Source organism: Pseudomonas sp. CROZ-RG-20F-R04-15 (assembly GCF_022662375.1).
Taxonomy (GTDB): domain Bacteria; phylum Pseudomonadota; class Gammaproteobacteria; order Pseudomonadales; family Pseudomonadaceae; genus Aquipseudomonas.
In genome coordinates this window covers 1-115,343 of sequence record NZ_JAKNQL010000015.1, presented here as the reverse complement: position 1 = coordinate 115,343, position 115,343 = coordinate 1, and the positions used below count along the sequence as shown (strand labels likewise).

68 protein-coding genes and 5 tRNA genes (1 of these 73 running past the window's edge) are annotated in these 115,343 nt (G+C 60.6%); 52 read left to right on the top strand and 21 right to left on the bottom strand.

Annotation, left to right across the window (positions count from 1 at the left end; all coding sequences use genetic code 11):
- The 4 genes from L8H52_RS20840 to L8H52_RS20825 form a co-directional block, all read left to right on the top strand.
- Positions 1-8,443, top strand: partial view of a non-ribosomal peptide synthase/polyketide synthase gene (locus tag L8H52_RS20840; RefSeq protein WP_242208535.1) — the 3' portion only. Its footprint begins 3,878 nt before the window's first position; the window shows 8,443 of its 12,321 coding nt (coding positions 3,879-12,321); its start codon lies beyond the left edge, outside the window; its stop codon occupies positions 8,441-8,443.
- Positions 8,443-21,954, top strand: a complete 13,512-nt coding sequence (locus L8H52_RS20835) for a non-ribosomal peptide synthase/polyketide synthase (protein WP_242208534.1) — start codon at positions 8,443-8,445, stop codon at positions 21,952-21,954. Before L8H52_RS20840 ends, L8H52_RS20835 begins: the two co-directional genes overlap by 1 nt.
- Entirely contained in the window at positions 21,951-25,181 is a 3,231-nt protein-coding gene (locus tag L8H52_RS20830) for an amino acid adenylation domain-containing protein (RefSeq protein ID WP_242208533.1), read from the top strand. The genes L8H52_RS20835 and L8H52_RS20830 overlap by 4 nt, the downstream gene beginning before the upstream one ends.
- Before the next feature lie 337 nt (positions 25,182-25,518).
- Positions 25,519-27,999 carry a TonB-dependent siderophore receptor gene (locus L8H52_RS20825; RefSeq protein WP_242208532.1) on the top strand — a complete coding sequence of 827 codons (2,481 nt, stop codon included), beginning with the start codon at positions 25,519-25,521 and terminating at the stop codon, positions 27,997-27,999.
- Positions 28,000-28,180: 181 nt separating this feature from the next.
- Here the strand turns inward: L8H52_RS20825 and L8H52_RS20820 are convergent, their stop codons facing one another.
- From L8H52_RS20820 to pvdM, 5 genes are all read right to left on the bottom strand, one after another.
- The gene (locus L8H52_RS20820; RefSeq protein ID WP_242208531.1) at positions 28,181-32,353 is read right to left on the bottom strand and encodes an amino acid adenylation domain-containing protein; all 4,173 of its coding nucleotides are present in this window, start codon (positions 32,351-32,353) and stop codon (positions 28,181-28,183) included.
- Between the two features lie 126 nt (positions 32,354-32,479).
- Positions 32,480-34,141, bottom strand: a complete 1,662-nt coding sequence (locus L8H52_RS20815; RefSeq protein WP_242208530.1) for a cyclic peptide export ABC transporter — start codon at positions 34,139-34,141, stop codon at positions 32,480-32,482.
- Between the two features lie 162 nt (positions 34,142-34,303).
- The gene (locus L8H52_RS20810) at positions 34,304-35,215 is read right to left on the bottom strand and encodes a formylglycine-generating enzyme family protein (RefSeq protein ID WP_242208529.1); all 912 of its coding nucleotides are present in this window, start codon (positions 35,213-35,215) and stop codon (positions 34,304-34,306) included.
- A 46-nt stretch (positions 35,216-35,261) separates the two neighbouring features.
- Positions 35,262-36,554 (bottom strand): aminotransferase class V-fold PLP-dependent enzyme, encoded by a 1,293-nt coding sequence (locus L8H52_RS20805; protein ID WP_242208528.1) that lies wholly within the window; start codon positions 36,552-36,554, stop codon positions 35,262-35,264.
- Positions 36,551-37,921, bottom strand: a complete 1,371-nt coding sequence (gene pvdM, locus L8H52_RS20800) for a pyoverdine-tailoring dipeptidase-like protein PvdM (protein ID WP_242208527.1) — start codon at positions 37,919-37,921, stop codon at positions 36,551-36,553. Before pvdM ends, L8H52_RS20805 begins: the two co-directional genes overlap by 4 nt.
- Before the next feature lie 186 nt (positions 37,922-38,107).
- Here pvdM and L8H52_RS20795 point away from each other — a divergent pair, with 186 nt between their 5' ends.
- Positions 38,108-39,727 (top strand): PvdJ/PvdD/PvdP-like protein, encoded by a 1,620-nt coding sequence (locus tag L8H52_RS20795; protein WP_242208526.1) that lies wholly within the window; start codon positions 38,108-38,110, stop codon positions 39,725-39,727.
- 116 nt (positions 39,728-39,843) lie between these two features.
- On the opposite strand, the gene L8H52_RS20790 is transcribed toward L8H52_RS20795, so the two are convergent.
- From L8H52_RS20790 to L8H52_RS20780, 3 genes are read right to left on the bottom strand one after another with little or no spacing between them, the layout of a single operon-like run.
- Positions 39,844-41,238 (bottom strand): efflux transporter outer membrane subunit, encoded by a 1,395-nt coding sequence (locus L8H52_RS20790; RefSeq protein ID WP_242208525.1) that lies wholly within the window; start codon positions 41,236-41,238, stop codon positions 39,844-39,846.
- Between the two features lie 7 nt (positions 41,239-41,245).
- Positions 41,246-43,219, bottom strand: coding sequence for a MacB family efflux pump subunit (locus tag L8H52_RS20785; protein ID WP_242208524.1), 1,974 nt, complete (start codon positions 43,217-43,219; stop codon positions 41,246-41,248).
- Positions 43,220-44,392 carry an efflux RND transporter periplasmic adaptor subunit gene (locus L8H52_RS20780; RefSeq protein WP_242208523.1) on the bottom strand — a complete coding sequence of 391 codons (1,173 nt, stop codon included), beginning with the start codon at positions 44,390-44,392 and terminating at the stop codon, positions 43,220-43,222.
- Positions 44,393-44,711: 319 nt separating this feature from the next.
- Between L8H52_RS20780 and L8H52_RS20775 the strand changes: the two genes are divergently transcribed.
- The 19 genes from L8H52_RS20775 (at position 44,712) to L8H52_RS20685 (ending at position 71,679) form a co-directional block, all read left to right on the top strand.
- On the top strand, positions 44,712-45,194 hold the full coding sequence (locus L8H52_RS20775; RefSeq protein WP_016983524.1) for a sigma-70 family RNA polymerase sigma factor: 483 nt from the start codon (positions 44,712-44,714) through the stop codon (positions 45,192-45,194).
- A 132-nt stretch (positions 45,195-45,326) separates the two neighbouring features.
- Positions 45,327-46,661 carry a SidA/IucD/PvdA family monooxygenase gene (locus L8H52_RS20770; protein WP_242208522.1) on the top strand — a complete coding sequence of 445 codons (1,335 nt, stop codon included), beginning with the start codon at positions 45,327-45,329 and terminating at the stop codon, positions 46,659-46,661.
- A gap of 579 nt (positions 46,662-47,240) precedes the next feature.
- The gene (gene mgtA / locus L8H52_RS20765; RefSeq protein WP_242208521.1) at positions 47,241-49,940 is read left to right on the top strand and encodes a magnesium-translocating P-type ATPase; all 2,700 of its coding nucleotides are present in this window, start codon (positions 47,241-47,243) and stop codon (positions 49,938-49,940) included.
- 140 nt (positions 49,941-50,080) lie between these two features.
- On the top strand, positions 50,081-50,797 hold the full coding sequence (locus tag L8H52_RS20760; protein WP_127926554.1) for an MgtC/SapB family protein: 717 nt from the start codon (positions 50,081-50,083) through the stop codon (positions 50,795-50,797).
- 313 nt (positions 50,798-51,110) lie between these two features.
- Complete coding sequence (locus tag L8H52_RS20755; RefSeq protein WP_236431567.1) at positions 51,111-51,644, top strand: fimbrial protein; 534 nt, start codon at positions 51,111-51,113, stop codon at positions 51,642-51,644.
- Positions 51,645-51,758: 114 nt separating this feature from the next.
- Entirely contained in the window at positions 51,759-54,173 is a 2,415-nt protein-coding gene (locus L8H52_RS20750; protein WP_242208520.1) for a fimbria/pilus outer membrane usher protein, read from the top strand.
- A 29-nt stretch (positions 54,174-54,202) separates the two neighbouring features.
- A complete protein-coding gene (locus L8H52_RS20745) occupies positions 54,203-54,937 on the top strand; it encodes a molecular chaperone (RefSeq protein ID WP_242208519.1) in 735 nt (244 codons plus the stop codon).
- Positions 54,934-55,956 (top strand): fimbrial protein, encoded by a 1,023-nt coding sequence (locus tag L8H52_RS20740; protein ID WP_242208518.1) that lies wholly within the window; start codon positions 54,934-54,936, stop codon positions 55,954-55,956. Before L8H52_RS20745 ends, L8H52_RS20740 begins: the two co-directional genes overlap by 4 nt.
- A gap of 115 nt (positions 55,957-56,071) precedes the next feature.
- Positions 56,072-57,259 carry an EAL domain-containing response regulator gene (locus L8H52_RS20735; protein ID WP_242208517.1) on the top strand — a complete coding sequence of 396 codons (1,188 nt, stop codon included), beginning with the start codon at positions 56,072-56,074 and terminating at the stop codon, positions 57,257-57,259.
- A 150-nt stretch (positions 57,260-57,409) separates the two neighbouring features.
- A complete protein-coding gene (locus L8H52_RS20730; protein WP_242208516.1) occupies positions 57,410-58,036 on the top strand; it encodes a response regulator transcription factor in 627 nt (208 codons plus the stop codon).
- Entirely contained in the window at positions 58,037-61,672 is a 3,636-nt protein-coding gene (locus tag L8H52_RS20725; protein ID WP_242208515.1) for a transporter substrate-binding domain-containing protein, read from the top strand.
- A gap of 130 nt (positions 61,673-61,802) precedes the next feature.
- Positions 61,803-62,216 carry a DUF4398 domain-containing protein gene (locus L8H52_RS20720; RefSeq protein WP_242208514.1) on the top strand — a complete coding sequence of 138 codons (414 nt, stop codon included), beginning with the start codon at positions 61,803-61,805 and terminating at the stop codon, positions 62,214-62,216.
- A 10-nt stretch (positions 62,217-62,226) separates the two neighbouring features.
- Complete coding sequence (locus L8H52_RS20715; protein WP_242208513.1) at positions 62,227-63,000, top strand: OmpA family protein; 774 nt, start codon at positions 62,227-62,229, stop codon at positions 62,998-63,000.
- 151 nt (positions 63,001-63,151) lie between these two features.
- A complete protein-coding gene (locus tag L8H52_RS20710; RefSeq protein ID WP_242208512.1) occupies positions 63,152-65,296 on the top strand; it encodes an autotransporter outer membrane beta-barrel domain-containing protein in 2,145 nt (714 codons plus the stop codon).
- A 168-nt stretch (positions 65,297-65,464) separates the two neighbouring features.
- On the top strand, positions 65,465-65,854 hold the full coding sequence (locus L8H52_RS20705) for a hypothetical protein (protein ID WP_242208511.1): 390 nt from the start codon (positions 65,465-65,467) through the stop codon (positions 65,852-65,854).
- Between the two features lie 94 nt (positions 65,855-65,948).
- Complete coding sequence (locus tag L8H52_RS20700) at positions 65,949-67,154, top strand: EAL domain-containing response regulator (protein WP_242208510.1); 1,206 nt, start codon at positions 65,949-65,951, stop codon at positions 67,152-67,154.
- Between the two features lie 90 nt (positions 67,155-67,244).
- Complete coding sequence (locus L8H52_RS20695; protein ID WP_242208509.1) at positions 67,245-67,688, top strand: chemotaxis protein CheY; 444 nt, start codon at positions 67,245-67,247, stop codon at positions 67,686-67,688.
- Between the two features lie 135 nt (positions 67,689-67,823).
- A complete protein-coding gene (locus L8H52_RS20690; RefSeq protein WP_242208508.1) occupies positions 67,824-68,450 on the top strand; it encodes a response regulator transcription factor in 627 nt (208 codons plus the stop codon).
- Positions 68,451-68,460: 10 nt separating this feature from the next.
- On the top strand, positions 68,461-71,679 hold the full coding sequence (locus L8H52_RS20685) for a transporter substrate-binding domain-containing protein (protein WP_242208507.1): 3,219 nt from the start codon (positions 68,461-68,463) through the stop codon (positions 71,677-71,679).
- Between the two features lie 11 nt (positions 71,680-71,690).
- Here the strand turns inward: L8H52_RS20685 and dkgB are convergent, their stop codons facing one another.
- Positions 71,691-72,494 (bottom strand): 2,5-didehydrogluconate reductase DkgB, encoded by an 804-nt coding sequence (dkgB, locus tag L8H52_RS20680; protein WP_242208506.1) that lies wholly within the window; start codon positions 72,492-72,494, stop codon positions 71,691-71,693.
- A 229-nt stretch (positions 72,495-72,723) separates the two neighbouring features.
- A complete protein-coding gene (locus tag L8H52_RS20675) occupies positions 72,724-73,632 on the bottom strand; it encodes a LysR substrate-binding domain-containing protein (RefSeq protein WP_242208505.1) in 909 nt (302 codons plus the stop codon).
- A gap of 105 nt (positions 73,633-73,737) precedes the next feature.
- Between L8H52_RS20675 and L8H52_RS20670 the strand changes: the two genes are divergently transcribed.
- From L8H52_RS20670 to L8H52_RS20655, 4 genes are all read left to right on the top strand, one after another.
- Positions 73,738-74,604, top strand: coding sequence for a pirin family protein (locus L8H52_RS20670; RefSeq protein WP_242208504.1), 867 nt, complete (start codon positions 73,738-73,740; stop codon positions 74,602-74,604).
- A gap of 86 nt (positions 74,605-74,690) precedes the next feature.
- On the top strand, positions 74,691-75,374 hold the full coding sequence (locus L8H52_RS20665) for an isochorismatase family protein (protein WP_242208503.1): 684 nt from the start codon (positions 74,691-74,693) through the stop codon (positions 75,372-75,374).
- A 56-nt stretch (positions 75,375-75,430) separates the two neighbouring features.
- Complete coding sequence (gene ycaC / locus L8H52_RS20660; RefSeq protein WP_127926560.1) at positions 75,431-76,057, top strand: isochorismate family cysteine hydrolase YcaC; 627 nt, start codon at positions 75,431-75,433, stop codon at positions 76,055-76,057.
- Between the two features lie 222 nt (positions 76,058-76,279).
- Positions 76,280-77,722, top strand: coding sequence for a mechanosensitive ion channel family protein (locus L8H52_RS20655; protein ID WP_242208502.1), 1,443 nt, complete (start codon positions 76,280-76,282; stop codon positions 77,720-77,722).
- Positions 77,723-77,726: 4 nt separating this feature from the next.
- Here the strand turns inward: L8H52_RS20655 and L8H52_RS20650 are convergent, their stop codons facing one another.
- Positions 77,727-78,302: a GNAT family protein gene (locus L8H52_RS20650; RefSeq protein WP_242208501.1), complete on the bottom strand. Its 576-nt coding sequence runs from the start codon at positions 78,300-78,302 to the stop codon at positions 77,727-77,729.
- Between the two features lie 129 nt (positions 78,303-78,431).
- Between L8H52_RS20650 and xth the strand changes: the two genes are divergently transcribed.
- A complete protein-coding gene (gene xth / locus L8H52_RS20645) occupies positions 78,432-79,226 on the top strand; it encodes an exodeoxyribonuclease III (protein ID WP_242208500.1) in 795 nt (264 codons plus the stop codon).
- 101 nt (positions 79,227-79,327) lie between these two features.
- On the top strand, positions 79,328-80,161 hold the full coding sequence (locus tag L8H52_RS20640; RefSeq protein ID WP_242208499.1) for an arylamine N-acetyltransferase: 834 nt from the start codon (positions 79,328-79,330) through the stop codon (positions 80,159-80,161).
- Here L8H52_RS20640 and L8H52_RS20635 read toward each other — a convergent pair.
- A complete protein-coding gene (locus tag L8H52_RS20635; RefSeq protein WP_093432035.1) occupies positions 80,158-80,484 on the bottom strand; it encodes a BrnA antitoxin family protein in 327 nt (108 codons plus the stop codon). The two genes, L8H52_RS20640 and L8H52_RS20635, sit on opposite strands and share 4 nt — an antisense overlap.
- 3 nt (positions 80,485-80,487) lie before the next feature.
- A complete protein-coding gene (locus L8H52_RS20630; protein WP_242208550.1) occupies positions 80,488-80,772 on the bottom strand; it encodes a BrnT family toxin in 285 nt (94 codons plus the stop codon).
- A 254-nt stretch (positions 80,773-81,026) separates the two neighbouring features.
- On the opposite strand from L8H52_RS20630, the gene L8H52_RS20625 reads away from it, so the two are divergent.
- Positions 81,027-82,550, top strand: a complete 1,524-nt coding sequence (locus tag L8H52_RS20625; RefSeq protein ID WP_007913403.1) for a nucleobase:cation symporter-2 family protein — start codon at positions 81,027-81,029, stop codon at positions 82,548-82,550.
- 131 nt (positions 82,551-82,681) lie between these two features.
- Here L8H52_RS20625 and L8H52_RS20620 read toward each other — a convergent pair.
- A tRNA-Asn gene (locus L8H52_RS20620) sits at positions 82,682-82,757 on the bottom strand.
- Between the two features lie 219 nt (positions 82,758-82,976).
- On the opposite strand from L8H52_RS20620, the gene L8H52_RS20615 reads away from it, so the two are divergent.
- The gene (locus L8H52_RS20615; RefSeq protein WP_160057133.1) at positions 82,977-83,207 is read left to right on the top strand and encodes a hypothetical protein; all 231 of its coding nucleotides are present in this window, start codon (positions 82,977-82,979) and stop codon (positions 83,205-83,207) included.
- Here L8H52_RS20615 and L8H52_RS20610 read toward each other — a convergent pair.
- Positions 83,204-83,404: a hypothetical protein gene (locus L8H52_RS20610; RefSeq protein WP_053118898.1), complete on the bottom strand. Its 201-nt coding sequence runs from the start codon at positions 83,402-83,404 to the stop codon at positions 83,204-83,206. The two genes, L8H52_RS20615 and L8H52_RS20610, sit on opposite strands and share 4 nt — an antisense overlap.
- A 226-nt stretch (positions 83,405-83,630) precedes the next feature.
- Positions 83,631-84,827 (bottom strand): amino acid aminotransferase, encoded by a 1,197-nt coding sequence (locus L8H52_RS20605; protein WP_242208498.1) that lies wholly within the window; start codon positions 84,825-84,827, stop codon positions 83,631-83,633.
- 337 nt (positions 84,828-85,164) lie between these two features.
- Between L8H52_RS20605 and uvrB the strand changes: the two genes are divergently transcribed.
- Positions 85,165-87,180 carry an excinuclease ABC subunit UvrB gene (gene uvrB, locus L8H52_RS20600; protein WP_008083013.1) on the top strand — a complete coding sequence of 672 codons (2,016 nt, stop codon included), beginning with the start codon at positions 85,165-85,167 and terminating at the stop codon, positions 87,178-87,180.
- Positions 87,181-87,293: 113 nt separating this feature from the next.
- Here uvrB and L8H52_RS20595 read toward each other — a convergent pair whose 3' ends face one another.
- Together L8H52_RS20595 and L8H52_RS20590 are read right to left on the bottom strand one after the other, a co-directional pair.
- Positions 87,294-88,784 (bottom strand): MDR family MFS transporter, encoded by a 1,491-nt coding sequence (locus L8H52_RS20595; protein WP_242208549.1) that lies wholly within the window; start codon positions 88,782-88,784, stop codon positions 87,294-87,296.
- Positions 88,785-88,833: 49 nt separating this feature from the next.
- On the bottom strand, positions 88,834-89,883 hold the full coding sequence (locus L8H52_RS20590; RefSeq protein WP_095111759.1) for an HlyD family secretion protein: 1,050 nt from the start codon (positions 89,881-89,883) through the stop codon (positions 88,834-88,836).
- Between the two features lie 228 nt (positions 89,884-90,111).
- Here L8H52_RS20590 and gltX point away from each other — a divergent pair, with 228 nt between their 5' ends.
- From gltX to L8H52_RS20530, 12 genes are all read left to right on the top strand, one after another.
- Positions 90,112-91,593 carry a glutamate--tRNA ligase gene (gltX, locus tag L8H52_RS20585; protein WP_242208497.1) on the top strand — a complete coding sequence of 494 codons (1,482 nt, stop codon included), beginning with the start codon at positions 90,112-90,114 and terminating at the stop codon, positions 91,591-91,593.
- Positions 91,594-91,794: 201 nt separating this feature from the next.
- Positions 91,795-91,870, top strand: a tRNA-Ala gene (locus L8H52_RS20580).
- Positions 91,871-91,950: 80 nt separating this feature from the next.
- Positions 91,951-92,026 (top strand) — tRNA-Glu (locus L8H52_RS20575).
- Positions 92,027-92,079: 53 nt separating this feature from the next.
- Positions 92,080-92,155: transfer RNA gene (locus tag L8H52_RS20570), tRNA-Ala, on the top strand.
- A gap of 80 nt (positions 92,156-92,235) precedes the next feature.
- A tRNA-Glu gene (locus L8H52_RS20565) sits at positions 92,236-92,311 on the top strand.
- Positions 92,312-92,493: 182 nt separating this feature from the next.
- Positions 92,494-93,033, top strand: a complete 540-nt coding sequence (locus L8H52_RS20560) for a TetR/AcrR family transcriptional regulator (protein ID WP_077571915.1) — start codon at positions 92,494-92,496, stop codon at positions 93,031-93,033.
- A 30-nt stretch (positions 93,034-93,063) separates the two neighbouring features.
- The gene (locus L8H52_RS20555) at positions 93,064-93,897 is read left to right on the top strand and encodes an alpha/beta fold hydrolase (protein WP_242208496.1); all 834 of its coding nucleotides are present in this window, start codon (positions 93,064-93,066) and stop codon (positions 93,895-93,897) included.
- A 46-nt stretch (positions 93,898-93,943) separates the two neighbouring features.
- Positions 93,944-94,393: a thioesterase family protein gene (locus tag L8H52_RS20550; protein ID WP_242208495.1), complete on the top strand. Its 450-nt coding sequence runs from the start codon at positions 93,944-93,946 to the stop codon at positions 94,391-94,393.
- 158 nt (positions 94,394-94,551) lie between these two features.
- Positions 94,552-95,511 carry a tRNA-dihydrouridine synthase gene (locus tag L8H52_RS20545; protein ID WP_095123107.1) on the top strand — a complete coding sequence of 320 codons (960 nt, stop codon included), beginning with the start codon at positions 94,552-94,554 and terminating at the stop codon, positions 95,509-95,511.
- A 120-nt stretch (positions 95,512-95,631) separates the two neighbouring features.
- Positions 95,632-96,078 carry an Hsp20 family protein gene (locus L8H52_RS20540; protein ID WP_122609043.1) on the top strand — a complete coding sequence of 149 codons (447 nt, stop codon included), beginning with the start codon at positions 95,632-95,634 and terminating at the stop codon, positions 96,076-96,078.
- 187 nt (positions 96,079-96,265) lie between these two features.
- On the top strand, positions 96,266-96,961 hold the full coding sequence (locus L8H52_RS20535) for a DUF1266 domain-containing protein (RefSeq protein WP_242208494.1): 696 nt from the start codon (positions 96,266-96,268) through the stop codon (positions 96,959-96,961).
- Positions 96,958-99,666 carry a DUF805 domain-containing protein gene (locus L8H52_RS20530; protein ID WP_242208493.1) on the top strand — a complete coding sequence of 903 codons (2,709 nt, stop codon included), beginning with the start codon at positions 96,958-96,960 and terminating at the stop codon, positions 99,664-99,666. Before L8H52_RS20535 ends, L8H52_RS20530 begins: the two co-directional genes overlap by 4 nt.
- Here L8H52_RS20530 and L8H52_RS20525 read toward each other — a convergent pair.
- The 3 genes from L8H52_RS20525 to L8H52_RS20515 form a co-directional block, all read right to left on the bottom strand.
- Positions 99,663-101,354: a molecular chaperone HscC gene (locus tag L8H52_RS20525; RefSeq protein ID WP_242208492.1), complete on the bottom strand. Its 1,692-nt coding sequence runs from the start codon at positions 101,352-101,354 to the stop codon at positions 99,663-99,665. The genes L8H52_RS20530 and L8H52_RS20525 overlap by 4 nt on opposite strands.
- Before the next feature lie 93 nt (positions 101,355-101,447).
- A complete protein-coding gene (locus L8H52_RS20520; protein ID WP_242208491.1) occupies positions 101,448-104,726 on the bottom strand; it encodes a PAS domain S-box protein in 3,279 nt (1,092 codons plus the stop codon).
- Positions 104,727-104,800: 74 nt separating this feature from the next.
- A complete protein-coding gene (locus tag L8H52_RS20515; RefSeq protein WP_242208490.1) occupies positions 104,801-105,685 on the bottom strand; it encodes a LysR family transcriptional regulator in 885 nt (294 codons plus the stop codon).
- A gap of 140 nt (positions 105,686-105,825) precedes the next feature.
- On the opposite strand from L8H52_RS20515, the gene leuC reads away from it, so the two are divergent.
- The 7 genes from leuC to L8H52_RS20480 all read left to right on the top strand — a co-directional run bounded on the left by leuC (position 105,826) and on the right by L8H52_RS20480 (position 115,260).
- A complete protein-coding gene (gene leuC / locus L8H52_RS20510; RefSeq protein ID WP_242208489.1) occupies positions 105,826-107,244 on the top strand; it encodes a 3-isopropylmalate dehydratase large subunit in 1,419 nt (472 codons plus the stop codon).
- 11 nt (positions 107,245-107,255) lie between these two features.
- Positions 107,256-107,900, top strand: a complete 645-nt coding sequence (gene leuD / locus L8H52_RS20505) for a 3-isopropylmalate dehydratase small subunit (RefSeq protein ID WP_007913445.1) — start codon at positions 107,256-107,258, stop codon at positions 107,898-107,900.
- A 137-nt stretch (positions 107,901-108,037) separates the two neighbouring features.
- Positions 108,038-108,805: a class I SAM-dependent methyltransferase gene (locus L8H52_RS20500; protein ID WP_242208488.1), complete on the top strand. Its 768-nt coding sequence runs from the start codon at positions 108,038-108,040 to the stop codon at positions 108,803-108,805.
- Between the two features lie 54 nt (positions 108,806-108,859).
- Positions 108,860-109,942, top strand: a complete 1,083-nt coding sequence (leuB, locus tag L8H52_RS20495; protein ID WP_242208487.1) for a 3-isopropylmalate dehydrogenase — start codon at positions 108,860-108,862, stop codon at positions 109,940-109,942.
- A gap of 66 nt (positions 109,943-110,008) precedes the next feature.
- A complete protein-coding gene (gene asd / locus L8H52_RS20490) occupies positions 110,009-111,121 on the top strand; it encodes an aspartate-semialdehyde dehydrogenase (RefSeq protein ID WP_007913448.1) in 1,113 nt (370 codons plus the stop codon).
- Positions 111,122-111,365: 244 nt separating this feature from the next.
- Entirely contained in the window at positions 111,366-112,376 is a 1,011-nt protein-coding gene (locus L8H52_RS20485; protein WP_242208486.1) for an aspartate-semialdehyde dehydrogenase, read from the top strand.
- 208 nt (positions 112,377-112,584) lie between these two features.
- Complete coding sequence (locus tag L8H52_RS20480; protein ID WP_242208485.1) at positions 112,585-115,260, top strand: FimV/HubP family polar landmark protein; 2,676 nt, start codon at positions 112,585-112,587, stop codon at positions 115,258-115,260.
- Positions 115,261-115,343 lie beyond the last annotated feature (83 nt).

The following is a 115,343-nucleotide window of genomic DNA, read 5'->3' as shown; positions in this document are numbered from 1 at the left end:
GCCGTGCGAACGTCCAGAGGGCAGCCTGCAAAACCTGCATGGCGAGAAAATCGAATGGCGCCTCGACGCCGAGCGGACCCGTCAGTTGCTGCAACAGGCGCCGGCGGCGTATCGCACGCAAGTCAATGATCTGTTGTTGACCGCATTGGCGCGCACCATCAGTCGCTGGACCCGCCAGCCCGGCACCTTGATCGAGCTAGAAGGGCATGGTCGCGAAGACCTCTTCGATGACATCGACCTGACCCGCACCGTGGGCTGGTTCACCAGTTTGTTCGCGGTCAATCTGACCGCCGCCGACGATCTCGACGGCTCGATCAAGTCGATCAAGGAGCAACTGCGCGGCGTGCCGGACAAAGGTCTGGGCTACGGCGTGCTGCGCTATCTCGGCGCGCCATCGGTGCGCGCCGAACTGGCAGCGTTGGCGCCGCCACGCATTACCTTCAACTACCTCGGCCAGTTCGACCGGCAGTTCGACGACGCGGCGCTGTTCGTGCCGTCCGCTGAAACCAGCGGCGTTGCGCAGGATCCGGCAGCGCCGTTGGCCAACTGGCTGACGCTGGAAGGCCAGGTCTATGGCGGTGAACTGTCGATGAGCTGGGGCTTCAGCCGCGAGATGTTCGACAGGGCGACCGTGCAGTATCTGGTCGATCAATACGCGCTGGAACTGCATGCGCTGATTGAACATTGCTGCACGCTGCAAGCCGCGCAAGCAACGCCATCGGACTTCCCGCTGGCCCGCGTGACCCAGGCACAACTGGATGGGTTGCCGGTGCCGGCAGGTCAACTCGATGATGTGTATCCGCTGTCGCCGATGCAACAGGGCCTGCTGTTCCACACCCTCTACGAACAAGCAGCGGGTGAGTACATCAACCAGTTGCGCGTCGACGTACAAGGTCTCGACCCCGAGCGTTTCCGCGCTGCGTGGCAGGCCACCGTTGATGCGCAGGACATTCTGCGCAGCGGTTTCGTCTGGCAGGGTGAGCTGGCGCAGCCGGTGCAGATCGTCCACAGGCACGTGCAACTGCCGTTCAGCACGCTGGACTGGCGCGACCGCGAGGATCAGCCGGCAGCGCTCGCTGCGCTGGCCGATGCCGAGCGTCAGCAAGGTTTCGATCTGAGCAGTGCACCACTGCTGCGACTGCTGCTGGTGCAGACCGGCGCCGAGCAATGGCACCTGATTTACACCCATCACCACATCCTCATGGACGGTTGGAGCAACTCGCAGTTGCTCGGTGAAGTCTTGCAGCGCTACAGCGGTCGCACGCCGGTAACTGGCGGCGGACGTTATCGCGATTACATCGCCTGGCTGCAACGTCAGGACGGCCAACTGAGTGAAGATTTCTGGAACGGCCAATTGGCTGCCCTGCAAGAGCCGACCCGGCTGGCGCGCGCGGCCACCGCTGGCGAAAAGCAGAGCGGCCATGGCGATCACTACCTGACCCTGGACGTGCAACGCACCCAGGCACTGGAAACCTTTGCCCGCCAGCAAAAAGTCACCGTCAACACTTTGGTGCAAGCGGCGTGGCTGCTGTTGCTGCAACGCTATACCGGTCACGAAGCCGTGGCGTTCGGTGCGACCGTGGCCGGGCGTCCGGCGGATCTGCAGGGCATCGAGCAGCAGGTCGGTCTGTTCATCAACACCTTGCCGGTCATCGGCGCGCCACGTCCGGATCAAACCGTTGGCAGCTGGCTGCAAGCGGTACAGGCGCAAAACCTCAGCCTGCGCGACTTCGAGCACACGCCACTGGCGGACATCCAGCGTTGGGCCGGGCAGGGCGGTGAGGCGCTGTTCGACAACATTCTGGTGTTCGAAAACTACCCGATTGCCCAGGCGCTGAGTCAGGCCGGGCAAGGGCTGACATTCGGCGATGTCGGCAATCTCGAACAAACCCATTACGCGCTGAGCGTGGCGGTCACCCTCGGTCAGCAGTTGGCGTTGCACTACAGCTTTGATCGCGGCCAATTCGCCAGCGATGTCATCGCCGGTATCAGTGCGCACCTGTTGCAACTGCTTGAGCAGTTCGCCCTGTCGGCGGAGCGCAACCTCGGTGAAATCGCCTTGGCAGATGCTCAAGAGCAGGCGCGCCAGCAAGCTGAAAACCACCCGCAGCCGTACCCGGTGGACATCGGCGTACATCAGCGCATTGCCGCGTTGGCTGCGCAAAATCCGCAGCGCACGGCGGTGATCTTCAACGGTGAGCATTTCAGCTACGGCGAGATCGACCAGCGTGCCAATCAACTGGCGCATGCCCTGATCGCCCGTGGCGTCGGCGCGGAAACCCGCGTCGGTGTAGCCCTGCCGCGCAGTGAGTCGGTGATCGTCGCGCTGCTGGCGGTGCTCAAGGCGGGCGGCGCTTATGTGCCGCTGGACACCAGTTATCCGCGCGAACGCCTGGCCTATCTGATCGAAGATTCCGGGCTGGCGCTGCTGATCAGCGACTCGTCGGTGTCGGCGCAATTGCCGGTCGATGAATCGGTGCCGCTGCTGGAACTGGATCGTCTCGATTTGCGCGAGTTGCCGATCAAGGCGCCGCAGGTGCAACTCGATCCGCACAACCTCGCCTACGTGATTTATACCTCTGGTTCCACCGGCAATCCGAAAGGCGTCAGCGTCGCCCACGGCCCGCTGGCCATGCATTGCCAGGCCATTGGTCAGCGCTATGAAATGCGTGACAGCGACTGTGAATTCCACTTCATGTCGTTCGCCTTCGACGGTGCCCACGAACGCTGGCTGACCAGCCTGACCCACGGTGCGTCGCTGCTGATTCGCGACGACACGCTGTGGACGCCCGAGCAGACCTACAACGCGATGATCGAACACGGCGTGACCGTGGTCGCATTTCCGCCGGTTTACCTGCAACAACTGGCCGAACACGCCGAACGCGTTGGCAATCCGCCGAAAGTACGTATCTATTGCTTCGGCGGTGATGCGGTGCCGAACGCCAGTTTCGAGCGGGTCAAACGCGCGCTCGATCCGGACTACATCATCAACGGTTACGGCCCGACCGAAACTGTAGTCACCCCGCTGATCTGGAAGGCCGGTCGCGAAGTGCCGTGTGGCGCCGCGTACGCGCCAATCGGCAGCCGCATCGGTGACCGCAGCGCCTACGTGCTCGACGCCGATCTGAACCTGCTGCCGCAAGGCATGGCCGGCGAGTTGTACTTGGGTGGTACAGGGCTGGCGCGGGGTTATCTGAACCGTCCGGGGCTGACTGCCGAGCGCTTTGTGGCTGATCCGTTCAGCACCAACGGCGGCTTGCTTTATCGCACGGGCGACCTGGTGCGTCAGCGTGTCGATGGCACGTTCGACTATCTGGACCGAATCGACAATCAGGTGAAAATTCGCGGTTTCCGTATCGAGTTGGGCGAAGTCGAAGCGGCCCTGCAAGCCCTCGACGGCGTGCGTGAAGCGGTGGTCGTCGCGCAGGAAGGCAGCGCCGGCAGTGGCAAGCGTCTGGTGGCGTATGTGGTCGGCGATTCCAACCGTGCCGACTTCACCGACGAGCTGCGTGCGCAACTCAAGGCGACGTTGCCGGGGCACATGGTGCCGGCGTATGTCTTGCGTCTGGAGCGCATGCCGCTGACGCCGAACGGCAAACTCGATCGCAAGAACCTGCCGAAGCCGGACGTCAGCCAACTGCAACAGGCTTACCTTGCACCGCAAACGCCGCTGGAACAGCAACTGGCGGCGATCTGGCAAGACTTGCTCAAGCTTGAGCAAGTGGGCATCAGCGACAACTTCTTCGAGCTGGGCGGCGATTCGATCATTTCGATTCAAGTGGTCAGCCGTGCGCGGCAGGCCGGGATTCGCTTCACACCTAAAGATCTGTTCCAGCACCAGACCGTTGCCGCGTTGGCGTTGGTCGCGCAGACCGGCGAAGCGCTGCAATTGATCGATCAGCAACCGGTGACCGGCACGACCGCACTGTTGCCGATTCATCAGGAATTCTTCGCGCAGGCGATTCCCGATCGTCATCACTGGAACCAGTCGGTGATGCTCAAGCCGATGCAGGCGCTGGACGCGGAGTTGCTGGAACAGGCGCTGGATGCTTTGGTACTGCACCACGACAGCTTGCGTCTGGAGTTTGTCGAGCAGGCTGAGGGCTGGGTCGCACAGTACCGCGACGTTGCAACGCAAGCCGGCGAGACCATTCTCTGGCAAGTCGATGTGGCTGATCTCGACGCTTTGCAAGTCCTCGGTGACAAGGCTCAACGCAGCTTGCAATTGAGTGGTGGTTCGCTGATTCGCGCGGTGCTGGCGAACCTGGCTGACGGCACGCAACGTCTGTTGCTGATCGTCCATCACCTGGTGGTTGATGGCGTGTCGTGGCGGATTCTGTTCGAAGACCTGCAGAACGCTTATCGCCAGCTCAGCGCTGGCGCGTCCGTGCAATTGCCGGCGAAAACCAGTGCAGTCAAAGCCTGGGCGGCAGCCTTGCAGGACTACGCGGCAAGCCCTGCGTTGCAGACTGAGTTGAGCTTCTGGCAGCACCAGTTGCGGGGCGCTTCGGCTGCCTTGCCTTACGACCGTCCGCACGGTGGGCAGCAACACGATCAGGCGCTGACGATCCGCCGCAACCTCGACAAAAACCTCACCCGCCAGTTGCTGCAGGATGCGCCGGCCGCCTATCGCACGCAGGTCAACGATCTGCTGCTGACGGCACTGGCGCGAGTGATGGTGCGCTGGACCGGTGACGACCATGCGCTGGTTCTGCTGGAGGGCCACGGTCGCGAAGACCTCTTCGACAACATCGACCTGACCCGTACCGTGGGCTGGTTTACCAGTGTGTTCCCGGCGCGACTGTCGCCGGTGGCTGAGCTGGGCGCTGCGCTGAAACAGGTCAAGGAACAACTGCGGGCGATTCCGCACAAAGGGATCGGATTCGGTACGCTGGCACATCTGGGCGATGCGCAGTCTCGCGAGGCACTGCAAGGCTTGCCGGCGCCGCGCCTGACCTTTAACTATCTAGGCCAGTTCGACGGCAGTTTTGCCGAGGCGGATGAGGCGTTGTTCGCGCCGACCAGCGAATCCGGCGGCGCAGAAGTCAATATGCAAGGCCCGCTGGGCAACCCGTTGGCGCTGAACGGCAAAGTCTTCGGCGGTGAGCTGGATTTGAGCTGGACCTACAGCGGTGCGATGTTCGACGCGGCGACCATCCAGCGTCTGGCTGACGACTATGTGCAGGAGCTGACAGCACTGATCGGCCACTGTTGCGACAGCGGCAACCGTGGCGTGACACCATCGGACTTCCCGCTGGCGCAACTGTCGCAGCCGCAACTGGATGCGCTGGTGCTGGAGCCGCAAGGCATCGATGACATCTACCCGCTGTCGCCGATGCAGCAGGGCATGTTGTTCCACACCCTGCTCGAACATGGCAATGGCGACTACATCAACCAGATGCGTCTGGACGTCGAGGGCGTCGAGCCGCAGCGCTTCCACGCCGCGTGGCAAGCGGTGGTGGATGCCCACGACATTCTGCGTACCGGGTTCTTCTGGCAGGGTGACCTGCCGCAACCGGTGCAAGTGGTGCAACGCCAGGTCGAGGTGCCGTTCAGTGTGCTCGACTGGCACGGCAAAGCTGATCTGGACACGGCGCTGCAAACCCTCGCTGACCAGGAGCGCGCACTGGGCCTGGACCTGACCTGTGCGCCGCTGCTGCGTCTGGTGCTGGTGCGCACGGCGACTGATCGTCATCACCTGATTTACACCAACCATCACATTTTGATGGACGGCTGGAGCAGCGCGCAGTTGCTCGGCGAAGTGCTGCAGCATTATCGCGGCGAAGCGGTGCCGCGTCCGGCGGGTCGCTATCGCGATTACATTGGCTGGCTGCAACGTCAGGATGCGGCGGCTGCCGAGAATTACTGGCTGGCAACGCTGGAACACCTGCACGAGCCGACGCGTCTGGCCAACGCCATCGCACGGCCAGTCGACGGTTGGCCAAGTGTCGGTTATGGCGACCATTACCAAGTGCTGGACGCCGACCTGAGCGTGCGTCTGGGTGAATTCGCCCGGGCCTCGAAAGTCACCGTCAACACCCTGGTGCAGGCTGCGTGGCTGTTGCTGTTGCAGCGTTACACCGGTAAGGACTGCGTGGCATTCGGCGCGACCGTGGCCGGGCGTCCGGCGGATCTGCCGGGGGCCGAAGAGCAGATCGGGCTGTTCATCAACACCTTGCCAGTGGTGGCCGCGCCGCAAGCGCAGCAGCGTCTGGCCAGTTGGCTGCAAGCCGTGCAGGCGCAGAACCTCGCTTCACGCGAGTTCGAACACACGCCGCTGGCGGACATTCAGCGCTGGGCCGGGCAGGGCGGTGACGCGTTGTTCGACAGCCTGATGGTGTTCGAGAACTATCCGATTGGCGAAGCGCTTGAACGGGGCGCGCCGCAGGGGTTGCGTTTCGGCGCGGTGGTCAATCAGGAACAGACCCACTATCCGCTGACGCTGCTGGTGAGCATGGGCGCGCAACTGTCGGTGCATTTCAGCTATCAGCGCGACAGTTTTGCGGCGGCGAGCGTGGCGCAGTTGGGTGAAAGCCTGCAGCGTCTGCTCGGGCAGATGGTCGAAGCGGGTGAAGGCTCGTTGAGCGACTTGAACCTGATCGACAACGTCACGAACGTCGAGGCCGACTTCGTCACCGAGCTGTGCATTCATCAGGGTATTGCCCGTCAAGTGGCGGCGACCCCGGATGCGCTGGCGGTGACCTTCGCCAATACGCAACTGACCTACGCCGAGCTGGATGCGCAGGCCAATCGCCTAGCGCACAAATTGATCGAGCTGGGTGTCGGCCCGGAAGTGCGCGTGGGTGTGGCGATGCCGCGTTCCGAACAGCTGCTGATTGCCTTGCTGGCGGTGCTAAAATCCGGCGGCGCGTATGTGCCGCTGGACCCGGATTATCCGGCGGATCGCGTTGCTTACATGCTCGAAGACAGCCGAGCGCGGGTGTTGCTCACCGAACAAGCGGTCGCTGCGACGCTGAGCGTTCCGGCTGACACGCAAGTGCTGCTGATGGATCAGGTTTCGTTGAGCGGCTATTCCGCCGTCGCACCTGAAACGAAGGTGCAGCCGGACAACCTCGCCTACGTGATCTACACCTCCGGTTCCACCGGCAAGCCGAAAGGCGTGGCGATTGCTCACCGCAATGTCATGGCGCTGATCGACTGGTCGGCCAAGGTTTACAGCCGCGACGATATTCAAGGTGTGCTGGCGTCTACTTCGGTGTGCTTCGACCTGTCGGTGTGGGAGCTGTTTGTCACGCTGGCCAATGGCGGTTCGCTGATCATCGCGCGCAATGCACTGGAACTGTCGACCCTGCCAGCTCGCGATCAGGTTCGCCTGATCAACACCGTGCCATCGGCCATCGCTGCCCTGCAACGCGCCGGGCAGATTCCGCCGAGCGTGCGCATCATCAATCTCGCAGGGGAGCCGCTCAAACAAGGGCTGGTCGACGCGTTGTATCAGCAGTCGACGGTCGAGCACGTCTATGACCTGTACGGTCCGTCGGAAGACACCACCTATTCGACCTGGACCCGTCGCATCGCCGGTGGTCAGCCGCGCATCGGTCGTGCGCTCGAGCACAGCGCCAGCCATTTGCTCGACGCCGATCTGCAAGCGGTGCCGCATGGCGTGTCGGCAGAGCTGTACCTGTCCGGCGCGGGCATCACGCGCGGTTATCTGGGGCGTGCGGCGATGACCGCCGAGCGCTTTGTGCCGAACCCGTTCGTCGGCAATGGCGAGCGCATGTACCGCACCGGCGACCTGATCCGTGAACGCGAAGAGGGCGAGCTGGAGTACATGGGCCGGATCGACCATCAGGTGAAAATTCGTGGATTCCGCATCGAACTGGGGGAGATCGAGGCGCGATTGCTCGCTCAACCGGCGGTCACCGAAGCGGCGGTTCTTGCCGTTGAAAGCGAAACGGGCGCGCAACTGGTGGCCTATGTGGTCGCCCCACAACTGGACATGCATGACGGCGAAGCGCAGCGGCAACTGCGCGACGGACTAAAGACTGGCCTCAAGTCTTCGTTACCTGACTACATGATTCCCGCGCACTTGCTGTTCCTTGAGCAGTTGCCACTGACCCCCAACGGCAAACTCGACCGCAAGGCCTTGCCGGCGGTGGATGCCAGCCAGATGCAGGCCGCGTATGTCGCGCCGCAGAGTGAGCTTGAGCAGCAGGTCGCGGCGATCTGGCAGCAAGTGCTCGAGGTTCAACGCATTGGTCTGAACGATCACTTCTTCGAATTGGGCGGGCACTCGCTGCTGGCGGTCAACGTGGTGTCGCGCATCGCCCTCGAACTGGGCCTGACGCTGACCCCGCAACTGTTATTCCAGCACCCCGTCCTGAGCGACTTTGTCGCTCGACTCGATACAGGAGGCGGGGCAATCAACGAACAGAAACTGAGCAAGCTGGAAGCCCTGCTTGACGATATGGAGGAAGTCTGATGGACAAGAGTGTTGCTTTGAGGGTAGCCAAGCGCTTTATCACTCTGCCGCTGGACAAACGTAAGCTGTACCTGGAAAAGATGCTCGAAGAGGGCGTCTCTCCGGCTAACCTGCCGATCCCGGAAACACGTTCCGGGTTTGCAGCGATTCCTCTGTCGTACGCTCAGGAACGCCAACTGTTCCTCTGGCAAATGGACCCGCACAGCACCGCGTATCACATCCCCAGCGCCTTGCGCCTCAAGGGGCAGTTGGATGTGGCGGCACTGGAGCGCAGCTTCAATGCCGTGGCCGCGCGCCACGAAAGTTTGCGCACCACGTTTGCCGAGCACGGCGAAACCTTCTGCCAGGTGATTCACCCTCAGTTGCCGCTGAGCATCTCCTTGGCACCGTTGCCGGCCGGCCTCGACGCCGCTGGTGAAGAGGCGGCGATCAAGGCGTTCGTCGAAAGCGAAACCGCGCGCCCGTTCAATCTGCAACAGGGCCCGTTGTTGCGCGTGGCATTGCTCAAAGTGGCGGATGACGATCATGTGCTGGTGTTGATCCAGCACCACATCATCGCCGATGGCTGGTCGATCAAAGTACTGGTCAACGAGCTGATCCAGCATTACGCCGCCAACAGCGCCGGGCAGCCGTTGAGCCTGCCGGAACTGGAGGTGCAATACGCCGACTACGCGATCTGGCAGCGCCATTGGCTGGAAGCGGGCGAGCGTGAGCGACAACTGGCTTACTGGATCAAGACACTGGACGGCGAGCAGCCGGTGCTGGAACTGCCGATCGATTTCCCGCGTCCGGCAGTGCAAAGTTTGCGCGGTGCGCGCTTGCAACTGGACCTGCCAGCCGCCCTTGGCGACGCGCTCAAGCAACTGGCCCAGCGCGAAGGCGCGAGCCTGTTCATGGTCTTGCTGGCGTCGTTCCAGGCGTTGCTGCATCGCTACAGCGGCCAGGCGCAGATTCGCGTCGGCGTGCCCACGGCCAACCGTAACCGGGTCGAGACCGAAGGCCTGATCGGCTTCTTCGTCAACACGCAGGTCTTGAATGCCGAAATGAATGGGCAGTTGCCGTTCAACCAATTGCTGGCCCAGGTCAAGCAAGCGGCGATGGCCGCCCAGGCGCATCAGGATCTGCCGTTCGAGCAGTTGATCGAAGCGCTGCAACCGGAACGCAGCCTGAGCCACAGCCCGCTGTTCCAGGTGATGTTCAACCACCAGACCAGCCGTGATCAGGGCCGTGGCGCGGTGCAACTGCCGCAGCTGAGCGTCGAGGATGTGCAGTGGGAAGGGCGCACCGCGCAGTTCGATCTGACCCTCAATACTTACGAATCGAATGACGGTTTCGCCGCCGAGTTGACCTACGCCACCGATCTGTTCAAACCGGAAACGGTCGAGCGTCTGGCGCGTCATTGGCAAAACCTGTTGCAAGGTATTGTGGCCGCACCGACTCAACGGGTTGGTGAACTGCCGCTGCTGGAAAGTGCCGAGCACGGCGTGTTGTTGCAGGACTGGTTGCGCGTGGCGGATCACAGCGCGCAGGCCGAGTGCGTGCAGCAGGACTTTGCCTTGCAGGCGCAACGAAACCCGCAGGCCACGGCGCTGATCATCGGCGACGACGTACTGACGTATGGCGAGCTGGATGCCCGGGCCAATCAACTGGCGCATCATCTGATCGAGGCCGGCGTCGGCCCGGATCAGCTGGTCGGCATCGCGGTCGAGCGCAGCGTCGAAATGATCGTCGGCCTGCTGGCGATCCTCAAGGCGGGCGGCGCTTATGTGCCGCTGGACCCAGCGTATCCAGAAGATCGCCTGGCCTACATGATCGAGGACAGCGGTCTGCAATTGCTGCTGACCCAAACGCATTTGCAAGCGCAGTTGCCGATCCCGGTGGGTGTGCAAACCCTGTTGCTCGATCAGCCCGGTGACTGGCTGGCGGCTTATCCACAGACCGCGCCGAGCGTCGCCGTCAATGGCGAGCACTTGGCGTACACGATCTACACCTCCGGCTCCACCGGCAAACCGAAAGGCGTGATGGTGCGCCACGCGGCGCTAAGCAACTTTGTCGCGAGCATGATCAAACAACCGGGGATTGCCGCTGCGGATCGCATGCTGTCGCTGACAACGTTCTCCTTCGATATTTTTGGCCTGGAAATCTACGGCCCGCTGCTGGCTGGCGCCTGTGTGGTGCTGACCGGCAAGGATGTGCATCAGGATCCGCAAGCGGTGCTCGAACTGATCGAGCGTCATGCCGTCAGCGTGTTGCAAGCCACGCCATCGACCTGGCGCATGCTGCTCGACAACGAGAACGCCACGACTCTTAAAGGCCGCACATTCCTCTGTGGCGGTGAAGCGCTGCCGCAGGAACTGGCCAAGCGCATGCTGGCGCTGACGCCGAGCGTGTGGAACCTCTATGGCCCGACCGAAACCACGATCTGGTCGGCGCAACACGCACTGAGCGCGGACCATAGCCGTCCATTTCTCGGCACGCCGATCGACAACACCGCGCTGTACATCCTCGGCAGCGACCTTGAACTCAATCCGCTCGGCGCACCCGGTGAATTGCTGATCGGTGGTGATGGTCTGGCGCGCGGTTACTTCCAGCGCCCGAGCCTGACCGCTGAACGTTTTGTGCCGGACCCGTTCTCGGCAAACGGTGCGCGTCTATACCGCACCGGCGACCTGACCCGTTATCGCGCTGAAGGCGTGATCGAGTACATCGGGCGCATCGACCATCAAGTTAAAATCCGTGGTTTCCGTATCGAACTCGGTGAGATCGAAGCGCGTCTGCTCGCGCTGGACAGCGTGCGTGAAACCGTCGTCGTCGCTCAGGACGGCCCGACCGGTGCGCAACTGGTCGGCTATGTGGTGCCGTCCGCCAGCGTTACTGATGAAGTCGAACTGCGTGCCGCGCTGAAAGCCAGCCTCAAGGCTGAGCTGCCGGAATACATGGTGCCGGCGCACCTGCTGTTCCTTGCGCAGTTGCCGCTGACCCCCAACGGCAAAGTCGACCGCAAAGCCTTGCCGGCCCCCGACGCCAGCCAGTTGCAATCAACTTACATCGCGCCGCAAACCGCGACTCAACATGCCGTCGCCGAGATCTGGCAAGCGGTGCTCAAGCTTGAGCGAGTCGGCCTCAGTGACAACTTTTTTGAACTCGGCGGCCATTCCTTGCTGGTAACGCAAGTGGTCTCCCGTGTGCGTCAGACGCTGAACGTTCAGGTGCCGCTGCGCACGCTGTTCGAACACAGCACGCTGGAAGATTTTGTGGCCGCGCTGGGTGTCGATCAGGCCACTCAGGAACCGCCGATTGTCGCGTTGCCACGCCTGCAACCGATGGCACTTTCCTATGCGCAGGAACGCCAGTGGTTCCTCTGGCAGCTGGAACCGACCAGCACGGCCTATCACGTCCCGGCTGCGCTGCGTCTGCGCGGTGAGCTGAATCTGCCGGCATTGCAGCAAAGTTTCAATGCGTTGATCGAGCGCCACGAATCCCTGCGTACCTGCTTCGTCGAAGAGCAGGGCACAACCCTGCAAGTGATTCAGACGCAGGGCACGCTGGATCTGCAAGTGCAGGACGTTGCCGGGCTGGACGATGCAGCGCTGCAAGCGCTGGTCGCCGCAGAAACCCTGCACCTGTTCAACCTGCAGCAAGGCCCGTTGTTGCGGGTCAAATTGCTGCGCCTGGCCGCCGATGACCATGCGCTGGTGATTACTTTGCACCACATCGTCTCTGACGGTTGGTCGATGAACATCATGGTCGATGAACTGGTGGCGTTCTATGCCGCCTACAGCGAGGGCCAGACCGCGACATTGCCAACGCTGCCGGTGCAATACGCCGACTACGCCGTGTGGCAGAAACAGTGGATGGACGCCGGTGAGCGCGAGCGTCAGCTGAATTACTGGACCGCGCAACTCGGCGATGGTGATCAACCGTTGCTGGAGCTGCCGACCGACCGTCCGCGCCCGGCCGAGCAAAGCTATCGCGGCGCGCGTCGCGACATCCCGCTGAGCCTCGAACTGACCGCAGCCCTCAAGCACGTCGCGCAGCGTGAAAACGTCACCCTGTTCGCGCTGTTGCTGGCGTCGTTCCAGACCTTGCTGCACCGTTACAGCGGTCAGGCCGACATCCGTGTTGGCGTGCCCGTGGCCAACCGTAATCGGGTCGAGACGGAAGGGCTGATTGGCTTCTTCGTCAACACCCAAGTGCTCAAGGCTGAATTCGACAGTCAGCAGACCTTCCGCAGCCTGTTGCAACAAGTGAAGAACACCGTGCTCGGCGCTCAGGCGCATCAGGATCTGCCGTTCGAGCAACTGGTCGACGCGTTGCAACCGGAGCGCAGCCTCAGCCACAGCCCGCTGTTCCAGGTGATGCACAACCACCAGAGCCAGGCGCGTCAGGCGCAGGGCGCGACACGCTTGCCGCAACTGCAGATCGAAGGTTTGCCTTGGGCGTCCAATACCGCGCAGTTCGATCTGACCCTGAACACCTTTGAATCGACCGACAATGTCTGGGCCGAGCTGACTTACGCCACCGACCTGTTCGACGTCGAGACCATCGAGCGTCTGTCGCAACACTGGACGAATCTGCTGCAAGGCATCGTCGCCGACGGCGCCCAGCGTATCGCTGAACTGCCGCTGCACGATGCCGCCGAACACGCGGCGACCCTGCTGCAATGGAACCCGGCCGTGGCCGATTTCCCGAGCGAGCAGTGCCTGCATCACTTGATCGAAACCCAGGCCGCCCGCGCACCGCAAGCGGTGGCCGTGACGTACGCCGAGCAGTCCTTGAGCTACTTTGAGCTCAACAGCCGCGCCAACCAGTTGGCGCACAAGCTGATTGCCAGCGGCGTCGGCCCGGACGTGCGCGTAGGCCTCGCGGTCGAGCGCAGCCTCGACATGCTGGTCGGTCTGTTGGCGATTCTCAAGGCGGGCGGCGCGTACGTGCCGCTCGACCCCAGCTACCCGGAAGAACGCCTGAGCTACATGATCGGCGACAGCGGCATCGGCCTGCTGTTGACCCAGAGCCATTTGCTCGCACGTCTGCCGGTGCCCGACTCGGTGCGCAGCCTGGTGCTCGATCAGGATCGCGAAGACCTTGAGGGCTACAGCGACAGCAATCCGCACGTGAGCATGAGCGCGGATAACCTCGCGTACGTGATTTACACCTCGGGTTCGACCGGTCAGCCGAAGGGCACCTTGCTCGCTCATCGCAATGTGCTGCGCCTGTTCGAGGCTAGCGCCGCGTGGTTCGATTTCGGCCCGCAGGATGTCTGGAGCCTGTTCCATTCCTACGCGTTCGACTTCTCCGTGTGGGAGATTTTCGGTGCGCTGCTGTACGGCGGCAAACTGGTGGTCGTGCCTTACGAGGTCAGCCGCTCACCGGAAGACTTCTTCGCATTGCTGCGCCGCGAAGGCATCACCGTGCTCAACCAGACGCCGTCGGCGTTCAAGCAATTGATGCAAGTGGCCTGCGCCCCGGAACACGCCGCGCAACAACTGGCGCTGCGCTACGTGGTGTTTGGCGGTGAAGCGCTGGAAGTGAAGAGCCTGCGTCCATGGTTCGAGCGTTTCGGCGATCAGACGCCGCAACTGATCAACATGTACGGCATCACCGAAACCACCGTCCACGTGACGTACCGGCCGTTGTCGATGGCCGATTTGCAGCGTGACGCCAGCAGCCCGATCGGCGAGCCGATTCCGGACCTGTCGTGGTACTTGCTTGACGGCGACCTGAACCCGGTGTCCAAAGGCTGCATCGGTGAGCTGTACGTCGGTCGCGCCGGTCTGGCGCGCGGTTATCTGAACCGTGCCGATCTGACGTCGTTGCGGTTTATTCCCGATCCGTTCGCCGCTGACGGTGGTCGTCTGTATCGCACCGGCGACCTGGCGCGTTATCGCGCTGACGGCGTGATCGAATACATCGGGCGGATCGACCATCAGGTGAAGATTCGCGGTTTCCGCATCGAACTCGGTGAGATCGAAGCGCAACTGCTCGAACAGGCCGCCGTGCGTCAGGCCGTGGTGCTGGCGCAGCCGGGCCTCAGTGGTCAACAACTGGTCGCGTATCTGGTGCCGAGCGATGCTGCGTTACTCGACGCAAGCCCTGCAGAACAGGCGCAGTGGCGCGACAGCGTACGGGCCGAACTCAAGGAAAACCTGCCGGATCACATGATCCCGGCGCACCTGTTGCTGCTCGCGCAACTGCCGCTGACCGCCAACGGCAAGCTCAACCGCAGCGCGTTGCCGTCGCCGGATGCCAGTCAGGCGCAGCAGACCTATCAGGCGCCGCAAAGTGAGCTGGAACAACGCTTGGCGGCGATCTGGCAAGACGTACTGAAGCTGCCGCAAGTGGGCCTCAACGATAACTTCTTCGAACTGGGCGGCGACTCGATCATCTCGATTCAGGTGGTCAGCCGCGCGCGACAGGCCGGCATTCGCTTGAACCCGAAAGACCTGTTCCAGCACCAGACCATTCAACGTCTGGCTCTGGTCGCGCAGTTGGGCGATGACGAAACGAACGTCGACCAACAAGCGGTGACCGGCGCAGCGTTGCTGCTGCCGATCCAGCAGCAGTTCTTCGAAGATGAAATCCCTGAGCGGCATCACTGGAACCAGTCGGTGCTGCTCCAACCGCGCGAGCCGCTGGACGCGGAAAAAGTCGAGCAAGTGTTGCGTGCGCTGGTCGCCCATCACGATGCCTTGCGCCTGAGCTTCACTCAGCACAACGGCGTGTGGCAGGCCGATCACCGTGCGATTGAAGTGCCGTCGCAAAACCTGCTGTGGCAAGAAGACGTTGCCGATGCCGCCGCGCTGGAGGCCTTGGGCAACCGTGCCCAGCGCAGCCTCGATCTGCAGAACGGGCCGTTGTTGCGCGCCGTGTTGGCGAATCTGGCCGACGGTACTCAGCGCTTGCAGTTGGTGATCCATCACCTGGTCGTCGACGGTGTGTCGTGGCGGATTCTGCTGGAAGACCTGCAAAACGCTTATCAGCAATTGCTCGACGGTCAGCCACTGAAGCTGCCGGCGAAAACCAGTGCTTTCAAGGACTGGAGCGAGCACTTGCAGCGCTATGCCAACAGCGCGGCGTTGCAACAGGAACTGGCTTACTGGCAAGCCAGCCTGAGCGATGTCAGCACGGATCTGCCGTGCAAGCGTGTCGACGCCGGTCAGCACAATCGGCTGGCGCACACTGTGCAGAGCCGTCTCGGCAGCGAGCTGACCCGGCAGTTGCTGCAAGAAGCCCCGGCGGCCTATCGAACCCAGGTCAACGACTTGCTGCTGACGGCGTTGGCGCGGGTCATTGGCCGCTGGAGCGGGCAGGTGTCGACGCTGATTCAGCTCGAAGGTCATGGTCGTGAAGAGCTGTTCGACGGCGTCGATCTGACCCGCACCGTCGGTTGGTTCACCAGTCTGTTCCCGGTGCGCCTGACCCCGGCAGCTACGGCCGGCGAGTCGATCAAACAGATCAAGGAACAACTGCGCTCGATCCCCAATAAGGGCATCGGTTTCGGCGCACTGCGTCACCTTGGCGATGCTCAGGCACAACGGAGCCTGCGTGAATTGCCGACCCCGCGCATCACCTTCAACTACCTCGGCCAGTTCGACGGCAGTTTCGGGGGCGATGACGGCGCGCTGTTTGCCCCAGCGCCGGACAACGCCGGTCTCGACCAGAGCCCGGACGCGCCCATGGGCAATTGGCTGACTCTCAATGGTCAGGTATACGGCGGCGAACTGCGCGTAGGCTGGACCTTCAGCAGCGAGCGTTTCGACAGTGCCGTGATCGAAGCACTAGCGGCGGATTACGCCGAGGAGCTGGCCGCGTTGATCGGCCATTGCCTGACCCCGGACGTCGCTGGGCTGACGCCTTCGGACTTCCCGCTGGCCGGCCTGACCCAGGCGCAGCTCGACGGCTTGCCAATCCGCCCGCAGCAGATTGCAGACATTTATCCGTTGTCGCCGATGCAGCAGGGCATGTTGTTCCACACCCTCTACGCGCAACAGTCCGGTGATTACATCAACCAGATGTGTGTGGCCGTCGATGGCTTGCAGGTCGAGCGTTTCCGCGATGCCTGGCAAGCGGCGATGGACAGCCACGAAGTGCTGCGCAGCGGTTTTGTCTGGGAAGGCGATCTGCCCAACGCCCTGCAAGTGGTGCACAAAGGCTTGCAAGTGCCGTTCAGCGTGCTCGACTGGCGTGATCGCGGCGACCTGGCGCCAGCCCTGAAAGCCCTGGAGCTTGCGCAACGCCTGCAAGGTTTTGATTTGCACGCGGCACCGTTGCTGCGTCTGGTCGTGGTGCAGGTGGCGGCTGAGCGCTTCCATCTGATTTACACCTCGCACCACATTCTGATGGACGGCTGGAGCAACTCGCAGTTGCTTGGCGATGTATTGCAGCGCTATCACGGCCACGCGCCGGCGATGGGGGCGGGGCGTTATCGCGATTACATCGAGTGGTTGGCGCAGCAGGATGCGCAGGTCACGGAAAACTTCTGGAAGGGCCAATTGGCCGACTTCGAGACACCGACGTATCTGGCCGATGCCGTGCCGCACCTCGTTGATGCAACCGTCACCGGTCAGGGTGAATACCTGCTGACCCTCGATACTCACGCGACTGCCGAACTCAACAGTTTTGCCCGGGCGCAAAAGGTCACGGTCAACACGCTGGTGCAAGCCGCGTGGCTGTTGCTGTTGCAGCGCTACACCGGGCAGGACACGGTCACGTTCGGCGCCACGGTATCGGGGCGACCGGCGCAGTTGAATGGCGTCGAAGGGCAGATCGGTCTGTTCATCAACACCTTGCCGATCATTGCCAGCCCACGTGCCGAACAGTCGTTGCCGCAATGGCTGCAACAGGTGCAGGCACAGAACCTGTTGCTGCGCGAGAAAGAGCACACACCGCTGTTCGACATCCAGCGTTGGGCGGGGCAGAGCGGTGAGGCGTTGTTCGACAACATTCTGGTGTTCGAGAACTACCCGATTGCCGAAGCCTTGCAGCAAGCCGAATCGGCGGACCTGCGCTTTGGCGAAGTTGACCGGTATGAGCAGACCAACTATCCGCTGACGTTGATGGTCAACCTCGATCAGCAACTGACCGTGCACTTCAGCTATCAGCACACAAGCTTTGCCGCCAGCACCGTGATCAAACTGGCGACACAGTTGCAGCAACTGTTGCGCGGCATGCACGCCAGCGCCAATGCCTGCCTGGGCGAGTGGAACTTGCTGGAGGAAGGCGACGAGCAACGTATTCTGCGTGACTGGAATCCGCAGGCAACAGCTGACCTTGAGCCGATCTGCATCCACCAGGCCATCGAGCGTCAGGTCGCTGCCCAGCCGGACGCGCGCGCCGTGACGTTCGGCCAGCAGTCCTTCAGTTATGGCGATATCGATGCCCGGGCCAATCGCCTGGCGCACCGTTTGATCAGCACGGGCGTCGCCGCCGAAGTGCGCGTCGGTGTGGCCATGCAGCGCTCCGACAATCTGCTGGTGGCATTGCTCGCGGTCCTCAAGGCCGGTGGCACCTACGTGCCGCTGGACCCGGATTACCCGGCGGATCGGGTCGCCTACATGCTTGAAGACAGCCGCGCCCGCGTGCTGCTGACCGAAACCGATGTAGCCGCGACCCTGTCGCTCGCCAGCGACATGCAAGTGTTGCTGCTGGATCAACTGGATCTCTCGGCCTACAGCACGGTCGCGCCTGTCACCGACGTGAGCGTGAACAATCTTGCCTACGTGATTTACACCTCTGGTTCCACCGGCAAGCCCAAAGGCGTATCGATCAGCCATGCCAACATCATGGCGCTCAGCGACTGGTCGAAGCACCTCTACAGCCGCGAGGACATTCAAGGTGTGCTCGCTTCGACGTCGGTGTGTTTCGACCTGTCGGTGTGGGAGCTGTTTGTCACCCTGGCCAATGGCGGTTCGTTGATCATTGCGCGCAACGCGCTGGAGTTGCCGCACTTGCCGGCGCGCGATCAGGTGCGCCTGATCAATACCGTGCCGTCGGCAATCAATGCCTTGCAGGACTCTGGCGATATTCCTGCCAGCGTACGCATCATCAACCTATGCGGCGAAGCGCTGAAACAGAACCTGGTGGACACCCTGTATCAACAGGCGAGCATCGCCGATATCTTCGACTTGTACGGCCCGTCGGAAGATACCGTTTACTCCACCTGGACCCGTCGAGAGGCTGGCGGCACGGCGAACATCGGTCGACCGATGATCCGCACCGCCAGTTATGTGCTGGGCGGCGATCTGCAGCCGGCACCGCAGGGTGTGTCGGCGGAGTTGTACCTGGCCGGTGCCGGTCTCAGCCGTGGCTATCTGGGCCGGGCGGCGATGACCGCAGAGAAATTCGTGCCCAATCCGTTCGCCGGCAATGGCGAGCGTATGTATCGCACCGGCGACCTGACCCGTTATCTGGGCGACGGCACGTTGCAATACGTCGGGCGTATCGATCACCAGGTGAAGGTGCGCGGTTTCCGTATCGAGCTGGGCGAAATCGAAGCGCGTCTGTTGCAGATCGACAACGTCAGCCAGGCACTGGTGGTGGCGCAACCGATCGCCTCCAGCCATCAACTGGTGGCGTATGTGGTGGTCGATGATGCGACCGTGGCCAGCGCCGATGCGGCCGCGCAAGCGCTGAAGACGCGACTCAAGACGCACCTGCCGGACTACATGATCCCGGCGCACGTGCTGTTCCTCGCCAGCCTGCCGCTGACGCCGAACGGCAAGGTCGACCGCAAGGCCTTGCCGAGCGTCGACGCGTTTGTCGCGGCGGGTGACTTCGTTGCCCCGGTCGGTGAACTGGAGCAACAGATCGCAGCCATCTGGCAGAACGTCCTGGAGCTCGATCAGGTCAGCCGCGAGGATCATTTCTTCGAACTGGGCGGGCACTCGCTGCTGGCCACTCAGGCCGTCTCGCGTTTGCGCCATTTGACCGGCGGCACGTTGAGCCTGCGCGACCTGTTCAACTATCCGCGCCTCAAGGATCTGGCCACCTGGATGGCCGAGGAGCAGGCACCGGCCCTCGGCGGGACGGCCAGTCAGGCCGTTCCACTGAAGGCCTGGGGCGTCAAGTCGACGGCACCGCTGTCGTTGGTGCAACGGCGTTTGTGGGTCGCCGAACAATTGTCCGGCGGCAGCTCGGCCTACGGCATGCCGCTGGCCTTGCGCTTGCGCGGTGAGCTGTCGGTCGAGCGCTTCATGAGCAGTTTTGCCGAAGTGGTGCGCCGTCATGAAGTGTTGCGCACCGCGTACTCGCAGGATGACGAAGGTGATCCGATTGCGCTGATTGCCGAGCAGGTCGACGTCGACTTCCCGTTGCTCGATTTGTCCGGTCTGTCGCGCAGTGCCCAGGAAGAACAGGTCGCGCAGGCCGCGCTGGATAACGCGCGAACGCCGATCGATCTGGAGCAGGCGCCATTGTGGCGCGGGCGCATCCTGCATCTGTCACCGACCGAGCATGTGCTGCTGTTCGCCATGCATCACATCATTTCTGACGGTTGGTCGATGGGCGTATTGATCAACGAGCTGGTGCAGCTCTATGAGCTGAGCAAGGCCGGTGCTGCCGCGTCGTTGCCAGCGCTGGAGGTGCAATATTCCGATTTTGCCCTGTGGCAACAGGAACTGGAACGCCAAGGGATTCTCGGCCAGCAGGCGGATTACTGGAGAGAGAGGCTCAGTGGCTACAGCGGGCAGCTCAACCTGCCGATGGACACCCCGCGCGGGCCGGTGGCGTCGTACGACGGTGATGCTGTGCAGTTCCATCTGCCGAAGGATTTGAGTCAGGCCTTGCGCAAGGTTGCCAATGACGCCGGGGTGACGCTGTACAGCACGCTGCTGGCGTCGTTCCAGGTGCTGTTGCATCAATTCAGCGGCGGCGACGACGTGTTGGTCGGCGCCGACGTCGCCGGGCGCGAGCAGGCGCAGCTGGAGCAACTGATCGGCTTCTTCGTCAACGTCTTGCCGTTGCGTTCGCGCTTCTCGGCCGACACGGCGTTCTCGACTTTCCTCGCCGGCACTCAGGACACCTTGCTCGGCGCGCTGGAGCATCAGGACCTGCCGCTGGACATGATCGTCGAATCCTGTGGCGTGCCGCGTCACAAGGGCATGAACCCGTTGGTGCAGGTGTTGTTCGTGATGAACAACCTGCCGGGTCGCACCCAATCCATGGGCGGTTTGAGCGTCGAGCCACTGGCGGCGCTGCAGAGCCATTCTAAATTCGACATGGCATTGTTCGTTGACGAAGAAGAAGGGCAATTGCTGGGTAATTGGCAATTCGCCACAACCTTGTTCGGACACGAGCGCATTCAGTACCTGGTGCAGGCCTGGATAGCCCTGTTGGAACAGATCGTCGCTGATCAGGACATTCAATTGGGAGCTATCAGCATGCCAGTCGACAATTTAGCAGTGGCCGCCAAACCCGCTGCCCCCGGGCCCAAGGCCGACAAACTGGGCAAGTTCCTCAAACGTGGCGCCGCCCCGATGGCCAAGGTTCGCCCGGCGCCGATCCGCGAATCGCTGATCGCTGCGCCGCAGCCGTTCCCGCTGTTGATGGAACCGAACGAGCCGCAGCTGGATTTGATCGAGTGGATCAAGCACAACCGGCCGCTGATCGAAGAAAAACTGGCGACCCACGCCGGCATTCTCTTCCGTGGTTTCGAGCTCGACGGCATTCAGGGTTTTGAAGCGTTCGCCGAAGCGATTCAGCCGGGCCTGTACGGCCAATACGGCGATCTGCCAAAGAAGGAGGGCGGCAAGAACACCTACCGCTCCACGCCGTACCCGGAACGCAAGATGATCCTGTTCCACAACGAGAGCTCGCACCAGGATCGCTGGCCGCGCAAGCAGATGTTCTATTGCGAGCAAGCGGCGCCGGTCGGCGGTGCAACGCCGGTAGTCGACTGCCGCTTGATGTACGAAAAACTGCCGGCGGACCTGCGTGACAAGTTCGAGTCCAAAGGCTTGCTGTATGTGCGCACCTTCACCGACAACCTCGACGTGTCGTGGCAGCACTTCTTCAAGACCGAAGACCGTGCCGAAGTCGAAGCCCGCTGCCGCGCCGGCGGTATCGAGTGGCGCTGGCTCGACAACAACGAACTGCAAACCCGCACACCGGGACCGGCGATCATTCGTCATCCGATCACCGGGGCCAAGTCGTTCTTCAACCAGGTGCAGTTGCACCACATCTACTGGCTGGAGCCGGATGTGCGTGAAGACCTGCTGTCGATGTTCGGCGCCGAGCGCATGCCGCGTCATGTGTATTACGGCGACGGCACACCGATCGAAGACGACGTGATGCAGCGCATTGGCGAACTGTACGAAGAGTGCGCCGTGCGATTCGACTGGCAGAAGGGCGACGCGATCCTGCTCGACAACATGCTGGTGGCGCATGCCCGTGATCCGTTCGAGGGCCCGCGCAAGATTGTCGTCGCGATGGGTGACATGTACGACCACAGCAGCCTGGAGCGCCCGGCCACCAACGCCCGAGCAGCATTGAACACCGAGGAAAGCGGAGCATGAGCGAAGTCATGAAGGACGTGCAGGATCCGGGTTTCGCCCTGACGCCTGAGCAACAGGCGCTGCATGAGCGCCTGTCGAACACCGCCACCTGTAGCGAGGCCATGCGCTGGCTCAGCGTTGTCATTGACGGTGATCTTGATCCGCAACGTTTGCAGGCCGCGTTCGATACCGTGCTCGCACAACAGCCGATGCTGTTGGCGCGGCTGGACAAGGTCAGCGGTTTCCACGGTTTGCGTCAGGCTGCGGCCGACGCCGGACGCTTCCCGCTGACGATCCATGCCGGCGAGCAACGCGCCGGGGACGTTCAGGCGCAAATCAGCGAATCATTGGAACGCGCCTTTGTCGTCGGCGAATCGGCCAGTGTCCAGGCTGTGCTTTATCGACTGGCGTCACAGCAATGGCAACTGGTGCTGGGCATTGCTCGCTACAGTGCCGACGCGCCATCGTTGAACCTTGTGCTGCAACAAGTGCAGCAAGCGTACGCCGGGGCTCAGCCAAGCGAAGACGAAGAGTCGGGGGAATTCGCCCAGTATCTGGAATGGCGCAGTGAAGTGGTGCTCGACGAAGACGCTGCCACCGCGCGTACTTATTGGCAGCAGCACCTGCAAGGTGTACAGGCCGATATCGCCACGCCATGGCTGGCCGCTCGCCGCGCCGGCCTCGAAGCGAGTGCCGCCGATACGTGCGTATCGCTGAATCTGCAGTCGGCGCAGCGTATTGCTCTGCAAGCGCTGGCCGAGCAGCTCGGTCAGCCAGTCGCCACACTGCTGCAAGGCGCGTGGTGGGTGTTGCTGGGGCGTTTGAGCGGGCTCGATCAGGTACTGGTCGGTCTGCGGCATGACAGCCGTGCCGACTATGAGTATTTCGCCAACGCCGTTGGCGTGTTCGAGAAAAGCTTGCCGCTCTCGCTGGAACTGCCTGGCAGCGCGCGCTTCAGTGACTGGCTGGGGCCATTGGCGGCGATTGTTGAAGAACATCGCACCTGGCAGGAGTACTGGACCCCGGAACTGGCGCCCGACGCAGCACGTCCGGCCTACGGTTTCAGCCTTGGCCAGACCGGCGTTGCCGCGAGCAGCGGCGGTCTGCGCTGGAGCGTGGCTGACGCCGTGCAGGTGCAACCGGATGCTTTCGAGTTGTTGTTGCAGGTGCAACTGGACGAAAACCAGTGTCTTGCCGGCGCTGGTCTGCAGTACGCCGCTTCGCGCTATTCGCCAGCGGCAGCCAACGCGGTACTGGAACAGTTTGGCGTGCTGTTGAGCGCGATTGTCGATGCACCCCACACAAGACTGGCGCAACTCAACCTGCTCAGTCGCGCCGCCGAACAGCGCTTGCTGGCAATCAATCCGGCGATACAGGCGCTGGCTGATCAGCGTTATCTGCCCCAGCGCATTGCAGATCTGGCGCTGCGTACGCCGCACGCCATTGCCTTGACCGACGCTGAGCAGTCATTGAGCTACGGTCAGTTGCAGGCCCGCGTCGAAAGCGCCGCTCAGGGTTTGAACCATCAAGGGGTCAGCGCAGGCTCGATCATTGCGCTGGCGTTGCCACGCTCGGCGGATCTGGTGATCGCGATGTTGGCGAGCTGGCGCCTCGGTTGTGCGTATCTGCCGCTGGATGTGCAGTGGCCACAGGCGCGTCAGGCGTTGATGCTGGAACAGGCCGGCGCCGCGCTGTTGTTGACCGATGCGGCGCACCTGACGGCCTGGCAGGATCAGCCGTACCAAGCGCTGACGCTGGCAGAACTCGGCGCGCCGGGCGCGTCGTTGCCGGCGCTCGCGACGCAAGGCACCGACATTGCTTATGTGTTGTTCACTTCCGGTTCTACCGGTGTGCCGAAAGGTGTGGTGATCGAACATCGGCAATTGCTCAACTACGTCGCTCAGGCCAGTCAGGCGCTGGGTCTGGAGCGATGCAAAAACATCGGTTTCAGTTCTACGGTCGCGGCAGATCTGGGCAACACGGCGTTGTTCGGTGCGCTGTTCAATGGGGCAACCCTGCACGTCGCCAGTGATGCGCAAATGCAGGACGGCGCATTATTCGCCGACTACCTGCAGCAGCATCAGGTCGACTGCCTGAAAATCGTCCCGTCGCACCTTGCGGCGCTGCTCGACAATGAGCAGGCAACCTTGCCGCACACGCTGGTGCTGGGCGGCGAACCGATTGCGCCGACGCTGATCGAGCGCATTGCGCGGCTGCGCAGTGATTGTCGGGTGTTCAACCACTATGGCCCGACCGAAACCACGGTGGGCGTGATGATCCATCCACTGACCCTGGACGGCACGGCCAGCGATTGCTCGGCGCTGAGCCAGGTGCTGGGCAACAATCAGGTGTATGTGCTGGACGCTGATTTGCGTCTGGCGCCCGTCGGTGTGCTGGGCGAGTTGTACCTGGGCGGTGCGCAATTGTGCCGTGGTTATCTGAATGCCGAGGCCGATGCGCAGACGTTCATCCAGAGTCCGTTCGATGCGGCGCAGCGTTTGTATCGCAGCGGAGATCTGGCGCGTTACCGCACCGACGGAGCGATCCAGTTGCACGGTCGACGTGATCAGCAGGTCAAGGTGCGCGGGTTCCGTATCGAACTCGCGGAAATCGAAGCCGAGTTGCTGCGCCTGCCGGCGGTTGCCGAAGCGCTGGTGGTGCCTGCGGCGTCGGCCGAGCAAGGTCTGCTGGCGTTTATCGTGCCGCAGCAGGGCGCCACAGCGAGTCTGCTCGACACCGCGCGAGCCGAACTGAGTGCGCGCCTGCCTGCTGTGATGGTGCCGCAGCATCTGCAACTGATCGAGCGTTTGCCACGGCTGGCCAACGGCAAGATCGATCGCAAGGCGCTGCAACAATTGGCAACTACGGCAGCGGATGACGAAGGCGTTGCGCCGCGTGATGCACTGGAGCAATTGCTCGCCGTGCGCATGGCGCAACTGCTGGGGCTTGAACGCTTGAGCGTCGAGCGCGACTTTTTCGCGGCCGGAGGCCATTCGCTGTTGGTGATCAAACTGGTCGCCGGTATTCGCAAGTTGCTGCAATGCGAAATTCATCCGGGACTGGTCTTCGATCATCCGACCGTGGCGTCGTTGGCGCTGGCGTTGCGAGCGGTGGAAAGCAGCCCGGGGCAGTTGGAGAAAATGGCTCAGGTACGCCTGCGTATGGAGGCGATGAGTCCTGAGGAAAAGGCCCGTCTGGCCGAGCAGGCACGACAGTTGCAGGCCGCCAAGGCTGCGCAAACCAGCTGACACAGAAAGAAACAAAAGGCCGTCGCCCAACAGCGTCGGCCTTTTTTTTAACTTTTTGCGTTAATGATAAATAAACTCATTCCGGTTTTTTGGAGGTGCTGCGTCTTAATAAGGTATGTGGGCAAATCCGGTCAGGCAGGGCAGCCAAGGCAGCGGATTGTTCAGTAGAAAAATTTCGCCGTCGTCCAGCAGGATGACCGCGCCCGGGGAGGGGCCGGTCAACCGCGCACTGTCATGTCGCCCACGGGGCCAACGACAGTGGGCGGTTCCCATGTGCTGGCCGTGGCGGGCCCTTTGGCCCAATGGACTTTCACTTCTACCAATAATAGAGAGCACGATGTCAGCAATTCATGAGTTGAAACCTCTGTTCAAGGCACTCGTCATGTCCCGCGGCCTGCGTTCACGTCGCGTGTTGACCGGTCTGGGGCTGGTCTGCGTATTGCCTTTGAGCGCTCAGGTGATGGCTGAAAGCGTCAGCATCAATATCCCGGCGCAATCGTTGCCACAAGCGCTGCAGGCGTTCGGTCAGCAGACCAACCAGCAAGTGATCTACAACGCTGACGACATGGCCGGGCTCAGAAGCCACGCCGTCAGCGGCAAGATGAGCCCGCAGGCGGCCATCGCCGAATTGCTCAAGGGCACCGACGTGCGCTACAGCGTCGAGGGCAACACCCTGATGCTGGTGCGGGGCAGCAACACCCAAGGCCTGGAGCTGGGCGCGACCAACATCAGCGCACATCAGGTCGGCGCAACGACCGAGGGCAGCAACTCCTACACTTCCAACGCGGTGACGATTGGCAAGGGCACCCACACCCTCAAGGAAATCCCCCAATCGGTCACCGTGATGACCCGCAAGCAGATGGACGACCAGGACCTGGTCGACCTCAAGGATGCGCTTAACCAGACCACCGGTGTCGTGGGTCTGCAGGGCGTCGGCAAGGGGTTGATCATCTCCTCGCGCGGTTTCCAGATCGATGACTGGCAGTACGACGGCGTACCTATTCCACGTAACACCTATTCGCTGGGTAACTGGGCCACTCAGGATCTGGTGTTTTTCGATCGCCTGGAAATCCTGCGCGGTGCCTCCGGATTGCTGCAAGGCACTGGCAGCCCGGGTGGCGCCATCAACCTGGTGCGCAAGCGCGGCCAGGCTGCACCAACTGTGTCCGTGACCGCCAAAGCGGGCTCCTGGGACCATTACGGTCTGCAGGTAGACGCGGGCGGCCCGCTGAACCAGGCCGGCACCATCCGCGGTCGTCTGGTGGCCGATCAGGATCAAAGCAACTCGTTCATTGATCACGACTGGAGCCGGACGTTGTCGCTGTACGGCTCGCTGGACTTCGACCTGAGCGAAGACACCACCCTGGGCCTGGCCGTGAGCCGTTCCGACGGTGATTCGCGTCCGATGATTCGTGGCCTGCCACGTTACGCTGACGGCAAGATGCCGGATGTCTCGCGCTCCACCTACACCGGTGCACGCTGGAACAGTTCCGACATCGACGTCACCACGCTTTACGCCGACCTCGAACATCGCTTCAACGAAGACTGGGCACTCAAGGTCGGTGCGGTGCGCATGACCGAGAGCAACAAGGCGAAAAACCAGCGCGTGCAAAGTGCCGGCGACGGTCTGGAAGCGGATGGCAGCGGCGTGCAGTACGCCAACTTCGTGACCGATTTCGACTCGACAAAAGTCGGTATCGACATGAACCTCAATGGCAAATTCGAAGCCTTGTCGATGCAGCAGGAAGTGATGTTGGGCGGTAACTTTTCCCAGCTCGAAACGGACGATCAGCTCGCCCGTACCTTCAGCAACAGTAGCGACACGATTTTCGGCGTCAACAATGACCGTCCCGATATCAACTACGACAGCCTGATCGCTTCGGGTGGTCGCGGCACGCTGAGTAAATACGACGTCCGCCAGAAAGGCCTGTATGGCACCTGGCGCGTCAAGCCGATCGACGATCTGACTTTGGTGCTCGGCTCCCGTGTCAGCTGGTACGACTTCAGCTACAAATCCAAGGCGCAATCCTCGTTCGGCGGCATCACCAGGAACGACCCAAGCACCGCGACCGAAACCGGGGAAGTCACGCCTTACGCCGGTATCGTCTATGACCTGAGCCGCGAGTGGGCGGTTTACGCCAGTTACACCGACGTATTCCAGCCGCAGACCAACCGCGATGCCGGTGGCACCGTGCTCAAACCGGTGGTCGGCAGCAACTACGAAATCGGTCTCAAGGGCGAGCTGATGGACGGCCGGGTCAACACCTCCTTGGCACTCTTCCGCTACGACCAGGAAAACCGTGCGGTCAACGACATTGCCGGTGGCTTCGAGTGCGACGGTTCCTACTGCTCGACGGCCTCGGGCAAAGTGCGCAGCCAGGGTATCGACGCCGAGATCAGCGGCGAAGTGGTGGAAGACCTGCAACTGTTCGCCGGTTACACCTACAACACCACCAAGTACCTCAAAGACCCGATCAACGAAGGTCGCGTGTTCAGCACCTGGACGCCAAAACACATGCTGCGCATGTGGGCCAACTACCAGTTGCCGGGTGAGTGGGATCGTGTCAGCACCGGTCTGGGCTTCACCACTCAGAGCCATACGCTGGGCTATGAAGGGACCTACGATGTCGCGGGTTACACCGTATGGAACGCCCGTGTCGGTTACCGGCTGACACCGGAAGTCGATCTGGCCGTGAACGCCAACAACCTGTTCGACAAGAAGTACATTGCGGCCGGTTACAACCAGCTCGACGGCAACAACAACTTCGGTGATCCACGCAACCTGATGTTCTCCGTGAAGTGGACCCCAAAGTTCTGATGCACTGAAGGGCCTTCACCGAAGCGGCCCACGCTCCTCGAAAGAGGGCGTGGGCCGTTTTTTTTGCATGCCGTCGGCAGCTGAATCGCGGTGGGCGCAGCGCCCACAGGTGATGTGGCAAATCACGCAAACAAAAACGCAGAAGCCAGGGCTTCTGCGTTTTTGTTTGCCCGTATGAAAGTCAGTTGTTCAATGCCGCCTCACACGTCAGGAACACTGCTTCGAAGGACTCGAGCAACGACTCACCGTAAATCATGCTGCGGTGGGGCAGGGTGGAATGCACCGAGCCTTGCAGTCGTCCGCTGACGGTGTGTTCACGCAGCACCTGTTCCGAGTGCAACACCTGCTCCAGGGTCTTGTGCGACAGCGACCACCAGCAACTCGCCTCGACCTTGAGCGTTGGCAGCGTGAAAGCGTCGTAGGATTTCACCAGTCGGTCATGAATCTCGAACGCCTGGGCGTTCATGATTTCCTGTTTGATGGCGTCCAGCGTCGCCACCATTTCCTGTTCGCTGGTGGCGGCCTGTTGGCTGGCCCACTGGTAGAAAGCCTTGAGATCGGTTTGCGGGTTTTCGGCGAGGAAGCGTGCCGCCGGCTCGTGCAGATGCGCGAACATCAGGCTGAACATTTCCACGGCCGTCGCCAGTTCATTTTGTGCGCTGAAGTACTCGGGATTTTCTTCTTCCAGCGGTTTGCGCGGCAGATCGGCCGGCAGCAGGCTGTCCGGCAGTGTGGTATCGACCAGACCGAGAAAGCTCACCTCACGTCCCTGACGCTCCAGTTCGGCGGCGATGTCCATGGCGATGGAGCCGCCGAGCGACCAGCCCATCAAGCGATACGGGCCGTCAGCCTGTTTATCGATAATCTGTCGGGTGTAATCGGCGATCATTTGCGCCCAGGTCTGGGCGTGGGCGTGTTTGTCGGCGAAGCCTGTGTGCATCACGCCGAAAGTGCGCGCGTGTTTGCTCAGGCGTTTGGCCAACGGTTGGTAGCAGAACACGATGCCGCCGCTGGGATGCAGGCAGAACAGCGTCGGGGCGCTGGCGGCCGAGGCCGAGAGCTCCACCACGCATTGGGCTTGCTGCTGGTGTTCCATGGCAATGAATTGCGCCAGGGCTTCGACGGTGGCGTGGGCGAGCATTTGCTGCAAAGCGAGTTTGATCCCCAGGCGTGCATTGAGCGCGGCAATAAACTGGATCGCCAGAATCGAATGCCCGCCCAGTTCGAAGAAATTGTCGTCGAGGCCGACCCGGTCGACGTGCAGGGTTTCCTGCCAGAGCTCGGCCAGCGCGTGCTCCAATGCAGTTTCCGGGGCCTTGAAGCGGGTCTCCGATTGACTGAAGTCAGGCAGCGGCAACGCCTTGCGATCAAGTTTGCCTGTCGGACTGACGGGCATGGCTTCCAGCATCAGCAGATGGCTCGGGACCATGTAGGCGGGCAGAAGGCTTTTCAGTTCAGTCTTGAGCGCTGCGCGCAGTTGATCGTGCTGTTCACTCGACAAATCACTGTCGCTCGGCACGACATAACCGATCAACTGCATCCCGGCCAATCCTTCGCGAGCAAGGACCAGGGCTTCGCGAACGGCCGGAATTTGCAGCAGGCAGGATTCGATTTCACCGAGTTCGATACGGAAGCCGCGAATCTTCACTTGATGATCGAGTCGGCCGACGTATTCGATGACGCCATCGGAGCGATAGCGCGCCAGATCGCCGGTTCGGTACAGACGCCCGCCCTGCGTGCTGAACGGATCAGGCATGAAGCGTTCGGCAGTCAGCTCCGGGCGCTGGAAATAGCCCCGGGCCAATAGATCGCCGGCAATCACCAATTCACCGACGACGCCCACCGGGACCGGTTGGCCACCGCTGTCCAGCAGGTAAATGGCGCGTCCAGCCAAGGGGCGGCCGATCGGCATGGTTTTCGGCAGTGGCGCATGCCCGGTGACGTAGTCCGTGCAATCGAGCACCGTGGCACTGACCGTGGTTTCCGTCGGGCCGTAGGTGTTGAGCAGGCGCACATGGCCAAGTCCCGCTTTGCCCCACGCCGCCACGCCTTCCGGTGGCATGGCTTCGCCGCCCACGATCACTTGGCGCAACGGGCCATAGTCACGGACACCGGCAGCGGCAAAATCTCTCGCCAGCATGTTCCAGTACGTGGTGGTCAGGTCGCTGACCGTGAATTGCTTGTCGAGCAACTGCTGGTACCAGGTTTCGCTGTCCCAGATGTCCGGCCCGCGCAGTACCACCGACGCGCCGCAGATCAGCGCCGGGTAGAGCTGTTCGACAAAGGCATCGAAGTTGAACGTGGCAAATTGCAGCGAACGATCGGCGGGTGTCAGGCCGAGGAATTGCAGGGCGACTTGCGCGTGTCGGGTCAAAGCCGCCTGGGTAATTCCCACACCTTTTGGTCGACCGGTGGAACCTGAGGTGAACATCACATACGCCAGGTTATGGCCATGGGTACGGCAGGTCGGATTGTCGCTGTGCGCGCTGTCGGCGAGGTCGAGTTCGTCGACGCACAGCACGCTGACCGCGTCTACCGAGGGCAGGCGCTGGAGCAAAGAGCGCTGGCTGAGCAGCACGCTCAAGCCGCTGTCTTCGATCATCCAGGTCAGGCGTTCCTGCGGGTATTCGGGATCGAGCGGCACGTACACACCGCCGGCCTTGAGCACCGCGAGCAGGCTGACGATCATCCGCGCCGAGCGCTCGACCGCGATGCCCACCCGCACTTCCGGGCCCACGCCGTAGCCGAGCAGGGTCTGTGCCAGGCCATTGGCTGCGGAGTTGAGTTGGGCATAGCTCATGCGCACGTCATCGCAAATCAGCGCGAGAGCCTGCGGCGTGGCCAGTGCCTGGCGTTCGAAGAGCTGATGCACGCCTGCGCTCGGCAAGGGCGCCACGGCTGGGTTCCATTGTTCGCGTTGCTGGCGGCACTCGGTGTCGCTCAGCAGCGGCAATTCGCTCAGGGCAACCTCGGGATTGGCGGTGATGGCGTGCAACAGGTTCTGCCAATGCCCGGCCAACCGCTCGATGGTGGCGGGGCTGTACAGATCGCGGCTGAATTCGATGTTGGCGTCGATGCGGTTCAGGGAATAACTGACGTCCAGCGACAGGTCGAATTTCGCCTGCCCGCTGCCGGCATCGACAAAGTCCAGGGTCAATTCGCCCAGGTTCAGCGGCACCGCGGCGCCGCCGTCCGTGCGCCAGTTGAACAGCACCTGGAACAACGGATTGATCTGCTGACTGCTTTGCAGTTGCAGGTCGTCGAAGCTCAGTTCCAGCGGATAGTCGGCATGGTCGAGCGCGGCCAGCGATTCGCGGCGCAGACGCAGCAGGAAGTCCTTGCAAGGCAACTGCGGGTCAATCCGCACGCGATAGACCTGAGTACTGACAAAGAACCCGACCAGGTCCTGGATTTCACTGCGGTTGCGTGTGGCGTTGGGCACGCCGACGGTGAAATCGTCCTGGCCACTGTAGCGGCTCAGGAGCAATTGCCAGGCGCCCAGGGCGACCACAAAGGGAGTCAAACCGTGCTGCTGGCAGAAGCGATTGAGTGCTTGCGCCAAGGTGGCGGGCAGGCTGAAGTCGTGTTTGCCGGCCGCATGGCTGTGCTGGTCGTTGCGCGCAAAGTCCACCGGCAGATCCAGCGGCGGCAACGTCTGACCCAGATAGTTCTGCCAGTATTCGGCGCTGGTCTTGCAGGCCGGGCTGTGCAGATAGTCGCCACGTTGCCAGTCGGCATAATCGGCGTACTGGATGGCCGGGCGCGGCAGTGGCGCGCTCATGCCCATTGCCGCTTGCGCGTAGGCGCGGGTCAGGTCCTGCATCAGGATCGCGTTGGACCAGGCGTCCGAGGCGATATGGTGCATGTTGAGCAACAGCAAGTGCTCCGTGTCGGCGACTTGCAGCAGTGTCGCGCGCATCAGTGGTGCTTGCTTCAGGTCGAAGGGCTTGGCGGCCTCTTCGCCAATGCGCTGGGCAATCTGCTGTTCGCGCGTTTCAGCGCTCAGGCCGCGCAGATCATCGAACCCCAGCTGCAGCGTTGCGTGTGCATCGACCACCTGCATGGCGACCCCATCGATCTCGACGATCGCACTGCGCAGGACATCGTGGCGTTCGATGACTTTATTCAGCGCCATTTCCAGATGCCGTGCTTGCAGGGCACCGCTGAGGCGCACGGCGCGTGGCAGGTTATAGGCGGCACTGTCAGGTGTCAGCTGTTGCACGAACCACAGCCGCTGTTGCGCGAAGGAGAGGGGGGCCGGGGCCGGGTGGGGACGGGCAATGATGCCTTGGGATTGCTCGCCGGCATCTGCCATCAGCAGCGCCAGTACCTCATCATCGAGTAAGTCGTTCATCGGGCTCTCGTGGTTGGCAGCACCGTGAGCGCTGACGGCGTTGCCGACAGTCGGGTCCACGGCGATAAACATTCGGATTGAAGGCCGGCAGGACGGGCGTCCGGCCGGCTGCAAAGGTGCAATCGATCAAGCAGTCTCGAGGGGCTTCTTGTGGGTGACCACTCGGCCGCCCTCCATCCTCACCAACTGATCGGCGACGTCGAAGTAGCGGTCGTCGTGGGAGATCACGATGATGGTCTTGCCCATCTGTTTCAGCTCCGGCAGCAGCTCGGTGTAGAAGATGCGCCGGAAGGCCGGGTCCTGATCGGCAGCCCATTCGTCGAACACCAGCACCGGACGTTCTTCCAGCCAGGCGTTGATCAGCGCCAAGCGTTTGCGCTGGCCGGTGGACAGATCGGTGGTACTGAAAACACCGTCGTTAATGCTCACCTTGTGCGCAATCTCCAGGCGTTCCAGATAGCGGCTGGTGTCGGCCGGCACTTGTTTGTCGCCCTGTACCAGTTCATCGAACAGGTAGTAGTCGGCGAAGATCGTGGTGAACAGTTGGCGATAGTCATCGCGCGCCTGGGCATCGACCACCTGGCCATTGAGCAGAACTTCCCCGCGTTGCGGCGCATAGAGGCCCAGCAACAATTTGATCAGGGTGGTTTTACCGCCGCCGTTCTCGCCGACGATAAACACGATGTCACCCTGCGCGATGTCCAGATTGACCGGCCCCAGTTCAAACGCTGCGCTGCCCTGAACTGGCGGGAAGGCGTAGTGCACGTTGTGCATTTGCAACTGTTGCACGGCGGTTTTGCTCGCGGGCGTCGACTCGCGCAGGAGCAAGTGCGGTTCCGGCGAGGAAAACTGTTCGGCCAGGTCGGCGATGCGTTTGAAGGCAATGTTCGCGCGACTGACCACCGGCAGCGTGGTCACCAGATATTCCAGCGGGCCCTTCATGTACAGCAGCACCAGCACGAAGCCGCTGAGCACCGCTTTATCGGTACCGAGCCAGAACGATTGCAGGGCCAGGGCCAGACCGATCACCACGAAAAACAGCATCGAGCCAAAGGTTTTCGCCACCACGAACGTGTTGATCGAACGGATGTGCGTGTTGCAGATGTAATCCGCCGTGCCCTCGATGCGCTGGCTGAACATGCGTTGGCGGCGCGGGCGATGAATACGCAGTTCCTTGGCGCCCGCGGCGATCGCGCTGTAGTGCTTTTGCAGTTCGTCTTCGGCTTCGCGCGCCGCTTCGAAACCTTTGATGCCTTTGGCCCGGGCGATGTATTGCACGACGGTGCCGATCACGATCGCGATCAACAGCAGGGCAAACATCGGCAGGGACAGGTAGGCCAGGTAACCCAGGCAACCGAGGGTGACGGTGAAAGCGATCGCCAGTGGCGCAAAGGAAAACGCGAAATCACTGACAGTGTCGACGTCATGGGTCAGCACCGGAATCAGGCGATGACTGCGAAACCTCTCGATCTGCTCGATGGGCGCCAGCAGGACTTTTTCGCCGAGTGATTTACGCAGGCCGGCGATGATGTGCTGGCCGACGTGGTTGGTGCCGATGTCCGACAGAATCGAAGTCAACAGGGCGAACGCGCAGAGGCCGGCAAACGTCAGGAGTACGGTGGCTGACGGAGCGCCGTTGCCGTTCAGGGCTTTGTTGATGGTCGCGAGCAGGGCAGTGACGCTGACGCCACCGAGCATGCCGAGCAGGATCGACAGCGCCACGACGACCCGGTAAGGCTTGAGCAGGCCGAGGACTTCACTGATGGCTCCGCGCGATTTTGTGGTCATGGAGGTTTCCGCTTCTAGTGCCGCTAACGGCATCGTTTCAAGGATTGGGCTGGTTAAAAGACGAAACCCGTGGGCGGCGATTTAGCCGACCACGGGTTTATCGAGGCTGAAGCGACGAGCGACCGATCGATGCCGCCGTGGCGGCTGCCGTTACCGCTGTCCTTACAGATCGCGCGCGACGCGAAAACCAATCCAGTCGCCGCGGGTGTCGCTGTAGGTGGCGTTGCGGTTGCCCGAGCGCGAGAACACCGGTGCTTCACCCCAGTCATTGCCGCGGATGCGGCGAATCTTGCAGTCACCGGTCAACCAGGCGCTGCCATCACTCGGCGCGCCGACATAGTTTTCGTTGTAGCAGTCGGCGGTCCATTCGTAGATGTTGCCGTGCATGTCGTAGACGCCGAAGGCATTGGCCGGAAACTTGCCCGCCGGAGCGGTGAAGTTGTAGCCGTCGGCGGCGCCATAGGTATTGGCGTGTCTGGCGATGCTGTATTCCTTGCCCTCATCGAAGGGGAACGGGAAAGGCCCGGTGCTACCGGCACGGGCGGCGTATTCACGCAGCGACTCGCTGACCAGTCGATACGATTTGCCAGTTGTCTTTGACAGCCAGGCGACGTAGGCCTCGGCTTCGGCGAAGTCCATGCACACCGCCGGATGTTTGTCGGTGTACTGCTTTTTCGGATCGCTGCCCGCGTAGTCGGGAATACCGGCCTTGCACGCGCGGCCCGGGCGTTTGTCGCCGTCGGGCAGCTGATAGCCGGTGTCGGCGAGGTAGGCGTCCCATTGCCCTTTGAGCACCTGGAAACGACTGATGGCCAGCGGTTTGGCGAAGGTCACCGGGTGCATCGGACCTTCGTCCGGCTCGCGGCCGACTTCGTCATCCGGGGTGCCCATGGTGAAGGTGCCGGTGGGCAGCACGACCATTTCCGGGCAGTCCTTGCAGTCCTTGAAGACTTTGCCCGGTTTGAGCGGTTCGGCCGCTTGCGCCAGCCCTGGCAAGGCACAACCGAGCAATGCAGCCAGACCGAGCGCGGGCAACGCTTTCAAGGAAAAATTACGCAGTTCACTACTGTTCATCATGATTCTCGATAACAGGTTGAAAGGAAACGTGGGAACGGGGCGCCTACAGCTGTTTGGCCAATAGCGCAATCAAGCGATCGATTTGCGCTTCGTCGTTGAGCAGGCCCGGTGCGGTACGAATCACCGGACCCACATCGCGGTTCACGGCGTCGGCAACCACGCGGTTCTGCATCAGGTACGCGGCGACTTTGTCGCTGTCCTGGCCCTTGACTCGAAAGAAGGTAAAACCGGCCGACAGTTGCGGGCTCAGCGGGGTGACGAGTTCGATTTGCGGGTGTTCCAGCAGGCGCTTCTTCAGGTAGCTGTTGAGCGCGTGGATGCGCGCTTCGACCTCGGCCTTGCCCAGTTGCAGGTGCAGCTTGAAGGCTTCGTCCAGCGCCCAGCGATACTCGAAGGAGTGATAGCCACCGGGCGTCATGGTGGTGGAAAACGCTGTGGCCTCGGAGAAGGTCGGGGTGATCGGCGTGACGTATTTGACCTCCTCGAAACGGCTGCAGACGATGCCGGTGCCGCGCGGGCCAAACATCCACTTGTGGGTGCCGGCAATGAAGAAGTCACAGTTCATCTGCGCGAAGCTCAGGTTGTCGACGCCGAAACCGTGCACGCCATCGACCACATAAATGATCCGGTCGGCATCGCTGCGGCCACGGTTGTGCTTGTCGACGATGGCGCCGATGTCACCGATCGGCAGTTTCACGCCGCTGCCCGAATGCACCCAGCACATGCCCAGTACGCGGGTTTCAGGGCGGATGGCAGTGTCGATGGCGGCGAGGATTTCGGCTTTGGTCGCGGTCTGCGGATCCTTGAACAGACGGATCTTGCGCACCTGCGTGCCTTCACGTTCCTTGCGCAAGGCGAGGATGGTGTGGGTGGCATAGTGTTCGTGGGCGGTGGTGAGGATTTCCTGATCGGGGCGCACATGCACACCGCCGTAAATCATCGTCAGACCTTCAGTGGTGCTGCCGGTCAGGGCGATCTGTTTGGCGTTGGCTTGCAGGTATTGGCCCGCCCAGACGCGCACGTTTTCCTCGCGCTGCTCGATCACGCCGAGGTCCCAATCCATGGCCAGGCCGGGATTTTTGTCGAGGGCGGCGCGATGCCGTTCAATCGCTTCGCGCACCGGTTTCGGGTGCGAGGTGATCAGGAAGTTGGAAAAGTGCAGGTAGTCCGGATCCTGCTCGAACAGTTGCTGCAACTGCGTCCACTTGCTGCGCGGCATTGGCGCAGCGGGCGCAGCCGTGGCGGCAGCGCTGGCGATGTTCGGCAGGCTTGCGCCCAGTGGCAGCGCAGCGGCGAGCAGTCCGGCCTGTTTCAGAAAATCACGACGATTACTCATGGCTGCGTCGTTCCCTGCGCGTTGGCCAGCGCCGGTTTCGCGGCTTTTTCGACCTGATCCCAGACGCGCAGGAAGTTGCCGCCCCAGAGTTTGCCGATGTCGGCTTCGGAGTAACCGCGTGACAGCAGTTCAGCGGTGACATTGCGGATCTCGCCGACGTTCTGGAAACCTTTGACGCCGCCGCCCTCATTGAAGTCGGAGCTGATGCCGACATGGTCGATGCCGATCTTGCGCACGGCGTATTCGATGGCGTCGCCGAAATCCTTGAGGCTGGCCTTAGGTTCGTCTTCGAGGATCGCGTAGAGGCGGCTGGCGTACAGGCCGAATTTGGTTTCGGACCAGGCCGCAATGATCGGGTCGCCCGGCATCAGCGCCATCGCCAGGTTCGGCAGGGGCGGCAGGTCGAATTCCTTGCGCAGCTCGTTGAGGCGATCCTGGGTCTTCTGGGTCAGCGGCCGCAGGTACTGCGAGAACGCGACGATTTGCACCACGCCGCCGCTGTTCTTGATCAACTGCATCTCTTTGTCGCTGAGGTTGCGTGGGATGTCGACCATCGCGCGCGGCGCCGAGTGCGAGGCAACCAGCGGCGTTCGGCTCAGCTGTGCGACTTGTTCGAGGGCTTTGGTCGACATCTGTGATACGTCGATGATCACGCCCAGATCGTTGAGGCGCTTGACCGCCTGCTTGCCCAGATCGGAGAGGCCGTCGAGAGCATCCGGTGAGTCATTGAGAAATGGCAGTGGGCGAGACGAATCCGCCCAGTCGTTGTTGCCGATATAGCTGAAGCCGAACATGCGCATGCCGCGCGCCGTCCACAGGTCCAGCAGATTCAGATCATGGCCCAGCGGATAGGCGTTGAGCATGCTGATGAAAATCGCGAACTTGCCTTCGCCGTGCAGGCGGCGCATGTCGTCCGGGGTATAGGCGATCGCGACTTGATTGGGGTAGTCGCGAACCATGCCGGAGATGATCTTGTAGCGGATCTCTTGCTGGTTGCGCGCTTCATCAATGAAGCCAGCAGTCGGTTTGTGGGGGGCATCGGGGCCGTTCCACATTTCCGGCCAGCCGAAAATGGTCAGCGCCGCGCCAGACAAGCGACCGCGATTGGTTTTGGCCAGATCGAACTGGCCGGAGCCATCCTTGTCGGCTTCGTGACCGTCGGTGCCGAAGTTCTGCATCAGGCTGACATGGCTGTCGAAAGAGAGCATGCGTTCGTGCAGTTCATCTGCCTGTTTCACAACCTTGGCGGAATAGCCAAGGTCGTCCTTGAACCAGTGATGCCAAGCGGCAAAGCCTGCACCGGCGCTGATCGCCAGGGCTAAGGGCAGGCCGATGAATAGAGCCTTTTTCGAACGTGGTTTTGTCATTGCCATCTCAGTCGGGTTCGCCATCGAGGTGCAGGCGCAAAGCCTTTGCTATCTGGGAGGAACGAGCGATCGAGCGGGAAATTTAGGACGAGCGCCCCCCCGGCGAAAATGACGGCTTAAATTTGCCCGGGCAGCAAACGTTCTAGCTTGGATAAAGCCTGCTTCATGGCTGACACAGGTAGGGCAATGAAGATTTCTCGACGATGGTTCATGGCGGGCCTGGCGCTGACCGGCGCTGCCGTGCCGGCGGCTTATTTTGGGCATCGTGAATGGACGAAGCCGGATCCGACTATCACTCCGGGTGAAGCGTCTTTCGACGTCGCCGACCTCGCCGGACAACGTTTGGCCAGTGCCTTGCGGGGCGTCTGGGATATTCGCTTCGAAGGCCGTGACGCGGGCCTTGAAGGCCTGCCGGTCAGGGGACTGCAAGTGTTCCTCGACATCGGCCAGAAAGGTCGTGGCGTCTGTGGTTTCCTGGATACGCCGGAGCGTTTGCGTTCCGGCGAAACACCTCGTTACCGAATTCTTGGCGATCTGGCCGGTGCCGATGCGGCGAAACTGAGTTGGCGGCTGGTCGGTGCGCAAGGCCAGATCAGCTATGAGCTGGAAATGATCCTCGATGAGGTCTGGGCCGATTTCGGCAACGCCGGCAAAGGCACCCTCAGCGGTAAAGTCTTGCGCCTGGATCGGCCCTTGGCCTTGCCGATACAGAACAATGGTTTCGTCGCAGTCAAGCGCCTGTTTCCCGAGGCGCGTGAACGTACGCCGTTGAATCCGACGTTGCTGGCCTGGTTGATTTCCCCCGAGCACCGACTGTTCCACCAGTTGTGGCATGCCACGCGGGACAAGTGGCACACCTTGCCGGAAGACAAGCGCGAAGCCCTGCGCGGCATCGGCTGGCAGCCCGGACCGCGGGACAAGGAGCGCGATGCCCGTGGGCCGCGCAAGGATCGTAACGGCTCCGGGGTGGATTTCTTCTTCATGCACCGGCACATGCTCGGCACGGCGCGTTCAATGCAGGACCTGCCATCGTGGCAATACTTTCCGCTGCCACAACCGGAATTGATCCGTGATCGCCCGGGCTTCGCCCGTTACTTCGACAACCATGACGGCACGGCGCTGCCGCCCGCATGGCTGGCTGACGGTGATGACGAGTACAGCAAGTGGGTCAGCGACATCAAGACGGCCGAGACCTACGAAAGCAACTTCCAGGTCTGGGAGTCGCAATACCGTGATCCGGTGTACCTGGCCAGACTCACGCTCGGTCAGTTCGGTTCCGAGGTTGAATTGGGCCTGCACGACTGGCTGCACATGCGCTGGGCGTCCGTGCCGCGCGACCCGTCGAACGGTCAGCCGGTGCCTTTCGCGCGTGATCCTGCCGACTTCGCTGCGCGTTGGTATGGTCCGGAAAATGACTTCCTTGGCGACCCGTTTTCATCCCACGTCAATCCGTCGTTCTGGCATTTTCATGGCTGGATCGACGACCGTATCGAAGACTGGTTTCGCGCGCACGAGCGCTTCCATCCGGGTGAGGTCACTCGCAAGGTGGTCAACGGTGTGCAGTGGTTTGCACCAGGGCGCTGGAACGAAGTCGATGATCCGTGGCTGGGGCCGGTCACGCATGGCTGCAGCACTACGCCGGGGTTGCAGGCGGGCAAGACGGTGGAGATGGACCCGGAAACCATGAAGCTGGCACTGCGCATCACCTTCCTCAATGACGAGAAAAAACTCGCCGGGCTGTTCCGCCGCGTGCCGCAACGGCCGTGGTATGCGCGCAATCTGAAACCTAAAACCAGCCCGGCTTGAGGGCTGGGTCATCGTTCATTCGCGAGCAGGCTCGCTCCCACATTTGATCTCCGATGTTAAGAAGATCTTATGTGGGAGCGAGCTTGCTCGCGAAAGCGGTCTCACATTCGACCCGATTACAACGCCTGCCAGCCGCCACCCAAGGCTTTGTACAAGGCAATACTCGCCTGCATTCGCGACAGCCGCAGTTGCACGTTCTGGTCTTGCGCCGCATACAGCGTGCGCTGGGTTTCCAGCACGGTCAGCAAGTCCTCGGCACCGGCCTGATAACGGCTCTGGGCGATGTTGAAGGCGGTTTGCGCCTGGTTCAGTTCTTCACTCTGCCACTGCCGTTGTTGATCAAGACCGCGGATGCTGTTGAGGGCTTTTTCGACGTCGGCGAAACCGTTGATGATGGCGCCCCGATAGGTTTGCAGAAGCTCTTCCTGACGGGCCGTGGCCTTGTCGCGCTCGGCCCCCAGACGGCCATTGTTGAAGATCGGTGCGATCAGCCCGGCGGTGAGGTTGTAGAACGGACTGCGCAGCAGGTCATCGGCCTGGTTGGCACCGGAGCCAATGCTCGCGCCCAGCGTGATTTTCGGCAGCATCGCCGCCCGTGCCACCGTGACGTTCGCCTGAGCCGCCGCCAATTGCGCCTCGGCACGGGCGATGTCCGGACGCCGGGTCAGCAGTTCGCTGGGCAGGCCGGCGGATATCGGCGGCCATTGCAACTGGTCGAAGGACTCCTGGCTGGCCGGCAGGTCTTGCACCGGTCGGCCAAGCAGTGCCGCCAGGACGATCTGTGCGTCTCGAGCCTGTTGCTGAACGGTCGGCAGTTGGCGTTGCTGCGCGGCCACCAGGCTTTTCTGTTGCGCCAGTTCAAGCGCTGTGGCGGAACCTGCGTTGTAGCGCGTCTGCACCAGTTGCAGGACGTTTTGCGCGTTGGCCAGATTAAGCTCGGCGATGCGGCTCTGTTCCTGCAGCGACAGCACCTGCGTGTAGCTGTTGGCGACGCCGCTGAGCAGGGTCAGCTCGACGGTAGCGCGATCAAACTCGCTGGCCCGCAGGCTGAACCGGGCACTGTCGCGCGATGCGCGCTTGCCGCCCCAAAAGTCGATTTCGTAACTGGCGCTGAGGCCGACGTCGAAATAATCCACTGCCTTGTTGCTGCTGTCGGCATCCAGTTGACGATAGCCATCGCCACGCAACAGCTTTTGCCGATTGGCGTTGCCGGTACCTTGTATTTCCGGCAGCAACGAGCCGCCGGCAATCACGGTGTCGGCACGCGCCTGGCGCACGCGAGCGATGGCTGCGGCCAGATCGTAACTGCCGACCTGGGCCTGCTCGATCAATTGATCGAGTTGCGGGCTGGCGAAGCGCGTCCACCAGCGCAGGGCGTCGCGTTCGGCGCTGGTGTCGTGCGGTGATTGCCAAGCGGCAGGCGGCACAATGCCGCTGTCCGGGCGTTGCGGGGAACTGCCGCAAGCGCTGAGTATCAGGCAGGCGGTCAACAGACTGAGGCGCGGTTTCATAGAGCGATCATTCACTGGTAAGGGCCGTGACCGGGTCGAGCCGGGCAGCTTTGCGGGCCGGCATGAAGCCGAAGACAACACCGGTGACCAGGGCGCAACCAAAAGCGCCGAGGACCGCCATCAACGAGAACGCTACCGCGACTTCACTGAGAATCAGCACGCCGCCAATGATCAGCGCCAGGGCGATGCCGGCGATGCCGCCGACCACCGAGAGCATCACCGCTTCAGTGAGAAACTGGCGCAGGATGTCGCGCTGGCGGGCACCGGTGGCCATGCGGATGCCGATCTCGCGGGTGCGTTCACGGACGGTCATGAGCATGATGTTCATCACGCCGATGCCGCCGACCAGCAGCGAGATCGCCGCAATCGAGCCGAGCATCAGCGACAGGGTGTTTTGTGTGCGCGCTTCGGCCTGGATCATCGCGGCATTGTTGGTCAGTTCGAAATCCTTCTTGCCGTTGTGCAGGTTCAGCATCAATTGTTCGATGGCGTGTTCGGTGTCCTTGACCTTGCGCGCGTCGGCGGCAGCGATGGCCACGTACTCTGGATTACGCGTGCCAAACAACCTCACGCTGGCGGCGGAGTAGGGCACGGCGATGCGGTTGTCACTGTCGGAATCGCCGGAGCTGGCACCTTTTTCCGCCAGTACCCCGACCACCTGAAACGGCACGTTCTCGATCAGAATGTACTGGCCGATCGGGTTGGCAACGTCTTTGAGGAGTTTGCTCCGCACCTTGTGGCCGATCACCGCAACGGCTGCCGCGTTCTGTTCGTCGGCCTCTGTGAAGTAACTGCCCTGAACCACCGGCCAGTTGAAGATTGCCGGGAAGTTGGTGTCATTGCCGCCAACGTAACTGAGGTGATCGGCATTGCCGAAGCGCACACCGGCCTCGGCGCCGTTGACCGGCATGATCCGCTGTACTTGTGGCAGGCTCGCCAGGGCATGCACATCGTCGAGGGTGATGATGCCCGGTGGCGTTCGCGGGTTGGGCGCCGAGCCGCTGAGATAAATGATGTTCGAGCCGAACGCGCCCATTTGTGCCATGACCTGGCGCTTGCTGCCTTCACCGACGGCGAGCATCACCACCACCGAGGCTACGCCGATGATGATGCCGAGCAGGGTCAGCGCGGTGCGGAAGCGGTTGATCCACATCACCCGCCACGCAGCGTGCAGGGCGTCCACCAGTTCGCCTTTCCAGGCCCCGGTGGCTTCGGCGCCTTCGCTCAAGCGCTTGCGCAGATCCACCGCTTGCAGGGCACCGGGATTGGCACTGTGCTGGGCGTCGGGGTTGTCTCTGGCGCTATCGCTGATGATCAGGCCATCGCTGATTTCGATAATGCGCTTGGCGCGCGCCGCCACTTCGCGGTCGTGGGTGATGAGAATGACCACATGGCCCTGGCTCGCCAGTTCATCGAGCAGCGCCATGACTTCCTTGCCGCTGTGGCTGTCGAGGGCGCCGGTCGGTTCGTCGGCCAGAATGATGTGGCCGCCATTCATCAGTGCGCGGGCAATCGACACGCGTTGTTGCTGGCCGCCGGAAAGCTGATGCGGGCGGTTGCCGGTGCGCGAGGCCAGGCCGAGACGGTCGAGCAGGGCGGCGGCGCGGGCATGCCGTTCGGCGGCGGGGGTGCCGGCGTAGATGGCCGGCATCTCGACGTTCTCCTGGGCCGAGCCGGACGGAATCAGGTGATAGCCCTGAAACACGAAACCGAAGGCTTCGCGGCGCAGCCAGGCCAGTTCATCGCTGTCGAGGCCGGCGACGTTTTCCCCGGCGAAGCGGTATTCGCCGGATGTCGGCCGGTCGAGGCAGCCGAGAATGTTCATCAGCGTCGATTTGCCGGAACCGGACGCGCCGACAATCGCCACGAACTCGCCGGCGTGAATCGACAGGTCGATGCCGCGCAACACGTGAACTTCGGGAGCGTCACCGCCGCCGTAGGATTTGCGGATGTCCTGCAGGTCGATCAGAGGCGTTTGCATTCAACCTCCGCTGCCGTCGGCCGGGCCGATCAGCAAGTGATCGCCTTCGTTCAAGCCCTCGATGATCTGCACTTTGAGACGGTCGCTGATGCCGGTGCGTACTTCGCGGGACTGAATCTCGCCATTGGCGGCGATGACCTGCGCGGTCTGCCGATTGGCCGCCGCGCTGCCTTGCAGGGCGGCGACCGGTGCGGTGAGAACGTTTTTCGCCTGGTCGGCGACGAAGAACACTTGCGTGGTCATCTCTGCCATCAAGGCGTTGTCGGCGTTATCGACGTCCAGCAGCACGGTGTACAGCACCACGCGCGCGCTGCCGCTTTTACTCGAACTGGCCGGGCTGCCACCGCCCTGGCTGGTCTGGTCCAGCGGTTTGGGTGGCACCGGCAGGATTTGCCGAACGGTGCTGCTCCAGCGCCGATTGCCACCGCTGAGTGTGGTGAAGTAAGCAGTCATGCCCGGTTTTACATGGCCGATATCGGCCTCGGAGACCTCGGCCCAGACCGTCATCGGCGACAGTTTGGCGATGCGCAGAATCAGTGGCGTCTGCTGCTGGGCATTGAGTGTCTGGCCTTCGCGGGCATCGAGTGCGACCACGGTGCCTTCCATCGGCGCATAAATGCGCGTGTAACCCAGTTCGGCCTGATCACTGCGCAGACTGGCCTCGGCCTGACGGATCTGGGCGCGGAACATGTCGATACGTGCCTGGGTGGCCTTGAGCTCGGCGCGGGCGGTCTGCACGTCTTCTTCACGGGTGGCGCCGCCGGCCGCGAGGTTCTGCTGGCGCTGGTACTTCTGCCGCGCCAGTTCGTGCTGCGCCTGTTGCTCTTGCAGCTGCGCCTTGAGGTTTTCGATGGAGAACTGGCTGGCGTCGAGCTTGGCCTTTTGCGTGGACGGATCGATTTCGACGAGCAATTGGCCTTGCTTGACCACGTCGCCGACTTCCACATGGATTTTGCGGATTTGCCCGGAGGCCTGGGCGCCGACGTCCACATAGCGCCGTGGCTGCAATGTGCCAAGGGCAGTGACGCTGCTTTCAATGTCGCCGCGACTGACTTGCACGGTGGCGAACTTGTCCCGGCTGGGCGGCAATATCTGCCAGGCGGCTACGGCGACAACGGGAATCAGACAAAGGGCTACGAGCAGGGCGCGTCGGGCGGGGCGGGGACGTTTCATGCAGGGTTCCGGCCAGTGAAAATCGACCCGTCATCCAGCCGGCACCGCACGCGGGCCACGACCGAACGCTGGCGCAGGAGGCGACAGATACGGGGAACTGTCCTTTAAACGAGAGACGCGGCAGGTAATTTAAGCGCTGAAAAACCCGGTAACAGGTATAGATGCCCACAATTTGTCGGGCAAATTGAAACAGCACTTTAAATCTATATGAGAATTACTATAAATTACGCATCTGAAATTGCCACCATCGTGCCATTGTCGTTTTGACCCTGGCGGATCTGGCTCAAGGATCGAAACCGCACCGTTGCGGTCGGGAGTCATGTTGGAAAACTACTATCGCGAGCTGGTGTGTTTCCTTAACGCCAGACTGGGCAACCGTCAGGTGGCCGAAGATGTGGTGCATGACGCTTATGTGCGGGTGCTGGAGCGTTCCAGCGATACGCCGATCGAACAACCGCGGGCCTTCCTTTATCGCACAGCCTTGAACCTGGTCATCGATGATCATCGGCGCAACGCCTTGCGTCAGGCCGAGCCGCTTGACGTGCTGGACAGCGAAGAGCGCTATTTCACCCCGTCGCCCCATGGCACCCTTGATCACGGTCAACGTCTGGCAATGCTTCAGCGCGCACTGGCAGAATTGTCACCGCTGTGTCGCGAAAGTTTTCTGCTGCGCAAGATTGAAGGCCTGTCCCATAACGAAATCGCTGAAAGCCTCGGGATTTCCAAAGCGCTGGTGGAAAAACACATCGTCAATGCCATGAAGCATTGCCGGTTACGCATCAAACAATGGGACGCCCATTGATCCTTCCTCAGTAAATTTTTTTTCACCGTCCTCGTTCCTACTCAACAGACGATCTGCTGTCCTGCTTCGGGCCGGTCAGGTCACCCAGGCTTTATCCCCACGGTTGAGGGGTTCATCCAGAGGACACTGGAAATGACACAGGCAATTGCATCGCCCATCGTTCACGACCTGATCGGCGTCGGTTTCGGCCCTTCGAACCTGGCGCTGGCCATCGCTCTGCAAGAGCGCGGCCCGACTCAGGGCGAGCTGGATGTGCTGTTCCTCGACAAACAGGCCAACTACAGCTGGCACGGCAACACCCTGTCGACGCAAAGCGAGTTGCAGATTTCCTTCCTCAAGGATCTGGTGACCCTGCGCAATCCGACCAGCCCGTATTCCTTCGTCAATTACCTGAAGTACCACGGCCGTCTGGTCGACTTCATCAACCTCGGCACTTTTTATCCATGCCGCATGGAGTACAACGACTACCTGCGCTGGGTCGCCGGGCAGTTCACCGAACAAAGCCGTTACGGCGAAGAAGTGCTGACCATCGAACCGGTGCTGCACAACCATCAGGTTGAAGCGCTGCGCGTGATTTCCCGTGGCAGCGACGGTCTGCAACATGTGCGGACCACCCGTTCGGTGGTGGTCAGCGCCGGTGGCACGCCGCGTATTCCCGAGGCGTTCAAAGCGCTGAAGGGCGACACTCGCGTGTTCCACCACTCGCAGTATTTGTCGCAAATGGCCAAGCAGCCGTGCGTGAACAATCAGCCGATGAGCATCGCGATCATCGGTGGCGGACAGAGTGCGGCGGAAGCCTTTATCGACCTGAATGATTCGTTCCCGTCGGTACAGGTCGACATGATCCTGCGCGGCTCGGCCCTGAAACCTGCGGACGACAGCCCGTTCGTCAACGAAGTGTTCTCGCCGGAATTCACCGACCTGGTGTTCCAGCAAAACAGCGCCGAGCGTGAGCGTCTGGTCAACGAGTACCACAACACCAACTACTCGGTGGTCGACATCGACCTGATCGAGCGCATCTACGGCATCTTCTATCGCCAGAAGGTGTCCGGGATTGCCCGTCACGCGTTCCGTACGCTGACCACTGTCGAGAGCGCTACTGCCACCGACAACGGTATCGAACTGGCCGTGCGCAACAGCGCCACTGACGAAGTCACTGTGCGCAATTACGACGCGGTTGTTCTGGCCACCGGCTACGAGCGGCAGATGCACCGCAAACTGCTGGCGCCGCTGGAAGAATACCTCGGCGATTTCGAAGTTGATCGCAACTACAAACTGATTACCGACGAACGCTGCAAAGCCGGCATTTACATGCAGGGCTTCTGCCAGGCCAGCCATGGTCTGAGCGACACGTTGCTGTCGGTGTTGCCGATTCGTGCGGACGAGATTGCCGGTTCGCTGTATGAGCATGGCAAGCATCGCGGACATCGGTCGATGGCGGATCTGCTGTTGGCGACTGCCAGCTGAATCCACTTTGCCTGAACCAGATCGTTCCCACGCTCTGCGTGGGAATGCCTCAACGGACGCTCCGCGTTCGGCTTCTGGAAGGGACGCGGAGCGTCCCAGGCTGCATTCCCACGCAGAGCGTGGGAACGATCATCCTGAACCCTTCCTGAACATCCCCCACATTCCCCGACACACTTCCCTTTGCAGGTTTACTCTCCAATCATCGGGGCGTAAGCTTCGCGCGTTTTCATCAATAGCGGAGACCCACAGTGGGTACTTGTTCGAGTGACAGTTGTCGGCCGGTCTCGGTAACCGGCAGATTCTCGGCAAGATAACGCGCAGCCTTTCTCTGCCGTTGTCTCGCCGTAAAAGCGAGCAGCGGCATCCCGTGCATGCCCCGTCCTGGGTCATGTCTGGACGTTCCTTCTCATCGACGCTGAACAGAGCGTGATTGCGACTTTATTGTCGTCATCGCAGCCCTATCGACACGCCTGTCTTTTCTGACTGGCGCGCCAAGCCTTGCCGTGCCGGTTGTTCCGGCGGACGAGGCGCGGCCGTACCTGCTTGACGGTTTCCCGGCTGACCATAGGGGCAACAGCCATGAAACTTACGCTCAAGGAATTTTTCGCAGGTTTTCTGCGGACCCGCCACATCGCCCGGCACTTCCGTCGTCTGGCGCTGCTGGAATCGATCAACGACACCACGGTCAGCCGTGAAGTCCCACCCACTCTGGCCAACACCCTGGTCGATGCCGCGCATTGCGACACCGCTGGTTTACTGTCGTCACTCGGCACGCATTCCGATGGCCTGACCGATTTCGAAGTCGATGCGCTGCGTGCGCAATACGGTCTCAACGAAGTCGAGCACGAACAGCCGCTGCCATGGTGGACTCACCTGTGGCACTGCTACAAAAACCCGTTCAACCTGCTGCTGACCCTGTTGGCGGTGATCTCGTGGCTGACCGAAGACCTCAAGGCCGCCGTGGTGATTTTCTCCATGGTGGTGCTGTCGACGCTGCTGCGCTTCTGGCAGGAAAGCAAATCCAATCAGGCCGCCGACGCACTCAAAGCCATGGTCAGCAACACCGCCACGGTAATGCGCCGTGACGCGCCGCGCAGCGAATTACCGATCAAACAATTGGTGCCGGGCGATCTGATCGTGCTCTCGGCCGGTGACATGATTCCGGCCGATTGCCGGGTGCTCAGCGCCAAGGACCTGTTCGTCAGTCAGGCAGCGATGACTGGCGAATCGATGCCGGTGGAAAAATTCCCGCGTCAGGCCGATCGCGACACGCGCAATCCGCTGGAACTGGACAACATTCTGTTCATGGGCACCAACGTGGTGTCGGGTACGGCGGTGGCTGTGATTCTCACCACCGGCAATAGCACCTATTTCGGTGCGTTGGCGCAACGGGTTGGCGCAACCGATCGCGCAGTCACTTCGTTCCAGCAAGGTGTCAACAAGGTCAGCTGGCTGTTGATCCGTTTCATGTTCGTGATGGCGCCGCTGGTGCTGTTCATCAACGGCTTCACCAAGGGCGACTGGACTGAAGCACTGCTGTTTGCGCTGTCGATTGCCGTGGGCCTGACCCCGGAAATGCTGCCGATGATCGTCACCTCGACGCTGGCCAAAGGTGCGGTGTTTCTGTCGCGTAAAAAAGTCATCGTCAAACGCCTTGATGCGATCCAGAACTTTGGCGCCATGGACGTACTGTGCACCGACAAGACCGGCACGCTGACTCAGGACAAGATCTTCCTCGCGCGCAATGTCGATGTCTGGGGCGAAGACTCCGATGACGTGCTGGAAATGGCTTACCTCAACAGCTACTACCAGACCGGCCTGAAAAACCTGCTCGACGTCGCGGTGCTGGAGCACGTGGAAGTCCACCGCGAACTGAAAGTCGGCACGGCATTTCGCAAGGTCGATGAGATCCCGTTCGACTTCAATCGTCGGCGTATGTCGGTGGTGGTCGAAGGGCGTGGCCAGCCACATCAACTGATCTGCAAAGGTGCGGTGGAAGAAGTCCTGGCGGTGTGCAGCCGCGTGCGTCACGGCGAGGTCGATGAAGCCTTGAGCGATGAATTGCTGACCCGGATTCGTCAGGTCACCGCAGCATTCAACGCTGAAGGCTTGCGCGTAGTGGCGGTGGCCGCACGCTCGATGCCAGAAGGTCGCGAAGTTTATAGCCTGGCCGATGAGCAGGAACTGACGCTGATCGGTTACGTGGCGTTTCTCGATCCACCGAAGGAAAGCACCGCGCCCGCGCTGAAGGCATTGGCCGAGCATGGCGTGGCCGTGAAAGTGCTGACTGGCGACAACGAGCTGGTGACCGCGAAGATCTGCCGCGAAGTCGGCCTCGCGCAACAAGGCCTGCTGCTGGGCAATGACGTCGAGCGCATGAGCGATGCCGAACTGGCGGTGGCCGTTGAGAAGACCAATGTCTTTGCCAAACTGACGCCGTCGCACAAGGAGCGCATCGTGCGCATCCTCAAGGGCAACGGCCATGTGGTCGGCTTCATGGGCGACGGCATCAACGATGCCCCCGCGCTGCGTACGGCTGACATCGGTATTTCCGTGGACAGCGCGGTGGACATCGCCAAGGAAGCGGCGGACATCATCCTCCTCGAAAAGAGCCTGATGGTGCTGGAGGAGGGCGTGCTCGAAGGGCGTCGCACCTTCGCCAACATGCTCAAGTACATCAAGATGACTGCCAGTTCCAACTTCGGCAACGTCTTCTCGGTGCTGGTCGCCAGTGCGTTCATTCCGTTCCTGCCAATGCTGCCGATGCACCTGCTGGTGCAGAACCTGCTCTACGACATTTCGCAGATCGCCATTCCGTTCGATAACGTCGATGAGGAAATGCTGAAAAAACCACAACGCTGGCAGCCGGGCGACGTCGGGCGCTTCATGCTGTTCTTCGGCCCGATCAGTTCGATCTTTGACATCACCACGTTCGCCTTGATGTGGTACGTATTCGATGCCAACACCCCGGATCACCAGACCCTGTTCCAGTCCGGCTGGTTCGTGGTCGGGTTGCTGACCCAGACGCTGATCGTGCACATGATCCGTACGCCGAAGATTCCGTTCCTGCAAAGCCGCGCCGCCATGCCGCTGCTGGTCATGACCGGAATCATCATGGCGGTCGGCATCTTCCTGCCGATGGGGCCGCTGGCGCACTACTTCAAACTGCAGGCGTTGCCGTCGCTGTATTTCGTGTTCCTGCCAGTGATTCTGCTGGCGTACATGACGCTGACCCAGGCGGTGAAAGGTTTCTACATCCGCCGGTTCGGCTGGCAATAACCGCAGAACAACGCTGTTCCAATGTGGGAGCGAGCCTGCTCGCGAAGGCGTCGTGTCAGTGCCATGCATGTTGGCTGACACACCGCCTTCGCGAGCAGGCTCGCTCCCACAAGGGACTTTGTGTTTTCAAGGATTTCATCATGCAAGCCATCAACAACCTCAACCTCGATTCACTGCTCGACACCCTGGTCAGCCTCAGTGCCGCGTTCATTCTCGGTGGTCTGATCGGCTTCGAGCGCCAGTACCGGCAACGCACCGCCGGCTTGCGCACCAACGTACTGGTCGCCGTCGGCGCGGCGATTTTTGTCGACATGGCCAACCGTCTCGCGGGCGCCGAAGGTGCGGTGCGCGTGGTCGCTTACGTGGTCTCCGGCATCGGCTTTCTCGGCGCCGGGGTGATCATGCGCGAAGAGGGCAACGTGCGCGGTCTCAATACCGCCGCAACCTTGTGGACGTCTGCTGCGGTTGGCGCCTGTGCCGGTGCCGACCTGCTCGCAGAAGCCGTGCTCGGCACACTGTTCATCCTCGCCGCCAATACCTTGCTGCGGCCGATCGTCAACAACATCAACCGCCAGCCACTGGACGTGGTCTCGGCGGAAGTCACCAACATCGTCTACGTCATCGCCCGACGTTCGCAGCAAACCGCCGTGTTCGCCTTGCTCGAAGCCGAGCTTGAGCGCAGCAACTACCCGGCCAGTGATGTTGATGTGCATGCGTTTGGCGCCGATGAAATCGAGATTGAAGCGACACTGGCGACAACGTCGGTCGATGGCGATGAACTCGACGCACTGGTGGCGCGAATTGCCACGTCGGCGCTGGTGGTGCAGGCGTTCTGGAGTCCGAGTACCACGGAATGATATTTCTCGGTTGCTGAGAATTGTCCTACAAGACGGCAAGAAAGAACTTACATTTTCACGTTTGGGTCTCGATCACTATTTGTTCCGGAGCAGAGATGCCCGGCGTTCTGATGACTTGTTACGGATTTACGGCTGTGCAACGGATACCTGGAAAGTCCGGCAAGGAAAGGCCGGATATATGGGGGGGACCATCGGTTGCAAAGTTCGTGAGGACGTTTGTTCGCAACTGCGAATAAACCTGATGCCGCTGATGAGTGATTGGGAAAGCCAGGCCGCTGGGCCGAATAAATAACTATCCCAAGAGATGTGAATAATGAAAAAGTTCGTCGCTGTTACCGCCGCTACCGTTGTCATGGGTCTCGCTTCTTTCGCCAACGCTGCAACGCCGGCCTCCGGCAACCCTGGCACCGTGCGTTTCATTGGTGAAATCGTATCCGGCGCCTGCGGTATCGACGCCAGCTCTCTGGACCAGACCGTTTCCCTGGGTCAGGTGCCATCGAATCAATTCACCGCCATCGGCAGCCGTTCGACCCCGGTCAAGTTCGACATCATCCTGACCGACTGCGACACCACCACCCAGAAGAACGCGCGCTTCACCTTCAGCGGTGTGCAGGATCCAGCGGTTCCAGGCCTGTTCGCCACCACCGGTCTGGCGCAGAACGTCGGCATCCGTCTGCAGGCCAGCGCTGGCGAAATGCTCGACAACGGCACCGAGCAGGTCGCTCCGGTTGTGCTGCAGAACGGCAACAACACCGTGACCTTCGCTGCCATGTACGAAGCCACCGCTGCGACCGTCACCACCGGTGAAGCAGACAGCGTTGCCAACTTCACCGTGGCCTACAACTGATACCGCGGTATCGCACGTTGTAAGAAAAAGGGGTGAAAACCCCTTTTTTCTTTTCCGTCAAAGTTCTGATAAAGGCTATTTACCGTGTACGGCCGAAAACTTTTCGTGTCTTGCGTGTTGATCTCCTGTGCGCGTTATTCAAACGCCGTGGAGTTCAATTCGGAGTTCCTGAATATCGATAAGAGCGACGATATCAGTCTCGGACAGTTTGCCCATGCCCAATACACCGTGCCTGGCCGTTACTTGCTGGACATTACCGTTAACCAGCGTTACTTCGGCTCGCGCTCGATCGAGTTCAAGGCCGGTGACAAACCGGATGAAAGTTACGCCTGTCTGCCCGCAGACCTGGTGGCGACTTTTGGTCTCAAGCCTGCTTTGCTGGAAAACCTGCCGCGTCTGGCTGACGGTCAATGCGTGGATCTGCGCGGCATTGAAAATGCTTCGATCAAGTACATGAAAAATCTGGGACGGCTGTCGATCAGCCTGCCGCAAGCCACCTTCGAATACGACGACCCCAACTACATTCCGCCTGCCGCCTGGAGCGACGGGCTCAACGGCGCACTGCTCGATTACCGAGTGATCGCCAATAGCCACGAAACCAATACGCCGTCCGGCGATTCGCGTTCATTACAGAGCTACGGCACGGCCGGGATCAATCTCGATGCCTGGCGCATTCGCGCCGATTATCAGGCGCGCCAGGAATCCGGTAGCCAGAGCCATGATCCCCACGGCGAAGCGTTCCAGTTGAACCGTTTGTATGCCTATCGGGCGTTGCCATCGATTCGTTCGAAGCTGTCGGTGGGCGAGGATTATCTGAACTCCGACGTGTTCGACACCTTCGCTTTGCGCGGTGCGACCCTGAGCAGCGATGACCGCATGTTGCCGCCGAACCTGCGCGGGTATGCGCCGTTGATCAGTGGCGTGGCACGCACCAACGCGACCGTCACCGTGTCCCAACAGGGCCGCGTGTTGTACTCGACCACGGTAACGCCGGGCGCATTCAGCATTCAGGATCTCAACAGCAGCGTGCAAGGCACCCTGGACGTGACCGTGCGCGAAGAGGACGGCACCGAGCAGACGTTCACCGTGGCCACCGCCGCCGTGCCGTTCCTGTCCCGGGAAGGTGAGTTGCGCTACAAGGTGTCCGCCGGTCAGCCGCGCCTGACTGGCAACGGCGGCACTGAGCCCGAATTCGTGGCGACGGAGGCGGCCTACGGTCTGGCGAAAGACTGGACGGTGTACGGCGGCCTGCTCGGCGCTGCGGGTTACCAGTCCAACGCGATCGGTATCGGTAAGGATCTCGGCGTCTTCGGCGCGGTGTCGGGGGACGTCACCACCTCCCGGGCCAAACTGCGCTGGAGCGGTGAAACCGTGGTCGGCAACTCTTACCGGATCAACTATTCGAAACGTTTTGATGCCATCGGCACCGATCTGCGCTTTTTGGGCTATCGCTTTTCCGACAAGACCTTCACCAACTTTTCGCAGTTTGTCGGCGATGCCGATTCCTATGCGCTGAACTCGGGCAAACAGCGTTATTCGGTGACCGTGGCCAAGCATTTTTCCTGGTTGTCGACGAGCTTCTCGTACGACCACTCGACCTATTGGGATGCGCCCGCCGCCGATCGTTTCGGGTTGACCGTGGCGCGCAGTTTTTCCCTCGGCAACGTCAAGAACATCAACCTCAACGTCTCGGCCTACCAGACCCGGAACAGTCGGCAGAACGACTCGCAGATCTATCTCGGCGTGACAGTGCCACTGGGCGGCAACTCGATGCTGTCGAGCAACCTGCAACGTTCGGGGTCCGGCAATTCCTCAGCCAGTGTCGGTTACAGCCATGACGACGGCGAAGGCGTGAATTATCAGGTGTATGGCGGCGTCGGCGACAACCGCTACGTCAACGCCTATGTCGGCAAACGTGCGTCGAGTTACCGCGCCAATGCCTCGGCCTCCACCGATGGCAGCACCTACCGCTCGCTGACCGGCGAACTCGACAGCTCGCTGGTCGCCACCCGTTACGGCGTCTCGGCGCATGGCAACGGCACCAACGGCGATACCCGCTTGCTGGTGTCCACCGACGGCGTGCCGGACGTGGCCTTCACCGGCCAGACCCGCACCAACCGCGACGGCTATGCGGTGATGGATGGCTTGCCGTCGTTTCAGGCTTACGAGGCGCGGGTCAATGTCGAGAAGCTGCCGCTCAACACCGAAGTCTCCAACCCGATCCAGCGTCTGGCGCTGACCGAGGGCGCTATCGGCTACGTGAATTTTTCCACCGGTCAGGGCCATAACGCGTTTGTCGTGTTGACGCGCACCGACGGTAAACCGGTGCCTTTCGGCGCATCGGTGCAAGACAAGAACACCAACAAGGAAGTGGGCATCGTCGGCGAGGCGGGCGTCACTTATCTGTTGGGCATCAAGGCAGGGGCTGAGCTGGTAGCGCGTTGGGATGACGCCGGCCAATGCAGTCTGGCCAAACTCCCTGAGGAAGACGTGGTGACCAATGTCGCCAAGCCTGCTCAGTGTCTGTAACCGCGTCTTCCAATCAATCCGGAGTCAGCATGTCTCGTTTTACTGTGTTAACCGCTCATCGTCTGTGGCTGGCCGTCGGCCTTTGTCTGCCGCTGCTGGCCAGCGCCGCCGTGGTGCCTGATCGCACGCGTCTGGTGTTCGAAGAAAGTGCGCCGTCGGTCAGTGTCACGGTCAGCAACAAGAACCCGCAATTACCGTTCATTGTGCAGTCGTGGATCGAGAACGAGAGCGGTCAGAAAGTCACGTCGCCGTTCATGGTCTTGCCTCCGCTGCAGCGTATCGAACCAAACGAAAGCAGCGTGTTGCGTATCGTCAAACTGCCTGAACTGGCGCTGCCTGCGGATCGCGAGTCGGTGTTCTATCTGAACATTCGCGAGATTCCACCGAAGAGCCAGGCGGTCAACTCGATGCAGATTGCCTTGCAGTCGAAGATCAAGTTGTTCTACCGCCCGGCGGCGGTGAAACGCGAACGCGGCGAAGACCTCGCGCTGGGCCTGAATCTGAAAATCGATCCGGCGGCAAAGCAGCTGATTGTCGATAACCCGACGCCGTTTCACATCACTGTGGTCGGCCTGCTGGCCGGTCCGGAAAAAACCAGAATGCCGATCGATACGGTGATGATCGCGCCACGCGGCAACGCGCGGTTTGCCCTCAGCAACACTTCGTTCAACACCTTGCGGGTGTCGAACATGAATGACTTCGGTGGCCAGTCCGACACGCTGTTCAGCTGCGTGGCGAACGTCTGCAAGGGTGTGAAACCGTGAGGCTGCGCACGGCGCTGACCCGGCTGACGGTGGCGGCGCTGCTGATGATGGTTTCCCAATTCGCTTCGGCGATGGTCTGTAAAGCGCTGGACGGGAGCAGCAGTCTGAGCGAATACATCGGCCCGGTGTCGGTGCCGGACACGGTACCGGACGGCACGATCATCTGGCGCTCGAAAACTCACGTGGTGCCGGCCGATTGCTGGAAAGTCTTCGATATCCACTTTAGAGAGGACGATCCGATCTATTTCTACGGCAACCCGGCCGGTCTCAACGCCACGCCGTGGGGAATCGAATTCGGCCTGGTCTATCGCGGCGTGACGGCCTGGGACGGTGACTGGAGTTCCAACCCGACCCAAGGCGTGAACAGCGGCTTCATTTCCCGTGGTTGCCCGGACGCAACCAGCGCCGCCGACATGCTTGCCTGCTCGCGGGTGACGCCAAGCATTGCCTTTCAGGTGGTGATCCGCAAGCGTGGGTTGTTGCCATTGCAACGCCCCTCGCAAGACACCTATGACGTCTTTCAGTTCGACGGCCTCTATGGCTTGAATGGCGGGCCGAATAACCCGTTCGGCAACTTTCGCTTTCAACTGTCGGGGCTGCAGAACATTGTCGGCACGGCGTGCACGGTCGATGTCACGGTGACACCGGAGCCGGGCATCGTCGATTTTGGCGTGATTCAGAAAACCACCACCGGGTTCTCGCCGCCCAATCCGATCCGGCCTTTCAGCCTTGCGCTGGAAAAGAAGTGCAGCAGTGCGATCAACATCGGTGCGACGTTTGTCACCGCCAACCAGCAGGGGCTTTACAACATTCTGCCGACGGCGGGCAGCCAGTTCGGCATTCAGGTGCGTGATGCCCACAACAATCTGGTGCAGGTCAACGAGCCGTTCCCTTTGGCGAACTTTCCGGCAGACGTCAGCCATATCGATGTGCCATTCAGTGCGTCGGTGGTGTCGCTGGGCGATCCCGAGGTCGGACCGTTCGAAGCGATCATGGTGGTACAGATCGTTTACTACTGATGACGCAGCAGCCTCTGGGAAATTTCCTACATGGGCGCAGGATAAGTCCTGCGTTCAACCCTGCTGGCGCAGGCCACTATCCCGTCTCCCGGGTCAATTGAGTGATTAAAGGAAGATGACCTCTCCACGTATTCTGGTGCTGGAAAATCATGAGTTTGCCCGCAACGTGCTGGTCAGGATGTTGCAACAGTTGAGCGTGCGTGACGTGCTGATAGCGCCGGATGCCGAGCAGGCCATGGTGCAGATGCACCTGCAGGGCGGGGTCGATATCGTCATCTGTGATCTCACTGACCGGGGCCTCGATTGCCTGGAGTTCCTGCGGGTGGCCAGCCACAGCGGCATGGTCCGTGCCGTGTTGCTGTGCAGCGAACTCCCGCCGGAACTGGCGCGCACCTTGGGGCAAATGGCCTCGCTGGCCGGTCTGCAATTGCTCGGGGTGCTCAGCCGACCGGTACAACTGCGTGCGTTGAACCGCTTGTTGTATCGCTATAAACACGGGCGAATCCCGCCGGTGCTGGCGCCACTGAGCAAAGAGTTGCCCCACGAAGATGAAGTGCGCCGCGGGCTGGCGCTGGGTGAGTTTCGGGCGTGGTTCCAGCCGCAGTTTCAATTGCACAGCGGTGCGGTGATCGGCGTGGAAGCGCTGGTGCGTTGGCAGCATCCCGCGCGCGGGACGCTGCTGCCTTGCGACTTTCTCTCCGCCGTGCTGGCGTATGACTTGACCGACCAGATGTTCAAACAGTTGCTCGAACAGGGTCTGAACCTGCTGGGCATTTTGCGTCATCGCGGCGTGGCCTTGCAGTTGGCGTTCAACCTGCATGCCTCGCAACTGACCCACAGCGCACTGGTGGAACACATCAAGCGGGCGCTGGAGCGGCACGGGTTCAACGGATCGGTGCTGATGCTCGAGCTGGCGGAAAACGGTTTGCTCGATTGTCCGCCCGGCACTCAGGAGAACCTGCTGCGTTTGCGCCTGCTTGGCTGCGGATTGGCGGTCGACGACTTCGGTGTGGGGTTTTCCTCGTTGAAGCTGATGTGCCAGTTGCCGTTCACCCAGATAAAACTCGATGGGCGCTTTGTTCAGCACCTCGATCGTCAACGCAACCGGGCGATGGTTGCCAGCACGCGAGTACTGGCCCGCTCGTTGGGAATGGAGCTGGTGATCGAAGGCATCAGCAGTCCGAAGGTGCTTGAGCATTTGCGTGAACTGGAATGCGAAAGAGGGCAGGGCTATTACCTGGCTCGGCCCATGAACGGCCACGACCTGCTGCAATGGCTGGAAAAGCCTGAGGGCGAGCGCTGATCGTTGCGTGACGTTGTGCGGAATTTTTCAAGAATTTTCCTACACTCCGATGGTGCTCGTGTATGTTCGGCACGTGGATCATCTGGACTGCTGTCCCATTGTTGTTTGTGGCGTTGCCAAGTAGTTGATCAACGTCTTACAGGGGTTTTTATGCTTAAAGCGATCATCGTGGACGATCACCCGTTCATTCGCTCTGCGGTCAAGATGCTGTTGAAACAGGAACATTTCGAAGTCGTCGCCGAGGCGGACAATGGTGCCGATGCTGTGCAACAGGCCCGCGAGCACGCCCCTGACCTGATCATTCTGGACATCGCCATGCCCAAGCTCGACGGCCTGGAGGTGATCTCGCGTATCCGCGCGCTGAACCTGTCCTGCAAGATCCTCGTGTTGACGTCGCAGTCGGCGCAGTTCTATTCCATGCGCTGCATGAAGGCAGGCGCGGCCGGATACATTTCGAAAACCAACGACCTCGACGAGTTGATCAAAGCCATCAAGGTGGTGATGGACGGCTACACCTTCTTCCCCAATCTGGCCAGCAGCTCGGTGCGCCGCAGTGACGCCGAGGCTACCGACCTGGAACTGATCCAGAGCCTGTCTGATCGTGAGTTGACCATCCTGCAGCAACTGGCCAAGGGTTTGAGCAACAAGGAAATCGGCGAAGCCATGCTGTTGAGCAACAAAACCGTCAGCACCTACAAGACGCGGCTGATCGAAAAACTCAACGTCAAGTCGGTGGTGTACCTCGCTGATTTTGCCAAGCGCAACAACCTGCTCTAGATGATTATTTTCGTCAGGAATGGCCTTGCCGGCCTGCTGCTGTTCGGCTCGATGGCGTTGTCGCCGCTTATGGCGGCGGCACCACCCGACACCTTGCAGTTGCTCGGTCGCTCGGACGTCAGCGAATACGCGGTGTCGCTGGATGAACCGGACTGGAGCTGGTTGCGCCGCAAGGGGCGCCTGTTGCTCGGTGACAGCAGCCCCGATTATTCGCCGTTCGCGATTACCGGCAACGGAAATGACTACGAAGGCCTGACGGCCGATTACGCCCAGTTGATCGAGCAATTGCTGCACGTCAACATCGAGGTGCGGCGCTACGCTTCGCGCGGGGATTTACTCGCTGCGCTGAAGAATGGCGAGATCGACATGATCGGCACCGCCAACGGCTTTGAAGCCGCCGATCCCGAACTGGCAATCTCGGCGCCATACGCCGACGATAATCCCACGTTGGTGACGCGCGTTGAGGAGAGCTACAACCTGCCGCAAGACCTGGCGGGCAAACGGGTGGCGATGCTCTACCATTACCTGCCGCCGGACACGGTCAAGGCGTTCTACCCCGACGCGAAGGTGCAGTTGTATCCCTCGACGCTAACGGCCATCGGTGCCGTGGCGTTCGGTCAGGCTGACGTCTATCTGGGGGACTTGCTCAGCTCCAATTACCTGATCAAGAAGAACTACCTCAACAACGTCCAGCTCAGCGATTTTTCGCGCATGGAAACCCAGCCCTTCAGTTTTGCCGTGACACGGGAGAACGAGCGTTTGTTGCGCATCGTGGATGCGGCGCTGGAGGTCATTCCCGCTGAAGAACGCATGAGCATCCGCCGCCGCTGGAGTGTCGGTGGCGTGGCCATTCCCGGGCAGCACCGGCTGCACTTCAGCGTCAAGGAACAGCGCTGGCTGGATCACCACCCGCGCATCAAAGTCGCGATCAACGAAAATTTTCTGCCATTGACCTTTGTCGATGAAGCCGGAAAGTTTCGCGGCATCAGTGCTGATGTGCTGGCCAAGATCAGCCTGCGTACGGGACTGCAATTCGATATACAGCGTGTTGAGTCGGTGGGCGATCTGATCAGTGAGGTGACCAGCGGCAAGGCCGACATGCTGGCGGCGTTCACGCCGAGCACCGAGCGCGAAGGTGAATTGCGCTTTACCCGGCCGTACCTGATCAACCCGTTCGTGCTGGTCACTCGCCGTGGCGGCGAACCGATGACGCTGGATCAGATGGCGGGCAAGCGCCTGGCGCTGATCAACGGCAACGTTGTGCGCGAATACCTCATCGAGCAATTCCCCAAGGTGCAACTGGTGCCGGCAGGCAACGCCGCCGAGGCCATGGAGATGGTCGCGCTGGGCAAGGCCGACGGCGCGATCAATTCGCTGGTCAGCGCGCGCTATTTGATCTCGCGCCAGTACCGCGACACATTGCAGGTCACCAGCACGGTCGGCACCCAGCCTGCACGCATCGCACTGGCCACCAATCGCGGTGCGCTGGAGTTGTACTCGATCCTCGACAAGGCACTGTTGAGCATCAGTCCGGAAGAAATGGACGAGTTGACCAACCGCTGGCGCAGCGAAGTGGTGGTGGACGACAGCTACTGGCTGCGCAATCGCGCGATGATCATTCAGGGCTTCGTGATCGCCGGCGTGTTGCTGCTGGTGGCGCTGGGCTGGATTGCCTATCTGCGTCTGCTGATGCGCAAGCGCCGGCAAGCGGAAATCGCGCTGAACGATCAGATGGAGTTCATGCGTGTGCTGATCGACGGTACGCCGCATCCGATCTACGTGCGCGATCGCGAAGGCCGTCTGGTGATCTGCAACAGCGGTTACCTGCAAGTGTTTGGCACCGAACGCGAAGCGGTGATCGGCCAGCGGGTCACGGACGGCGTGCTCAGCGACCGACAGCAGGCGCAGACCTTCCACGATGATTATCTGCAAGTGATGGCTGACGGCTTGCCGAGCATCCAGGACCGCAGCCTTAATCTGGCGGACGGTCGCGCGCTGACGATTTACCACTGGATGCTGCCGTATCGCGACAGCGACGGTACAGTCGCCGGCATGATCGCTGGCTGGATCGATGTCAGCGAGCGCCAGCATCTGTTGCAGGAACTGCAAATCGCCAAAGACGTCGCCGATGACGCCAACCGGGCCAAAACCACTTTTCTGGCGTCCATGAGCCACGAAATCCGCACGCCGATGAACGCAATCATCGGCATGCTCGAACTGGCCCTGAAAAAAGCCGATCAAGGCGTGCTTGATCGCTTCGCCGTCGAGGTGGCCTCGGGCGCAGCGCGGGGCCTGCTGGATCTGATCGGTGACATTCTCGACATTGCGCGCATCGAGTCCGGCCGCTTGTCGCTGGCCCCGGAGCGCGCCAACCTGCGCGAACTGGTGGAATCGGTTGCGCGTATTTTTGAAGGTCTGGCGCGGCAGAAACAGCTGCGCCTGCAACTGGATCTGGATGCCCTGTGCAATGTCGATGTGTTGATCGATCCGCTGCGCTTCAAGCAGGTGCTGTCGAACCTGTTGAGCAACGCGATCAAATTCACGGACAGCGGACAAGTGAACTTGAGCGTGCAGGTCGAGGCCGGGAGCGATGAGCGACTGAGCCTGTGCCTGCGGGTCAAGGACAGTGGACGTGGCATCTCGGCGGCGGATCAGGCGCAATTGTTCAGTCCGTTCGCCCAGGCCGGCAATCATGGGCAGTCGGCCCGCAGCGGTTCCGGGCTGGGCCTGATGATCAGCCGCACGCTGTGCGAAATGATGGGCGGCAGCCTCACGTTGAGCAGTGAATTGGGGCAGGGCACGCAGATCGAGGTGCTGTTGAACCTGCCGACGCTTGATCCTTTGAGCGTCGCGCCGGAGCAGCACAGCGAGGCGCTGCCGAGCCAGCACAGCCTGAATATTCTGGTCATCGACGATTACCCGGCCAACCGTCTGTTGTTGTCGCAACAACTGAGTTATCTGGGGCATCGGGTGACGGATGCCGAGGACGGTGCCCACGGCTTGCGCGCCTGGCGCAACCAGAGCTTCGACGTGGTCATAACCGACTGCAACATGCCGATCATGAATGGCTACGAGTTCGCGCGGGCGATCCGTGATGAAGAGGCTGCGCGAGGTTTGCCGCGCAGCCTGGTGCTGGGATTCACCGCCAATGCACTGGCCGAAGAAAAGGATCGTTGTGCCGAGGCCGGCATGGACGATTGCCTGTTCAAACCGATCAGCCTGAAAGATCTGAATCTGCGCCTGGCCAGCGTGGTGCCACGGCCGCGTTCGTCAACCGAAGAGCAGGACGACGTTGCTGCTTGCGGCGACATCGATCTGGGCAGTCTTGAACAATTGACACGCGGCGACCGTGCCTCGATCAACAGTCTGTTGGGCGATCTGGCCACCAGCAATGCGCAGGACATGGCCCAACTGATGCGCCTGTTTACCCAGCACGACATGCCCGGGCTCGCCAATCTGGCCCATCGGGTCAAGGGCGGCGCGCGCATTATCAAGGCACAAACCCTGATCCAGGCCTGTGAAGCACTGGAGGTCGCCAGCGAAGGGCTCGACACGCAGGTGCTGACCGCAGCGGTGGATGCCTTGCAGCAATCAATGGAGCGTTTGGCGGAGCAACTGGACGAGCGCCTGGCGTAACAAACTATTTCCCGTTTCCCTGTGTTTCTTGCGAATTTTCCTACATTCGTCACTGCCCCTCTGTCGCTAACGTGCGGTGGTCTCGGCGTACCGCCGAGCTCACTTCACTGGTTAACATTTGGAGCTGTTGATGACCCTTCCACGTATGTCTTCCCGTGCACGACTGGCCGTCTGTGGACTGGCCGTCGCTGCAGCGTTGAGTGCCTGCGCCAGCGCGCCGGTTCCGGAGCAGCAGATCAGCTTGTCCAAGGACGCGGTCAACCGTGCGGTCGCGGCCGAAGCGACCCAGTACGCACCGCTGGAAATGAAGGCAGCGCAAGACAAGATGTTCCAGATGGAACGCGCCCTCGGCGAGAAAAACTACCCGCAAGCCAAGTTGCTGGCCGAGCAGATCGAAGCCGATGCCAACCTCGCCGAACGTAAATCGCGCGCGGTGAAATGGCAGAAGCAATTGACCGACGCGCGCACCGGCATTCAGGTGCTCAAGCAGGAAATGCTGCAAGACCCGGTCACCGGTTTCAACCCGCCCGCCAGCGCTCAATAAGGACCTGTCCATGCCGAATTTCAAACTGTTGCCCGCCGCTTCGCTGATCGCTGTGCTGCTTGCCGGTTGCGCCACTCCGCCGGAAAACCCGCAACTGCTGCAAGCCCGCGAGCAGTTCAGCGCGCTGCAAAGCAAGCCTGAGTCCAACACCCTCGCGGCCATTGAAACCAAATCTGCCTTCACGGCGCTGAACGCGGCCGATCAGGCCTCGCAAAAGGATCGCAAGGCCCCGCAGATCGACCAACTGGCGTATCTGGCCAGCCAGAAAATCGCCTTGGCCGAGCAAACCATTGCCGGTCGTCAGGCGGAAGCCGGGCTGAAAAAAATCGATGCCGAGCGCACGCAGGTGCAACTTGATGTGCGCACCCAGCAGTTGAAAGCGCTGCAAGCGATGAAGGCAAAACAGACCGATCGTGGTCAGGTCGTGACCTTCGGTGACGTGTTGTTCGACACGGGCAAGGCTGACCTGAAATACGGCAGCCAGCGGCAGTTTCAACAGTTGGCCGACTTCCTCAACAACAACCTGGAGCGCAAGGTGCGGGTTGAGGGGTTCACCGATGATGTCGGCAGCGAAGGGACCAACCAGCGACTGTCCGAGCGTCGTGCCGCCTCGGTGGCTCGGGCGCTGACGAAGCTGGGTGTCGATCCCCAGCGCATCTTTACCCAGGGTTACGGCGAGGAGTATGCGGTTGCCGATAACGGTAATGCGGCCGGCCGGCAGCAGAACCGCCGGGTTGAAGTGATTGTGTCGAACGGCGCCGCAGCCGTGGACGCGCGTAACTGATTCCCAAGGTGCCAGCCGCTCACCCGCAATGGCTGAGCGGCTATTCAAGTGTGACGAGAGCAGGAAATTTCCTACAAACAAAGGGAAATTTCCTGCTCTTTTTTTCTCCCCCGATCTCTAAATTCGCTACCTCATCACTGAGGTACGAAGCATGAAGACTGTCCCGGCAAAAAACTGTCCTGCACTGACCCTGTCACCCCTCGCTCTGGCCGTCGTCATGTTGATGCCGGTGCACGCGCAAGCCTTTACTGCAACCGTCAACAATGGCGCTGTGGTCGATGGCGAAACCGTGATCGGTGGCCAGCAAAGCGTTGGCAATAACGGCACCGCCAACAACACCTTGATTGAGTTGACGGGCACCCAGGCGGTGTTCCGCGATGGCGTGTCGAATGACGCGACGGTACTCGGTAGTCAACTGGTGCAGAGCGGCGTTTCCAACCGCACGGTGGTGGGCGCCACGGGGTCGCAGTTGGTCTCGACCTCCGGCATTGCCAACGACACCGTGCTCAATGGCGGATCGCAAACCGTCCAGACCTCCAACAGTGTTGCCAATCGTACGGTGATCAATCAGGGCGGGATCCAGACTGTTCAGCTAACCGCAACGGCGGTGGATACCCAGGTCAACGAGGGTGGGGTGCAGATTCTCACGGATCTGGGCAGATCCCAGGGCAGTCGGATTCTCAGTGGCGGTGAGCAGCGTTTGACCACCACCACGTTCGGCGGCGCGATCGCCACCGATACGCTCATCGACGGTGGTGTGCAAAACGTCTATGGCCGCGGCACGGCCAACAACAGTACGGTTAGCAATGGCGGGCAGGTCAATCTGTATGCCGACGCTCAGGCCAACGGGTTGGTTGCCCAAACGGGCGGTACCGTCAACATTATGGAAAACGCGGTGAAGACCGTTGACTCACTGACCCTCAACGGTGGTCGCCTGGCCTTTGTGCCGAGCAGCGATGGCACTTTCAAGACGTTCACCGTCAATGCCTTGTCCGGCAGCGGCAGCATTCTGATGAACAGCGACATCGCCAATCAGCAGAATGATTTGCTGGTGGTGCAAGGCGTAGGCCAGGCCAGCGGCGATCACACGCTGATCGTCGGCGATTCAGGGCATGAGCCGACGTCAGCGGACGGCCGCTTGCTGTTGGTCGACACCAACGGTGGCAATGCGAAATTCGCTCTCTACGGCGGGCACGTTGATGCCGGTGCATTCCGTTACACCTTGCAGCAGCAGGGCGATGACTGGGTCCTGGCCAGCGCGGGTAACGTTCCGGTGGATCCCGTAACGCCAGTCGATCCGGTGACGCCGGTTGATCCCGTCACTCCCGTCAATCCAGTGGACCCGGTCGCGCCACCACGGCCAGTCGACCCGGGACCTGAGCATTTGTCCAAGGGCGCCAACGCGGCCATCGCTGCACACACCGCCGGCGCCAGTTTGTGGGGCGCGCAGATGAACGCACTGGTCAAGCGTCTCGGCGAGTTGCGCATGGGCGAGGATGACGGTGGTATCTGGACCCGCGCCATCGGCAAGCGTTTCGACATCAGCGAGCACTCCAGTCGCGCCTATACCCAGGACGTCACGGGTGTGGAAATCGGTGCCGACAAGGCCTTCGCGGTTGACAGCGGCAAGGTCTACGCCGGTGCCATGGTGGGCACCGCGCGCTCGGATCTGGATTTCGGTGAAGGTGCCTCGGGCGAAATCGACAGCCGCATGTTCGGTGTTTACGCGACGTATCTGAACGACAACGGTGTGTACGTCGACAGCGTTTTGAAGTTCAGCCGTTTCGATAACGACATCAAGACGCCGGACAATCTTGGCCGCGCGGTAAAAGGTTCCTACAGCACCAACGGCGTCGGCGCGGACGTCGAAGTCGGCAAGCGTATCAATCTCAAGGATGGCTGGTTTGTCGAGCCGCAACTGGAGATCACCGCCACGCGCACTCAGGGTGCCAGTTACACCGCCAGCAACGGCTTGCGCGTCAAGTCCGATGATCTCGACTCGCTGCAAAGCCGTGTCGGTTCACTGTTCGGCCGCAGCCTCGAACTCAGCAACGGCATGAAGGCCCAGCCGTACGTCAAAGCGTCGTACATCACTGAGCATGCCGGCAGCAGCAAAGTCAGCGTCAATGGCAACAAGTTCGATGCCGAGCTTGCGGGCAATCGTGTCGAACTTGGCTTCGGCGGTGTGTTGCAGGTGAGTGAAAAAAGCAAAATCTCGCTGGATGCCGAGTACGCCAAAGGCGAGGGTATCGAGCAACCGTTCGGGGTCAGTCTGGGTTATCGCTACCTCTGGTAAATCGAGATCAGCCACGTCAGCTTGTTCCGACGTGGCTGATGTCTGGAAAGTGCCTCAGAGCATTCCGGGTGTCTTTTCAGAATCGTCCTACAGGTTTTGCTGGCTCTTTTGCCTAGTGTGGCGCCTATCCCACCACGAGCGGTGACGTTTTCTCTCACTGTTGAAACCATGTCCTACAAATGCTGGCGAATTCTGATTGTTGACGAGCAGCCCGCGCTGCAAAACCGAATCGGCAAAACCTTCAAGGAACTGGGCTGCCGAAGACTGACGCAGGTCCACTCGTTTCGTGAACTGCTGGGTGTGACCCACTATTCCTGCGAGCCCTTCGAGCGGTTTGATCTGATGATCATCAATGCTGAACTGATCGTCGCTGCCGGCGTGGACCCCGTTCGGTTTTTTCAGACCAGCACCCAGATTCGCCACGCTGTGATTCACGACGCTCGCCGTGGGCAGCCGCAGGCCGAGACGATCTACGCCAACCATCGACGTCAATTGATGCTGATCCGTCAAGCCGATCGGGACACGCTAGGCCCTTTGCTGGAGCACTTCGATGTTTAGCAGTACGCCCACCCGGGTCGCCACGCTGGCTGACGATTGCAACAGGCGATCGGCGCCAGCTCGATCTTTCCATTCCTTGCCCGAGCCATTGCCCATGCCCGAACTGCCTTTACGTGTGTTAGTGCTGGAAGACCATGCTTTTCAACGTTCAGTCGCGGTCAACATGCTCCGTAGCCTTGGCTGCCGCGAAGTCTTCGAAGCCAGTGACGGTGCGCAGGCGCTGGAGTTGCTGGCACGTGTCGGCACGGTCGATATTGCCTTGTGCGATTTGCAGATGGAGGGCATGGACGGCCTGGAGTTTCTGCAGCGGGTTGGTGCATCAGGGCAAGTCAAATCCGTGATCATCAGCAGCTCGCTGTCGGCGGACCTGCGTCGAGCGGTGCATCAGATGGTGGCGTTGCTCGGCCTGGAACTGTTGGGCGATGTCGGCAAGCCTTTGCACGTGCAGGTGCTGGCGAATCTGCTGCGCAAATCGATCGACAGGCCGGCCCTGACGCAACCTGCAGACACCGTGACGCTGGCCAGCGACAAGGCGGTTCGGCAGGCACTGGCACAGCAGCAGTTGCATGCCTGGTATCAACCCAAGTTCAACCTGTCTACCGGCGAAGTCTGTGGAGTGGAAGTGCTCTGCCGCTGGCTCCATCCGACGCAGGGTGTCATCCCGCCTGCGTTGTTCATGCCGGTGCTGGAACGTTGCGGGTTGCTCGACGAGTTGCTGTTTACCCAGATCGATCAGGCCCTGACGGTGCAACGCAGTGCGCGTGCTCAGGGCTTTGCATTGAATGTCGCGTTCAATCTGCAAGCGGTTCAGTTGGCCAATGCGCAGCTGACCGCGACGTTGAAAACGCTGCTGGCCCAACACGGCGCCTGCGGTGCGAACCTGACCTTCGAATTGACCGAAAGTGGCCTGCTCGAAGCGCCGGCCACCAGTCTGGAGAGCCTGGTACGGCTGCGGATGATGGGTTGTCAGTTGTCGATCGATGATTTCGGCGCGGGTTTTTCGTCTTTGCAGCGCCTGTGTCAGTTGCCATTCAACGAGATCAAGCTCGACGCTGAATTCGTGCGCAACCTTGAACACGAACCGCGTTGCCGGGCAGCGATCAGCAGCACCCTGGCGTTAGGCGAAACCCTCGGCATGACGGTGGTGATCGAAGGCATCGAAACCGATGCACAACGCTGCGAGCTGTTGGCGCTCGGATGCACGCAAGGGCAGGGCTACTGGTACGCACAACCGATGTCCGGTCCCGACCTGTTGCACTGGTTGCAACGACGCAGTGCTCGGCAAACCACCGATGAATAACCTCTTTTTTTCGGAACATTCCTACAGAACTCTACAGGTGGCTTGCGTAGTCTTGCCGCACCCAGAAACCCTGACACCGGGAGATCGATCATGATCAATAAAGCCCTGCGCATTCTGATCGCAGACCCTCAGCATTTTCACCGGATGAAAATCGAGCGACTGTTCAACGGTCTCAATTATTACCGCATTGCTCCGGTGCAGAACCTCACCGAGCTGCTGACCCTGGTGGATTACGGTTGCGAGCCCTTCGATGTGGTGGTCATCAACGCCGAACTGGCGGCAGGCTCGCTGGATCTGCTGGGTTTTTTCCTCGATAACCCGCAGGTTCGTCAGGCGTTGATCTACAACGAGCAAACGGCGCCGTTGCAACTGTCTTGCGGCTTCGCTCAGGAAAATGTCCAGATCAGCCATTTGTCACTGCCATCAAAACAGTCTATCGACCAGTTGATGGCGCTGGTCGATGCACCCGCACGGGCACAGACGCTACCAGCCCACAGGGTAAATCCGTTGGTGCAAAGCGCTGCGCATGCATAGAAATTCATTTCCTGCAACTGTCAGACCTGACAGGTGATTTGCTCTGCGTTACGTGTAACAGTCCCTGCGCAGCCACTGAGTCCGGATAAGCCGCAATCGGTGGCCTGTTCGTCAGACTTTGCACTGGGAGTGGCCATGAAGTCAGCGCTGATCGTCGACGATCATCCGGTGGTGCGCGCCGCCATTCGAATCGTGCTGCAAGCCACAGGCTTCAAACTGATCTACGAAGCCTCCCAAGGTAACGAGGTGCTGTCGCTTATTCGGGAACACAAACCTGAACTGGTGATACTCGATCTGAATTTGCCAGGACTCGGAGGGCTGGATGTTCTGGATCGGATCAAGGCGAATGAGCTTCATAGTCGAGTGCTGGTTTTCAGTACACACGAACCCATGTTCTATCAGGAGCGTTGTGTGCGTGCCGGGGCCATGGCTTACGTGACCAAAACCAATCAACTGGAACAGTTGCGCAATGCCATTCGGGCGGTAATGTCAGGGCATAGCTATTTTGCCGCGCTCCCGGACTATGTCAGCACGCTGAATGCCGTGCAGGTCACGGAAAAACAGATGATCGATCAGCTCTCCGATCGTGAGTTGAACATTTTCGTGCAACTGGCGCAGGGCAAGTCCAACAAGGCGATTGCCGAGGACATGCACCTGAGCCACAAGACCGTGAGTACCTACAAGACCCGTCTGATGAAAAAACTGGGAGTGATTTCGGCGGTGCTCTTGCGCGAATTCGCCAAGCGCAATCATGTGATCTGAGCGATCGCACATGAAGCCAGGATGCTGGATTGTCTGGTGGTGGTTGAGCCTGATGGCCACCTGTTGGGCGAGTGAAGCGCCGCAAGTATTGCAGGTGCTGACCCGCACCGGACTGGGAAGTATCCAGCTACGTCTGGACGAACAGGATCGGCAATGGCTGCGTTTGCACCCGGTGTTGCGCATGGGCATTTCCGGACCGGATTACCCGCCATTCGAAATCACCCGCAATCAGCATGAGCTCGAAGGACTGACTGCCGATTACGCCGATCTGCTGGCGCAATTGCTCGGCGTGCGCATCGAAGTCCAGCGTTTTGCCAATCGCGATGCGGTGATGGCGGCGCTCAAGCGCGGCGATCTCGATGTGTTGGGGACTTCCAACAGTTTTGAGACCGCCGACCCGGACATCATTCTGTCCCGTGCTTACGCCGAAGATCAGCCGATGCTGGTGACCCGGCTCGAAGAACAATTGCCGAGCGATCTGGCCGGCAAGCGCCTGGCCATGGTCGAGGACTACTTGCCGCTGGCGAGCGTGCAAGCGTTTTATCCTCGGGCAAATGTGCAGCGTTATCCTTCGGCAATGGATGCGCTCGGTGCTGTGGCTTTCGGCGCGGATGACGTTTATCTGGGCGACTTCATCAGCGCCAACTACCTGATCAACACCAATTACCGTAATGACCTGCAATTGGCCGGGCCGTCAGGGCTGGATGCCAATCCGTTCGGTTTTGCCCTGTTGCGCAGCGAGGTGCGCCTCAAACGTATCGTCGACAACGCGTTGACGGCGATTCCCATGGAGCGTCGCCAACGCATTGAACAGCGCTGGAGTGTGGGCCTTGCCGAGATGGCTGAACAATCGCGGGTTCAACTCAGTGGCAGTGAGCAGGAGTGGCTGGAGCAGCACCCGGTGGTGCGTGTCGGCGCCATTGAAGATTTCGCGCCACTGACTTTTTTCGACGCCGACGGTCGCTTCAGCGGACTGTCGGCGCAACTGCTGAGTTTGATCAGCCAGCGCAGCGGGCTGAAGTTCGACATCGTGCGCGGCGCCTCGCTGGATCGCCAGATCGAACAGCTCAAGGCCGGTGAACTGGATATATTGCCGGTGGTGACGCCGAGCAGCGAGCGCGAAACCGAACTGCAATTTACTCGCGCTTATCTGAACAATCCGTTTGTGCTGGTCAGTGCGAGCACCGAGCAGGGCTCGCTCAAACTCGATGACCTGGCAGGTAAGCGACTGGCGATTTATCGCGGCCATCCATTACGCGGTTATTTATTGGGACGTGTGCCGGGCATTCGTCTGGTCGATGCCAAAAGCCCCGCTGAAGGCATGGCGATGATTGCCAAGGGGCAAGTCGACGCCACGGTGAGTTCGTTGCTCGTGGCGCGCTTTCTGATCGCCCGTCACTACCGCGAACGTCTGCGCATCACCGGCACGGTCGGCGATCAACCGGCACGCATTGCGCTGGCGACCGCACCGCAAATGCCCGCACTGCATTCGATCCTGAACAAGGCACTCCTGAGTATCGCCCCGCAACAGATGGACGAACTGGTTGAACGCTGGAGCCACGATGTGGTGGTCGATGACAGTTACTGGTTAAAACATCGTCAGGAAATCCTGCTTGGCTTTGCCGGTGCAGCGGTCTTGTTGGCGCTGGCGCTGGCCTGGATCGTTTTTCAGCGTCAGCAGATTCGCCGGCGCCAGCAGTGGTTGCAGCAACTGCAGGAAGCCAAGGACGCAGCAGATGATGCCAATCGGGCGAAAACCACGTTTCTGGCGACCATGAGCCATGAAATCCGCACACCGATGAATGCCTTGATCGGCATGCTCGAACTGGCCCTGAAGCGCGCAGAAGAGGGCGTGACCGATCGTTTGGCCATTCAGGTAGCGTCCAATGCCGGGCAACAATTGCTGGCGCTGATCGGCGATATTCTCGACATTGCACGGATCGAGACCGGGCATTTGTCCCTCGCGCCCGAACGCGCCAACCTGCGCGAACTGGTGGCGTCAGTGTGTCGGGTGTTTGAAGGGCTGGCGCGGCAGAAACGCTTGTTGTGGCACATCGAACTGGATACCCGCAGCAACGTTGATGTGCTGATTGATCCGACGCGGTTCAAACAAGTGCTGTCGAATCTGCTGAGCAATGCAATCAAGTTCACTGAAGAGGGCGAAGTCAGTCTGCGGCTGGTGGTGAGTGCAACGGTGACAGACACACTGGCCGTGAAAGTGCGGATCGAGGACAGCGGCGTCGGGATCAGCCACGACGATCGGCGGCGCTTGTTCAGCCCGTTCGTGCAGGCCGGCAATCACTCGGCGTCGGCACGCAGCGGTTCCGGGCTGGGCCTGGTGATCAGTCGCAGCCTCTGCGAAATGATGGGCGGCACGCTGCGGCTCGACAGTGCGCCGGGCGAGGGAACGCAAGTCGAAGTCAGTCTCGAACTGCCGCTGTTGGCCGCACTCGCTCAGGCCCCGGCAATCCCGCGCGCTGCGGCTGCCGATGCGTGTTCACTGAGCGTGCTGGTGGTGGACGATCATCCGGTGAACCGTCTGTTGCTGTGCTGGCAGTTGAGTGAGCTGGGCCATCGGACGGTCGACACCGAGAACGGTGATGAAGGCCTGGAGCGCTGGCGCACGCAAGCGTTCGATGTGGTGATCACCGATTGCAACATGCCGAGGCGCAACGGTTATCAACTGGCGCTGGCGATTCGTGAGGAAGAAGCGACTGCCGGGCGCAAGCCGTGCCTGATCTTTGGCTTTACCGCCAATGCGCAGGCCGAGGAAAGGACGCGCTGCCTGAATGCCGGTATGGACGAGTGTCTGTTCAAACCGATCCGCTTGCACGATCTGGCGCAGGCGTTGACGGCGGCCAGTCATTGCGACATCGCGGCGGCTTCCAGCGCGGTGCCAGCATTGGCGGAAATCGATCTGAGTACCCTGGAGCAAATGGCCGGGGATGATCGTGGCTTGATCGAGCATTTGCGCAAGGAGGTGTTGAACAGTTTGCACCTCGATCTGCAACGTCTGGATGTTCTGCTGCATGAGCAGGATCGCGCAGGGCTGCGCGAACTGGCTCATCACATCAAGGGCGGGGCGCAGATGGTCGGGGCCGCGCGAGTGGTGGCTGCGTGTGTCGAGCTTGAGCAGGCGTGCCGCGAATCGCACGCGGCGCCATTGGCCATGGCGAGCGATACGTTGCGTGAGGCCATGGCCGGCCTCGCGCAACGCCTGCAAAACTGACGGGCGTCAGGTCAGTCCCAGTCTGGTGCGATGCCTTTCGGGCTGGTTAGGCGATGGCCACGATCCAGCGTGGCAATCAGCGCCATGTCGGCATCGCTCAAGGTCAGCGCCGTGGCGGCAAGGTTGCTTTGCAGGTTGGCGCGTTTGGTCGACGACGGGATCACCGCGTAGCCCGACTGCATCGCCCAGGCGAGGGTGACTTGCGCCGGGGTGGCTTGCAGGTGTTCGGCGATCTGCTGGATCAGCGGGTCTTTCAGCACTTCACCGTAGGCGAGGGTCATGTACGAAGTGATGTGGATGCCTTGGCTACGGGCGAACTCGTCCACCTTGCGGTTCTGCAGGTACGGATGCAGTTCGATCTGGTTGGTCGCGATGTTTTCTGCACCGACCGCCGCTATTGCCTGCTTCATCAAGTCGAGGGTGAAGTTGGACACACCGATCTGCCGGGTCAGGCCCAGACGCTTGGCTTCGAGCAGGGCGCCCATGAATTCTTCCACGGGCACCTGGTTTTCCGGCGACGGCCAATGAATCAGCGTCAGGTCAAGGTAGTCGGTCTGCAGTTTTTGCAGGCTTTCCTTGAGGCTGTCGATCAAGCGATCTTTGGCGAAGTTGGCGACCCAGATCTTGCTGGTAATGAACAGCTCTTCGCGCGAGATGCCACTGGCGGCGATGGCCTGGCCGACGTCGGCTTCGTTTTCGTAGATTTGCGCGGTGTCGATGACCCGGTAGCCGAGATCGAGGGCGGTACTTACCGAATCAATGACCACCTGGCCTTGCAGACGAAACGTACCAAGACCGAAAGCGGGAACAGACATGAAAGGCTCCAGGGGTTGCAGTGGGAATGGCCAGGAGTATCCGCGTCTGCATCGTTGAGAAAAACCGCTGGTGGGGCAAAGCACTGTTGACCGGAAATCATGAATCAAAAGGGGAATTTGTGTTGTCCGGGCTGGCCTCTTCGCGAGCAGGCTCGCTCCCACAGGGGATTTGTGAACGCCGCAGATCTCCTGTGGGAGCGAGCCTGCTCGCGAAGGGCGCCCCACCGATTCAAGCAATATCGCTATGCGCAAACTCTTCGCCGAGAAAATCGATCAAGGTACGCACCGACGGCAGCAACCCGCGCCGCGACGGAAAGATCGCATGCACCACCCCGCACTTCGGTGCCCAGCCGGGAATCAACTCGACCACGCGTCCGGCGGCAATGTCCTCACGCACCACCACACTCGGCAAGTGCGCCACGCCGACCCCGGCAATCACTGCCTGACGCAAGGCGATCAGATCATCGGTGACCAGGCGTGGCGTATGGCGAATCAGCGCCGTGTTGTCATTCGGCCCCAGCAACTCCCACTGATATTCACGCTGCGCCGCGCCCCAGTGCAGGCTCGGCAGTCCGTTGAGGTCCGCAGGCGAGGGCGGTGACGACAGGCGTTCGACAAACTGCGGGCTGCCGACCACCGATTGCGTGCTGTTGCCCAACACCTTCATGACCATGTCGGTGTTCTCCAGTGGCGGAAAACGCACCCGCAGCGCAATGTCGAATCCTTCGTGAATCAGGTCGACCCGGCGGTTGGTGCTCTCGATGAACAACTCCACCAGCGGGTACTTGAGCATGTAGCGCGTGAGCATCGGCCCGACCCACGAATTGAGCAGCGCCGTCGGGCAACTCAGGCGCACCAGGCCTTGCGGTTCGGAGCGGTTGCGCTCGATCAGTTCGGCGGCGCTTTCGGCTTCGATGCGCATGGCCAGGCAGCGCTGGTAATAGGCCTGGCCGATTTCAGTCAATGAACAATGACGGCTGGTGCGGTGCAGCAGACGTACGCCGAGACGCTCCTCAAGCTCGGCAATGCGCCGGCTGAGTTTTGATTTGGGCATGTCCAGCGCCCGCCCGGCGGCGGCAAATCCGTGGTGCTCGACCACTTGAGTGAAGTAGTAGAGGGTATTGAGGTCTTCCACCATCGTTCTCCAGATAGAACGCTAAGGCTGATTTTTGCAGTCTAGTGCATTGATGGTCATGGATTTAAGCTTAATCCATCGCGTCACTCACCCAAATTGGAGACAACCATGAAAAACATCATCGGTATCTACACCAGCCCGCGCGGCCATTGGGTCGGCGATGGTTTCCCGGTTCGCACGCTGTTTTCCTACGACAACCTGGGCAAACACATCAGCCCGTTCCTGCTGCTTGATCACGCCGGCCCGGCCGATTTCACCCCGACGACTGAACGGCGTGGCGTTGGTCAGCATCCGCACCGTGGTTTCGAAACCGTGACTATCGTTTATGAAGGCGAAGTGCAGCACCGCGACTCGACCGGCAGCGGCGGCATCATCGGCCCTGGCGATGTGCAATGGATGACGGCGGCGTCGGGGATCCTCCACGAGGAATTCCACTCGGAAAACTTCGCCAAAACCGGCGGCAAACTGGAAATGGTGCAGCTGTGGGTCAACCTGCCGGCCAAGGACAAAATGGCCGCGCCGGGCTACCAGACCATTCTTGACAGCGACATCCCGAGCATCGCGCTCAAGGACAACGCGGGCAGCCTGCGCCTGATCGCCGGTGAGTTCGATGGCCACACCGGCCCATCGCGCACCTTCACGCCGATCGACTTGTGGGATCTGCGCCTCAACGCCGGCAAGTTGCTGACGCTGGATCTGCACGAAGGCCGCAATACCGCGCTGGTGGTGCTGAAAGGCTCGGTGCAGGTCAACGGTGTGGAATCGGTGCGCGAAGGGCAGTTGGCGCTGTTCGAACGTGACGGCCATCAGATGACGCTCGAAGCCAGCCAGGACGCGGTGGTGTTGCTGCTCAGCGGCGAGCCGATCGACGAACCGATCGTCGGCCACGGCCCGTTCGTGATGAACACCGAGCAGGAAATCCACCAGGCGTTCGCCGACTTCCAGTCCGGCCGCTTCGGCCAGATGCACGCTTAACGCACCACCACTCCGCTCTACACAGGACGCGTAGGCCGGTTCGCAGGCCAAGGATGGCTGTTGCCTATAGAAAAGAGGAAACGCCCATGAACACTGTCAATGCAGCGAACTTCGACGGCCAGAAACCGACCATCGATGCCAGCGACGCGGCCATGTTGTTGATCGACCATCAGAGCGGTCTGTTACAGATCGTCAAGGACATGGACGTGCCGCAACTGCGCGCGAACGCCATCGCACTGGCCAAGGCTGCGACCCTGTTGAAGATGCCGGTGATCACCACCGCCTCCGTGCCGCAAGGGCCGAACGGGCCGTTGATTCCGGAAATCCACGAAGCCGCACCGCATGCGCAATACGTGGCGCGCAAAGGCGAGATCAATGCCTGGGACAACCCGCAGTTTCACGCCGCAGTGAAAGCCACCGGCAAGAAAACCCTGGTGATCGCCGGCACCCTGACCAGCGTGTGCCTGGCGTTCCCGTCGATCGCCGCCGTGCACGAAGGCTACAAGGTGTTCGCCGTGGTCGACGCGTCCGGCAATCACTCCAAACTTGCCACTGATCTGACAGTTGCCCGTTTGGCCCAGGCCGGGGTGGTGCCGATCGACATCATGGCTACGCTTTCCGAGCTGCAAGGCTCGTGGAACCGTCCCGATGCCGAGCAGTGGGCGGCCGTCTACGCCCAAGCCATGCCCCATTATCAATTGCTGATCGAGAGTTACCTCAAGGCTCAGCAAGTCGCGAACGAACACGAAGTGCTGGATTCCCAGCGCTGATCGAGTCACCTGAGGCCGACCCCCGTCGGCCTCTACCACCCGCGAGGATTACTGCTATGACCACTCAATACAAACGTCTGGACAAGAACAACGCTGCGGTACTGCTGGTCGACCATCAGGCCGGACTGCTGTCGCTGGTGCGTGACATTGAACCGGACAAATTCAAGAACAACGTGCTGGCGCTGGCCGATCTGGCCAAGTACTTCAAACTGCCAACGATCCTCACCACCAGTTTCGAAACCGGCCCCAACGGCCCGCTGGTGCCAGAGCTGAAAGCGCTGTTCCCGGAAGCGCCGTACATCGCCCGTCCTGGCCAGATCAACGCCTGGGACAACGAGGATTTCGTCAAAGCGATCAAGGCGACCGGCAAGAAGCAACTGATCATTGCCGGTGTGGTGACCGAAGTCTGCGTGGCGTTCCCGGCGTTGTCGGCGCTGGAAGAAGGCTTCGACGTCTTTGTGGTGACTGACGCGTCCGGTACGTTCAACGAACTGACCCGCGAATCGGCGTGGAACCGCATGTCCAGCGCCGGTGCGCAATTGATGACCTGGTTCGGTCTGGCCTGCGAGCTGCATCGCGACTGGCGCAACGACATCGAAGGGCTGGGCACGCTGTTCTCCAACCACATCCCGGATTACCGCAACCTGATGACCAGCTACAGCACCCTGACCAACGGTAAATAATCCTCGACACACCACGAAACCCCTGTGGGAGCGAGCCTGCTCGCGAAGGCGTCAGGTCAGTCGATGCACCTTTGACTGATCCACCGCATTCGCGAGCAGGCTCGCTCCCACATTTGGTTTTGCGGTGTTTTTGCGCGGGCGTTCATGCTCTGAAATCAATTGCTCCTACACTTGCTCAATCTGTGCGATCTTCTCGCGATTGGCCCCCGTCGGAGTTGTTTGATGCTGTCTCTGCTCACCGAACATCCGTTGTTCTGCGCGTTGATCCTGATCCTCCTCGATCTGGGCCTGTGGCGCCTGATCTCCTCCCATGGCAGCGAGTGGAAACTGCTGGTGCGGGTGCTGATTTTCACGTTGTTCAGCGTGCTGCTGTTCAACGAAGGCCTCAACCCGATGGAGCCGGCGCCGTGGGTCGACAACGTGCCGCTGCACCTGGCGGCGACCGGGTTGCAGATCGGCTGGTGGCTGTTCGGCGCGCGCACCCTGACGGTGTTGATCGGCGCAGTGATGATGCAACGGGTCGGCCACACCGGGCGGCTGTTGCAGGATCTGCTCGGTGCGGTAATTTTCCTCATCGCGATCATTGCCGCGCTGGCCTACGTGCTGGATCTGCCGGTCAAAGGCGTGCTGGCCACCTCTGGCGCATTGGCGATCATCGTCGGTCTGGCCTTGCAGAGCACCCTCAGCGACGTGTTCTCCGGCATCGTCCTCAACACCACCAAGCCTTATCAACTGGATGACTGGATTTCCATCGACGGCACCGAAGGCCGGGTCACCGACATCGACTGGCGCGCCACGCGCCTGCAAACCAGTCAGGGCAGCATGGCGGTGATCCCTAACTCGCTGGCGGCCAAGGCCAAGATCATCAACTTCAGTCGGCCGAGCAATATGTTCGGCGTCTCGGTCAGTGTGCAGGTCAGTCCGCATGCGCGACCCAGTTCGGTAATCGATGCGCTGGAGCGGGCAATGCAGGGCTGCCGGCAACTGCTCGACACGCCAGCGCCGAGCGTGGCACTGAAAAGCTCCGGCAGCAGTGGCGCGGAGTACGAGATCAGCGGTTTCGTTGCCTCGATGGGCGAGAAGCGCGTGGTGCGCAATCAACTGTTTGATCTGGCGTATCGGCACTTGCAGGCGTCCGGAGTAAGTTTGCTATCGAGCAATGAAACCGGTGCGCCGGCCAATCTTTCGCGGCCACGGGCATTGCTCGACAGCTCGCCGATTTTCTCGACGTTGCGCCAGGAAGAGAAGGAAACCTTCAGCCAGAACATGACCCTGCAAAGTTTCCGTGCCGGCGAGACAATTCTTGAGGCGGGGGAGGTCAGCGATCACTTGTTCATTATCGAGTCGGGGGTGGTCACGGTGACCTTGACCCGCCATGGCTCGCCGTTCGAGTCCGGGCGCATGGGCCCCGGCGAAGTCATCGGCGAGGCCGGCATACTTTCCGATTCTTCTGTGCCGGCCAAGTTTGCCGCGAAAACCTTTTGCGCTCTGTACCGCATCGAGAAGACTTACCTGAAGCCTTGCTTGGACGCTCGCCACGATATCAGCGATGCCATGAAAACCTTGCTCGATTACCGTCTGCACAAGGCGCAATCGCTGACCGAGGAAGCGCCGGTGGTGGTGGCGAAAAAAGGCTTTCTGCAGTGGCTGCGCAATCGCGCCTGAAGGGTCAGGCGCCGAGTTTCTGCTCCAGTTGCAAACGCACCTGCGGCCACTCGTCGTCGATGATGCTGAAGCGCACCGAGTTGCGCTTGCGTCCATCCGGCATGATCCGCTCATGCCGGACGATGCCTTCCTGTTGCGCGCCAAGGCGCAGGATGGCGTTGCGTGACTTCTCGTTGTTCTCGTCGGTGGTGAACTGCACGCGCACGCAATCGAGAACTTCGAAGGCGTGACGCAGCATCAGGTACTTGGCTTCGGTGTTGACGAAAGATTTTTGCCAGCTCGCCGCGATCCAGCTGCTGCCGATTTCCAGCTTGCGATTGAGCGGGTCGATCTTCCAGAAGCGCGTGGAGCCGATGACTTCGCCGGTCTCCTTGAGAACGATGACGAACGGCATCACCGTGCCGGCATCCCGCCCATCGAGTGCCTTTTTCAGATAACTGTCGACAGTGCTGACCGAAGGCACCACGGTGACGGTGAGGTTCCACAATTCGCCGTCAGCGGCCGCGTGGAGCAGGGCAGCGGCATCGGAATACTCAAGCGGGCGCAGAAGAATGCGCTGACCTTGCAGCGTGGTTTTCATGGAAGTCAGGTCTCGGCAGAGCGGGCGAATGGCGAGCGCCTATTACGCCGCAGCGGGCTGATCCGATGCAACCGCCACGATGTTCACGAGGTCAGAATTTTCACAGCACACGGACAGGAGCCTGCGCCGATGAAAAACCTGCGAATCGCCACCTACAACGTCAACGGTTTACGCGCGCGTCTGCCAAATCTGCTGGATTGGCTCAAGCGCGAACAACCGGATATCGCCTGCCTGCAAGAACTCAAGTCTGTCGACACGGCATTCCCTGCGGCAGAACTGGAAGCCGCCGGTTATGGCGCGATCTGGCAAGGCCAGGCCTCGTGGAACGGCGTGGCGATTCTCGCCCGTGACGCGCAACCGCTGGAGAGTCGACGCGGTCTGCCGGGCGATCCGGATGACAAGCACAGTCGTTATCTGGAAGCGGCGGTACATGGCGTGTTGGTCGGTTGCCTGTACCTGCCCAACGGCAATCCGCAGCCGGGACCCAAATTCGATTACAAACTGGCCTGGTTCGAACGGCTGATCAGCTACGCCAAAGACCTGCAGAGCAGCGATCACCCGGTGGTGCTGGCCGGTGATTACAACGTCGTGCCCACTGACATGGACATCTACAACACCCGCTCCTGGCTCAAGGATGCGTTGCTGCAACCGCAGAGCCGCGAGTGTTATCAGCGCCTGCTCGATCAGGGCTGGACCGATTCGCTGCGCCATCTGTATCCCGAGGATCGTCTCTATACGTTTTGGGATTATTTCCGCCAACACTGGCAAACCAACTCCGGACTGCGCATCGATCATCTGCTGCTCAACCCTGCGCTGAGTCCGTATCTGTATGAGGCCGGGGTCGACGCCTGGGTGCGCAACGAGCCGCATGCCAGCGACCATGCGCCGACGTGGATTCGTATCGGCTCACGCAAGAAACGCTAGCGGGCGATTGGCGAAATCAATTGTCGAAAACACCGCCCGATCCCGTATACATGGCGACCATCAACGCAGTGACCTGCGGCCCCATGCATAAGGACCGAGCAATGAGCGAGCCACGCCTGACGAATCTGAAGCTGTACCTGCAACGCTTGGGATTTGATGCCCCGCCGGCACCCACGCTGGACACCTTGCGCGTATTGCAACTGCGCCACACCGGTGTTTTTCCTTTCGAGAATCTGGCGACGATCACCGGGGCTCCGGTGTTGATCGATCTGCCGTCCATCGAGGAAAAAGTCCTGCTCGGTGGGCACGGTGGTTACTGCTATGAGCTCAACAACCTGTTTTTTGCCTTGTTGCTGGAATTGGGTTTCGACGCTCGCGCCATCAGCGGGCGGGTGGTGATGAATCAGCCCGAAGGCAGCTGGACAGCGCGCACGCACCGTTTGAGTCTGGTGACCATCGACGACGTGCGTTACATCAGCGATGTCGGCTTCGGTGGCATGGTCCCGACCGCGCCGCTGCTGCTCGACACCGAGACCGAGCAAGCGACCCCTCACGAACCTTATCGCATTGAAACGCAGGCCGACGGCTACATGCTGCGTGCCCACGTGGCGGGTGAATGGCGGCCGATGTACCTGTTCGACCTGCAGCGCCAGGAAGACATCGATTACACCATTGGCAACTGGTATGTCTCGACGCATCCAGAGTCACCGTTCACTCAGCGTTTGATGGTCGCGCGCACGGGTAATGGCTGGCGCAAGACGCTGAACAACGGCAGTTTCGCTGTTCATCGCATGGGCGCCAGCAGCGAGCGGCGCGAAGTGACACAGGTCGATGAGCTGATTGAATTGCTGGCGCGCGAGTTTGCTCTGCACCTGCCGGATCTGCCCCACATACGGCAGGCTTTGGCGCGGATGATCGTACCGGCTTCCGTTTAGGGCTTGGCGTCTGGCTCGAGCACTCGGCGGATTTCCCCGACCGCTGCCGACAGTTTTTTCTCGAGACTCTTGAGGTCTGCGGCGGTGATGCCTTTCTTGAATTGCCCGCTCGATTCGGCTTGTTCCGGTTTGGCAACGGCATCGAGCAGGGCATGACGCAGGGTGTTATTGATCACCGTCTGATAACCGAATCCTTCGTTTTCCGCGACCGTTCGCGCCGCTTCGATGACGGCGTCATCCAGCATGATGGTGATGCGGGTTTTGCCCTTGTTTGACGCCAATGCACCGCGTTTGCCCTGAGAGAAGTCATATTCGTCTTGCATCGATCAAGCCTCCAGAAAATAAGTGCTACGTTCGCTGGGTGTGGCGACACGTGCAGAAATGATTCGAACGACATTCGCATCCCGGTAACTGTAAGCAACGACCAACAAGCGCCCTTTGCCGTTGAGGCCAATAGTGATCCAGCGCTGTTCGTCATGGTCGTTGTCCTCGATTGTCAGTGCTCGTTCGTCGTGAAAGACCGGTTCGGTTTCCGCGAGGCTGACGCCCTTGTGCTTGAGTTTGTTGGCTGCGTTCTTGCTTTTGTCGTACTGAATTTCAATTGACTTAATTATGCATACTTTATATGTATAAAAAAGAGCGCGACCGCACCGTCGGTCGCCGTGAACACTTCAGCGTAGTGGCGGCAGGCGAGGGCACTGGAGAGGAAGTGTTGCCGGATTTGTGGGGGATGGGAGCAGCGGGCTAGAAGCTTGGGTGGCTACCTATCCATTATGTGACTGATAAGTTGTATACAACTCTATGGACATTTGTCACGAGTATTGAATACAGTGTGCGCATAACAAAAACCAGGGAACCCCCCACCATGAAAACGCCCCATGTTTCACACCAACGGCCCGAGGACGAAAATCTCGGGGTCGGCGCGAATATGGCTTACGGCCTGCAACATGTTCTGACCATGTACGGCGGTATCGTTGCGGTGCCACTGATCATTGGCCAGGCGGCCGGCCTGTCGCCGGCGGACATTGGTTTGCTGATTGCTGCTTCATTGTTTGCGGGGGGGCTGGCGACACTGCTGCAAACCCTGGGTCTGCCGTTTTTTGGCTGTCAGTTGCCGCTGGTACAGGGCGTGTCGTTCTCCGGCGTGGCGACCATGGTCGCGATCGTCAGCAGTGGCGGGGAGGGCGGCTTCCAGTCGGTGCTGGGCGCAGTGATTGCGGCGTCCTTGATAGGCTTGTTGATCACACCAGTGTTCTCGCGCATCACCAAGTTCTTCCCGCCGCTGGTCACCGGCATCGTGATCACCACCATCGGCCTGACGCTGATGCCGGTGGCCGCGCGCTGGGCGATGGGTGGCAACAGCCACGCGCCGGACTTCGGCAGCATGCAGAACATCGGTCTGGCGGCAGTCACACTGGTGCTGGTGTTGTTGCTGAGCAAGGTCGGCAGCTCGACCATCTCACGCCTGTCGATCCTGTTGGCCATGGTGATCGGCACGGTGCTGGCGGTGTTCCTCGGCATGGCGGACTTCTCCAGCGTCACCACCGGACCGATGTTCGGTTTCCCGACGCCGTTTCATTTCGGCATGCCAACCTTCCACTTCGCCGCGATCCTGTCGATGTGCATCGTGGTCATGGTGACGCTGGTGGAAACTTCGGCAGACATTCTGGCAGTCGGTGAAATCATCGGCACCAAGGTCGATTCCAAACGTCTCGGCAATGGCCTGCGGGCGGACATGCTGTCGAGCATGTTTGCGCCGATCTTCGGTTCGTTCACCCAGAGCGCGTTCGCCCAGAACGTCGGGCTGGTGGCCGTCACCGGGATCAAGAGCCGTTACGTGGTCGCTACGGGCGGTATCTTCCTGGTCATCCTCGGCCTGCTGCCATTCATGGGCCGGGTCATTGCGGCAGTGCCGACTTCGGTGCTCGGTGGTGCCGGTATCGTGCTGTTCGGCACCGTGGCAGCGAGCGGCATCCGTACGCTGTCCAAGGTTGATTACCGCAACAACGTCAACCTGATCATCGTCGCCACCTCGATCGGTTTCGGCATGATCCCGATTGCTGCGCCGAACTTCTACGATCACTTCCCAAGCTGGTTCGCGACCATTTTCCACTCGGGCATCAGCTCATCGGCGATCATGGCGATTCTGCTCAACCTGGCGTTCAACCACTTCACCGCCGGTAACTCGGATCAGCAATCGGTGTTTGCCGCAGCCGAGGAGCGGACCCTGCGTTATCGCGATCTGGCGGCGCTGCGTGAAGGCGATTACTTCAGCGACGGCAAGTTGCACGACTGCGATGGCAAGGAAGTGCCGGTGATCGAGCCGGATGATCACGATCATGGTCATGGCGCGCCGAAGGTGCAGGTGAAAAGCAGCGAGCATGTCTGACCGCTGTAACTGAATGAAAAAGGGCCGATCTGTTTTATACAGATCGGCCCTTTTTCATTTGCCGCTTAAAAGATCTTTTCGAGCGCCCACAAAAAAGCCCCTGAATCTTTCGATTCAGGGGCTTTGCTATTTGGCTCCACAACCTGGACTCGAACCAGGGACCCAATGATTAACAGTCATTTGCTCTACCAACTGAGCTATTGCGGAATTTGTGCGTATGTTACTGATTTAAAAAGACTAGTCAAGCACTCGTTGTGAAATTAAGTGATTGATCAGGACGACGGGCGGTTTGTCAGTGATTGGCGGTTACCAGAACCGTAGCAGAGGTCTACCATAGCCGCCCGGAAGTGGTCACACGCGCTGCCGGCCATTCGCCGAAAAGGTACGTGCCATGAAGCATTCAATCCGCAACAACGAGGTGTTCGCATGAGCATCGCGCAAATCAGCCTGCCCAAAGGCGTCGGTCCACACGCCGAAAAACTCTTCGACGCAATCACTCAGGCTGGCACCGCTGAAGAATTGAACCGCGCCGGCGGCAAGGCCGAAGGTTTTGTCCTCGGTCTGGAAAGCACCAAAGCGATCAAAAGCCAGATCGCCGAATCGCTTTACGTCGCTTATGACGATGCCGCCACTCAGCGTGCGAGCGAACTGGCTTAACTGCCGAAGGTAATGGTACCCAGCATCAGTTTGGCGTAAGCCGCTGTGGCTGCCAGTTGCACCAGCCACAGCACCAGGCCGCCGAGAAACACCCCGGCAGCCACTTGCAGCACCAGGCTTTTTTCGCGTTTGGCCGAGGCGCGGGGGATGAAATCATCCAGATCGTCACGGTCGGCGCGCAGGTTGTCGTTTTTCATATGGGTTCTCTCAAAAATCTCGGATGTACGCATAACCTGTGGGAGCGAGCCTGCTCGCGAATGCGGTTTGTCTGCCAACAATGATGGCGACTGACCCACTGCATTCGCGAGCAGGCTCGCTCCCACTCTTCAGATTTGTGTGCAGTTTAGAGGGAATGTGGCATTCCTTCGGACAAATAAAAAACGGGAAGCCCCAAGGCTTCCCGTTTTTCATCACGCGCTGAAATCAGATGACCTGAACAATCGCATCCGTTACAGCCTTGATGTTGCTCTGGTTCAGCGCAGCCACGCAGATCCGGCCGGTGTCCAGTGCGTAAATGCCGAACTCGTTACGCAGGCGATGCACTTGCTCAGTGGTCAGGCCGGAGTAGGAGAACATGCCGCGCTGACGACCAACGAAGCTGAAGTCGCGACCCGGGGCTTTTTCGGCCAGCAGATCGACCATCTGCGTACGCATGCCGCGAATGCGCAAACGCATTTCAGCCAGCTCGGCTTCCCACTGCGCGCGCAGTTCCGGGCTGTTCAACACGGCAGCCACGATACTCGCACCGTGAGTCGGCGGGTTAGAGTAGTTGGTGCGGATCACACGCTTGACCTGCGACAGCACGCGCGCGCTTTCTTCTTTCGATTCGCTGATGATCGACAGGGCGCCAACGCGCTCGCCGTACAGCGAAAACGACTTGGAGAACGAGCTCGAAACGAAGAAGGTCAGGCCGGATTCAGCGAACAGGCGCACAGCTGCGGCGTCTTCGTCGATACCGTCGCCGAAGCCTTGGTAGGCCATGTCGAGGAACGGCACGTGCCCTTTGGCGCGGACCACTTCCAGCACGTTGTTCCAGTCCGCCGGGGTCAGGTCGACGCCGGTCGGGTTGTGGCAGCACGCGTGGAGGATAACGATCGAGCCATTCGGCAGGGCGTTGAGGTCTTCGAGCATGCCGGCACGGTTAACGTCGTGGGTGGCTGCGTCGTAGTAGCGGTAGTTCTGCACTGGGAAACCAGCGGTTTCGAACAGCGCGCGGTGGTTTTCCCAGCTCGGGTCGCTGATCGCTACAACAGCGTTCGGCAGCAGTTGCTTGAGGAAGTCGGCACCGATCTTCAGTGCGCCGGTCCCGCCGACGGCCTGAGTGGTGATGACGCGACCGGCGCTGATCAGCGGCGAGTCGTTGCCAAACAGCAGCTTTTGCACGGCCTGGTCGTAGGCCGCGATGCCATCGATCGGCAAGTAACCGCGCGAAGCGTGTTGAGCAGCGCGAATGGTTTCGGCTTCGATCACGGCGCGCAGAAGTGGAATTCGCCCCTCTTCGTTGCAGTACACGCCAACGCCCAGGTTGACCTTGGTGGTCCGGGTATCGGCGTTGAATGCTTCGTTGAGGCCCAGGATTGGATCGCGGGGTGCCATTTCGACAGCGGAGAACAGGCTCATTATTGCGGCGGCTCTGAATGGAGAATGGAGGGACGTGTCGCGCTCCAGCCGGATGCACTAGAGCGGTGCACAAACGGGGAGCTAGTATAGAGGCCATTACTGAACAATGGCGACAGGCGATTCGGCTTTTAGGCCAAGTTTTTCCGATTATTTCTTGACCGTTAGTCGACTGCGCGTGTCAGAGTCTTTACCGGATGTAGGACGTTTGCCTTGAAAGGTGAGGCAATCGCCACCACATTGAGCACAATCCAGCTTTTTTCTTGCGCGACACCGGTCGTTTGCGGTCGTCCCCGTGGTGCTCCGCTTTACTCGGAATGCCGCGATTCCAGAGGTGTTTATGTCCGAATTCCAGCTCGTCACCCGCTTCGAGCCCGCCGGCGATCAGCCGGAGGCCATTCGCCAACTGGTGGAGGGCATCGAAGCCGGCCTGGCGCACCAGACGTTGCTCGGTGTGACCGGCTCGGGCAAGACCTTCAGCATCGCCAATGTCATCTCGCAGATTCAGCGCCCGACGCTGGTGCTGGCACCGAACAAAACCCTGGCTGCGCAGTTGTACGGCGAGTTCAAGGCGTTTTTCCCGAACAACGCCGTCGAATATTTCGTTTCCTACTACGACTACTACCAGCCCGAAGCCTATGTGCCGTCGTCCGACACCTTTATCGAGAAGGATGCGTCGATCAACGACCACATCGAGCAGATGCGCCTGTCCGCGACCAAAGCGTTGCTGGAGCGCAAGGACGCGATCATCGTCACCACGGTGTCGTGTATCTATGGTCTCGGTAGCCCGGAAACCTATTTGAAGATGGTGCTGCACGTCGATCGCGGCGACAAACTTGATCAGCGTGCGTTGCTGCGGCGTCTGGCCGACCTGCAATACACCCGCAACGACATGGATTTTGCCCGCGCGACCTTCCGTGTGCGTGGCGATGTGATCGACATTTATCCGGCGGAATCCGATCTGGAAGCGATTCGCATCGAGCTGTTCGATGACGAGGTCGAAAGCATTTCTGCGTTCGACCCGCTGACCGGTGAAGTCATCCGCAAGATGCCGCGCTTCACCTTTTACCCGAAGAGCCACTATGTGACGCCACGGGAAACCCTGCTCGACGCCATTGAACACATCAAGGTCGAACTGCAGGAACGCCTCGAATACCTGCGCAGCAATAACAAACTGGTGGAAGCCCAGCGGCTGGAACAGCGCACCCGTTTCGACCTGGAAATGATCCTCGAACTGGGTTACTGCAACGGCATCGAAAACTACTCGCGCTACCTGTCCGGGCGTCCGGCCGGTGCCGCGCCGCCAACCCTTTACGATTACCTGCCGGCGGATGCGTTGCTGGTGATCGACGAATCCCACGTCAGCGTGCCGCAGGTCGGCGCGATGTATAAAGGCGACCGTTCGCGTAAGGAAACCCTCGTCGAATACGGCTTCCGTTTGCCCTCGGCGCTGGACAACCGGCCGATGCGGTTTGACGAGTGGGAAGGGGTCAGCCCGCAGACCATTTTTGTCTCGGCGACACCCGGTAACTACGAAGCCGAACATGCTGGGCGCGTGGTCGAGCAACTGGTGCGCCCGACCGGGCTGGTCGATCCGCAGATTGAAGTACGCCCGGCGCTGACCCAGGTCGACGATCTGCTGTCGGAAATTTCCAAGCGCGTGGCGATCGAAGAGCGCGTGCTGGTCACTACGCTGACCAAACGCATGGCCGAAGACCTCACCGATTACCTCGCCGATCACGGTGTGCGCGTACGTTATCTGCACTCGGACATCGACACGGTTGAACGGGTCGAGATCATTCGCGATCTGCGCCTTGGCACTTTCGATGTGCTGGTCGGCATCAACTTGCTGCGTGAAGGCCTGGACATGCCGGAAGTGTCGCTGGTGGCGATCCTCGATGCGGACAAGGAAGGTTTCCTGCGTTCCGAGCGTTCATTGATCCAGACCATTGGCCGCGCGGCGCGGAACCTCAATGGCCGGGCGATTCTGTATGCCGATCGCATGACCGGTTCGATGGAGCGGGCGATTGGCGAAACCGAGCGTCGTCGCGACAAACAGATCGCCTTCAACCTCGAAAACGGTATTACCCCGAAGGGCGTGTTCAAGGATGTCGCCGACATCATGGAAGGCGCCACCGTGCCGGGCTCGCGCAGCAAGAAGCGCAAAGGCATGGCCAAGGCTGCCGAAGAGAACGCCAAGTACGAAGCCGAACTGCGCTCGCCGAGCGAAATCACCAAACGCATCCGTGCGCTGGAAGAGAAGATGTATCAGCTGGCGCGGGATCTGGAGTTTGAAGCGGCGGCGCAGATGCGCGATGAAATTGCCAAACTGCGCGAGCGGCTTTTGGCCGTTTGATCTTCATCGCCTGAGCGGGCCTCTTCGCGAGCAGGCTCGCTCCCACGGGGATTTGTGCACGACACAGATCCAAAGTGGGAGCGAGCTTGCTCGCGAATGGCGGCGACTCGGTCTTAATGAGACTCCCCAGCCTTCAATCCTTGTGGCAATTTCTTGGTCAACAAGACGGCGAGCATGCTGATCCCCAGCGCAATCCCGACAAAGTGAAACGCATCGTTGTAAGCCATGATCGCTGCCTGCTGATGGACGATCTCACTCAACTTACCCAACGCCGCCGTATCACTGCCAAACCGATCGGTCATCGACGCCAGTCGCTCGGCCACCTGCGGGTTGGTCGGCACCACCGCCTCACGCAGATAATCGAAGTACGTCTTGGTGCGCGCGTCCAGTAGCGTCGCGAGCAGGGCAATACCAATCGCGCCTCCCAGATTTCGCAGGATATTGAACAGACTCGACGCCGACCCCGCGTCCTGCGGCAGGATGTACGCCGTGGCGATCAGCGAAATGGTTACCATGATCAGCGGCTGCCCTAACGCTCGGATAATCTGAATCTGATTGAACTGCGGCCCGGCGAAATCCGGGTTGAGCACCCCCGACGAAAAACTCGCCAGACCAAACAATCCGAACCCCAGCGTGCACAACCATTTCGGTGAAATGATCTTCATCAGCTTCGGCACCAGTGGAATCAGAAACAGCTGCGGCACGCCCATCCACATGATCACTTCGCCGATCTGCAGGGCGTTGTAGTTCTGGATCTGCGCCAGATACAACGGCAACAAATAAATCGAGCCGTACAACCCGACCCCCATCCCCAGGCTGGAAATACTCGATAAACCGAAGTTGCGATTACGCAGAATGCCCAGGTTGATCAGTGGATTGGGTTTGGAAATCTGCACGATCACAAAGGTGATCAGGCTCACCAGCGCAATGCTGCCCAGCGTCACGATCAGGCTCGATTCGAGCCAGTCCTTGCGATGGCCTTCTTCAAGAAACACCTGCAAGCAACCGAGGCCAATCCCTAGCGTGAGGATGCCGGTGTAGTCGGTGCTTTTCAGCAATTCCCAGTGCGCTTCTTTCTTCTCCAGTCCGTACATCAACCCGGCGATCATGATCAGGCCCGGCGGAATGTTGATATAGAAGATGTATTCCCAGCCCCAGTTTTCCGTGAGCCAGCCGCCCAGCGTCGGGCCGATGGACGGCGCGAAGGTGGCGGTCATGGCGAACATCGCCATGCCTTTGGCGCGGTGGTGTTCGGGGAGTTTGATCAGGGTCAGGGTGAACGCCAGCGGGATCAGCGCGCCGCCGGTAAAACCTTGCATGGCGCGAAAGACAATCATGCTTTCCAGGCTCCAGGCCATCGAGCACAGCAGCGAGGAAACCAGAAACCCCAGCGACACCCACACCGCCAGTCGCCGCGCCGAGAGCAACTGCACCAGCCACGCGGTCAGCGGGATCATGATGATCTCCGCGACCAGATACGAAGTGGAAATCCACGAGCCTTCTTCCAGCGTCGCCGACAACGCGCCCTGGATGTCTTTGAGCGATGAGTTGGTGATCTGGATGTCGAGCACGGCCATAAAGGCGCCGAGCATCACGCTCATCACTGCAATCCAATCGCGCCGGGTCGGTTCGCCGACCGGGCGGATCAGCGCATCACCGGCCATTGTCCGGGGCGTCTTTGATGTTCACGGTGGCGGTCACCGACATGCCCGGACGGATCTTGCCGTGCAGCGGGTTATCGGCCTTGAAGGTCAGTTTTACCGGAATCCGCTGCACGACCTTGGTGAAGTTGCCGGTGGCGTTGTCCGGCGGCAGCAGACTGAATTGCGCGCCGGAGGCGGCGAACAGGCTGTCGACCCGCGCTTCGATCGGCGTGTCGCCATACGCATCAAAGGTCAGCTCGGCTTTTTGCCCGGGCTGCATGTGGCCGATCTGGGTTTCCTTGAAGTTGGCCTGTACCCAGATGTCTTCGTCCGGGACGATCGACAGCAGATAGGCGCCGGCCTGCACCACTTGACCGTTACGGGCGGCGCGCTGTCCGACCAGACCACTGATTGGCGCGTGGATTTCGCTGCGGGTCAGGTTGAGTTCGGCTTGCGCCAGATCGGCGCGAGCGTTGGCGATCTGTGCGTCGAGGCGTTTGATTTCCGCGTTCAGGGCGTTGACCTGTTGGCGCTGGCCTTGCGCATCAGCCTGCGCCTTGGCCACTTGCGAGCGGGCGATATGCGCGTCAGCGGAGAGGGTGGTCACGCGTTCTTCGGAAACATAACCGGGCTTGCGCAGGGTTTCCGCTCGCGACAAATCCATCTGCGAACGGCCCAGCGTTGCTTGTGTGGTCGCCACTTGCGCATCGCTGGCGGCGATCAGGCTCGATTGCTGGGTGAGTTTGCTCTGCGCTTGCAGGCGTTCAGCTTCGCGAGTGGCGAGAGCGGCGTTGGCGCGATCAATGGCCAGGCGGAAATCATTCGGCTCGAGGCGCACCAGCAGTTGGCCTTTTTCCACGTGCTGATTGTCCTGCACCAGCACTTCATCGATGCGCGCGCTCAATTGGCTCGACACACGGGTGATTTCGCCCTGGACATAGGCGTTGTCGGTGCTTTCATAAAAGCGTCCCTTGAAAAACCAATGGGCGAAAAAGCCCCCGGCAATCAGCAGGACGAGCAGCAGGAAAATCAACAGGCGACGCTTGAGTTGGGCAGGCATGGGCAAACTGTAGTCGAGGAATTGTAAGGAAAGTTATCAGCAGGCGAATCTGGCATACAGCCGATAAACGGTAAATGCCATCCGTTGATATTTGCCCATTCACCACGGCTTACGGGCGTTACAGACGCAAACTTGGCTTAAATGCCCTGCCCGCTGGAGCGGGGCGGGTGTCGCCTGTTACCATTCGCCGCTTGATTGTTTTGCTTTTCATTCTTTTCGAGACATGCCATGACCACCGTCCGCACTCGCATCGCGCCATCGCCTACCGGGGATCCCCACGTAGGTACCGCTTACATCGCATTGTTCAACTACTGCTTTGCCAAGCAGCATGGCGGTGAGTTCATCCTGCGGATCGAAGACACCGACCAGTTGCGTTCGACCCGCGAGTCCGAACAGCAGATCTTCGACGCCCTGCGCTGGTTGGGTATCGACTGGAGCGAAGGCCCGGACGTTGGCGGCCCGCACGGTCCATACCGTCAGAGCGAGCGTGGCGATATCTATCAGAAGTACTGCCAGCAACTGGTCGACATGGGCCATGCGTTCCCATGCTTCTGCACCGCTGAAGAACTCGATCAGATGCGCGCCGAGCAAATGGCTCGCGGCGAAACCCCACGCTATGACGGCCGCGCGCTGCTGCTGTCGAAAGAAGAAGTCGCGTCCCGCCTGGCGGCTGGCGAACCCCACGTGATCCGCATGAAAGTGCCGAGCGAAGGCGTTTGCGTCGTCCCGGACATGCTGCGTGGCGATGTCGAGATCCCGTGGGATCGCATGGACATGCAAGTGCTGATGAAGACCGACGGCCTGCCGACGTACTTCCTCGCCAACGTCGTCGACGATCACCTGATGGGCATCACTCACGTGCTGCGCGGCGAAGAGTGGCTGCCATCGGCGCCGAAACTGATTCTGCTGTACGAATACTTCGGCTGGGAACAACCAGAGCTGTGCTACATGCCGCTGCTGCGTAACCCGGACAAGAGCAAGCTGTCCAAGCGCAAGAACCCGACCTCGGTAACGTTCTACGAGCGCATGGGCTTCATGCCGGAAGCGATGCTCAACTACCTCGGTCGCATGGGCTGGTCGATGCCGGACGAGCGCGAAAAGTTCTCGCTGCAGGAAATGGTCGACAACTTCGATCTCAAGCGTGTGTCCCTTGGCGGGCCGATCTTCGACATCGAGAAGCTGTCGTGGCTCAACGGCCAGTGGCTGCGTGATCTGCCGGTGGAAGAGTTCGCCAGCCGTTTGCAGACCTGGGCGTTGAACCCGGAATACATGATGAAGATCGCGCCGTTGGTGCAGGGCCGCGTTGAAACCTTCAGCCAGGTTGCACCGCTGGGCGGGTTCTTCTTCGCCGGTGGCGTTAACCCGGATGCCAAGCTGTTCGAATCGAAGAAGCTCTCGGGTGATCAGGTTCGTCAGTTGATGCAGTTGATCCTGTGGAAGCTGGAAAGCCTGCGTCAGTGGGAGAAGGACAACATCACCGCGACGATTCAGGCAGTGGTCGAATCGCTGGAGTTGAAACTGCGCGATGCGATGCCGCTGATGTTTGCCGCGATCACCGGGCAGGCGAGTTCGGTGTCGGTGCTTGATGCAATGGAAATCATTGGCCCGGATCTGACCCGTTTCCGTCTGCGTCAGGCGATTGACCTGCTGGGCGGCGTGTCGAAGAAAGAAAACAAAGAGTGGGAAAAGCTGCTGGGCGCTATCGCTTAAGCATTTTTGTTCTCTGTGGGAGCTGCCGAAGGCTGCGATCTTTTGATCGTGCCTTCGGCGCTTCTCCCGAATTTACGGGGGGAGGGCGGTAAGTGATTGTTATGCCGACGAAAAACTTTGAAAAATTTCAAAAATAAGTTTGACAGACTTTCGATACGCCCTTAAGATTCGCCCCGTCCTCAGCGATGACATCAACGATGAGGGGCTATAGCTCAGCTGGGAGAGCGCCTGCATGGCATGCAGGAGGTCAACGGTTCGATCCCGTTTAGCTCCACCAATTTTACACTTCGAGGTCTGGCCACACCGGCCTTGAAGCGATCAACGCTCAGCGTTGATCAGTTGTATAGAAGGGTTTGCGTCCCCTTCGTCTAGTGGCCTAGGACACCGCCCTTTCACGGCGGTAACAGGGGTTCGAGTCCCCTAGGGGACGCCAGTTTTACAGAAGCGATGTTGCAAGATGTCGCTCCGCCGCGAGGCGAAAAATCCGGGGCTTTAGCTCAGCTGGGAGAGCGCCTGCATGGCATGCAGGAGGTCAGCGGTTCGATCCCGCTAAGCTCCACCAATTTTACACGTTCAAGGTCTGGCCACACCGGCCTTGAATCGATCAGATCTCAGCACTGATCAGTTGTATAGAAGGTTTGTGTCCCCTTCGTCTAGTGGCCTAGGACACCGCCCTTTCACGGCGGTAACAGGGGTTCGAGTCCCCTAGGGGACGCCACGATTACCCGCTCTGCGGGATTTTATAAGGGTCATTCAATTATTGAATGGCCCTTTTGTTTGTCTGGCGTTTGGCCAACTCTCCTTTTTCCTTACACTGTGCTTCAGACCAGCGGTCATATTCTTGACTTGCGGAATATTATTATGCGAATAATATTCTAGTCGTAATATTCGGAGGCAACGATGAACGATAAAAAAGCTCAAACCCGCGAACGCATCCTCAAGGCTGCCAGCGCCGCACTGATTCAGCGTGGCCCGGCGGATCCTAGCGTGGGCGAAGTGATGGGCGCAGCCGGCCTGACCGTCGGTGGCTTCTATGCGCACTTCGAAAGCAAGGACGCGATGATGCTCGAAGCGTTCAAGCAATTGCTCGGTCGCCGCCGCGACCTGATTGCCGACATGGATACCGAACTGACCGGCGAAGAGCGTCGTGCCCTGGTCGCTGCGTTCTACCTGTCGCGCAAACATCGTGATTCCAGTGACGCGGCGTGTCCGATTCCAGCGTCGATCGGCGAATTGGGCCGTTTGCCGGAATCGTTCCGCATCGCGCTCAACGAACACCTGGAATTGATGATTGCGCAGTTGGCGTCCAGCCCTGAGGACACCGACAAAGCCTTGGCTGATGTGGCCTTGATGGTGGGTGGTCTGGCCCTCGCAAGAGCGCTCGGCCCGGGAGATTTATCCGATCGATTGCTGCGCGCTGCCAAGTCGGCGGTGCGTTGACCTGAAGGCAACACGCCTGAGGAGAGAGCGATGAACACGTTGAAGTGGGTTCGTGGCGTTAATGGCACCTTGGGCTGGATTGCACCGCAACGGGTGGCGAGCAAAATGCGTCTGGCGTTCATGACGCCACGGTCGCTGCCACTGCGCGATTGGGAGCTGCCATTGCTGGCCAGTTCCGAACGAATCACTTTACGTTTCGGCCTCTCGGCGCTGCGCTGGGGTCAAGGCCCGACAGTGCTGCTGATGCACGGTTGGGAAGGGCGGCCCACTCAGTTCGCCGCACTGATTACCGCACTGGTCGACGCCGGTTATACCGTTGTCGCGCTCGATGGCCCGGCCCATGGGCGTTCGCCGGGGCGTGAAGCCAACGTGGTGTTGTTCGCCCGGGCGATGCTTGAAGCGGCTGCGGAGTTGCCACCGCTGCAAGCGGTGATCGGTCATTCCATGGGTGGCGCCAGCGCCATGCTTGCCGTGCAATTGGGTTTACGCACCGAAACTCTCGTCAGCATTGCCGCACCTGCACGCATTCTTGGCGTACTGCGTGGGTTCGCGCGCTACGTCGGCATGCCTCCCAAAGCGCGTTCCGCGTTCATCCGCCAAGTCGAACAAGACGTTGGTATGCGCGCCGCCACGCTCGACGTTGCCCACTATCAACTGGATATGCCCGGCCTGATCGTGCATGCCGAAGACGACAATTTCGTCTCGGTCAAAGAATCGCAACTGATCCATGAATCGTGGTTCGACAGTCGCCTGCTGCGCCTTGAAGGCGGCGGTCATCAGCGCGTGCTCGCTGACCCGCGTGTGGTTGATGGCGTGTTATCACTGCTGGCCGGCCGCAGTCTTCAGGCGCGCCAATCGGCCTGAGCTCCGTTACACTGCCCCGGTTGAATCATTGACCGGGAGTTGGGGCATGGGCTGGGATCGGGCAACGCCGTTTACCATTGATCTGCAAGTAGGCGCCGAGGACATCGACGGGCTGGGCCACGCGAACAACGCGGTCTACGTGACCTGGCTCGAGCGTTGTGCCTGGCGCCATTCGCAGCGTCTGGGCCTGGATCTGGTCGAATATCGGCGCCTGGATCGGGCGATGGCCGTGGTTCGTCACGAGATCGATTATCTGGCCGCCGCCTATGAGGGCGACGAGCTGCAATTGGCGACCTGGATCGTCGATTGGGATCAGCGCCTGAAAATGACCCGGCATTTCCAGCTCAAGCGCCCGAGTGACAACACCACGCTGTTGCGCGCGCAAACAACTTTCGTCTGTATCGAGCTGTCCACGGGCAAGCCCAAGCGCATGCCGGCCGAGTTTATCGAGGGCTACGGCCCGGCGATCCAGCTTCCCGAGTCGGCAAATATCTAAACTGTAGGAGTGAGCCTGCTCGCGAATGCAGTCTGTCAGTTGATATATGCATAACTGACCCACCGCTTTCGCGAGCAGGCTCGCTCCCACAAGGTTTCTGCGATTTCTTGCGATATCCAGTAAACTGCCGCACGTTTTTCTTCAAGTAGTGTTTTCCCATGCAAATTGCTCTGGCGCCCATGGAGGGGTTGGTCGACGACATCCTCCGCGACGTGCTGACCCGCGTTGGCGGCATCGACTGGTGCGTGACCGAATTCATTCGGGTCAACGACCAGTTGCTCACACCGGCCTATTTCCACAAGTTCGGCCCTGAGCTGCTCAACGGCGCGCGCACCGCGTCCGGTGTGCCATTGCGCGTGCAATTGCTCGGTTCCGACCCGGTGTGCCTGGCGGAAAACGCTGCGTTGGCCTGCGAACTCGGCTCCGAAGTCATCGACCTCAACTTCGGCTGCCCGGCCAAGACCGTGAACAAATCCCGTGGCGGCGCCGTGCTGCTGAAAGAACCTGAACTGCTCAATCAGATCGTCGAGCACGTGCGCCGCGCCGTGCCTGCGCATATTCCTGTGACCGCGAAAATGCGTCTGGGCTTCGACAGCCCCGACGGTTCGCTGGTTTGCGCGACGGCATTGGCCGAAGGTGGTGCCGAGCACATCGTGGTCCACGCCCGAACCAAAATGGACGGCTACAAACCGCCGGCCCATTGGGAGTGGATTCCGCGCGTGCAGGACGTGGTCAAAGTCCCGGTGTTCGCCAATGGCGATATCTGGAGCGTCGAAGACTGGCGCCGCTGCCGCGAAATCAGCGGCGTCGAAGACATCATGCTCGGTCGAGGTCTGGTGTCGCGCCCGGATCTGGCCAAACAGATTGCTGCCGCCCGCGCCGGTGAAGAAGTGGTCGAAATGAGCTGGGCCGAGCTGATGCCGCTGATCCAGGACTTCTGGCTGCAGGCCAAAGCGCAGATGACCGCACGCCAGTCGCCGGGCCGTTTGAAGCAATGGCTGGCCATGCTGACGCGTAATTATCCCGAGGCTGCCGAGCTGTTTACCGTCCTGCGCCGTGAAACCGAGCCGGATCACGTCTCGCGTTTGCTTGGTCTGCCGGTTGCCGAAGCGGCCTGAAAAAATCTGCAAATAATCTCTTGAAATCAAATCAGCGGTCCCTATCTAAGGGTTACGCGATGCCGAATTCGGGTCGCGGAGTCAAAAAACCTTGCTGATTGTTTTCAGGAGATTTGAACCATGAGTACTGCATTTTCCCTCGCGCCACTGTTCCGTTCCTCGGTGGGTTTCGACCGTTTCAACGACCTGTTCGAAACCGCCCTGCGCAATGAGCCAGGCAGCACCTATCCACCTTACAACGTGGAAAAACACGGTGATGACCAATACCGAATCGTCGTAGCTGCAGCCGGTTTCCAGGAAGAAGACCTGGAACTGCAAGTCGAGAAAGGTGTGCTGACCATCAGTGGCGGCAAGCGTGATGCCAACGAAGGCGTGACCTTCCTGCATCAGGGCATTGCCCAGCGTGCTTTCAAGCTGTCCTTCCGTCTGGCTGATCACATCGAGATCAAGGCGGCGGATCTGAAAAACGGTCTGCTGAGCATCGACCTGTTGCGCGTGATCCCGGAAGAGGCGAAAGCCAAACGCATCCCGATCAATGGGACGCAGAAGCCGGCGTTGCAGCACTGAGTCATGTGCCGCAACACAATCGTCTGAACAGACGATGAGCCGCTGAATGAAGGCCCCGATACGTCGGGGCCTTTTTTGTGCGCGCAAGAAAACCGTTGTTCGACTTTGCCGCTGGCGGCGGTTTCTCTACAATCCGCCGCAGTTTTGCCGACCTCATTCCTCAACGGTCGGCCTGGAGCCTTTTTTCATGGACGAGATTCAACAGCGCTGGCTGTGCGCCCTGTCTGCACCCATGGCGGCGATCAATATCGGTGCCAGCTACGACGACCCCGCGTTCTGCGACGATCGCTACATCGACCTGAAAGACAGCTGGGGTATCGATGACCGTGGGCAATTATTCGACATGCTCGAACGGATGACCGACGACGGCCATGCCAAACACCTCAGCGCGGCCTATCTGACGTGGCAGCGTTGTCTGCCGAGTGAATGGCAGGCCTTGCTGGACGATCTCTCTCCCCGTGAACGCATCCTGCACGAGTTTGCCAGTCGCACTTTTGGCAGTTGTGGGCCGGGCGGGATATTGTCCTGGGACTATGGGCGCATGGGTTTTCTCTTGCGCTGTGCGGTGCGCAATCAGTGGGTCGACCTGGACGAAAGCAACTGGCTGCACAGCCGTTTGGCCCTCAGAGCGCAATTTCACTACGGTAGCTGGATGGCTTACTTCGATGGTTTTGTCGTGGGCCGGACGTTTTGGTCCTGCCTGAGTGCCAGCGACAATGAACTGGCGCGCGAACTGGATCGACAAGGCGCCAACGCCCTTAACGTGCGGATTGCCCGTGGGCTTGCCGAGAACATTCCTCAGTTCCTTGCTGATTTGCCGTGGCATATGGAAATCGATTTGCCGCCACGTCCGGCATCGCTCAAGGAGTTCGACTGGTCATGAGTTGCTGGATCCGCTTGGGCATCGAGCCTACTAACGACGAAAACCTGATTCGCAATGCCTACCGCGCACGTTTGCCAGCGCATCACCCGGAGACCGATCCACAGGGGTTTCAGGCGTTGCGCATGGCCTACGAAAACGCCCTGCGACTGGCGCGTGAAGATGAGGAAGAGGAGCCCGAGCACGAGTACGAGTACGAGTCCCAAGCCTCAGAACAGACTGTCGTTGAGGTCCCTCCCGTGTTCGGGGATTTTTGCGAGTTGCTGGATGATCCCGCGCGCCGGTTCAATTTCGCCGCGTGGCAGGCCTTTATTCGAGGGCTGGATGAGCTGTCGCTGGACGTGCTCGATGAACTCAGCTGGCCGCTGTACCACCGGCTGGCCGACGCCGGTCCGTTGTCGTACCGCTGCGCGAATCTTTTGGCCAAGCGTATGGCCTGGGATCAACAGTTGCTGGATCTGGGCTTCGACGACGCGCATCAGGTGGGCTTCTTTCTCCAGCGAATCGAAACGCCGGACCCGTTCGATACGGATCTGATGTGCACATGGTCAGAGGCCGCCCAGACTGAATCGCTGTGGTACGCCCGCAGCCTTGATTTCATCTTCACCCAGCGCCCACTGCACGAGTTCGCCGACTTCGCCAGTCAGCACACCTGCCTGCCGTTGCCGGAGGATGCCGTGTTCCTCAAGCGTCTGCTGGTGCAGTTCACTCAGGCAGGTATCGGCGGGCCGACGTTTTTGCAGTGCTGTATCGAACAGCAGCTTGCTGCACCGGATGATGTCGACTGGCTTTACCTGTTGGCGTGCCAGAACAGTCTGCTAGGGCGGGACGATCAGGCATTGCCGTGCTGGATCAGGCTGTGGAACGACCATCGCCATCCGATGGCTGAAAGTCGTTTGCTGGAGCTGTGCGCCAAGCGTCAGCCGACTTTTCTGCCGCTGCTGATTCAGGCATTCGATCGCCTGCAGGGTATTTCTGCCTGGCCAGAGGATCTTGCCGATGACGGCCAAGTGTATGGCTGTCCGTCACAACATCCCGAGACGCTGAACCGCTGGCTGGGTGTCGGGCGGTTAAAGCTTGAGAGCCTTGCGCAAAGCTTTGTCGATTGGCGCATGAGCGGTGATGAACTGCCATTGCTCGCGCAACTGCTGGGCGAGAATGCCGACAGCCGATTGCTGCATCTGTACCGCCACGCCTGGGCGCTGCATCGCGGTGATTCGGCGTTGTTGCAGCAGATTGTGGATGCACCGCTGCCCATTGATGCCCTCGAAAGCCTGGTGATGAGCGGGTTCAAATATCAGGCTGCGCAACACTTGCGCTGGCTCAGCGAGGCACCGATAGCGTTGGCCATGAGTGCTTTCTGCGATGCGCATCCAAGTCCCCAGCCATTGCCGCAGGTGCTGACAAAAGGTGAGCCGCACAAGGTCTGTCGTTTGTGGTTGCGGCGCTTGCGGCCCTACAGCGACACGGCGTTGGAACGAATCGCCGAAGCGTTCAAGCTGGCTGCCGTCAAAGACGACTGTGACTTGTCCGAACTCGATTTGATTCTGCAGTTGAGCCGGCGCAGGATTCAGTTGCCGCCGGTCGGGCTGGGTGAGGCCACCTGGGAGTGGCACGCGCAGACCTTGTTCTTGCTGGCATTGCTGGAACAACCCGAACGCTGGCTGCAAATGATGGATGCGCAGTGCGTGGAGCGGCTGCCTTTCAATCCGGCCCATCCGTTGAGTCGCCTGCAACCTTTGTTGCGGCGCTTGCTGCGTGAGCAAGGCAGTTGCGCCGGATTGCTCGGATGGTTGCAAGGCAATGACCCGGTGCACGGTTTGTTGGTGCAGCAATTGTTCAGCGTACAGCAGGCACTCGACAGTGCCCGGTTGCCGGCCAATAGCCTGCTTTACACCTGCCTCGAAAGTGATCGTGCTGCCTGCGGCGACGATTTGCTGGGTTTGATGATGTTCTGGGGCGTGCTCTATCACGACCCGAGTCTGAGTGCCGAGCAGCATCGTGCATTGTTGCAATCGATCGCGGCGATCAGTTGTGAGGACGATTGGTTCGAAGGCTTTCGCGACGGCTTGATCAAGGGCGAACCGGTTTGGCCGCCGCGCAAAGTGCTGACCGATTTTGGCGTCGACAAACTGCTGGCGTATGAAGCGCTGGATGCGCTCAAGGGCTTGATTCGCTATGGCGCTGCCGGGGTGCCGAAAACGCGCGTCCTGCGCCAACTGCAACAGGGCAAGGACGATGTGCAAAACAGCGTCGGTCTGCGCCTGGCCCTGTGCGCGTTATTGTCCTGGTCGGAACGATTACTGCTGGCGAAAAGTGATGTCGAGCCGGTGCCGGCGAGAGCGATCTGGCGCCTGGGATCTCGGTTGGGGCGCAAGGCTTTTATCGCTCAGGTCTTGGCCTGCGTGGTGATTGCGCCGGTGGCAGGGCTGATCAGTGGCACTACGGGCGCTGGCATTCTTATCCTGATACTCGGAGTTCTGCTGGTATTTGGCGCGATTTTGCGTCGCTTGCACGATATGGGCCGGGGCATCCCGACATTGTTGATCTTCATGGCGCTGACTCCGATGTTGCCATTCCTGCCATTGGTGCTGTTCGGCTTTCCCGGTGACAAGCTGCCCAACCGCTATGGTGTGCCGCAGGACAGCGGTGATAGCGAGATGCTGTCCGGCGGCCTGCAGGCTGCTTTGCGGCGGCTCAACGGCTAGAGGCGCAGTTGATCCAGCGCCTTGTTCAGCTCTGTGCGATGGCTGGCGATCTCCGCTGATTGCTGGCCACCGAGCACCGTGGTGAAACTGTGCAGCCACTCGGCAATGTGCTCGCGTTGCGCGCCGAGGCTTTGCATCCATGCCCGCTCCAGACGGGCCAGCAATGTGCGGTTGGGCAGTGCATCGCGTGGATGGACTTTCAGCGTCGACAGCCGGTTATGGCTGTCGCGGCGTGCTTGCTCGTCCAGACCGGTGGGGCTGCGGTCGATGCTGTGACTGTGACGCTCGCCGGTTTCGAGCAGAGTGACGTCGACTTCGAGCAAACCGTTGATGTCATAGCTGAAGCGCACGTCCAGTTCCTGGATGTGTTGAGTAGGCGTCAACGTGACTTCGAAAGCATCAATCAGAATGTTGTCGCACACCCACGGCCGTTCACCCTGATAGACGGCGATGCGCAGCAGCGATTGCTTAGGCTGGGTGGTGTAATAGCGCTCCACCCTTGACGTCGGAATGATGGTGTTACGTTCGATGATGGGCGAGAAGGCACCTTTGATGTCTTCTCCACGCATGGTCGAAATCCCCAGCGTATACGGGCAGACATCCGTCAGGATCAACTCTTCAACCGCCCCGTCACGCGCCTTGCACGCCGCTTGCGTCGCCGCCCCCAGCGCAACAATGGTGTCCGGATCAAGATGCCGGTAAGGCAGGCGCCCGAACAACGTCGCGACCATCTGCTGCACCGCCGGCATGCGCGTGGCGCCGCCGACCAGCACCAGGCTGTCGAGGTCGCGGGGCTTGAGTCGGGCATCGCGCAGCGCTTGTTCGATCGGTGCACGCAAACGCGCCAGTAGCGGCTCCCAGATTTTTACCGCAGCCGCTTCATCCAGTGACCATTCGAAGGTCTTGTCGGCGTGGCGCCAACTCAGTTGTTGAGCGCCTTCGCCGAGTTTGCATTTGAGTTGTTCCAGCGCATCGCCGAGGCTGGCCATGCTTTGTGCATCGACCATTGCCGGGGTGATTTGCCAGTGTTTCAGGCAGGCCTGTAACAGTGCGGCGGTGAAATCTTCGCCGCCGAGAAAGTTGTCGCCGGTGGAGGCGTGCACTTCAATCAGCGGCAAAGCATATTCCAGCACCGTGACGTCGAAAGTGCCGCCGCCCAGGTCGAAGATCAGCGTGCGTTCAAATTTCTGTTCATGCAGCCCGTAAGCCATGGCGGCGGCTGTGGGTTCGTTGATCAGACGCGTCACCGAGAGCCCGGCCAGTTCGGCGGCAAACAGTGTGCGTTTGCGTTGTTCGTCGCTGAAATACGCCGGCACGGAAATCACCGCTTCCGACACGGTGTGGCCGAGAAAGGCTTCGGCGTCCTGTTTGAGTGAGCCGAGCACCAGCGCTGACAACTCTTCCGGACTGAAGTGACGTGCACCGAGCTGGACTTGTTTATCGCTGCCCATGAAACGCTTGAACGCTGCAGCGCTGCGATCCGGGTGCGTGGTCAGGCGGGCGCGGGCGGCTTTGCCGACCAGAATCGTGTCGTCTTCATCGAGGCTGACCACCGAGGGTGTCAGCACATCGCCCAGAGCGTTGGGAATCAGGCGGGCCTGACCGTCCTGCCAGGCGGCGATCAGGCTGTTGGTGGTGCCAAGGTCGATGCCCAGCAAGGCCGGGCGGGGGAGGGTTGCATCCTGCATGACAGATCTCGAAACGGCGCAAAAACGCGACCCTACAGGTTGCCGCAAACCGTGGCAATTGCGCGTCTGTTGCAAGCTGCGCAGTGGCGGACGTCAGGGCAGCAGCAGTTTCAGCGTCTCCAGCGCCACCGGTCGACTGTGCAGGTAGCCCTGATACAAGTGGCAGCCCAGACCTTGCAGGAACGCCAGTTGTTCGGGGGTTTCCACGCCCTCGGCAATCACTTCCAGCTCCAGGCTGCGCGCCATGGCAACAATCGCGCGAATGATCTCGGCATCGTTCGGATCGGTCGTTGCATCGCGGATAAACGACTGATCGATTTTCAGCGTGTCTACCGGCAGACGCTTGAGGTAAGTCAGCGACGAATAGCCAGTGCCGAAGTCATCCATCGCAAAGCTTACGCCGAGCTTTTTCAGGCGACGCATTTTGCTGATGGTGTCTTCCAGATTCTGGATGACGATGCCTTCGGTGATTTCCAGTTTCAGCAGCGAGCAAGGCAGGCCGTGGCTGGTCATGCTGTGCTCGATGCGCTCGACGAAGTCGTTCTGGCGGAACTGTCGCGGGCTGATGTTCACGCACAGGCTGAAATTCAGCGGGTCGACCAGTTTCAGTGCGATCAGTTGTTTGAACGCATTGCAGGCCTCATCAAGGATCCACGTGCCGACCTCGAGAATCAGCCCGCTGTCTTCCAGCACCTTGATGAACTCGGTGGGCGACTGCGCACCCAGCTCCGGGTGATTCCAGCGCACCAGCGCTTCGGCGCCGATGATGCGGTTGTCGCGGGCGTCGACCTGCGGCTGAAAGTGCACGTTGAATTCACCGCGCGACAACGCCAGGCGCAAGTCGGTTTCCATGCGCAGCCGTTCGCTGGCGGCCTTCTGCATGGTGTTGTGGTACATCTGCGTGGTGTTGCGCCCGGAATCCTTGGCCCGGTACAGCGCGATGTCGGCGCGTTTGAGCAGGTCGGTCGGCGTCGAGCCGTGATCGGGGATCAGTGCCACGCCAATGCTTGGCGTGACTTGCAGGCGCTGGCCGTCGAGGAACATCGGCTCCGAGAGCAATTCGCGCAGGGTGTCGGCCAGATTGCGCACTTGTGCGCTGACTTCGTTGCGCGAACCTTCGAGACCGCTGAGCAGCACGACAAACTCATCGCCACCGAGGCGCGCGACCGTGTCTTCCATGCGTACGCTGGCTTCGAGCCGCGCGGTGATGATCTTCAGCACGGTGTCGCCGACCGGGTGACCGAGGGAATCGTTGATGTGCTTGAAGTGATCGAGATCGAGAAACAGCAAGGCGCCGCGCAGGTTGTGGCGCTTGAGCAGGGCGATCTGCTGGCTCAGGCGATCCATCAGCAAGGCGCGGTTGGGCAGGTTGGTCAGCGGGTCGTGATAGGCCAGATGACGAATCTGCGCTTCGGCGTTTTTCAGCAGGCTGACGTCTCGGGCGGTCAGCAACAGGCACGCGGTTTCATTAAGGGTGATCGGCTCGACCGAAACCTCCACCGTCAGCAACTCGCCGCGCTTGTTGCGGCCGAGCATTTCCTGATGGTGCACGCGGCCCTTGATCTGCAATTCGGCGAGTAAGGCCGAGCGCTGTTTTTCCTCAGCCCAAATCCCGACCTGATAAACCGTTTTGCCCACCACTTCTTCAGCGCGATAACCGGTGAGCCGGCAGAAGCCGTCGTTGACCTCCAGATAACGCCCGGTATCGCGCTCAGTGATGGTGATGGCGTCGGGGCTGGAGTGAAACGCTTTGGCGAATTTCTCTTCGCTGGCTTTCAGCGCCGCTTCCGAGCGCTGCTGCTGGGTGATATCGCGCAGGGTGGTGACGATACACGGTTGATCGCCGACGCTGATCTGCCGGCTGGAAATTACACAGGTCAGCGATTGGCCATCCTTGTGCTGCACGATAATCGCAACATTGCTCAAACCCTGTTCGCGGATCACCCGTTCAATGCGTTGCAGGCTTTTTGCCGAGGCGTCCCACAGGCCGATTTCTTCAGCGGTGTGGCCGATCACATCGGCGGCGCTCCAGCCGAAGGTCTGGGTGAAGCTGGAGTTGATCTCGATGAACTCGCCGGTATCCTGACGAGTCACGCAGATCGGGTCGGGGCTGACCTGGAACAGCGTGGCGAATTTTTCTTCCGAGGCCACCAGCCGCTGTTCGCGCTCGACCTGATCGGTGATGTCGAGCAGCGTGCCGGCCATGCGCAGCGGGGCGCCATTATCGTCGCGATAGAGGCGCGCACGGCTTTCCAGATAGCGCGAGCTGCCGTCCGGCAGTTGCACGCGATAGGTCAGTTGATAATTGCCCGCCGGGCCTTCGCGCAGACTGCGGTAGGCGTCGCGCATGCTGTCGCGCTCTTCGCCGGGTACGCCTTCGAAAAACTCTTCGAACGATTCATGGAACGGTTTCGGCTCCAGCCCGTGCAATTGCGCGGCGCGGGCCGAGCCGTAGAGCATGCCGCTGGGAATGTGCCAGTCCCAGGTGCCGAGTTGTGCCGAGTCCAGCGCCAGATCGAGGCGTTCCTGGCTGTCCTTCAAGGCGTGCTCGGCAGCCTTGCGTTCGGTGGTGTCGAGGAAGGTGCTGAGCAGATAGGGCTGGCCTTCGAGTTCGACTTTCTGCGCACTGAGAATGCCGTCGTGGATCTGCCCGTTGCTGGCGCGAAACTGCACTTCCATGCTGATCAATTCGCCTTTGGCCTTGGTTTTCTTGACCAGTTCGGCGCGCTGCTCGGGGTGTACCCACAAGCCCAGTTCCAGGGTGGTGCGGCCAATGGCGCTCTGCACCGGCCAGCCGAACAGGCTTTCGAAGTACTGATTGGCCTCGCTGATCAGGCCGTCTTCTTGGCGGGTCAGCAGGACCATGTTCGGGCACAGGTGAAAAAGTGTCGCGAAACGTTTCTCCGAGCTGCTCAGCGCCTGTTCGCGTTGGCGCTGGTGGGTGATTTCACGAATCACCCCGATCATTCGGGGCCGGCCGTTTTTATCCGGCAACAGGCTGCCGCTGATCTCCAGCCAGTGCAGGCTGCCGTCCGGCCAGCGGATGCGGTGGTGCATCGCTTGTTCCAGCGGTGCGCCGGCAATCACCGCGTGGAAGGCGCGAACAGTCTTCGCCCGGTCCTCCGGCGGCAGTAAATCGAGGTATTCCAGATCTTCGGGCAGCGGTTGCCGAGGATCGAAGCCGAACAATGCCTGCGTACCACGCGACCAACTGATCTGCCCGCGCTCGATGTCCCAATACCAGGCGCCGAGCCGTGCGCCGTTGAGCGCCGCCAGCAATTGCGGCGCGCTCTCCCAGCTTTGCTCGGAATGACGCGGGTCAATCGCCTGAATACGCGGCATCGGCGGAATTCGGTCAACAGATTTCGGCATTGTGGACAGGCCTTGAGCTGATGGTGTCATTAGGCACAGGGGCGGCGGCTCTATAGGAGTAGCACAAGTTGGCCTCAAGTCCCTGGCAGATCGAGTTGTGCGTCCAGCAATGCCATAAAGGCTCTCGCCGCATTCGATAGCGTCCGTTCGGTGTGCAGGATATAGCCTAGCTGGCGAGTGAGCTGTATGCCCGGCAAAGCGATGCTCGCCACCTGATCATCGAGCATGGTGCGCGGCAAAACGCTCCAGGCCAGGCCAATCGAGACCATCATCTTGATGGTTTCCAGGTAGTTGGTGCTCATGGCGATGTTCGGCGTCAGACCCTGCGCCTCGAACAAGCGTTGGACAATATGGTGAGTAAAGGTGTTGCCGCCGGGGAAAACCGCCGGATGACCGGCAATGTCCGCCAGACTGACGGCGCCGTTATTGATCAGCGAATGCTCCGGGGCAACCACGAAATCCAGCGGGTCGTCCCAGACGGGCGTGGCTTTGACCAGTGCGTGCGGCTCCGGCGCCAGGGTGATGACCGCCAGTTCGGCGCGGCCATGGAGAATTTCCTCGTAGGCCACTTCCGAATCGAGGAACTGAATATCCAGCGCCACCTGTGGGTAGCGGCGGGTGAATTCCCTTAATAGCGGCGGCAAGCGGTGCAAACCGATGTGATGACTGGTGGCCAGGGTCAGGCGCCCGCTGACTTCACCGGTCAGGTTGGTCAGCGCGCGGCGGGTGTCATCCAGTACGTTGAGAATCTGATAAGCCCGTGGCAGCAGGGCGCGGCCAGCCTCGGTCAGGCCGACTTCACGGCCCAGTCGATCAAACAGACGCACCTTCAATTGCTGCTCCAGGCCAGCAATGCGTTTGCTGATCGCCGGCTGCGTCAGGTGCAAGCGTTCGCCGGCGCCGGAGAAGCTGCCGGTCTCGGCAATCGCGATAAAAGCGTTGAGGTTGGCCAGATCCATGTTCGTATTCCAGTTGGTTATCCAAAGCATAAAAAATATGAATTTGAGTTATTTAATCTAACCCCATAGGATCGGCCTCACAAGCCAAAGGGTTATTGATAAGCCCAGGGCATAGAAACAAGCTGATGAGGAACCGTCTGATGGCCGGCAAAACGCTCTACGACAAGCTCTGGGATTCGCATTTGGTCAAGCAGCGCGACGATGGCTCGGCGCTGATCTATATCGATCGTCACATCATCCACGAAGTGACTTCGCCGCAAGCCTTTGAAGGCCTGCGTCTGGCCGGGCGCAAGCCTTGGCGGATCGATGCCAACATCGCGACCCCGGACCACAACGTACCAACGACGCCAGAGCGCAAGGGCGGCATCGCAGCCATTGCCGATCAGGTCTCGCGTTTGCAGGTTCAGACCCTCGACGACAACTGCGACGAATACGGCATCGTCGAATTCAAGATGAACGACGTCCGCCAAGGCATCGTCCACGTCATCAGCCCGGAGCAGGGCGCGACCTTGCCGGGCATGACCGTGGTTTGCGGCGACTCGCACACCTCGACCCACGGCGCGTTCGGCGCTCTGGCTCACGGTATCGGCACTTCCGAGGTCGAGCACGTGCTCGCCACGCAGTGCCTGGTCGCCAAGAAAATGAAAAACATGCTGGTGCGCGTTGAAGGGCAATTGCCGTTCGGCGTGACCGCCAAGGACATCGTCCTTGCGGTAATCGGCAAGATCGGCACCGCCGGCGGTAACGGCCACGCCATCGAATTCGCTGGCAGCGCGATCCGCGACTTGTCCGTCGAAGGCCGCATGACCATCTGCAACATGTCTATTGAAGCCGGCGCCCGCGTTGGTTTGGTAGCGGCGGATCAGAAGACTGTCGACTACGTGAAGGGCCGTCCATTCGCTCCGAAAGGCGCGGAATGGGACATGGCCGTCGAAGCCTGGAAAGATCTGGTCTCCGATGACGACGCCAAGTTCGACACCGTGGTTGAACTCGACGCTGCGCAGATCAAACCGCAAGTCAGCTGGGGCACTTCGCCGGAAATGGTTTTGGCCGTTGATCAGAACGTGCCGGACCCGGCGAAAGAAATGGATCTGGTCAAACGCGACTCGATCGTCCGCGCCTTGAAATACATGGGTTTGACCGCCAATCAGGCGATCACCGACATTCAGCTCGATCGCGTATTCATCGGTTCCTGCACCAACTCGCGGATCGAAGACTTGCGCGCTGCGGCGGTGATCGCCAAGGGCCGCAAAGTCGCTTCGACCATCAAGCAAGCGATCGTGGTGCCGGGCTCGGGTCTGGTCAAGGCGCAAGCCGAAGCTGAAGGTCTGGACAAGATTTTCCTCGAAGCCGGTTTCGAATGGCGTGAGCCGGGTTGCTCGATGTGTCTGGCGATGAACCCGGACCGTTTGGAGTCCGGCGAACATTGCGCCTCGACTTCCAACCGTAACTTCGAAGGCCGTCAGGGCGCCGGTGGCCGTACCCACCTCGTCAGCCCGGCCATGGCTGCTGCGGCAGCGGTGAACGGTCGTTTCATCGACGTTCGTGAATTGATCTGAAGGAGCGCAGCATGAAAGCTTTTACCCAGCACACTGGTCTTGTCGCGCCTCTGGATCGTGCCAACGTCGACACCGACCAAATCATTCCGAAACAGTTTTTGAAGTCGATCAAGCGCACCGGTTTCGGTCCGAATCTGTTCGACGAGTGGCGTTACCTCGATGTCGGTCAGCCGTATCAGGACAACTCCAAGCGCCCACTGAACAAGGACTTCGTGCTCAACGCCGAGCGTTATCAAGGCGCCAGCGTCTTGCTCGCTCGCGAGAACTTCGGTTGTGGCTCCAGCCGTGAACACGCGCCATGGGCCCTGGAAGAATATGGTTTCCGCAGCATCATCGCGCCGAGCTACGCCGACATCTTCTTTAACAACAGCTTCAAGAACGGCTTGCTGCCGATCATCTTGAGCGACGCCGAAGTCGATGAATTGTTTAAGCAAGTTGAGGCGGAGCCGGGCTATCAATTGCAGGTCGATCTGCAAGCGCAGACCGTGACCCGCCCGGATGGCAAGGTGTACAGCTTTGAGATCGATGCGTTCCGCAAGCATTGCCTGTTGAACGGTCTGGACGATATCGGTTTGACCTTGCAGGACGGTGATGCGATTGCGACGTTTGAGGCCAAGCATCGTGTGAGCCAGCCGTGGTTGTTCCGCGACGCGTGATTGATTTGAGATTGATGTAGTCAGGGTCGGCCCCTTCGCGAGCAGGCTCGCTCCCACCTTGGAATGCATTTCAAATGTGGGAGCGAGCCTGCTCGCGAAGGCGGCAGCCCAAACAACACAAATATCAGGATGTGACCATGACCAGTACCGCCCAACACACCCAGGTCGTACAAAAGCAATTCGGTGAACAGGCCGCCGCCTACCTGAGCAGCGCCGTTCACGCTCAAGGCACCGAATTCGCCCTGCTACAAGCTGAGCTGGCCGGGCAGGGCGCGGCGCGGGTGCTGGATCTGGGTTGTGGCGCCGGTCACGTCAGTTTCCACGTCGCACCGCTGGTCAAGGAAGTGGTCGCCTACGACTTGTCGCAGCAGATGCTCGACGTGGTCGCCGCCGCTGCCGTTGATCGCGGTTTCACCAACATTGCCACGGTCAACGGCGCCGCCGAGCGTCTGCCGTTTGCCGATGGCGAGTTCGACTTCGTGTTCAGCCGTTATTCGGCGCATCACTGGAGCGATCTCGGTGTGGCTCTGCGCGAAGTGCGTCGGGTGCTGAAGCCCGGCGGTGTGGCGGCGTTCGTTGACGTGTTGTCACCGGGCAGTCCGTTGTTCGACACTTACCTGCAAAGCGTCGAAGTGCTGCGCGACACCAGCCATGTGCGCGATTATTCAGGCGCCGAATGGTTGCGTCAGGTCAGCGAAGCCGGTTTGCATGTGCGCAGTACCACCCGTCAGCGCCTGCGTCTGGAGTACACCAGCTGGGTTGAGCGCATGCGCACACCGGAAGTGATGCGCGCCGCGATCCGCCAGTTGCAGCAGTCGATGGGCCACGAAGTGCGCGAATATTTTGAGATTGATGCCGACGGCTCGTTCAGTACAGATGTGATTGTATTGATGGCTGAGCGATAAGAATTTTTCCGGGCGCGCCTCAGATGGCGCACCGACTGAAGACACGAGGAAAGCATGAGCAAGCAGATTCTGATTCTCCCAGGTGACGGTATTGGTCCGGAAATCATGGCCGAAGCGGTCAAGGTGCTGGAGCTGGCCAACGACAAGTACAGCCTGGGCTTCGAGCTGAGCCATGACGTGATCGGTGGCGCCGCCATCGACAAGCACGGCGTGCCGCTGGCCGACGAAACCCTCGAGCGTGCCCGTGCTGCTGACGCGGTATTGTTGGGCGCTGTCGGTGGCCCGAAATGGGACACCATCGAGCGTGACATCCGCCCTGAGCGCGGTCTGCTGAAAATCCGTGCGCAACTGGGCCTGTTCGGCAACCTGCGTCCGGCGATTCTGTACCCGCAACTGGCCGATGCTTCGAGCCTGAAGCCGGAAATCGTTGCCGGTCTGGACATCCTCATCGTCCGCGAACTGACTGGCGGCATCTACTTCGGCGCGCCACGCGGCACTCGTACTCTGGAAAACGGTGAGCGTCAGTCCTACGACACGCTGCCGTACAGTGAGAGCGAAATCCGCCGCATCGCCCGTGTCGGTTTCGATATGGCCATGGTTCGTGGCAAGAAGCTCTGCTCGGTGGACAAGGCCAACGTGCTGGCGTCCAGCCAACTGTGGCGTGAAGTGGTCGAGCAAGTGGCCAAGGATTACCCGCAAGTCGAACTGAGCCACATGTACGTCGACAACGCCGCCATGCAACTGGTGCGCGCGCCGAAGCAGTTCGACGTGATCGTCACCGACAATATGTTCGGCGACATTCTGTCCGACGAAGCGTCGATGCTCACCGGTTCCATCGGCATGCTGCCGTCGGCCTCGCTGGATTCCAACAACAAGGGCATGTACGAGCCTTGCCATGGTTCCGCTCCGGATATCGCAGGCAAAGGCATTGCCAACCCGTTGGCGACCATTCTGTCGGTGTCGATGATGCTGCGTTACAGCTTCAATCTGCATGACGCGGCCGATGCCATCGAGAAAGCCGTGAGCGTGGTGCTGGATCAAGGCTTGCGCACCGGTGACATCTATTCGGCTGGTTGCAGCAAAGTCGGTACGCAGGAAATGGGCGACGCAGTAGTCGCCGCGCTGCGGAATCTGTAATCTCTCGGGCCCGCTGCGAAATTCAATACAAAGCAGCGGCCCACTTTTCAAGAAGGTGTAGTTGCGATGAAACGTGTAGGTCTGATCGGTTGGCGCGGGATGGTCGGTTCCGTGCTCATGCAGCGGATGCTGGAAGAGCAGGATTTCGATCTAATCGAGCCGGTGTTTTTCACCACGTCCAACGTCGGTGGCCAAGGCCCGTCCGTGGGCAAGGACATTGCTCCGCTCAAGGATGCTTACAGCATTGACGAGCTGAAGACCCTCGACGTGATTCTGACCTGCCAGGGCGGCGACTATACCAGCGAAGTGTTCCCGAAGCTGCGCGAAGCCGGCTGGCAGGGTTACTGGATCGACGCGGCCTCGAGCCTGCGCATGAACGATGACGCGGTCATCATTCTCGATCCGGTCAACCGCAAGGTCATTGACCAGCAACTCGACGCGGGCACCAAGAACTACATCGGCGGCAACTGCACCGTCAGCCTGATGCTGATGGGTCTGGGCGGTCTGTTCGAAGCCGGTCTGGTCGAGTGGATGAGCGCCATGACCTATCAGGCGGCCTCCGGTGCCGGCGCGCAGAACATGCGTGAACTGATCAAGCAAATGGGCGCGACCCACGCCGCTGTCGCCGATCAACTGGCCGATCCGGCCAGCGCGATCCTCGACATCGACCGTCGCGTAGCGGATGCCATGCGCAGCGAAGCGTACCCGACCGAAAACTTCGGCGTACCGCTGGCCGGCAGCCTGATCCCGTGGATCGACAAGGAACTGCCGAACGGCCAGAGCCGCGAAGAGTGGAAAGCCCAGGCCGAGACCAACAAGATCCTCGGTCGCTTCAAGAGCCCGATCCCGGTCGACGGCATCTGCGTGCGCATCGGCGCCATGCGTTGCCACAGCCAGGCGCTGACCATCAAGCTGAACAAAGACGTACCGATCGCCGATATCGAAGGGCTGATCAGCCAGCACAACCCTTGGGTCAAGCTGGTACCGAACCAGCGCGAAATCAGCATGCAGGAGCTGAGCCCGACCAAGGTCACCGGCACCCTGAATGTTCCGGTCGGTCGTCTGCGCAAGCTGAACATGGGTTCGCAGTTCGTCGGTGCTTTCACCGTCGGCGACCAACTGCTGTGGGGCGCGGCCGAGCCGCTGCGTCGCATGCTGCGGATTTTGCTTGAGCGTTGATCGTTTGCAGCAATGAAAGAGCCCGTGCCTTGTGAGAGGTGCGGGTTTTTTTATGCCGATCGTTCCCACGCTCTGCGTGGGAATGCATCCCGGGACGCTCCGCGTCCCTTTACAAGCCGAACGCAGAGCGTCCGATGCGGCATTCCCACGCAGAGCGTGGGAACGATCCGGGTGGGCAGAAATTGCCTGTGCGCCAGTCACCCGGTAAAGTGCCGCTCCCCCCGTTTCGCCAGAGGCTCGCACCATGACCCAGACCCTAGATATTGCCGTGATCGGCGCCACCGGTACTGTCGGCGAAACCCTCGTACAGATTCTCGAAGAACGCGACTTACCGGTCGGTAATCTGCACCTGCTGGCGAGCAGCGAATCCGCCGGCAGCTCGGTGCTGTTCCGCAACAAGAACGTGCGCGTACGCGAAGTCGACGAGTTCGATTTCAGCAAGGTCAAACTGGTGTTTTTCGCCGCTGGCCCGGCTATCACCCTGAGCTACGCCGCCCGCGCACATGCCGCCGGTTGTTCGCTGATCGACCTGTCCGGCGCGCTGCCGGCCGATCAGGCGCCGCAAGTGGTGCCGGAAGCCAACGCCGAAGTACTCGCCGGTTTGAAAGCGCCGTTCCAGGTCAGCAGCCCGAGTCCGTCGGCCACCACCCTCGCCGTGGTATTGACGCCGTTGCTTGATCTGATCGACCTGCAATACGTCAATGTCAGCGCCAGTCTGGCGATGTCCGCCCAAGGTCGCGAAGCGGTGACTGAGCTGGCGCGTCAAACTGCCGAGCTGCTGAACATGCGTCCACTGGAACCAACGTTTTTTGATCGGCAAGTAGCCTTTAACCTGCTGGCCCAGGTCGGCACGCCTGACGCGCAGGGCCATACGCTGCTGGAAAAGCGCCTGGTGCGCGAGCTGCGTCAGGTGCTGGCACTGCCTTTATTAAAGATTTCCGCAACTTGCGTTCAAGCCCCGGTGTTTTTTGGCGATAGCTTTAGCGTGACCTTGCAGTCAACGCAGGCTGTCGACCTGGAAAAGGTCAACGCGGCACTCGAAGCAGCGCCGGGCATTGAGCTGGTCGAGGCCGGTGATTACCCGACTGCAGTCGGTGACGCGGTAGGGCAGGATGTTGTCTATGTCGGTCGCGTGCGCAACGGTGTCGACGACCCGGCGGAACTAAATCTGTGGCTGACGTCAGATAACGTACGCAAAGGCGCGGCCCTTAACGCTGTGCAGGTGGCTGAATTGTTGATAAAAGACCTGCTGTAAAAGATACTTGGCAACAATTTGTCGACTGATTCTAGGTGAGCGCTATGCTTGCCCAGATTGCTTGATAACGTGTCACCCTCCGGGACTTTCCGGGGCATCAAAGAAATGATCGCGCGCGACATCTGTCGTCGTCGCGCGCAATGCCTTACGGCAGCGGTATTCAACATCTTCTCGCTGGCCGAGGAACGTTCAAACAAAGGATGAGGCTATGGTTCAAGTTCGCAAACTGGTGTTAGCAATAGCGGCCGCCTCGGCGCTGTCCTCCGGTATGGCGCATGCCCTCGGGCTCGGGGAGCTGACCCTGAAGTCGACCCTGAACCAGCCGCTGGTGGCCGAGATCGAGCTGCTCGACGTCAAGGATCTCACCGCCGCCGAAGTGGTGCCGAGCCTGGCTTCACCTGAAGACTTCGCCAAGGCCGGCGTTGATCGCCAGGCCTTCCTCAATGACCTGACTTTCACTCCGGTGCTCAACGCCAGCGGCAAAAGCGTGCTGCGCGTGACCTCGAGCAAGCCGCTGTCGGAACCGATGGTGAAATTCCTCGTGCAGGTGATGTGGCCGAACGGTCGTCTGCTGCGCGATTACAGCGTGCTGCTGGACCCATCGAAGTTCTCGCCAGAGACCGCTGACGCCGCCGCGCAACCAACGCCGTCGCAGACCATCACCGCGCCGACCACGGGCGCCACGCACCCGACGCAATACACCACCACGCCGCGCGATACCCTGTGGGAAATCGCCGCGAAGGCGCGCAACGGTGGTTCGGTGCAGCAGACCATGCTGGCCATTCAAGCGTTGAACCCGGATGCGTTCATCGGTGGCAACATCAACCGCCTGAAAACCGGTCAGGTGTTGCGTCTGCCGGACGCAGTGCAAAGCACCGCGTTGCCACAGTCCAAGGCGATTGCCGAAGTCGCGGCGCAGAACGAGGCCTGGCGTCAGGGGCGTCGTTATGTGGCCAAACCGGGCACCGGCCAGCAGCAGCTCGATGCGACCAGTCGTGGTCGCGGCAACGCCGGTGCAGGGCAAAATGCGCAAGACAATCTGAGCCTGGTCTCCGCCGAAAGCGCCAAGGCGCGCGGCAAAGGCCCGGCGGGTGATGCGAAGGCCTTGAGCAACAAGCTCGCGGTCACCCAGGAAAGCCTCGACACGACCCGTCGTGACAACGAGGAACTGAAAAGCCGCGTGTCCGATCTGCAAAGCCAGATGGACAAGCTGCAAAAGCTGATCGAATTGAAGAACAACCAGCTGGCGAAGCTGCAGGCTGAAGGGGCGGGCGCTGCGCCAGCTGCCAATCCTGCTGCTCCTGCGGTTCCGGCAATCACTGCTGAACTGGCTGCCACGCCGCCGGCGACCCCGGCAGAAGCGGCACCGACGCCAGAGTCGGCGATTGCACCTCCGGCTGAAACACCGGTTGAACCTGTTGTAGCGCCGAAACCGCCTGTCGATGAAGAGAAAACCTTCAACGATCTGCTGACCAACCCGATTCTGCTGGGTCTGATCGGTGGTGGCGCAGTCGTTCTGCTGCTCCTGCTGTTGCTGCTGGCGCGTCGTCGCAAAGCTCAGCAGGAAGCCGAGAAGCATCTGCGCATGGCCCGTGCCCTGTCTGAGGAGCAAGAGTTCTCCGCTGAGCAGGATCTGCCGGAAAGCAGTTTCGAAGGTCTGGAAACGCCGGCCGCTAGCGTCAAACTCAACACCCCGGCACCGGCACCGGCACCGGCACCGGCACCTGCTCCGGCGCCAGTGGTGGCTCCGGTAGTTGCTCCGATCGTGATGGCTGAACCGATTGCTGCGCCGCTGGTGGCGCCGGCCGCCGAGCGTTCGGATGACGTACTCGACAAGGCGCAGTCGCACATCAACGCCGGTCGTTTGAATCAGGCTGCCGCGTTGCTGGAGGAGGGCGTCAGCCTGGAGCCGCAGCGCAGCGATCTGCGTCTGAAACTGATGGAAGTCTACGGTCAGCAGGGCGACCGCGATGCGTTCGTCGGCCAGGAACGTCAGTTGGTGGCCAATGGCGACAACTTCGCCAAGGTCGAAGAGCTGAAGAGCCGCTTCCCGGCCATGGCCGTCGTGGCTGCCGCTGGTCTGGCCGCAGCCGCCGTGGCTGCTGAGCTGGACGCGCAATACGTCAAGGATCTGCTGCTGGATGAGCCTGAAGCGCCTGCGCCAGCTGCTGTTGAAGATGATCTGGACAGTGCGTTTGACCTGAGCCTGGACGATCTCGACAACATCACGCCGGTTGAGCCTGCGCCTGTGGTTGAGCCCGAAGCGCCGGTCGAGCTGGACGAGTTCCCGTCCGACGACGACCTGAGCTTCGAATCGGTGCTGCAACAGCAGACCGACATCAAAGAGAATCTGGACGATCTGTCGGACTTCGATCTCGATCTGGACCTCGGTGCCGAGCCGGCGCCAGCGGTTGATCTGGCGGACGATGACTTCCTCCTCGATCTGGACGAAGGCGTGAAGGATCTGGCGCCGGTCGAGCCGACGGTCGAGCCGCCGGTCGTGGCTGATGTGCCACAGGATGATCTGGAGCTGCCGGCCGATTTCGATCTGTCGCTGGCCGACGAAATGGACAGTAATCCGGCGGCGGAACCTGATGCGTTCGCTGCCGAGCTGGACGACGTCAACGCCGAGCTGGATCGTCTGTCGCAAAGCATTGCCGAGCCGACCTTCACCGAAGCCGATGCGGCAATCGGCGGTGATCTGGGCGAAGACGATTTCGACTTCCTCGCTGGCACCGATGAAGCGGCGACCAAACTCGATCTGGCTCAGGCCTATATCGACATGGGCGACAGCGACGGTGCGCGCGACATCCTCAACGAAGTGTTGACCGAGGGTGACGAGAAGCAGCGGGGCGAGGCCAAGGACATGCTGTCGAGCCTGTAGTAATTCCAGCAGTAAACGAAAACGGCAGCCCGGTGAGGCTGCCGTTTTTGTTTGTTCCGGATTCATTGGTGCCTGATCCACCG

Excerpts from the sequence above, each read along its gene's own strand:
- L8H52_RS20705 (WP_242208511.1), top strand. The coding sequence starts at position 65,465 with ATGTCCTACAAATGCTGGCGAATTCTGATTGTTGACGAGCAGCCCGCG.
- L8H52_RS20675 (WP_242208505.1), bottom strand. The coding sequence starts at position 73,632 with ATGGTGGAAGACCTCAATACCCTCTACTACTTCACTCAAGTGGTCGAG.
- uvrB (WP_008083013.1), top strand. The coding sequence starts at position 85,165 with ATGTCCGAATTCCAGCTCGTCACCCGCTTCGAGCCCGCCGGCGATCAG.
- leuD (WP_007913445.1), top strand. The coding sequence starts at position 107,256 with ATGAAAGCTTTTACCCAGCACACTGGTCTTGTCGCGCCTCTGGATCGT.
- L8H52_RS20770 (WP_242208522.1), top strand. The coding sequence starts at position 45,327 with ATGACACAGGCAATTGCATCGCCCATCGTTCACGACCTGATCGGCGTC.
- L8H52_RS20545 (WP_095123107.1), top strand. The coding sequence starts at position 94,552 with ATGCAAATTGCTCTGGCGCCCATGGAGGGGTTGGTCGACGACATCCTC.
- L8H52_RS20500 (WP_242208488.1), top strand. The coding sequence starts at position 108,038 with ATGACCAGTACCGCCCAACACACCCAGGTCGTACAAAAGCAATTCGGT.
- L8H52_RS20535 (WP_242208494.1), top strand. The coding sequence starts at position 96,266 with ATGGACGAGATTCAACAGCGCTGGCTGTGCGCCCTGTCTGCACCCATG.
- L8H52_RS20685 (WP_242208507.1), top strand. The coding sequence starts at position 68,461 with ATGAAGCCAGGATGCTGGATTGTCTGGTGGTGGTTGAGCCTGATGGCC.
- leuB (WP_242208487.1), top strand. The coding sequence starts at position 108,860 with ATGAGCAAGCAGATTCTGATTCTCCCAGGTGACGGTATTGGTCCGGAA.
- gltX (WP_242208497.1), top strand. The coding sequence starts at position 90,112 with ATGACCACCGTCCGCACTCGCATCGCGCCATCGCCTACCGGGGATCCC.
- L8H52_RS20710 (WP_242208512.1), top strand. The coding sequence starts at position 63,152 with ATGAAGACTGTCCCGGCAAAAAACTGTCCTGCACTGACCCTGTCACCC.
- L8H52_RS20830 (WP_242208533.1), top strand. The coding sequence starts at position 21,951 with ATGAGCGAAGTCATGAAGGACGTGCAGGATCCGGGTTTCGCCCTGACG.
- mgtA (WP_242208521.1), top strand. The coding sequence starts at position 47,241 with ATGAAACTTACGCTCAAGGAATTTTTCGCAGGTTTTCTGCGGACCCGC.
- L8H52_RS20815 (WP_242208530.1), bottom strand. The coding sequence starts at position 34,141 with ATGACCACAAAATCGCGCGGAGCCATCAGTGAAGTCCTCGGCCTGCTC.
- L8H52_RS20550 (WP_242208495.1), top strand. The coding sequence starts at position 93,944 with ATGGGCTGGGATCGGGCAACGCCGTTTACCATTGATCTGCAAGTAGGC.
- L8H52_RS20715 (WP_242208513.1), top strand. The coding sequence starts at position 62,227 with ATGCCGAATTTCAAACTGTTGCCCGCCGCTTCGCTGATCGCTGTGCTG.
- L8H52_RS20610 (WP_053118898.1), bottom strand. The coding sequence starts at position 83,404 with ATGAAAAACGACAACCTGCGCGCCGACCGTGACGATCTGGATGATTTC.
- L8H52_RS20480 (WP_242208485.1), top strand. The coding sequence starts at position 112,585 with ATGGTTCAAGTTCGCAAACTGGTGTTAGCAATAGCGGCCGCCTCGGCG.
- L8H52_RS20670 (WP_242208504.1), top strand. The coding sequence starts at position 73,738 with ATGAAAAACATCATCGGTATCTACACCAGCCCGCGCGGCCATTGGGTC.
- L8H52_RS20640 (WP_242208499.1), top strand. The coding sequence starts at position 79,328 with ATGAGCGAGCCACGCCTGACGAATCTGAAGCTGTACCTGCAACGCTTG.
- L8H52_RS20555 (WP_242208496.1), top strand. The coding sequence starts at position 93,064 with ATGAACACGTTGAAGTGGGTTCGTGGCGTTAATGGCACCTTGGGCTGG.
- L8H52_RS20720 (WP_242208514.1), top strand. The coding sequence starts at position 61,803 with ATGACCCTTCCACGTATGTCTTCCCGTGCACGACTGGCCGTCTGTGGA.
- L8H52_RS20635 (WP_093432035.1), bottom strand. The coding sequence starts at position 80,484 with ATGCAAGACGAATATGACTTCTCTCAGGGCAAACGCGGTGCATTGGCG.
- L8H52_RS20810 (WP_242208529.1), bottom strand. The coding sequence starts at position 35,215 with ATGAACAGTAGTGAACTGCGTAATTTTTCCTTGAAAGCGTTGCCCGCG.
- L8H52_RS20615 (WP_160057133.1), top strand. The coding sequence starts at position 82,977 with ATGAGCATCGCGCAAATCAGCCTGCCCAAAGGCGTCGGTCCACACGCC.
- L8H52_RS20760 (WP_127926554.1), top strand. The coding sequence starts at position 50,081 with ATGCAAGCCATCAACAACCTCAACCTCGATTCACTGCTCGACACCCTG.
- L8H52_RS20605 (WP_242208498.1), bottom strand. The coding sequence starts at position 84,827 with ATGAGCCTGTTCTCCGCTGTCGAAATGGCACCCCGCGATCCAATCCTG.
- L8H52_RS20745 (WP_242208519.1), top strand. The coding sequence starts at position 54,203 with ATGTCTCGTTTTACTGTGTTAACCGCTCATCGTCTGTGGCTGGCCGTC.
- xth (WP_242208500.1), top strand. The coding sequence starts at position 78,432 with ATGAAAAACCTGCGAATCGCCACCTACAACGTCAACGGTTTACGCGCG.
- L8H52_RS20730 (WP_242208516.1), top strand. The coding sequence starts at position 57,410 with ATGCTTAAAGCGATCATCGTGGACGATCACCCGTTCATTCGCTCTGCG.
- L8H52_RS20655 (WP_242208502.1), top strand. The coding sequence starts at position 76,280 with ATGCTGTCTCTGCTCACCGAACATCCGTTGTTCTGCGCGTTGATCCTG.
- L8H52_RS20700 (WP_242208510.1), top strand. The coding sequence starts at position 65,949 with ATGCCCGAACTGCCTTTACGTGTGTTAGTGCTGGAAGACCATGCTTTT.
- L8H52_RS20650 (WP_242208501.1), bottom strand. The coding sequence starts at position 78,302 with ATGAAAACCACGCTGCAAGGTCAGCGCATTCTTCTGCGCCCGCTTGAG.
- L8H52_RS20515 (WP_242208490.1), bottom strand. The coding sequence starts at position 105,685 with ATGGATCTGGCCAACCTCAACGCTTTTATCGCGATTGCCGAGACCGGC.
- L8H52_RS20755 (WP_236431567.1), top strand. The coding sequence starts at position 51,111 with ATGAAAAAGTTCGTCGCTGTTACCGCCGCTACCGTTGTCATGGGTCTC.
- L8H52_RS20805 (WP_242208528.1), bottom strand. The coding sequence starts at position 36,554 with ATGAGTAATCGTCGTGATTTTCTGAAACAGGCCGGACTGCTCGCCGCT.
- L8H52_RS20735 (WP_242208517.1), top strand. The coding sequence starts at position 56,072 with ATGACCTCTCCACGTATTCTGGTGCTGGAAAATCATGAGTTTGCCCGC.
- L8H52_RS20775 (WP_016983524.1), top strand. The coding sequence starts at position 44,712 with ATGTTGGAAAACTACTATCGCGAGCTGGTGTGTTTCCTTAACGCCAGA.
- L8H52_RS20520 (WP_242208491.1), bottom strand. The coding sequence starts at position 104,726 with ATGCCGAAATCTGTTGACCGAATTCCGCCGATGCCGCGTATTCAGGCG.
- L8H52_RS20690 (WP_242208508.1), top strand. The coding sequence starts at position 67,824 with ATGAAGTCAGCGCTGATCGTCGACGATCATCCGGTGGTGCGCGCCGCC.
- leuC (WP_242208489.1), top strand. The coding sequence starts at position 105,826 with ATGGCCGGCAAAACGCTCTACGACAAGCTCTGGGATTCGCATTTGGTC.
- L8H52_RS20525 (WP_242208492.1), bottom strand. The coding sequence starts at position 101,354 with ATGCAGGATGCAACCCTCCCCCGCCCGGCCTTGCTGGGCATCGACCTT.
- L8H52_RS20590 (WP_095111759.1), bottom strand. The coding sequence starts at position 89,883 with ATGCCTGCCCAACTCAAGCGTCGCCTGTTGATTTTCCTGCTGCTCGTC.
- L8H52_RS20785 (WP_242208524.1), bottom strand. The coding sequence starts at position 43,219 with ATGCAAACGCCTCTGATCGACCTGCAGGACATCCGCAAATCCTACGGC.
- L8H52_RS20485 (WP_242208486.1), top strand. The coding sequence starts at position 111,366 with ATGACCCAGACCCTAGATATTGCCGTGATCGGCGCCACCGGTACTGTC.
- L8H52_RS20780 (WP_242208523.1), bottom strand. The coding sequence starts at position 44,392 with ATGAAACGTCCCCGCCCCGCCCGACGCGCCCTGCTCGTAGCCCTTTGT.
- L8H52_RS20560 (WP_077571915.1), top strand. The coding sequence starts at position 92,494 with ATGAACGATAAAAAAGCTCAAACCCGCGAACGCATCCTCAAGGCTGCC.
- L8H52_RS20665 (WP_242208503.1), top strand. The coding sequence starts at position 74,691 with ATGAACACTGTCAATGCAGCGAACTTCGACGGCCAGAAACCGACCATC.
- L8H52_RS20695 (WP_242208509.1), top strand. The coding sequence starts at position 67,245 with ATGATCAATAAAGCCCTGCGCATTCTGATCGCAGACCCTCAGCATTTT.
- ycaC (WP_127926560.1), top strand. The coding sequence starts at position 75,431 with ATGACCACTCAATACAAACGTCTGGACAAGAACAACGCTGCGGTACTG.
- pvdM (WP_242208527.1), bottom strand. The coding sequence starts at position 37,921 with ATGACAAAACCACGTTCGAAAAAGGCTCTATTCATCGGCCTGCCCTTA.
- dkgB (WP_242208506.1), bottom strand. The coding sequence starts at position 72,494 with ATGTCTGTTCCCGCTTTCGGTCTTGGTACGTTTCGTCTGCAAGGCCAG.
- L8H52_RS20725 (WP_242208515.1), top strand. The coding sequence starts at position 58,037 with ATGATTATTTTCGTCAGGAATGGCCTTGCCGGCCTGCTGCTGTTCGGC.
- L8H52_RS20625 (WP_007913403.1), top strand. The coding sequence starts at position 81,027 with ATGAAAACGCCCCATGTTTCACACCAACGGCCCGAGGACGAAAATCTC.
- L8H52_RS20795 (WP_242208526.1), top strand. The coding sequence starts at position 38,108 with ATGAAGATTTCTCGACGATGGTTCATGGCGGGCCTGGCGCTGACCGGC.
- L8H52_RS20820 (WP_242208531.1), bottom strand. The coding sequence starts at position 32,353 with ATGAACGACTTACTCGATGATGAGGTACTGGCGCTGCTGATGGCAGAT.
- L8H52_RS20530 (WP_242208493.1), top strand. The coding sequence starts at position 96,958 with ATGAGTTGCTGGATCCGCTTGGGCATCGAGCCTACTAACGACGAAAAC.
- L8H52_RS20540 (WP_122609043.1), top strand. The coding sequence starts at position 95,632 with ATGAGTACTGCATTTTCCCTCGCGCCACTGTTCCGTTCCTCGGTGGGT.
- L8H52_RS20835 (WP_242208534.1), top strand. The coding sequence starts at position 8,443 with ATGGACAAGAGTGTTGCTTTGAGGGTAGCCAAGCGCTTTATCACTCTG.
- L8H52_RS20790 (WP_242208525.1), bottom strand. The coding sequence starts at position 41,238 with ATGAAACCGCGCCTCAGTCTGTTGACCGCCTGCCTGATACTCAGCGCT.
- asd (WP_007913448.1), top strand. The coding sequence starts at position 110,009 with ATGAAACGTGTAGGTCTGATCGGTTGGCGCGGGATGGTCGGTTCCGTG.
- L8H52_RS20825 (WP_242208532.1), top strand. The coding sequence starts at position 25,519 with ATGTCAGCAATTCATGAGTTGAAACCTCTGTTCAAGGCACTCGTCATG.